We start from the raw sequence: 115,343 nt of genomic DNA, 5'->3' as shown, positions 1-115,343 counted from the left end.
GTCGTCGTGGCCGGCGCGGGCCCGGCCGCTCCGCACGCCGCGCCGGCAGTGCTCCCGCGGGGACGGGCCGGCGGGCCGGGACCGCCGCGTACGTCGTGGCTCTGACCGGCCGTCGGACGGACCGGCGCCCCCGGTGCCCCGGTCGCCGTGCCGTGCCCCTCGGCTGTCGCGCACCCCGTGCGACAGCACCCCGGTCGCTTCCCGCCACCCGGTCCGACAGTAGGCCCCGGACCGCCCCGCCCCGTATCCACAGCCCCTGTCCGGCACCGCACCGACAAGACAAGGGAGAGACCCTGTCATGCCCTCAGCACCCGGAGACAGTGTGGACGAGCAGCACACAGCGCAACGCGGGATACCCGTAGCGGTCTACCTGCTCGGCCTGAGCCTCTTCGCCATGGGCACCTCGGAGTTCCTGATCGTCGGAGTGCTGTCGGACATCGCGGGTGACCTCCGGGTGTCGCTGCCGACGGCCGGCACCCTGATCTCCGCGTTCGCGGTCGGCGTGCTGCTGGGCGCCCCGCCGCTGGCGGTGCTGACCCTGCGGTGGCCCCCGCGCACCACCCTGCTGGTCTGCCAGACGCTCTTCGTCGTCGCCATCGCGTTCGGCCTGCTCATGCCCGGGTACGGGGCGCTGCTGGCCGCCCGCGCGGTCAGCGGAGTGGCGTACGCCGGATTCTGGGCGGCCGCGTCGGCGACCGCGATCCGCATGGTCCCGCCGGACCGCACCGCCAGGGCGCTGTCGGTGGTGGTCACCGGGCTGAGCCTGGCCATGGTCGCCGGCGGTCCGGCCGGCACGCTGATCGGTGAACACTCCGGATGGCGCGCGGGGTTCTGGGCGGTGGCCGCGCTGACCGCGGCGACCGCGATCGCGGTGCGGCTGACGACGCCCGGCACCGACCGCGGCCAGGACGCGGCTCCCGACCGGGGCGCCGAGCTGCGCGCGATGGCCCGGCCCAGGCTCTGGGTGGCCTACGGCAACACCATGCTGACCACTGCGGCGTACATGGTGTCGTTCAGCTACCTGGGCGCGCTGCTGACCGACAGCGGCGGGCTGCCCGCCGGCTGGGTACCGGCCGTACTGTCGCTGTTCGGGACCGGCGCCTTCGCCGGGCTGACCATCGGCGGGCGGACCTCGGACCGGCACCCCTTCCCGACGCTGTACGCCGGGATCCTCGGCATGGCCGTCGTCTCCGTCGCACTGGCCCTGCTGGGCAGCCACCTGGCGGCCACGATCCCGCTGGTGTTCCTGCTCGGACTGACCGGATTCCTTGTCAACCCGCCGGTGCTCTCCCGGGTGTTCACGATCGCGGTCGGCGCGCCGACCCTGGCCGGGGCGGCGAACGTCTCGGCGATGCAGCTGGGGATCACGGTGGCACCGCTGCTGGGCGGCCTGGCGATCGGCGCCGGCCTCGGGCTCCCCTCGGTCGGCTGGGTGGGTGCCGCGCTCGGACTGGTCTCGCTCGGCGCGGCGCTGACCGACGCCCGGCTGGACCGCCGCGCGGGCGCACAGCCGGCCGCCGCCACGTCGGCCGCGCCCGCCGGGCAGGCGGGCTGACCGGCCCGAGCGCGACGGCCGGGCGGCCGCTGCCGCTCGCCCTCGCACAACCGACAACGGACGTATGCGGCTTCGGGTTCCCCGCCCGGCGGACTCCACCGGGCGGGGAACCGGTCCCGCACCGGCTGTGCGCCATGACCAGCCGGCGGCCCGTCCAGGCGCCCCGCCGCCGGCCGTCCCCGTCTCCTGCCCGCCCCTCCCAGCGCCGCCTTCCGCCGCCGCACCGGCAGCCGCGTCCGCGCCACGGGCGCGCCAGTGCCCCTCCCGGCGAGCTCTGCCCCGTCGCGCCGCCAGCACGCACGCTCGCCGCGTCGGCCGAGAGCCCTGGTAGCTCCGCTGCAAGGATTTCCGGCCGCCTTGCGACCGCACGCACCGGACGACGCTCCGCACGGGGCAGACATCGCCGGTCATGGCACCTAGGCGCCGCGCAGCAGGGCGGCGAGATCGCCGTCCACATCGAGGTGGTGCATTTCGCCGCCTTTCGGGACGAGTTCGTACGACCGGGCCAGGAAGTGCCAGAGGTCCCGCGTGCCGAACTGCACCATCGCCACCCCGTCGGCGGTGTGGAACTCCAGCATCGTGGCGTCCGGGCCGCACGGCCAGATGTGGACATCGCCGGTCCCGGACGGCTCGCGCAGCCCCGCCTCCAGCAGGTCGCGGGCGAAGGACCACTCCGCCTCCGCCCCGTCCAGTGACGCGATGGGGGGAAACACCACGCGCACCGCGAACGGGTCGGTGCGGTCGTAGCGCAGGGCCGCCGGGATCATCCGCGACCGTGGTGCGGTCGCGATGAGGCGGGCGTGGACGGCTTGGTCGATGGCGGTGGACATCGCCGGCTCCCTTGCATTCGGTGCGGATCCTTTCCCCTATGACCACTATGACGACCGAGGCATTACGCCAGAGCACCGGATTCCAGCGTGACCTGTGTCACGCAACTTTGAATGAGAGAATATGACCTCCTTACGCTTGCGAAACCCAAGCAATGCGCCGATGGTCCAGTGGTCCGGGCCGTGCTCTCCGTGAGGTGCGGAGCCGGACCGCCGGGGTGATATATCAGGGGTTGTGCCGCCATGTCAGATGTCGTGCCCGATGCCGCCGTTGTGGCTTGTGAGGAGTCGGCGGCGGACGCCTACGCCGCGCTCTACGAACAGGAGCACCCGCGTCTGGTCGGCTATGCCCGCTCACTGACCTCGAACGCCTGGCTGGCCGAAGACCTCGTCGCCGAGGCCCATTTCCGCGTCTGGCGACGGATCCAGGGCGGCCACCGCATCGACAACGTCCCGGCGTATCTGCGCACCACCATCCGCCACCTCGCCACCACGGTCGGCGCCGACGCCGCCCGCGAGATCCCGCGCGACCCGGAGGGCGGCCACGCCTGGCCCGAGGCCACCGAATCCGCCCCGGGCGCCGACCCGATGCAGCGCATCGCCTATGTCGATCTGCTCGCCAGGGTTCTCGGCCAACTGCCGCAGCGCTGGGTGAAGGCGCTGTGGCTGGCGGAGGCCGAGGATCAGTCGCTGGAGGCGGTCGGCAAGGCCATCGGCGCCGGCAAGGGCGCGACCGCGGTGCTGCTGCACCGGGCGCGCGAGGGGATGCGGCAGGCGTTCCTGCGGACGATGCCCGGTGCGCCGGACAATCCGGCGTGCGCCGCGTACTGGGAGCGGATGCCCGCGTTCGTCCGGGGCGAGGCCACCGACAAACAGGCCGGTGACGTCGACAGCCATCTCCTGGACTGCCCGGACTGCCACGGCAGGATGACGCTGCTGGCCCACGCCAACCACCGGTTGCCGGCGCTCACCGGCCCCGCGCTGCTGGTGTTCCTGACGAGCGGTTCGGCGAAGTTCCTGCTGGCGCTGGCCGGTACCGGGGCCGCCGCCGCGGGCTCGGGCACACCCCCGTCCGGGGGCGGCGCGCTCAAGGTGGCGCAGCGGTCCGTACGGCATCTGCTGCGCGGCCAGGTCCGCCAGGCCGGACCGCTCGCCGTGACGGTCGCCGGGGTCGGGGTGGTGGCGGTGGCCGGGGCGGCGGTCGCCGCGGGGCTCGCCCTGACCGGCAACGACCCGGGCGCTCCCCAGCAGCGGGCCGCGGTTCCGTCGCACGGCGGTGGCGGTGAGCCCCCGCAGCCCGCCCTGCCGGGAGGGGCGTCGGGCGGGAGAACCGGAGGCGCGCCGGGGGGCGGACCGGGCGCCGCGGCGGGCGGTGCGCAGGGAGCGGGTCCGTCGGGGGATCAGCCGCAGTCCTGGCGGAGCGAGCCGGCGCCCGCGCGTTCCGTGGCCTCCATACCGTCCCTGCCGTCGCCTCTCCTGCCGCTCGCCCCGGCCGAGCCGGGAGCGGCGGGACCGACGCCGAAGCCCTCGGCGTCCGCTCCGACGACCACGCCGACAGGCGCTCCGCCGCCCCGCCCGACGACCGACCCGACGACCGGTCCGACCACCGGCCCCACGACTGACCCGACGAGCGGCCCCACGACGGCGCCGACGGTGACGCCCCGGCCGCCGACCCCCACCCCGTCGGTTCCCACGCCCACCTTCACCCCCACGGACCCGACGCCGAGCGTCCCCGTCCCGCCCACGGACGAGCCGTCGCCCGATCCCACCTCGTCCCTGAACTGCGGCTGGCACTGGTGGGGTTCGACGCTCGTCTGGATCTGCACCTGGCAGTGAACACACGTACGCCGACCGGCACGGCCTGTGGCGGCCCTGCCGGTCGGCGTACGGTTCCCGTGCCCCCCTGCGCTTTCCCGCTCCCCCCGCGGACAACTACCGGTTGCGTCCCGACAGTTGCCGCCGCGGCGGACCCGCCGGCGTCCGGCGGCTGCGGTAGACGACGTACGGCCGGAAGAAGTACTGCACCGGGAGGGCGACGACATGCATCAGGCGGGTGAACGGTGCGAGCAGCAGCAGGCCGAAGCCCAGCAGGATGTGCACCTTGAAGGCCATCGGGGCCGCCGCCATCAGCGCCACCTCCGGCCGGAGGACGAACAGGCTCCGGAACCACACCGAGATGCCCTCCCGGTAGTCGTAGTCACCGCCGCCCACCCCGGCGATCTGGACCAGCACGGTCGCCGTCAGACCGGCCAGCATCGCGGCGATCAGCAGCGTGTACATCAGATGGTCGCTGCGCAGCGTGGACCGGCGCACCGAGGGGACGGCGAGCCGGCGGTAGACGAGGATGCCGAGGCCGGCGACCGCGCAGCCGCCCGCCAGCGTGCCCGTGACGACCGCCATCAGGTGGTACGCGTGCTCGCTCAGCCCGGCCGCGCCGGTCCACGACGCGGGGATCACGAGCCCCACGAGGTGCCCGAGGATGACGAAGAGCATGCCGTAGTGGAAGAGCGGACTGCCGATGCGCAGCAGCCGCGACTCACGGAACTGCGACGAGTGGGTGGTCCACCCGAAGCGGTCGTAACGGGCCCGCCAGACGATGGCGGTGACCATCACGACGACGGCGACATAGGGGAAGACTCCCCACAGCATCCAGTCCAGGGTGTTCATGACGTCACCTTCTGCCACAGGGCACTTGCCGGGATCGGGGCGGGCGCGAGGTCGATACCGACCAGCTCCTGCGGGGGGCCGCTGCGGGCCAGCGCCTTGGCCTCCTCGCGGGTGCGCGGGGACGGGCCGGGCAGCGTGCCGCAGACGGCCCGCAGGACGGCGGCGTACGGGGAGCCGCTCTGCTCGACCGACAGCCGCAGCAGCTCCAGTCCGGCGCGGTGCCCGTCCAGCAGCTCCGTGCCCGCCGCATCGCCCGCGAGCGCGGCGAACTCCAGCATCACCGGCAGGAAGTCGGGCAGTTCGCCGCCGAAGTCACCCGCCATGCCGTACCGCCGGTAGAAGTCCTGCACGGCGACCAGCGCCGCGCCGCGGTTGCGGGTGTCGCCCGTCGTCCACCACGTCAGATACAGGCAGCGGCGGTTGCGGCTGTCGAAGGTAGCGACGTAGTGGGCGGCCAGTTCCAGTTCCGGGGTGGCCGCGAGGTGGCCGAGAAAGGCGGGCAGGCCGGCGGCCGCCGCGTCCCCCGGGAACTCCGGCGAACCCGGCGACTGCGCGTGCGTCGGCAGCTCCGCCAACGCCTCCCGGATGAGCGGCAGCTGCTCGCGCAGGAGCCGCTCGTCCGGGTAGCACAGGCACTGTGCGGCCACCCACCTGATCAGCGCGGTCGGGGTCATACCGCACCGCCCGCGAGGCGGCCCGGCGTGCGGGGCGGGAAGAGGCCGTCCGGGCGGCCGTTGGCGTCCCAGTTGAGCAGGTTCACCTTGGCCCCCCGGCCGTCGGACACCGGGTCGGACGCGTCCCCGGGAGCGCTCTCGCAGCCGGTCGGGGCGCCCTCGCCTGGACCGATATAGGTGTCCTCCAGCCGCTGCGCGTCCGCGCGGGCCGCCGAGGGGACGACGTACCGGTCCTCGTACTTGGCTATCGCCAGCAGCCGGAACATCGCCTCCATCTGGCCGGCCGTCAGCCCGACCTGTCCGGCGATGTCCGCGTCCCGCTCGTCGCGCAGATTGACGCCCCGCATGTACGACCGCATCGCGGCCAGCCGGCGCAGCACCGAGTCCACCGCGACGGTGTCCCCGGCGGTCAGCAGCTCCGCCAGGTACTCGACGGGGATACGCAGCGACTCGATCGCGCCGAACAGGTTCCCCGCGTCCTCGCCGTCGAAGCCCGTACCGGCCAGCGCGTCCACCACCGGGGAGAGCGGCGGGATGTACCAGACCATCGGCATGGTGCGGTACTCCGGGTGCAGCGGCAACGCGACCTGGTACTCGCAGATCAGCTTGCGGACGGGGGAGTTGCGGGCCGCCTCGATCCAGTCGGGTGCGATGCCGCTGGCCTCCGCGTCCCGGACCACGTCCGGGTCGAACGGATCGAGGAAGACGTCCAGCTGCGCCGGGTACAGGTCCCGGTCGTCCGCCACCGAGGCCGCTTCCAGCACCTTGTCCGGGTCGTAGAGCATGACGCCGAGGTAGCGCATCCGCCCCACACAGGTCTCCGAGCAGACCGTCGGCTGCCCGGCCTCGATGCGCGGATAGCAGAAGGTGCACTTCTCGGCCTTGCCGGTGGCGTGGTTGAAGTAGACCTTCTTGTACGGGCAGGAGCTGACGCACATCCGCCAGCCGCGGCACTGGTCCTGTCCGACCAGCACGATGCCGTCCTCCTCGCGCTTGTACATCGCGCCGGAGGGGCAGGCCGCCACGCACGCCGGGTTGAGGCAGTGCTCGCAGATCCGCGGCAGGTAGAACATGAAGGACTGCTCGAACTCGAACCGCACCTTCGTGCCCAGCTCCCGGCGGAGCTTGGCGATGACCGGGTCCTTGTCGCCGTGCTCGCTCGCCCCGCCCAGGTCGTCGTCCCAGTTGGGGCCCCAGGTGATGGTGTCCATCGGCTTGCCGGTCAGCTGCGAGACGGGCCGTGCGGTCGGCATGTCGTCACCGGCCGGGGCGTCCAGCAGCTGCTTGTACTCGTACGTCCACGGCTCGTAGTAGTCCTCGACGCCCGGCAGGTCCGGGTTGGCGAAGAGCTTGCCGAGGCGGCCGGCCCGGCTGCCGGACCGCAGCCGCAGCCTGCCCTGCCGGGTCCGCTCCCAGCCGCCCTTCCAGCGCTCCTGGTCCTCGTAGGTACGGGGATAGCCCTGTCCCGGCCGGGTCTCGACGTTGTTGAACCAGACGTACTCGGTGCCCTCCCGATTGCTCCACACCTGCTTGCAGGTGACGGAGCAGGTGTGGCAGCCGATGCACTTGTCGAGGTTCATCACCATGGCGACCTGGGCCATGACGCGGCGCCCGGTGCGGGCCGTACGGGGGGCCATCAGTACTGCACCTCCTGCGCGCGGCGGCGGATCACGGTGACCTCGTCGCGCTGGTTTCCGGTGGGGCCCTGGTAGTTGAAACCCCAGGCGAACTGGGCGTAGCCGCCGATGAGATGGGTCGGCTTGATGACCGCGCGGGTGAGCGAGTTGTGGATACCGCCGCGTTTGCCGGTGGTCTCCGCCTTCGGCACCGCGAGCGTGCGCTCCTGGGCGTGGTACATGTACACCGTCCCGGCCGGCATCCGGTGCGAGACGATCGCCCGCGCCGTCACCACGCCGTTGCGGTTGACGGCCTCCACCCAGTCGTTGTCCCGGACACCGATCGACGCGGCGTCCTGCGGGCTCATCCACACCGACTGGCCGCCGCGGGCCAGCGTCGCGATGTGCTGGTTGTCCTGGTAGGAGGAGTGGATCGCCCACTTGTTGTGCGGGGTCAGATAGCGGACCGTGACGCCCCGTTCGTCGACCGTGCCGACGGCCGGCTCCCCGTACAGGCTCGTCATGTTCAGCGGCGGCTTGTACGTCGGCATCGCCTCGCCCGCCTCGTGCATCCAGTCGTGATCCACGAAGAAGTGCTGCCGGCCGGTCAGGGTGTGCCAGGGCTTGAGGTGTTCGGTGTTGACCGTGAAGGCGGTGTAGCGCCGCCCGCCGGCCTCACTGCCCGACCACTCCGGCGAGGTGATCACCGGCACCGGGCGCGACTGGGTGTCCTGGAACGAGATCTGCCTGCCCTCGGCCTCCGCCGCCAGATGCGCCATCTCCTGGCCGGTCTGCTTCTCCAGCTGCCGGAAACCGTGGGTGGCGACCCGGCCGTTGGTGGTACCGGACAGCTTCAGGATGGCCTCGCAGGCGCGCTGCGCGGTGTCGAGCCGCGGCCGCCCGTCGGCGACCCCGCCGCGTACCGTGCCGTTCAGCCGTCCCAGCGTCCCGACCTCGGGCGTCACGTTGTACGTGACCGCTTTCTGGGTCACCCCCAGGGTGTCGACGAGCGGGCCCAGCGCGGCCATCTTCTCGCCCACCGCCGTGTAGTCGCGCTCGACGACCGTCAGCTTCGGCATCGTCCGGCCGGGCACCGGCGCGCAGTCGCCCGCCCGCCAGTCCAGGGCCACCCCGCCCGGCTGGGCGGTCTCGTCCACCGTGTCGTGCTGCAACGCGGTCGCCACCAGATCCCGCCGGGTGTCCAGCCGCCCCTTCGCCAACTCGCTGAACTTCTGCGCCAGTTCATGGAAGATGTCGAAGTCCGGCTTGGTCTGCCAGGGCGGGTCCACGGCCGGGGTGAAGGCGTGGACGAACGGATGCATATCGGTCGAGGACAGATCGTGCTTCTCGTACCATGTCGCGGCCGGCAGCACGATGTCCGACAACAGGGTCGTCGAGGTCATCCGGAAGTCCAGCGAGACCAGCAGATCCAGCTTGCCCTCGGCGCCCTCGCGCCACTTCACGTCCCGCGGCCGGCAGTCCGCCGGGGCCGCCCCGCCCTGCACCTGGCTGTCGGTGCCCAGCAGATGCTTGAGGAAGTACTCGTTGCCCTTGCTGGACGAGCCGAAGAGGTTCGCCCGCCAGACGGTCATCACCCGGGGCCAGTTCTCCGGCGCGTCCGGGTCCTCACCGGCGAACCCCAGCCGCCCGTCCCGGAGCTGGTCCACCGTGTACGCCACCGGGTCCACACCCGCGGCGTCCGCCTCGGCCACCAGATCCAGCGGATTGCGGTCGAAGGTCGGATAGGACGGCATCCAGCCCATCCGGGTCGCCGCCGCCAGACAGTCCGCCGGCGACATACCGTCCAGCCGCCCCTCGCCCAGCGGCGACGCCAGCTTCTCGGCCCGGAACGGGTCGTAACGCCACTGGTCGGTGTGGAGATAGAACCAGCCCGTGCCGATCATCTGACGCGGCGGCCGCTGCCAGTCGCCCGCCGACGCGAGGGTGGCCCAGCCGGTGGCCGGCCGGCACTTCTCCTGCCCGACGTAGTGCGCCCAGCCGCCGCCGTTACGGCCCTGGCAGCCGGTCATCGTCAGCAGCGCCAGGAAGCCGCGGTAGGCCGTCTCCGCGTGGAACCACTGGTTGGTCCCCGCGCCCAGCAGGATCATGCAGCGGCCCCTGGACTCCTCGGCCGTGGTCGCGAACTCCCGCGCGATCCGCTCGGCCTGGGCCGCCGGCACGGAGGTGTGCTGCTCCTGCCACGCCGGGGTACCGACCTGCCCGGCGTCGTCATAGCCGGTGGGCCACTCACCCGGCAGCCCCAGCTCATCGCGCCCGACCCCGTACTGGGCCAGCAGCAGGTCGTAGACCGTGCACACCGGCGGGCCGTCCGCGGACAGCCGCTGTACGGGCACACCGCGGCGCAGGACACCGGTGGAGCCGCCGGACAGATCGAAGCGGGGCAGCAGCACCTCGGCGGTGGTGTGCGCACCGTCCGCGACGGACAGCCGGGGGGTGACCCCGCCCAGGTCGAGATTCCAGTCACCCCGGTCGGTGGGCTTGCCGTCGGCGCCCCAGCGGTGGCCGAGGGTGCCGTTGGGCACGAAGACCTCGCCGGTCGCGTCGTCGATCAGCAGCGTCTTCCAGCGGTCCCGCGGGTCGCCGGACGCGCCCCGGTCGTCCGCACCGCCCAGATCGGCCGCGGTGGCGAACTTGTCCGGGACGTACGCCCCGTCCTTCTCGCGCAGCGTCACCAGGAACGGCATATCGGAGTACGTGCGCACGTACTCGTCGAAGAACGGCACCCGCCGCTCGACGAAGAACTCCTTGAGGACGACATGGCCCATCGCCAGCGCCAGCGCGCCGTCGGTCCCCGGGTGCGGATGCACCCACTCATCGGCGATCTTGGTGTTGTCGGCGTAGTCCGGCGACACCGCGACGACCTTCTGGCCCCGGTAACGGGCCTCGGTCACCCAGTGCGCGTCCGGCGTACGCGTGACCGGGACGTTCGCGCCCCACATCATCAGATACGCCGCGTCCCACCAGTCGCCCGACTCCGGGACGTCCGTCTGGTCGCCGAAGACCTGCGGCGAGGCGATCGGCAGATCGGCGTACCAGTCGTAGAACGACAGCATCGAACCGCCGATGAGCGACATGAAACGGGCCCCGGCGGCGTGCGACGCCATCGACATGGCCGGGATCGGCGAGAATCCGGCGATCCGGTCCGGACCGTGCTCGGCGATGGCGTGCACATGCGCGGCGGCCGCGATCTCCAGCACCTCGGACCAACTCGCCCGCACCAGACCGCCCTTGCCGCGCGCCTTCTGGAACCGCCGGCGACGGGCCGGATCACCCATGATGTCGGCCCACGCCGCCACGGGGTCGTCGCCCAGCCGCTGCTTGGCCTCCCGGTACATCTCCAGCAGCACCCCGCGCACATGCGGGTAGCGGACGCGGGTGGGGGAGTAGCAGTACCAGGAGAACGCCGCGCCGCGGGGGCAGCCGCGGGGCTCGTACTCCGGGCGGTCCGGGCCGACCGACGGGTAATCGGTGTCCTGGGTCTCCCAGGTGATCACGCCGTCCTTCACATAGACCTGCCAGCGGCAGGAGCCCGTGCAATTGACGCCGTGCGTGGTGGAGACGACCTTGTCGAAACTCCAGCGGTCCCGGTAGAAGACGTCTCCGTCCCGCCCGCCCTTGTGGTGCACCGTGCGCAGATCGCCGGATACCTCACCGCCGGAGAAAAACCGGCCGGCCTTCAGCAGTGCCGCGCCGGCCGGAGTGGCCATCGACGGTTTACCGGACTCTTCGTGACTCATCCGCGCCTCCTCATAAACCCGCTGGGTCCACGAAAAGGCTACCGGGAAATTTCCGGCAGTCGGCCCGGCCCCGATTTTATCGATTCAATCGAGGGGACTTTGGTCCCGGCTGCTCGGGATCTAGTACCCGGCTTTTTGTGGCACCGCCTCTTCTATTGTGGAGTCGTGCATGTGGCAGCAGAGATGGATATGCGAGAAGGCGCCCTCCCCTCGGCGGACCCGCGGCTGCGGCTCCTGGAGGTGCTGCGGACCGGCGGCCGGCCGTACGCGGTCGTCCAGCTCGCCGACGCCTCGGAGCTGACCCCGGCCACCGTGCGCTACCACCTCGCCCGCCTGGAGCGGGACGGCCTCGTCCGCCGGGAGCCGGAACGGCCCACCGGTCGCGGCCGCCCGCGCCTCGTCTACCGTCTGACGGCCGGCACCGAGGGGTTCGGCCCCGGTGCCGCGGTCGTCCCCGAACCGGGCGTCTACCGCGGCTTCACCCGCGCCCTCGCCGAGGCCGCCACGGACCGCTCGGCCGCCGACCCGCGCACCGCCGCCCGCGCGGCGGGCCGCGCCTGGGCACGGCGCGTGATGGCGGACGGCGAGGTCGAGCCGGGCGACGGCACCGCGCAGGACCGCGCCATCGCGGTCGCCACCCGCGCCGGTTTCCGGCCCCTGCCCGACGGGCCCGAGGGCGGGGTCGGCCAGGTGCGCTTCCGCGAGTGCCCGGTACTGGATGTCGCGTTGCAGTTCCCCCACATCGTCTGCATGATTCACGAAGGCCGCCTCGACGAACTGTGCGGCAGCGCCGTCGACGTCCGCATCCGTCCTTTCTGCGCGCCGGGCGTCTGTGCGGCGGAATTCCACAACGTGAGTGTTGCGGAAAGCGTGGATGTGGTGGGAAGCGCGGATGGTGCGGAATCTGTGGTGGGTGATTCCGCAGGGTGATGCCGGGGGTCTCCGGCGGCCGTGGTAATTCGCGGATATTTCGTGTGGGTGTGCAGTCGGGGCGGTGGCTTGGGCGGCCATTTCGGTGGCTATTTCGCTGTTCGGGCTGCCGGTCATGTTATTGCTCAGGGTGCCGGTCATTCCACCGTTGATTTCGGTGTTGATTCCGGTGGGTCATTTCCTTGGTCTGCCGTCTGCCGTCTGCCGTCTGCCGTGCTCTGCGCTCCGTGGCTCCGTCTTCTGTGCTCCGTCAGGCGCTGCGCCCGGGGTCCGGCCTGGGACCGGCTTCCCGCGCATGGGCTCCGGTCTGAACCAGTGCCTGGTCTCCTCCGGCAGCCGCCGCCCGCCCGATGGCCATACGCCGCACCGGACCACCCGGACCACCCGGACCACCTGACCGCGGGGCACCCGGGCCACCGGCCCCGGCCCGGGTGCCCGGCGCCGGCCCGGACACCGGCCTCGCCCCGGCCGCAGAACCCGTCCTGGCTCCCCGCCCCTCAGTCCAGCAGGCTGCCGAGCCGTCCCTCCAGGACGACCAGCAACTCACCGAGCGCATCGGAGAGTTCGCCCTGCCGCTGGTCGCCGATACCGTCGAGCAGGGCGGCCTCGTACCGCAGCTGTTCGGGCAGCAGCTGGTCGATGGCCGCGCGGCCCTCGTCGGTGAGGGAGAGGTGCGTGACGCGGCGGTCCCGGTCGTCCGGCCGACGGGCGATCAGCCCGCGCGCCTCCAGCTGCCGTACCCGCTTGGTCACCGCGGCCCCCGAGGCGAAGGTTTCGCGGGCGATCCGGCCCGGCGTCAGCTCGCGGTCCATCCGGCGCAGCGTGCCGAGGATGTCGAATTCGGGGCGGGTCAGCCCGGCCCGCCGCAGCGGGGCGTCGGACGCCTGCTGGAGCAGCGCGGAGCAGCGGTTGAGCCGTCCGATCACCGCCATCGGGCCGGTGTCCAGCCCGGGGTGCACCTGCTGCCACTGGCGCAGCACCCCTGCGACGATGTCCTCGGTCACCCGCACTCTCCTCTCGGCCACTGCCACTTCCCTGGACGTATGACGCCCGGCCCACGGCGACCGGGCGGTGACGACCGGCGGATGACGGCCGGTGTACGGCCACCGGCGTACGGCCGGTACCCCCGCCGCCGGCCACGGCCACCGTCATCGGCGTACAGCCCAATTGTGCCTGCCGCCGGGCCGGGCGGGCACACGGGTCAGGCGGCCGGTACGGGGGCCGGGAGCCGGCGGACGAGACCGGCCAGGGTGCGGTGGCCCTGCTGTTCCGCGTGGGCGATGCGCTCCTCCGGGAGGGCGCGCTGCCACCACTCGCCGGCCGCCACCTTGGCCGCCTCGCGCAGCTCGACCAGACAGGCGGTGAGGCGGTCCCGGGCCCAGCCGGTCTCCCGCGCGTCGTAGGCCCCGGGCACCGCTCCCGCGGTGAGCAGCCGGAGCGCCGCGGCCTCGGCGTCCGCGACGCGCTCCAGGGCGCTGTCGATACGGTTCGCGGCGCGCCGGTTGGTGACCAGTACGCAGCAGACCAGGCCCACCGCCGCGCCCACCACGGTGTCGATCCAGCGGTCGCGGACCAGCGCCCCGGCCGGCTGCCGGCTGCCGAACTCGGTCAGCAGCAGCGCCATCGGCGTCACCCACACCGAGCCGAGCCAGTAGTTGCGGGTGATGCACGCCTCGGTGCCGAGCTGGCAGGCCAGGGCGAGCGCGATCATCGCCGGACGGCCGGTGTGGATCAGCGGCAGCAGGGCGGTGAACAGCAGCAGGCCGAGCAGATTGCCGAGGGTGCGTTGCAGCGCGCGCTGCCAGGAGAGGGTGGTGTTGGCCTGGTAGATCGAGGCCGCGGTGACCACGGCCCAGTACGGGTGCCCGACGCCGACCGCCATCGACGCCCAGCCCGCCAGCGCACATCCCGCCGCGACCCGCGCGCCGATGGGCAGCAGCGGCGACCCGGGGGCGAGCCGCGCCGCCACCGCCCGTACCCCGCGCGGACGGCCGGGGGCGGGCCGCCGCGGCCCGCTCTCCCCGGTCCCGGAACAGGCCCGCACCGCGCCCTCCGCCGCCACGCCCGCCCACTCCTCGGCCTGCGCCACGGAGAGCGCGACCTCGGGGAGCGGGCGCCCACGGCGCAGCTCGCGTGCCCAGCCGTCGAGCCGGCCGGCCTCGACCCGACCGTCACCACCGTGCTCGCCACCGCATCCTCCGGCGTGCCGGGCCGCCCCGGCCGGTCCGCCGAGCGCCGACTCGGCACGGACGAGCAGCCGCTCCAGGCCGGCCCGTGCCGCCGCCTTCGCCGGGGTGCGCGCCGGGACCAGGAAGAGGGTGTGCCAGGCGGCGTTCACCGCGGCCGCGGTCGCGTGCCGGACGTGCCCGGTCCCGGCAGGGCCGGACCCGTCGGGACCGGGGGCCGTCCGCAGCAGCGCGGCGGCCGCCTCCAGCGCGCGAGCGGTGGCGATCCGCTCGGGGCCCCGTGGCCGGACCAGCGCCGGTGCCATGCACACCAGCCAGGCGAGCGCGCCGGTGCCGAGCGCCGTCGCCAGGTGCCCCGGCACCTGCCCGAGCCGCTGGGGCACGAAGAACGCCGACGCGGAGATGAAGGTCGGGATGAGGTTCCCCGGCGGGCCGATGCGGGTCGCGTCGCAGACCATCTTGTGGACCGCGGCGAGCAGTGCGGCGCACCCGACGAGCAGCGCGGTCGAGGAGACCAGCGCTCCGGCGGTCAGCGCGAGGCCGAGGCTCGCGACCATCCCGAGCACCACCCAGGGGAGGGTGCGGGCACGGGCGGCGTACGGCAGACCGTGCCCGTACAGCGCGCACATCGCCCCGGCCGAGGTGTAGAGCACCAGAGGCAACCGGTCCAGCGCGAACAGCGTGACATCGGAGATCGCCATCGCGACGAACGCGCTGAGCGCCGGTTTGTGCCAGATGTCGACGGGACGGCGCAGCCGCACGGTGCTCCGGACCGGCAACGGACGGCAGCGCACCGGACGCCCCGCTGCGCCGCCGCCCCCCGCTGCGCCACCTCCCGGTGTCGCGCTCCCCGCTGTGCCGCTTGCCGATGTCCCGCTCCCGGGCGGGCCGGCGACTCTCTTTCCGGCAGGTTTGGCGTGCTTCCCCATGGCGAGAAGGTTAGCAGGTGTTTTACTGGTAAAAGATGTGCCTCTCGTGGTCGGCCAGCACGCGGGCCCGGCACTCCGAGGGGGTTCCCCAGGCGGTCCGCAGCGCCCGCGCCTTGCGAATCCACAGCGACAGATCCAGTTCGTCCGTGTAGCCGATCGCACCGTGCAGCTGGAGCGCGGCGCGGGCCGCCCCGTACGCCGCCTCGCCCGCCGCCACCTTCGCCGCCGCCACCTCCCGCCGGACGGCCGCCGCACTCCCGTCGCCCTCCGCCGCCACGACCCCGCCCCGTCGCCCGTCCGCCCCCGCCTCCGCCGTCGCCAGCGCCACCGCCGCCCCGAACACCAGGGGCCGCGCGAACTCCAGGGCCACCAGCGCATCGGCCAGCCGGTGCCGCACCGCCTGGAAGGAGCCGACCGCCACTCCGAACTGCTTCCGCTGCCGTACGTAGGTGACGGTGTCGGCCAGCAGCCGGCGCCCGACCCCGAGCGCCTGGGCGGCGGTGAGGAAGGCCGCGACATCGACCGCGTGCCGGGACGCGGACCGGACCGCGGGCCCGCTCGCCAGCACCTCGCCGCCGTCCGCGGGGCGGGCGAGCCGCCGCGCCGGGTCGAGCGACGGCTGGACCGGCCCCCGGCCCGTCGCCCGCAGCAGCCGGTCGCCCGTGACGACGAACGTCGCATCGGCGGTGTGCGCGTCCAGCGCGTACGGCCCGCGCCCGGCACCCGCGTCCCCGCTCGCACCAGCCGTGCCGCCCGTCTCCCCGTAGGTGTCCGCGTACGACACGAGGTGGCTGCCCGCCGCGATCCCCGGCAGCCATCGCGCGCCCGGCGCCGGATCGCCCAGCCGCCGCAGCAGGGCCGCCGCGGCGACCGTCTCGACCACGGGACCCGGCACGCCGTGGCGACCCAACTCCACGAAGGAGACCGCGAGTTCGACGGGGAGGAAACCGGTTCCCGCGTGCTCTTCCGGTACCCCCAGCGCGAACACCCCCAGATCCGCGAGTCGTTGCCATACCTTCCGGCCCGGCCCGGTGTCGTCCACCGCCCAGGCGCGTACGGCGCCCGCGATGTCCGCCGCGCCCAGCATCCGGTCCAGCGTCCGCCCGAACTCGCGCTGCTCGTCAGCCAGGAGAAAAGTCACCTTCGACCGCCCTCTCGTCCCGTCGCGCCGCAGCCACCGACGTGCCGCCGGGCGCCGCCGTTCACCGCCGCCCCCTGGGCAGTCCGAGCAGCCGCTCGGCGATGATGTCGCGCTGGATCTCATTGGTGCCCGCGTAGATCGGACCGGCCAGGGCGAAGGTCCAGCCCGCCGCCCAACTGCCGTGCTCCGGCGCCTCGTCGGCACTGTCGGCGAGTTCACCCGCGGCGCCGAGGAGGTCGAGCGCGGTCTCGTGCAGGGCGATGTCGAGTTCGGACCAGAAGATCTTGTTCAGGCTGGACCCGGCACCCAGGTCGTCGCCCGTGGCGAGCCGGGCGGCGCCGGCGCGGGCGAAGAGATGGTAGGCACGGGCGCCGATCACCGCGTCGGCGACCCGGTCGCGCAGTGCCGTATCGGCCGGATCGGCACGCCGCCGCCACAGCGCGACAAGGCGGTCGGCGGACGCCGTGAAACGGCCGGGGCTGCGCAGTGTGAGCCCGCGCTCGTTGCCCGCCGTGCTCATCGCGACCCGCCACCCCTGGCCCGGCTCGCCGATCACGTCCTCGTCGGGGACGAAGACCTCGTCGAGGAAGAGTTCGGCGAAGGCCGGCTTGCCGTCCAGCCGCCCGATCGGCCGTACGGTCACGCCCGGCGCGGCGAGATCGAACATCAGGTAGGTCAGCCCGCGGTGCGGCCGGTCCGCGTCCGGATGGCTGCGGAACAGGCCGAACGCGCGGTCCGCGAAGGCCGCCCGCGACGACCAGGTCTTCTGCCCGCTGAGCAGCCAGCCGCCCGCCGTCCGTACGGCCACCGAGCGCAGCGCGGCGAGGTCGGAACCGGCCTCCGGCTCCGACCAGGCTTGTGCCCAGATCACTTCGCCGCCGGCCATCGGCGGGAGCACGCGGGCGAGCTGGGCGGGGGAGCCGTGCGCGAAGAGGGTCGGGGCGAGGAGACTGATGCCGTTCTGGCTGACCCGGCCGGGTGCCTGCGCGGCGTAGTACTCCTCCTCGAAGATCAGCCAGCGCGCGAGGGACGCGCCCCGGCCGCCGTACTCCTCGGGCCAGGAGACCACCGACCAGCGGTCCGCGGCCAGGATGCGTTCCCACTCCCGGTGGGCGGCGAAACCCTCGGCGGTCTCCAGCGACGGCAGGGGCGTGCCGGGCACCCGGGCGGCGAGCCAGGACCGTGCCGCGTACCGGAACTCCTCGTCCTCCGGGGTGTGTCCGAGATCCATCGACGCGCAGCCTCCCTCTCGATGCCCTTGATGGCGCGCAATTTCCCGACGAGCGTTCCCTGACAACCGTTCCCTAACAAGTGTTTGGTAGGTTAGCGTACGGCCATGACGACCGAGAAGCCTTCCTACGTTCCCGGGCACGGCCTGCTGACCGGCCGGACGGCCGTCGTCACCGCCGCCGCGGGCGCCGGCATCGGGGGCGCCACCGTCCGCAAGCTCCTGGAGGAGGGCGCGGATGTCGTCCTCTCCGATGCCCACGCGCGCCGCCTCAAAGAATCCGAGGACCGGCTCGCCGCGGAGTTCGGCGCCCGGCGGGTCGCCGCCCTGCCCTGCGACGTCACCGACGAAGCGCAGGTCAACGCGCTCTTCGACCTCGCGCAGCAGCGGCACGGCCGACTGGACATCGTCATCAACAACGCCGGTCTCGGCGGCACCGCCGATCTCGTCGAGATGACCGACGACCAGTGGGACAAGGTCCTCGACGTCACCCTCAACGGCACCTTCCGCTGCACCCGGGCCGCCCTGCGCCGGATGCGCGCCGCGGCCGGGGGCGGCGTGATCGTCAACAACGCCTCGGTCGTCGGCTGGCGCGCGCAGCGCGGCCAGGCCCACTACGCCGCCGCCAAAGCCGGCGTGATGGCGCTGACCCGCTGCGCCGCGGCCGAAGCGGCCGCCTACGGGGTCCGGGTCAACGCCGTCTCGCCGAGCCTGGCGATGCACCCGCACCTCGCCAAGGTCACCACCGGGGAACTGCTCGACGAACTCACCTCCCGGGAGGCGTTCGGACGCTACGCCGAGCCCTGGGAGGTCGCCAACGTCATCGTCTTCCTCGCCAGCGACTACTCCTCGTACATGACCGGCGAGATCGTCCCGGTCAGCAGCCAGCACGCCTGACACCCGCCCGGAGCCGGGGCGGGCGCACGCCTGTGAACAGGTCCGATACGGGGAGCGACAATGGGCAGGTGCCGACCGCAAAGAAGAAGACGACCGTGAGCGCGACCCCGGAGCGCCGCCGCGAGCTGCTGAACACCGCGGCGGAGGTGTTCGCCGCGCAGGGGTACAACGCCACCACCGTCCGCCGTATCGCGGACGAGGCCGGGATGCTCGCGGGCAGCCTCTACTACCACTTCGACTCCAAGGAATCGATGGTGGACGAGATCCTGTCCACCTTCCTGACCGAGCTGTGGGACGGCTACGACGCCGTGCTCGCGGCCGGCCTCGGCCCCAGGGAGACCATCGAAGCCCTGGTCACCGAGTCGTTCCGGGAGATCGACCGGCACCGTGCCGCGGTCGCCATCTACCAGAAGGAGTCCAGGCACCTCGCCGCCCAGCCCCGCTTCGGCTATCTCACCGAATCCCAGCAGAAGTTCGAGAAGGCATGGCTGGGCACGCTGGAGCGGGGCGTGGCCGACGGAGCGTTCCGCGCCGACCTCGACATCCGGCTCACCTACCGCTTCGTCCGCGACACCGTCTGGGTCGCGGCGAGCTGGTACCGGCCGGACGGACACCACAGCCCCGAGGAGATCGCCCGCCAGTACCTCTCGATGGTGCTGGACGGCATCGCCCGCCGGGACTGACCACTGACCACCGGACACCGATTACTCACCACCGAGGACCGACCACCGACCACGACCACCGAGGGTCACCGCCCACAGGAACCCGAGACCTCAGGGCCCCGAGACCCACCATCCAGGGAGTCGACATGGCCACGCCACACGAGTCAGCCGAGTACACCGCGCGCTACGCGCCACGCGAGGCGTACCTCATCGACGCCCTGCGCACTCCGGTCGGCAAACGCAACGGCGGACTCGCCGCCGTGCACCCCGCCGACCTCGGCGCGCACGTCCTCAAGGCGCTGATGGCCCGCACGGACGTGGACCCGGCCGCCGTCGAGGACGTCGTCTTCGGCTGCCTGGACACGGTCGGCCCCCAGGCCGGCGATATCGCCCGCACCGCCTGGCTGGCGGCCGGGCTCCCCGAAGCGGTGCCGGGCGTCACCGTCGACCGGCAGTGCGGCTCCTCGCAGCAGGCCGTGCACTTCGCGGCGCAGGGCGTGCTCTCCGGCACCCAGGACCTGGTCGTCGCGGGCGGTACCCAGAACATGTCGATGATCCCGATCGCCTTCGCCAGCCGCCAGGCCGCGGCACCGCTCGGCCTCACCGAAGGCCCGTTCGCGGGCAGCCGGGGCTGGCGCGCCCGGTACGGCGACCGGCCGGTGAACCAGTTCCACGGTGCCGAACTGATCGCCGAGAAATGGGGCATCTCGCGCCGCGATATGGAGGAGTTCGCGCTGCGCTCACATCAGCGCGCGGTCCGCGCCATCGACGAGGGCCGTTTCACCCGCGAAATCGTGCCGTACGGGGCCGTCGAGGTGGACGAAGGGCCACGGCGCGACACCTCCCTGGAGAAGATGGCGGGCCTCAAACCGGTGGTCGAGGGCGGCCGGCTGACCGCCGGGGTCTCCTCCCAGGTCTCCGACGGGGCCGCCGCGATGCTGCTCGCGAGCGAACGTGCCGTACGCGACCACGGGCTCACCCCGCGCGCCCGCATCCACCACCTGTCGGTACGCGGTGAGGACCCGATCCGGATGCTCACCGCACCCATCCCGGCCACCGCCCACGCGCTGAAGAAGACCGGCCTGACCCTCGACGCGATCGATCTGGTCGAGATCAACGAGGCGTTCGCGTCCGTGGTCCTCGCCTGGCTCAAGGAAACCGGCGCCGACCCCGGCAAGGTCAACGTCAACGGCGGCGCCATCGCTTTGGGCCACCCCCTCGGCGCGACGGGCACCAAGCTGATGACGACCCTCCTCCACGAACTGGAGCGCACGGGCGGCCGCTACGGCCTTCAGACCATGTGCGAGGGCGGCGGCCAGGCCAACGTCACCATCATCGAACGGCTCTGAGCCCCGGCCTTTGGACCCGGCGTTCCGGCCTCCCGGCCCGGCAGCTCCGGCCCGTCAGCTCAACACCGCGTGTTCTTCACGTACAGGGCGCGCGGCGCCTGCGTCGTGCCGTAACGGATGTCCCGCGTCGCGCCCTTGGCGAGGCGGCCGTGCGGGTCCGGACGGTGCGGAAGGACGATGACGTAGCACGCGGCGCGCCCGGCGCACAGGTTCGTCAGCCGGACATAGCGCTGGTGACCCCTGTTGAAGAACTTCCGAACCTTGACGCACTGCGGTGACCGCCCGGCGGCGACCGCGTCCGAGGCCGTGGTCAGCGTCAGCGAAGCGCCGCAGGCCACGACCGCCAGCACCATGGCGATGATCTTCCGCACGTCATCTCTCCTCCCCGAGGAGAACTCCTGCGAAGGCGATCCCAGGAAGGTCATCTCAGGCTGGTCGTCTCGGGCTGGTGGTCTCAGGCCGGTCATCTCGGGTGGGCCGGATCGGGACGGTGATCCCGGGAAGGACGCCCCGGCCGCCTTCGCGCGTCCGTTCTCCGTCGCCCATTGTCCCCGTGTCCGGGGAGAAAATCAGCCCGGGGTACCGCACGGGCCGTGGGGAGGGGGAGCGGAGCGGGCCAAAGGGTGGTGCAGGGTCATGGGAACGCCCAGGTCAGCTGTGCGGGGGGCGTGGTCCCGGCGGACCCGATGGACCCGATGGACCCGATGGACCCGATGGACCCGGTGGGCGCGGGAGGCCGGAGTGGCCGGAGCCGCCGGTGTGGCCCGGGGGGCGGGGAAGACGGGCCAAGGTCTCATACGTCTCCGTCATGATGCGGTCCACCAGTTCCGCGCAGGACGGCAGGTCCTCGATCAGTCCGGCTATCTGGCCCGAGGCCATCACGCCCAGATCCGGCCGCCCCTCGACCATCGCGGCCCGCAGCATCATCGGCGTATTGGCGGCCAGCAACAGCTGACTCCAGCTCAGCTCCTTGCCGTGCTTCATGGCCAGACCGTCGCGGATCATCTCCGCCCAGCGCATCCCGGACCGTTTGCGGAACGCCGCCGCGTGCCGTACGGCCCGTAGCAGCGCCGCCGGCCGCCCGCTCCGCTCCAGCGCGTCGACGAGATCCGTGCGCAGCATCCGGTGCGGCAGCCCGTCGACCTTCGTCGTGACGGTGATGTCCTTGACCGACGCCGCGAGATAGCGCTCCTTGACCGCGTCGGGGACGGTGCTGTCCGAGGTCAGCAGGAAACGGGTGCCCATGGCGACCCCGGACGCGCCGAAGGCGAGCGCGGCCACCAGGCCCCGCCCGTCGCGGAAACCGCCCGCCGCGATGACGGGGATGCCGACCGCGTCCACGACCTGCGGCAGCAGCACGCTCGTCGCCACCTCACCGGTGTGCCCGCCACCCTCGCCCCCTTGGACGAGCACGGCGTCGGCACCCCACGCCGCCACCTTCTCCGCATGCCGTCGCGCCCCGATCGACGGGATCACGACGACACCCGCGTCCTTGAGGCGCGCGATCAGCTCCCGGGAGGGGGCCAGCGCGAACGAGGCGACCCGTACGCCCTCCTCGATGACGACCCGCACCCGTTCCCCGGCATCGCCCGCGTCCGCACGCAGATTGACACCGAACGGCGCGTCCGTACGGGACCGCACCTCGCGGACCGCCGCCCGCAGTTCCCGGACCGTCATCGTGGCGGAGGCCAGAATCCCCAGCGCCCCGGCGTTCGCGGTGGCGGACACCAGCCGCGGCCCGGCCACCCACCCCATCCCGGTCTGGACGACGGGGTGCCGTACGCCGACCAGTTCGGTCAGCGCGGTCCGGAGAGGCGGGGGCGGGGCGGGCGGCGGCGCGCCGCGCTCAAGGCCGGCGGTCATGTACGTACCTCGCGGTCGCGCAGCCCCCGGGGGTCGATCACCTCGCGGATCAGCCGCAGCTCCGCCGCGGTCGGCTCCCGGGTGAACGGCACCCGCGCGGGCACCACCAGCTCGAAACCGGTGGCCTGCCGGACCTGCTCCACGGTCACACCGGGGTGCAGCGAACGCAGCCGCATCGTACGGTCCGGCGTCGCGAAGTCGAACACACCCAGGTCGCTGACGACGTCGGGGAGGCGGTGGAAGCGGGTCGCGGACGGCCCGGCCGCGGCGGCCCGGTCGTAGCCGACTCCGCAGACCATGTCGACCCGCTCGACGAAGGTCCGGGGGGAATGCCGCGGAATCCAGTAACTCGTCGGATTGTTCAGGGTGTTGGCGGGCGCACCGCGCACCCCGAGGAGCTGCCTGGCCGGCCGGGACCAGTCGCCGATACAGGAGATGTTCTGATTGCCGAAGCGGTCGACCTGGCTCGCGCCCATCATGACGTGCCGGCGGCCGGTGGCGACCAGCGCCAGATGCTGACGGTAGGGCAGCCAGCCCTCGGTCACCTCGGACCGGGCACCGATCGCCGGGGTGTCGCCGATCAGCAACGCCTCGCCGTCGGTGAGCAGCAGTTCGGGGGAGAAGGTCAGCCGGGCCAGCCGCGCGCCGATCGAGGGCACGGTTCCCATAGGGCTGGCGAGAATCTCACCCGCGCCGCGCCACACCTCGGCGCAGGCCAGTACGGCGTATTCGGCACGGGTTGCCGGGGCGATGGGGGGCGCCGGGGTGACGGGAGCGGAAGGGGGAGGGGAAGGAGAAGGAGAAGGGGGAGGGACGGCGCGGGCTGAAGGAGTGACGGAGGACGAGGGGGCTGAGGGGGAAGCAGGAGTCGAAGGGGAAGCAGGAGTCGAAGGGGAAGCAGGAGTCGAAGGGGAACCGGGAGTCGAGGGGGAGCCCGGGGCTGCTGACGCGGCACTCATGCGCCGACCCCCTTCGCACGCTTCTCCTCCGTACCCTTCTCGCTCTCCCGGCTCTCCCGGCTCTCCCGCTCGTGGAAGGCGGCGACCGCGGCCTGGTAGTCCCGCTCGTCGCCGGAGAGGAACCGTTTGACGAACGCCGCCCATTCCTCCGGGTCCGCGGCCGCCGACGCGTACGCCCGCTGGAACGCCTCGTCCCGGCCGTAATCCGGGTCGCAGGAGGTGAAGTGCGCACCGTTCGGGGCCGCCACGACCCCGGTGACGAACGGCCGCTTGACCAGCAGCGTCTGCGGCCCGCCCGCCGACCTCAACTCGGCACCGTCCACGATCTGTTCACAGGACAGATACGCGGCGTCCGCGGCCTCGCAGAAGAGATCGTCGAAGTACGGATCGGGGCCCAGATACTGCCCGTTGCCCTGGGCGTCCGCACGGTGCAGATGCACCAGCGCGGCATCCAGCCGCAGCGCGGGGACGGCGACCAGCTCCTCACCGTCCTCGTACGGCGAAGTCACCGTCCGCAGCTGCGGGTTGACCCGCATCACATCGGAGCCGAGACCGGCGCGGACCGGCAGGAACGGCAGCCGCTGGCCGGCGGCGGTCAGTCCCCACATGAACATCGCCTCGTCCAGCTCGGTCAGTTCGAGGGTGCCGCTCTGGCGGGCGGCGCGGAAGTGCGGTTCGAGGGGGATCGAATCGAGCGTGGCGAACGGCGCGATCAGACGCCGGATCCGTCCCGCGGCGGCCAGCAGCCCCACATCCGGCCCGCCGTACGCCACGACGGTCAGATCGGTCAGCTCGGACCGCAGCAGAGCGCGCACCAGCGCCATCGGCTTGCGGCGCGAGCCCCAGCCGCCGATCCCGATCGTCATCCCGCTCGTCAGCCGCCCCACGGCCTCGTCGGCGCTCATCGTCTTGTCGCTCAACTCTGCCCCTTCGCCCCGTCCCGCTGTGCCGGTCAACTCTTCGCGTGGTGCCCTCGCACGCCGCCCGGGGGCGCGGGGGCAGCTGCTGCCGGGCCTCTTGGCCGCGGGAGCTGCTCCGACTCCCGGCGCTCCCCCGGATCCGTCGCCTCACGCGACTCCCGGGATTCCCGCGATTTCCCGGGCTCCCCGGTTTCCCCGGGCTCCTGGTGCGCCACCGGGTCGCCTGCCACCGGTTTTTCCTCCGCCGCTGCGCCGGCAAAGGCATCGCGATGCCGGTCGGCGATACCGCTGAGGTTCGCCTCGAAGGTGAAGCCCTGCTCGAAGCGGTAGCTGCGACGCACATCGACCGGATCGATGCCGTTGATGGAAGCCTTGGCAAGGCGGATCAAGTACCCGTCCTTCGCGGCGATCTCGCCTGCCAGCGCCAGCGCCGCCTCCAGCACCCGCTCGCGCGGTACCACCTCCCAGACGGAACCGTGCCGGTGGAGCTCGCGGGCGGTGACCGTACGCGAGGTGTAGTACAGCGTGCGCATCAGATGGGGCGGTACGAGCCGGGCGAGATGGGTGGCCGCGCCCAGCGCACCGCGGTCCAGCTCGGGCAGCCCGAACGTCGCGTCGTCGCTCGCCACGATCGCGTCCGCGTTGCCGACCAGCCCGATGCCGCCGCCCAGGCAGAAGCCCTGCACGGCCGCGACGACCGGTACTTCGCAGTCGTAGACCGCCGCGAACGCCGCGTAGCAACCGCGGTTGGCGCCGATCAGCGCCGTGTGCCCCGCCGTCCGCTGCATCTCCTTGATGTCGACTCCGGCATTGAACCCGCGCCCGGCCGAGGCGAGCACCACACACCGCACCCCCGGGTCCAGACCGGCCGCCCGCACCGCCTCCGCCAGGTCGTACCAGCCCTGTACGGGAAGGGCGTTGACCGGCGGAAAGTCGACCGTGACGAGCGCGATGCCGCCATCACCCGAGGGCGGGGCGGGGTGAGAGGTGGAGACACCCATGAGCGGATCAGCTACCTTTCCACCAAACATTTGTTAGGTGCTGTTGATGAGAAGGTAGCAGCGCACCGCGCGCTGCGGGAGGTCCCCCATGGCGCTCACCATCGATCTGTCGGGCCGGGTCGCGGTCGTCACCGGCGGTACCCGCGGCGTCGGCGCGGGGATCAGTACGGCCCTGCTCGACGCCGGGGCGCAGGTTATCGCCTGTGCCCGCAGACCCCCCGACCGGACGCCGGAGGCGGCGGGGCGGACGGCGCGATACGTCGAACTGGACCTGCGCGACGCCGATGCGGTCGCCGCCTTCTTCCGCCGCGTACGCGCCGAATACGGACGGCTCGACGTCCTCGTCAACAACGCCGGCGGCACGCCGTACCGCCTGCTCGCCGACTCTTCCCCCCAACACGCCGCGCGAGTGGTGGAGTTGAACCTGATCACCCCGCTGACCGCGTCCCTCGCCGCCCGCGCGGTGATGGCGGATCAGGAATCCGGCGGCTCGATCATCATGATCGGCAGCGTCAGCGGTATCCGCCCTTCGCCCGGCACCGCCGCCTACGGCGCGGCCAAGGCGGGCCTCGACAGCCTCGCCCGCTCCATGGCCGTCGAATGGGCCCCGAAGATCCGCGTCAACACCCTCACCCTCGGCATGGTCCGCACCGAACTGTCCCATCTCCACTACGGCGACGAGGCCGGCATCGCCGCGGTCGGCCGCACCGTACCGCTCGCCCGGCTGGCCGCCCCTGCCGAGGTCGGCGAGGCGTGCGCGTTTCTCGCCTCGGACCTGTCGGGGTACGTGAGCGGCGCGAGCCTCCTGGTACACGGAGGCGGCGAACGCCCGGCCTTCCTCGATGCGTCAACGGCCGATAGCGGGGGAGGGGGAGTGGGCGATGGCGGGGGTGCGGGCGATGGGGTGAGGAGTGGGTGACGGCGGGGGTGCGGGCGATGACGTGGGGAGTGGGTGACTGTGGGGGTGCGGGCGACGCCGCCGGAGCCAGGCGCCTCGGGGGCCTGGCGTTCTCGCCGCACCCACAACAACCAGCAAGAAATGACAAGTAGTGACCAGAAATGAGAGGAGACCTCAGATGACCGGGATCTGCGAAGGGCGCGTCACCATCGTCACCGGCGCGGGGCGCGGACTGGGCCGCGCGCACGCCCTCGCCTTCGCCGCCGAGGGCGCCCGGGTCGTGGTCAACGACCTCGGCGTGGGGCTGGACGGCGCGGGCGGCGGCGAAGGCCCCGCGGACCAGGTGGCCGCGGAGATCCGTGCCGCCGGTGGCGAAGCCGTCGCGCACGGCGGCGATATCGCGACGACCCAGGGCGCCGCCTCGCTCATCGCCACCGCCCTCGACACGTACGGACGTCTCGACACCCTCGTCAACAACGCGGGCTTCCTCCGCGACCGGATGCTGGTCAACCTGGCGGAGGACGAGTGGGACGCAGTCGTGCGAGTCCACCTCAAGGGCCACTTCCTCCCCCTCAAACACGCCGCGGCCCACTGGCGCGCTGAGGCGAAGGCGGGACGTATGCCGCAGGCCCGAGTCGTCAACACCACATCTGGTGCGGGCCTCCTGGGCAGTGTCGGACAGGGAAACTACTCCGCGGCCAAAGCCGGAATCCTCGGCCTGACGCTGGTATCCGCGGCCGAGCTGAGCCGCTACGGCATCCAGGTCAACGCCATCGCCCCGGCCGCTCGCACCCGGATGACCGAACGGACCTTCGCCGACACCATGGCGGCCCCGGAAGCCGGTGGCTTCGACGCCATGGCCCCCGAGAACGTCTCGCCGCTGGTGGTATGGCTGGGCTCAGCCGCCTCGGAGGGCGTCACGGGCCGGGTGTTCGAGACGGAGGCCGGCCGCATCACCGTCATGGAGGGCTGGCGCCCTGGCCCGACCCGCGACAAAGGCGCCCGCTGGACCCCGGCCGAAGCCGGCGCCACCGTCCGCCAACTCCTCACCGGCGCCGAGACACCACAGCCGGTCTACGGGGCGCGGTAGCGGCACAGCTCTACGAGGGCGTGCGGCGGTACGGAACGGTGCCCCGGCCCGCCGCACGCCCCGGTCGCACGACCGCCGATGCGGCATCCGAGCACTCGGACGCGCTGCGGGCACGAAACACGGCCGTACCCTGCACGGCGCAGCCGAGAAAGAAGGGCCGTACGACAGCGGAGATCACACGGTCCCGGATGTCCGTCTCTCTCCCCAGACCTCATCGAGCGTTCTATCTGGTGCTGGTGCTGGTGCTGGTGCTGGTGCTGGTGCTGGTGCTGGTGCTGGTGCTGGTGCCGGTGCCGGTGCCGGTGTCGGCGCCGATCCGTCCGTCGGCTCGGGCCAGTCCTTTTTCGCCTTCGGCCGGGACGCCATGGCTGGACGAGACGTGCGGACCCCAGCGCCCCGCCGAGCGCTTCCCATGAACGGCGATGCCCGCGAGGGACGCCGACGCCCGCCCGTACCCGGCAGTGAGCCACCGCATCCAGATCGCCGAAACACTGCCCATGACGCGTACCAGCCGTCGGGCCCGGCCCGGTATCCGCAAGGCCGCCGGACCGTGGCCTGGGTACCGAATGTCCTCGCCGCGCACCGTACTGGTCAGAGGCTCACCAACAGGACGTGTGACCAGCTCATCAATGAGCCGGCCTACGCAGGAGACCAGATCTCCGAGAACGTACGAGTGTTCCGAGAACTACGAGATCTATGGGGTCAACAGACTTCACTCGGTCCGGCGAGCGTGGTGAGCGCGGCATTCCAGCAACCGGATTATGGGGAGAAGCCGAAGTAACCGAATCGCTGCGGCTACTGCGGTCTGCGCAGCCGACCCCGTGAACATCGCCACACGGCACCCGCCGTGCCCGCCAAACTCACTGTGCTCGCTCTGATCCTTGCGGCGCCCGCAGCCTCTGCGATGCCTGTAGCCCCTGCAACTCCTGTATCAGGACGGGGTCCGAGTCACCGCGTCGGGGACCGGAACGTGTCAACGCATCACACCGTGATCGGCACCGGCGTCGAGGCACCGACATCTCAGCCGGCCTCTTCTCGCCCTGGGATGTAAGGAACTGATCATCCGTGCCGGAGAGTTGACCGGCGAGCGGTTCGACGCCGCGATCGCCTGCACCGAACTGCCCCACTTCACCCCACCCTCGTCCCGGTCAACTCCTTCGAAGCAGTTGCCACTCTCGAAGGATTACGCCCCTTACTTGCTGAGAGCAGCGACCCGCGACCCGCCCTGATCCCTTCCGCAGTCTCCGTGCACCCGCCTGCCCCGGCCGTCGTCGACGCTGTGCTTGCCGACGATGGGGCACGGCCGTTGCCGCTGCTCAGGCCGCCATCGACCGGGGTGAGGACTACGCGGTCCATGGCTCGTCCCAGCGGGCCAACCCCGCCGGCTCCGCCGCAGGGCCGTCACCAGCGACTGGGCCGGCGCCGGGATGCCTCTCGACGGAGTCGCACCCGGCACGATTGTCACCCCGATGACCGAGAGTATGCTCGGCGTCACCGAGATGCGTAAGGTCGTTGACGCGAGCGTCCCCATGCCGCTGCACGGCCACGCCCGCCCCGAGCAAGTCGCCCCGTTGCCGGCATGGCTGACGTCCCAGGAGAACATCCACGTCACCGGCCAGGTCGTCTTCATCGACGGCGGCACCGACGCCGCCCTGTGCGGCGACGGCACCTGGTAACGGCCCGCCAGGACCCCAAGAAGCCCAGGACGTTCGGGGCCACACGATCCACAACAAGGGACACCATGCACAGCCTCATCCGTACCACCGTGCTCCCCGCAGACCCCGACTCGGTCTGGCGCGTCATCGGCCGCTTCAACGGCCTTGCCGACTGGCATCCGCAGGTCCCGCCCTCGATCATCGAGGACGGAGCCGATCCCGAAACCCCCGGCGCGGTAAGGACCTTCACCATCGACGGCGAGGTCGCCGCCCGTGAACGCCTGCTCGCCAAGGACGACGCTCTGCGGGTGTACCGCTACACCCTCCTTTACTCGGTCCTGCCCATCACCGATTACGAAGCCACCCTGGCCGTCCTATCTCACGACGAGGGCGCAGAGGTGCGCTGGACGGCGACCTACCGCGGCGCGGACGAGGCAGTGCCGCAGGTCGAGGAGGTTTTCGGCGAAGCGGTATTCGCGACCGGCCTGGCAGCTCTGCACGTCCGGTTCGCCGTTCACCCCGCAGTCGAATAGCCCCACCAGCCCGACCCGGCACCACAATTCGCCTGGCCGAGGAACGCACCGTCCGGTCGAGAGACGCGGCCCACGGCCGAAGGGCACGTCGCCTGGCCAAGAGGCGCGGCGCATGATCGAGGAACACAGCACCTGGTCAGAAGCACACCCCCTGGTCAAGAAGCACACTGTCCGGTCAAGAAGCATCCCGCCAGGTCGGAGGTGCGTCGCACGGCCGAGGAGGACCGCAGTCCGACGAGGGCCCTGCCCGGTCAACGTGGCCAGCCGCACGGCCCTCGTACGGGCGACAACATGGGCGCGAGAGCGGTCGGCACCCCGGCAGGATGCGGGGGCGGGCGGGGTGCGGGGCCGGGAAGGTGCGATGTCGGGTCCGGGGGGCCTCCCCCCCCGCCCCCGCCCCTCCCCATCCCCTGGCCGGTGTCGCTCCATGGCGACCTGCCGGAGCCGGCCACCCGTGCCGAGCCGGAGGCGACCGCCGACTCTGCCGATCAGCCCCAGCCGTCAGTACCAGTCAGCCACCAGCACCGGGCAGCCGTCAGTACCAGTCGGTCGCCAGCGTCGGCCAGCCGTCAGCCGCCAGCACCAGTCGCCCGTCAGCGTCGGCCAGCCGCCAGTACCAACCGGTCGCCAGTACCGGTCAGTCATCAGTACCGCCGGTCGGCCGGCAGTAAGGCTCGGCCGGCGGTGGCTGCCTGCGTCGGCCGGCCGGCGGCCTCCGCCGATGCTCGCTCGCTATTCGTTGAGGCCACCCACGGCGGTCAACCAGCGACAGTCCTCAGGGCCAGTCGGCCATGGGGCCGTCGCCGAGGGGCGGCCATCACCCGTGACTGTCGCTTTCCGCCAAACGCGCCGCCACCACGCGAAGACCCCGGTCGGAGAATTCGCGGCGGGTTGTCTCCTTCACTCCGCCGTCTGTGATGAAGGTGTCGAAGACGTCCGCGTCGCCGACCCGGGCGAAGCAGCGCTCGCCGATCTTCGATGAGTCCGCGACGACCACGGCGCGCCGGGCACGCTCGGCCATGAGGCGGTTGACCCGGGCCTCCGCCTCGTCGTGCACCGTGGCCCCCATCACCGGGTCCATGCCGTTGGCCCCGATGAAGGCGATGTCGACGGAGATCTGCTGGAGCACCAACTCGCTGAACGGACCGACCAGTTCGAATGACCGTGAGTGCGCGACCCCGCCCGTCAGTACGATTTTGATCTGTGGCCGTACGGCCAGCTCATTGGCGATGTTGAGGGAATTGGTGACGATCGTCAGATGTGGCTGCGGACCCGCCTCCGCGAAGTCGGGGCGGGTGGCCAGCACCCGGGCGATCGCCGTGGTCGTCGTGCCACCGCTCAGACCGACCACGTCCCCGCGCCCGACCAGCTTCGCCGCCGCCCTCGCCACTGCCTCCTTCTCCTCGGACCGATGAGCGTGCTTGTACCGGATCGGCAGGTCGTACGCCACCGAGCTGAGCACCGCCCCGCCCCGTGTGCGGGTCAGCAGCTGCTGCTCGGCGAGGGCATCCATGTCGCGCCGCATCGTGGCGGCCGAAACCTCCAGCTCGGTGGCCGCCTCCTCGACCTCTACCCGGCCCCGGTCCCCGAGCAGCTCAAGCAGTGCGTTCATCCGTTCATGGCGCTTCATGGCGCGAGCCTAACCGGGCTCTGGTACCCCCTCTGACGTCTCACCCCCGGACCGATGCCTGGGCGGCGTACAGCTCTGGTTCGGCCGCCGGAGTGGTCACTACGCCCAGCAGTCTCGCCGCCTCCTCGGCCACGGCCTCCCGGGCCGGCTTGACGTACTTCCGGGAGTCCACGAGCGCGGGGTTCGCGGTGAGGATCTCCCGTATCGAGTGGGTGAAGACGGAGACCAGATGCGTGGAGATGTTGATCTTTGTCATGCCGGCGGCGATGGCGCGACGCAGTTCGTCGTCCGGTACACCGGAGGAACCGTGCAGCACCAGTGGCACCGGCAGCGCCGCGCGCAACGCCGCGATCAGGTCCTTGTCCAGCACGGCCGTGCGCTCGTGCATCGCGTGCGAGGAGCCGACGGCCACGGCCAGCGCGTCCACTCCCGTCGCGCGGACGAAGGCCAGCGCCTCGTCCGGGTCGGTGCGCACTCCCGGGGCGTGTACCCCGTCCTTGCCGCCGACCTTGCCGAGCTCCGCCTCGACGTAGACGCCGCGAGCGTGGCACCAGGAGGTCAGTTCGGCGGTGGTGGTGACGTTCTCCGCGTAGGGGAGTGCGGAAGCGTCCACCATGACCGACCCCACCCCGGCGGCGATTCCCTGGTGGACCAGGTCCGCGTCGGTGATGTGGTCGAGATGCACCGCGATGTGGGCGGTGGAGTCCTCGGCCAGTGCGAGGGTGGCGCGGGTGATGGGCAGCAGGCTGCCGTGGTAGCGGATGCAGTTCTCGCTGATCTGGAGGATGAGCGGGGTGCCCGTGCGCTCGGCGGCGGTGACGAGCGCCTCGGCGGTTTCCAGATGGATGACATTGAAGGCCGCGGCACCGACCCGCGCCTCACGCGCGGCGTCGACGATCGATGAGGCGGGAACGAGGGGCATGGGAATCGGACTCCCTTGCGGACGGGGCGGGTTTACGTGGGCGGAGGAGCACCTTCTACGGAGCGGCCGGTGCTTCGAGCATCACCGAACGGGTCAGGCTGCGCGGGCTGTCCGGGTCCAGGCCGCGGGCGCGGGCCCGCTCCAGTGCCACGCGCTGGACCAGCACCAGATCGGCCAGCGGATCGCGCGCGTGGCACACGAAACGCGCACCGGTCCGCACCACATCTGCCTCCAGGCCCTGCGGAGCCGTACCGAACAGCCAGGTCACCCGGCCGGGCGCGGCTATCGCGATCGGTCCGTGGCGGTACTCCATCGCGGGGTAGGACTCCGTCCAGCTCTGTGAGGCTTCCCGCATCTTGAGAGCTGCCTCGTTTGCCAGGCCGAACGTCCACCCCGTGCCGAGAAAGGAGAACTGCTCGGCGTCCACCCACTCCTGTTCGACCGGCGCGGACAGTGCCTCGCGTGCCTCGCGTACCGCTGTGGAGACGTCGGCGCCGAGATGTGCGCGCAGCAGTGTCAGCGCCGTGGTCGCGAACCGCGTCTGTACCACGGACTTCTCGTCGGCGAACGGCAGCGTGACCGTCTCGTCGGAGAGCGCGACCGCCGGCGTCTCGGGGTCGCCGATGATCGTCACCGAGGGGATACGCCCCTTGACCGCGTCCAGGACGCGCAGCACCTCGGTCGTGGTGCCCGAGCGGGTGATCGCCACCACCGCGTCATAGCCGCGGCCGCTGCCGAGGAATGCCTCCGAGGCGGCGAACGGGTCCGTCACGCCCATTCCGGCGCCCTCACGCAGTGCCGCGTACGACTGGGCCATGAACCACGACGTGCCGCAGCCGACGACGGCGACGCGCTGACCAGGCTTGGGCAGTGGGCCTGTCGCGGCACCGATCCGCGCCGCCTCTTGCCAGGTGTCCGGCTGACTGCGCAGTTCCTGCTCCATGTACGAGGTCTCGCTCATGACCCGCCCTCCCGTGATGCGTATGTCCGAGGTCTGTGTCTGCCGAATGGTTCGAGTGACTGAAGCTGCAACTTCTAGTTTCTCTGCAATCAACTGTACGCATGGCTCCGCCTCGAATCCATCCCTCGCGAGGGTGAACGGGTAGGTGAGGGAGGGCGACGCGGGAGTGTGGAGGGTGGTTTGAACAAGCTGAATGGATGGTTGCCCGCGAGGGGAGGAAGATGTTGACACATGCTTGAAATGCGTCCGGAGTTCGCAAGATAAATCATGAAGTAGGTCGCTACGCCGCACGAAGGACTCCCCATGTCCATGGCAACACTTCCGGCGACGCCCCCGCCGCCGTCCTCCAGGACCTCGCACCGCACCGGCAGGATGTTCGCGCTCACCGGCGCCGTCGTCGGCGTCATCTACGGCTACGACACCGGCAGCATCTCGGGTGCCCTGGTGTTCCTCAGCAAGGACTTCCACCTCACCGCCGCCGAAAAAGGGCTGGTCAACAGCATTCTGGTGTTCGGCTCCCTCGTCGGCGCACTGATCGGCGGCAAGCTCGCCGACGCCCTCGGCCGCCGGACCGCGATGCTGATCGTCGCCGTTTCGTACGCCGTCTTCGTCGCGTTCTCCGCGCTCGCGCCCAATGTCGTGGTGCTCGACGCCGTCCGCTTCCTGCTGGGCGTCGCCATCGGCATCTCGATCGTCGCCGCGCCGCTCTACATCGCCGAATCGGTCCCTGCGCGCATCCGCGGCGCTTCCGTCGCCGCCTACCAAGTGGCCACTGTCGCGGGTATCGCACTCACCTACTTCGTCAACTGGGGCCTGTCCGGTGGCGGCCACTGGCGCTGGATGCTCGGCCTCTCCGCGATACCCGCGGCCCTGGTGCTGATCCCGCTGCTCCGGCTGCCCGACACCCCTCGCTGGTACGTCCTCAAAGGCCGGACGGAGCGAGCCGTCGAGGTCATGGCGATGACCGACCCGGATGTCGATCCGCGCGCGGAGGTGGCGGCCGTGGGCGCCGCGCTCGCCGCGGAGGGGGGTGGATCGGCGCGTTCGCTGCTGCACAAGCCCTATGCGCGCGCAACGCTCTTCGTCGTCGGCCTCGGCTTCTTCTGCCAGATCACCGGCATCAACGCCGTGACGTACTACAGCCCGCAGATTTTCCAGGAGATGGGCTTCACCGGCGACGGCCAGAACTTCCTGCTGCCGGCCTTCGTCGAGCTCGCCTCACTGGCCGCGACCGTCCTTGCCATCCTCATCATCGACCGGCTCGGCCGGCGGCTGGTGCTGCTCTCCGGCATCGGCACGGTGGTCGTGATGCTCGCCGTCCTGACCACCGTCTTCGCGATGGGGGATCTGCACGGTTCGGCCACCTGGGTGGGTTTCGGTGCCGTCCTGCTCTTCACCGCGGCGTTCAACTTCGGTTTCGGATCGCTGATCTGGGTCTACGCGAGTGAGGCGTTCCCCGCCCAGCTGCGGTCCACCGGGGCGTCGGTGATGCTGAGCGCGGACCTGGTCGCCAATCTCCTGATAGCCCAGTTCTTCCCGTCCCTGATGGCCTGGGTGGGCGCGGCCTGGACGTTCGGGGGCCTCGGCGTCCTGGCGCTCGGAGCCCTGGGCTTCGCCTTCGTCACCGCCCCCGAAACCAAGGGCCGCCAACTGGAGGAAATCCAGGGCTACTGGCTCAACGGAGGCCGCTGGCCCACCCCGGCCCCCGAGGCCGCTCCTTGACCTACGCACGGCAGCGGCCGGGTTCGCCCCTGCCTGCCGGTCCGGTGTGGAGCCGTAGTTCACCCCCCCGGTCTCGTACTGGCGCCCCCGCGTCGGCCACGCACCGCGTCGCGCTCACCCGCACGGCGTATCGCCCGCCTGCTGCTCCTGCCGCCCGTACGACGTGCACGGTGCGAAAAAAATCAGCGGCCCGGCCGACCGCGCCCGAGCAAGGCCGGGCCATGGGCGTTTCCTGAGCGGACGGACACCGGGCGCAGACTCCGTACGGTGCGCGCCGTCGGGTGCCGTTCGCGTGCGGTCCCGGTGTCCATCCGGATGCCGTTCCCCCGGCTCGGAAGAGTCTCGGCCATGGCCTTCCACCACCCTGCCGGTGCGGCCCCGGCCCTCGACCGCCGCATCGGGCGCCTGCGGGAAGCCGTCTGAACGGAGCCGCGACTCGACAGCGCGCTGCGGACGGATCGTGGACCGCTCGGAGCGGCCGATGCCTACTCCGATATCGATGCATATCCCTATATCCAGGACACGCACGCCCAGGACGTCGACGCCCCGGCATTCCCGCTCAGGCCGGCGCCACTGAGGCTGGACTCCGCCTCCATGTCATGTACGGCGTCCGCACCGTCGTCACCGACGGTCCGTTGCGTGGCGAATTCCCTCCGCAGGCCGCCGGGCACGGGCAACAGGACCTGCCGGCCCTCGTCCGGGAGCGGTACACCGTAGCCACCGCCGCCGCCCGTCATGAGGATGTACGGTCCGCCGCACGGTGGAGCCGGGAACCGGTGGCAGAGGCGACGGCCCGGTAGCAGATGACGTTCTCCGCCGGACTGCACGACGAGACCGGGGACTTCCCGGTCGTGCAGGGGACGAGGCAGCGCACATACCGGAGCAGCTGACGGGAACTGGCCCGGTCCGCCGTACGCACGACGTACCGGGCCGCGTGGGACGGCGGAGCGGGACCAGGCTCAGGAAGTCAGCTGTTCCCGGTACTGCTCCAGGGCCGGTGCGGTCGTGGTCGCCACGAACTCGGTGATCCGGTACGTGCACACGTCGGCGACGGAGAACGGGTCCTCGGCCACGAGCCGCTCGACGGCCGCCCGGTCCATACCGGCGGCGAGGATCACGCCTCCGTCGCGCGGCACCTTGCGGCCGGCGGCGATGAAGTGCCCGGTCGCGTACTGCTCGTTCAGCCACTCCACGTGCTCCCGCAGTGCGGCGTCGACACGTTCCATGGGCGCGGTGTAGGTCAGCTCAAGTACGAACATGTCCGCAATATTAATGAGGCGCCGGGCCGCGGTGGCTGGTGCCCTGCCGTCAGGGAGTCCGCAGGCCACAGGCGTGGACGGATGCGCGGACCGTCGCCTCGGGGCGGCCGTCCACGGGACATCGCACAAGGTCACGCCCTCCGCGCGGGGAGCGGCACCGACGGTCACCGGCCGGCCGTACGCCACCGGGAGACGCTGGAGACCCCGGAGACACGTGAACGCCGAGGGGCGGGGCAGGCCGATCCGCCGGATCAGGGGTTCGATAGCGTGACCGCCACCATGGATGCCCCCGGAACGATCTCCCCCGACGACGAACTGCGGCACTGGCCCACCGACGAAGCGCAGGCGCGCGCCGTCCAGGACCGGCTGAGGTCCTGTGTACGCCTCGACCAGTCCGGCCCTGAACCGGGCTTCGCGGGCACCGTGGCCGGGGTGGATGTCGCCTATGACGACGAGCGCGATGTCGTCGCCGCGGCGGCCGTCGCGCTGGACGCCCGCACGCTCGCCGTGGTCGACGAGGCCACCGCCGTCGGCCGGGTCTCGTTCCCGTACGTCCCGGGCCTGCTGGCCTTCCGTGAGATCCCCACCGTCCTCGATGCCCTCGCCCGCCTCACGCGCACACCGGATCTCGTGGTGTGTGACGGGTACGGGCTGGCGCACCCGCGCCGTTTCGGGCTCGCCAGCCACCTCGGGGTGCTCACCGGGCTGCCCACGATCGGCGTCGCCAAGAACCCCTTCACCTTCCGTTACACGCCTCCGGGACCGGACCGGGGCGCGGCCTCTCCCCTCCTGGATGACCGGCCGAGCACCACGGATACACCGGGTTCCGGGGGCCCCACCGGCGGCGCCGGTCATCCGGAGGAGGTCGGGCGGGCGCTGCGCACCCAGAAGGGCGTCAAACCGGTCTTCGTCTCCGTGGGCCACCGTGTCGACCTCGACCGGGCCTGCGCGCATACGCTCCACCTGGCGCCCAAGTACCGCCTCCCGGAGACCACCCGGGCCGCCGACTCCCTCTGCCGGCGGGCGCTCGCGAGCGTCTGAGGGAAACAGGGAACGGCGGTGCGGCCGCGCTGCTCACCGTGGTCCCGGAGCACTGTGCCCGCCTTCCGGGAGTGGTCTCGGGCCCCGTCGGCGGCGTCGTCCGGTGCGGCGCCGGGGGAGGGCGGTCGTACCGAGGCGGCGGGTGTCCGAGTCGCGCTCCGGCGCGCGGACCGCGTACGGGGGCGGTCCGCCGGCGGTGGCGCCGCCCGCCCGCCGGGCTCATTCCGTGCTGTCGTTCTGCCGTCCCAGGGCCACCCCGCGCACCCCGTCCAGTTCTGCCAGTGCCTCGACCAACGGGTGCGCCGAGCCGGTCCCTTCGAGGCGGAGCAGCACCTCGGCCGAGACGTTCTCGTCGTCCGCGCCGGTCTCCACCTGTATGTCGGTCACCCGGAAGCCGCTGCCGGTGCACATCGCCAACATCTGCCCCAGCAGTCCGTGTTGGGAGCGGTAGGTCAGTCGCAGCTCCACCCGCTCGTAGGGCGACGCCTTCATGGTCCGTTCCGTCAGCTTCGGGAAGCCGCGGACGATGAGGAAGTGCACCGCCGTCGCACCGATCGCCAGCAGTGCCAGGCCCCCGCCGCACGCCATGCCGATGGCGCAGGTCAGCCAGATGGTGGCGGCTGTCGTGAGGCCGCGGACCGCGTTTTTCTTGACGAAGATCAGGCCGCCGCCGATGAAGCCGATGCCCGATACGACCTGCGCGGCGACGCGGGACGGGTCGAGGGAGACGCCGTCCACTCCCACGAGCGCGCCGAAGCCGTGGATCGACACCTCCATGAACAGTGCGCTGCCGACGCCGACGAGCGTATGGGTGCGCAGCCCCGCGCTCTTCTGCCGGGCTTCGCGCTCCAGCCCGATCAGCGACGACAACAGCAGTGCTATCGCCAGTTCGCTGAACTGGCGCAGTCCCTGGCCGTGGTGGATACCGAAGAGCTCGGGGGCGAGTTGCGGAGACGACATGGCACCAGTGTCCTCCGCCGGACCGTCGCTCCGCGGGCTGTTGTCAGTGGTCGCCGTTAGCGTGGAATGCGGTGGAGGTCACCAGCCGCGAAGGACATGTGCGGCGGCCGGGCGGGACGCGCTGCCCGAGACCGGCGCCGGACGGGAAAGGACGGGCGGAGCCCATGGTGAAGACAGCGGATCCGGTGGCGGTGCGGGAGCGGGTGCGGACGTTCGCGCTCGGGCTTCCGGGGGCCGTCGAGGATTTCCCCTGGGGCGAAAGCGTCGTGAAGGCCGGCAAGAAGGTCTTCGTCTTCCTCGGCGTCGGTGACGGCAGTTGTCCGCCGGGGATCACGCTGAAGCTGACGGACCCGGAGGCGCACGCCCATGCGCTGTCCTCGCCGGGTGTCGAGTCCGCCGGATACGGGCTGGGCAGGGCAGGGTGGGTACGGGTGTCCCTGGCGGAGCGGGGCGCCCCGCCGGCGGAGCTGCTCTGCGACTGGGCCGAGGAGTCGTACCGCGTCATAGCCCCGAAGAAGCTCATCGCCGAACTCGACGGGGGATAGCCGGCGCGCAGCGAGCAGGCGCACCAAGGCCCGTGACAGCGATGACAGTTGGGCATCGCCACCACGGGCTTCTTCGTGATCGACGCACGGCCTGGGGGGCTTGTGGAAAGTGGAACACGTTCTTAACATCACGAGTGTTACATCAGAAGTGTCACAGTGCGGTGAGAGGACTGGGGCTCGATGGCGGATTCAGGGCACGGCCCGCTGAGCGGGGTGCGCGTGGTGGAGCTGGCGGGGATCGCACCCGGTCCGTTCGCGGCCATGCTGCTGGCCGATCTCGGCGCCGATGTCGTCCGCGTCGACCGGCCCGGAGGCGCGGGACCGCGCATCGCTCCCGAGTACGACCTCACCAACCGCAACAAACGCTCGGTGGTGGTGGACCTGAAGAGCCCCGAGGGAGCGGCGCAGGTACTCGATCTGGCCGAGCGCGCCGATGTACTGGTCGAGGGGTACCGGCCCGGCGTGGCGGAGCGGCTCGGCGTCGGCCCCGAGGAGTGCCTGGCGCGCAACCCCCGGCTCGTCTACGGCCGGATGACCGGCTGGGGGCAGCAGGGACCGCTCGCCGACACCGCGGGACACGACATCGCCTATATCGCACTCACCGGGGCCCTCGGCATGATCGGCCCGCCCGGCGGCCCGCCCGCCATCCCCGCCAACATCCTCGGCGATTACGCCGGCGGCTCCCTCTATCTCGTCATCGGCGTCCTGGCGGCCCTCCAGCACGCCCGCGCCGAGGGCGGAAAGGGCCAGATCGTGGATGCCGCGATCGTCGACGGCACGGCCCACCTGACGGCGATGATCCACGGGATGCTGGCGGCGGGCGGCTGGCAGGACCGGCGCGGTGCGAATCTGCTGGACGGCGGGGCACCGTTCTACGGCACGTACGAGACCGCCGACGGCGGCTATATGGCGGTCGGCGCGCTGGAACCGCGGTTCTACGCCGAGTTCAGCCGTCTCCTGGGCATCGAGGACGGCGCCCCCGACCGGAACGACCCGGCCGCCTGGGGTGCCCTGCGCACCGCCATCGCCGCTCGCTTCAGGACCCGCAGCCGGGCGGAGTGGACCGAGGTCTTCGCGCACTCCGACGCCTGCGTGGCACCCGTGCTGTCCCTGCGCGAGGCCCCCGCGCACCCGCATCTCGCCGCCCGTGGCACCTTCGTCGACCGCTACGGCCTCACTCAGCCCGCGCCCGCGCCCCGCTTCTCCGCCACCCCGGGCACCGTGCGCCGCCCGCCCGCGCAGCCCGGCGCCGACACCGAAGAGATCGCCCGTGACTGGCAGGTCCCCGGCCTCACCGCCGGTCCCGGCGGCCGCGGGCGGCAGGACGCGGGCAGCTGATGGCACCCGACGTCACACCCCGGTGCGCGGACGCGCCGCGCCGCCGTTCGCCGATCCGACCGGCTCCCAGGAGGGCCCGCAGATGAAGCGCCAGATCTTCACCGAGGACCACGACGCCTTCCGGGAGACCGTACGCACCTTCCTCGCCAAGGAGGTGACGCCGTATTACGAACAGTGGGAGCGGGACGGCATCGTCAGCCGGGCCGCCTGGCGGGCGGCCGGCCGGCAAGGACTCCTGGGGCTCGCCGTCCCCGAGGAGTACGGCGGTGGCGGGGAGCCCGACTTCCGCTACAGCGCGGTGCTGGCCGAGGAGTTCACCCGGGCCGGCGCCGCCGGACTCGCCGTCGGCCTGCACAACGACATCATCGGCCCGTACCTGACCTCGCTCGGCACCGATGCGCAGAAGCGCCGCTGGCTGCCCGGTTTCTGCACCGGCGAGACCGTCACCGCCATCGCGATGACCGAGCCCGGCGCCGGCTCCGATCTGCAAGGCATCCGCACCACCGCCGAGGACCACGGCGACCACTGGATCCTCAACGGCTCCAAGACCTTCATCTCCAACGGCATCCTCGCCGACCTCGTCATCGTGGTGGCCAGGACCACGCCGGAGGGCGGGGCGCACGGCCTGAGCCTGCTGGTCGTCGAGCGGGGCACGGACGGTTTCGAGCGCGGCCGCAACCTCGACAAGATCGGCCAGAAGTCCCAGGACACCGCCGAGCTGTTCTTTCACGACGTACGGGTGCCCAAGGAGAATCTCCTCGGCGACCTGAACGGCGCGTTCGGCCATCTGATGACCCATCTCGCACAGGAGCGGATGGGCATAGCCGTCGCCGGGATCGCCGCCGCCGAACACCTCCTGGAGATCACCACGCAGTACGTCAAGGAACGCGAGGCATTCGGCCGGCCGCTGGCCAAGCTCCAGCACGTCCGCTTCGAGATGGCCGAGATGGCCACCGAATGTGCCGTCACCCGCGCCTTCCTCGACCGCTGCATCGTCGACCACACCGCCGGCGAACTGGACGCGGTGCATGCCTCGATGGCCAAGTGGTGGGCCACCGAACTGCAAAAACGCGTCGCCGACCGGTGCCTGCAACTCCACGGCGGCTACGGCTACATGACCGAGTACCGGGTGGCCAAGGCATTCACCGACGGCCGCATCCAGACGATCTACGGAGGGACCACCGAGATCATGAAGGAGATCATCGGCCGCTCCCTCCTCGGCTGACCCGGAGCGGCCGCCGCCCCTGCTGCGAAAGCCTCACCCTCATGCGAAAGGCTGCTTGACTTGAGTACCGAAGCGTACGTATACGACGCGATCCGCACCCCACGCGGCCGCGGCAAGGCCAATGGCGCACTGCACGGAACCAAACCGATCGACCTCGTCGTCGGCCTCCTCCACGAAATGCGCCGACGCTTCCCCGGACTCGACCCGGCCGCCATCGACGACATCGTCCTCGGCGTCGTCGGACCGGTCGGCGACCAGGGCTCCGACATCGCCCGGATCGCGGCGATCGCCGCCGGACTGCCCGACACGGTCGCGGGCGTCCAGGAGAACCGCTTCTGTGCCTCCGGCCTGGAAGCCGTCAACATGGCCGCCGCCAAGGTGCGTTCGGGCTGGGAGGACCTGGTGCTGGCGGGCGGCGTCGAGTCGATGTCCCGGGTTCCGATGGCCTCCGACGGCGGCGCCTGGTTCGCCGACCCGATGACCAACTTCGACACCGGCTTCGTCCCGCAGGGCATCGGCGCCGACCTCATCGCCACCATCGAGGGCTACACCCGGCGCGACGTCGACGAGTTCGCGGCGCTCTCCCAGGAGCGCGCCGCCACGGCCTGGAAGGACGGCCGCTTCGCGCGCTCCGTCGTCCCCGTACGGGACCGCAACGGCCTCGTCGTCCTCGACCGGGACGAGCACCCGCGTCCCGGCACGACCGCCGACTCCCTGGCCGCGCTCAAGCCCTCCTTCGCCTCCATCGGCGACCTGGGCGGCTTCGACGCCGTGGCCCTCCAGAAGTACCACTGGGTCGAGAAGATCGATCACGTCCACCACGCCGGCAGCTCCTCCGGCATCGTGGACGGCGCGGCCCTGGTCGCCATCGGCTCCCAGGAGGTCGGTGAGCGCTACGGCCTCACCCCGCGCGCCCGCATCCTCTCCGCCGCGGTCTCCGGCTCCGAGCCGACGATCATGCTGACCGGCCCCGCGCCCGCCAGCCGCAAGGCTCTGGCCAAGGCCGGTCTGACCATCGACGACATCGACCTCGTCGAGATCAACGAAGCCTTCGCGGCCGTCGTCCTGCGCTTCGCCAAGGACATGGGCCTGAGTCTGGACAAGGTCAACGTCAACGGCGGCGCCATCGCCCTGGGCCACCCGCTCGGTGCCACCGGCGCGATGATCCTGGGCACCCTCATCGACGAGCTGGAGCGGCAGGACAAGCGCTACGGCCTGGCCACCCTCTGCGTCGGCGGCGGTATGGGCATCGCCACCGTCATCGAGCGCCTCTGACCGCCCCGTCCCACCCCCCTAACGGAGAAGCCACCGTGAGCGAGCCCACTGCTGTGTCGACCATTCGCTGGGAACAGGACGAGACCGGCATCGTCACCCTGGTCCTGGACGACCCGGACCAGTCCGCCAACACCATGAACAACGCCTTCAAGGCGTCCCTCACCGCGATCGCCGACCGCCTGGAAGCGGAGCGGGACACCGTCCGCGGCATCATCGTCACCTCCGCCAAGAAGACCTTCTTCGCCGGCGGCGACCTGCGCGACCTGATCGCCGTCACCCCCGCCCAGGCCCAGCAGGCATTCGAGGCGGGCAACGGCATCAAGCGCGACCTGCGCCGCATCGAAACCCTCGGCAAGCCGGTCGTCGCCGCCATCAACGGCGCCGCGCTGGGCGGCGGTTACGAGATCGCCCTCGCCTGCCACCACCGCATCGCCCTCGACACCCCCGCCACCAAGATCGGCCTGCCCGAGGTCACCCTCGGTCTGCTGCCCGCGGGCGGCGGCGTCACCCGTACGGTCCGGCTGCTCGGCATCGCCGACGCCCTGCTGAAGGTGCTCCTCCAGGGCACCCGGTACAACGCCACCCGCGCCAAGGACGCCGGGCTGATCCACGACACCGCCGCCACCCCCGTGGAACTCCTCGCCAAGGCCCGCGCCTTCATCGACGACAACCCGGAGTCCCGGCAGCCGTGGGACGCACCGGGCTACCGCATCCCGGGCGGCACCCCCGCCCAGCCGAAGTTCGCGGCCAACCTCCCGGCGTTCCCCGCCAACCTCAAGAAGCAGCTCAACGGCGCGCCGTACCCCGCGCCCCGCAACATCCTCGCCGCCGCCGTCGAGGGCTCCCAGGTCGACTTCGAGACCGCCCAGACCATCGAGGCGCGGTATTTCGTCGAGCTGGTGACCGGCCAGATCTCCAAGAACATGATCCAGGCGTTCTTCTTCGACCTCCAGGCCGTCAACTCCGGCGCCAGCCGCCCCAAGGACATCGCGCCCCGCACGGTCGAGAAGGTCGCCGTACTGGGCGCCGGCATGATGGGTGCGGGCATCGCCTACTCCTGCGCCAAGGCCGGTATGCAGGTCGTCCTCAAGGACGTCTCCGTGGCGGCCGCCGAGAAGGGCAAGGCATATGCGGCCGGGGTCCTGGCCAAGGCGCTGGCCAAGGGCCGTACGACCGACCAGCAGCGGGACGAGCTGCTGGCGCGCATCACCCCCACCGCCGATCCGCAGGACCTCGCCGGCTGCGACGCCGTCATCGAGGCGGTCTTCGAGGACGTATCGCTCAAGCGCAAGGTGTTCCAGGAGATCGAGCACCTTGTCGCCCCCGACGCGCTGCTCTGCTCCAACACCTCCACCCTGCCGATCTCGCTGCTGGCCCAAGGCGTCGAGCGCGAGCGCGACTTCATCGGCCTGCACTTCTTCTCGCCGGTCGACAAGATGCCGCTGGTGGAGATCATCAAGGGCGCGGAGACCGGCGACGAGGCCCTGGCCCGCGCCTTCGACCTGGTCCGGCAGCTCGGCAAGACCCCCATCGTCGTGAACGACTCGCGGGGCTTCTTCACCTCCCGCGTCATCGGCCACTTCATCAACGAGGGCGTGGCGATGATCGGCGAGGGCCTCGACCCGGCCTCCGTCGAACAGGCCGCCGCCCAGGCCGGGTACCCGGCCAAGGTGCTGTCCCTGATGGACGAGCTGACGCTCACGCTGCCGCGGAAGATCCGGCTGGAGACCCGGCGGGCGGTCGAGGAGGCCGGCGGCAGCTGGCAGCCGCACCCCGCCGACGCGGTCATCGACCGGATGGTGGACGAGTTCGGGCGCCCCGGCCGCAGCGGCGGCGCGGGCTTCTACGAGTACGGCGAGGACGGCAAGCGGGCCGGCCTGTGGCCCGGACTGCGCGAGCACTTCGCCACCGAGGGCGCCGCCGTCCCTTTCGCCGACATGCAGGAGCGGATGCTCTTCGCCGAGGCGCTGGACACCGTCCGCTGCCTTGAAGAGGGGGTGCTCACCTCCGTCGCCGACGCCAACATCGGCTCCCTCCTGGGCATCGGCTTCCCCGGCTGGACCGGTGGTGTGCTCCAGTACATCAACGGTTACGAGGGCGGTCTGCCCGGCTTCGTGGCCCGCGCCCGGGAGCTGGCGGCCGCGTACGGCGAGCGGTTCGAGCCGTCCGCGCTGCTGGTCGAGAAGGCGGGGAAGGGCGAGAAGTTCAGCGACTGACCGGGTCACGGGGGCGGGCCGGCCCAGCCCGCCCCCTCACGCCTCGCGCCCGCCGAACCACTCCCGCAGCTCTTCCTTCATCGACCGCTGGAAGGCGGTGACCAGCGCCTGCACCACCATCGGCTGCATATGGGCGGAGAGCGACTTCAGCCGCGCCACGTCATCCGGATCCGGACCGCCGTCCCGGTACGGCTCCCCAACCTCGTCCTTGAAGAGCCGGCTCAGCTCGCGCGCCGCCGAGCGAGTGTGCTCGATGACGACGCTGCGTGCCGCGAGGATCGTCTCCAGGGCGATCGGGACGTCGAGCAGCCGCGTGCCCAGATGCAGCAGCCCCGGATCCACCTGGAAGACCTGCGGGTCATCCGTCCGTACGAGCACGCTCATGGCCGCCAGCCGGGCCAGCTCCCCCTCGGCCAGCTCCCGGCCGGCCCGGCGCTCCAGCTGCGCCCGCGTCATGTCCTCCGCCTGGTCGGGGATCCAGCCGGCGACCAGCGCGCGGTGGATGGCCAGATCCTGGGCGCTCAGATCGGGCGGCAGCTGCTGGAGATAGCGCTCGATCGCGGAGAGCGTCATGCCCTGGTGCTGGAGTTCCTCGATGAGCGCGAGCCGTGAGAGGTGGTCCGGTCCGTAGCGGCCGACCCGGCGGGGACCGATCTCCGGCGGTGGCAGCAGTCCGCGCGTGCTGTAGAAGCGGATCGTGCGGACCGTGACGCCGGCGCGGGCGGCCAGTTCGTCGACCGTCAGGCCGGTGGCGGACTCCATCATGTTCAACAGTATTGCTGTCTCACCACTCTTGTGAAACCTTCCGGACGGCGTGGCCCGGCAGCCCGTGGCATGTCATGGCCCGGTTCCGGCTCTCGGTGCCACGCTCCGGCTCGCTCTGATTCGATTCAGGGTCAGGGTCAGGGTCAGGGTCGGACGCACCTCGCCACGAGGCCGCCCGGACCGGTCGGGTCAAGCGATTTTCTTCGTTCGGTGCGGAGCGGAGCCCCGGGTCCGGTGAGTTGACTCCTTCTTTAAGGCTCCAGCGGGGGATTATTCGGGACGAATATCAACGAGCTCTGGATGGGTTGCCCGAAGTGTGATCTCCCCCACAGACGGGGGGCCGCCCGTCGGGGAGGGTGTGCCGTCGGCCGCCCTCGTGCGATCGGCGGGACCCGGTCACGGCTTTCCGCACCTGACCGAAAGTGAGATGAGCCACCAGTGAGCACCGAAACCGTCACGGACGATGCCCCGAGGCCGCCGGGCGGGGGGAGCGAGGCGGCGCGGGACGCGGGTGACGCGGGGTACAGCAAGGGCTTGAAGGCCCGGCACATCAACATGATCGCGATCGGCGGGGCGATCGGCACCGGGCTCTTCCTGGGCGCCGGCGGCCGGCTGCACTCGGCCGGGCCCGCGCTGGCCGTCGCCTACGCGGTCTGCGGCCTCTTCGCCTTCTTCGTCGTGCGGGCCCTGGGCGAACTGGTGCTGCACCGCCCGTCCTCCGGCTCGTTCGTCTCGTACGCCCGTGAGTTCCTGGGGGAGAAGGGCGCTTACGCCGCGGGCTGGATGTATGTCGTCAACTGGTCGACGACCGGTATCGCCGACATCACCGCGATCGCGCTCTACACCCACTACTGGAGTCTGTTCACCGAGGTCCCGCAGTGGGTGATGGCGCTGATCGCGCTCGCGGTCGTGCTGACCGTCAACCTGATCTCGGTGAAGATCTTCGGTGAGCTGGAGTTCTGGTTCGCGATCATCAAGGTCGCCGCGCTGGTCGTCTTCATGGGCATCGGCATCTTCCTGCTGGCCACCCGGCATCCGGTCGGCGGGCACACTCCCGGCCTGCATCTGCTGAGCGACAACGGCGGACTCTTCCCGACCGGTCTGCTGCCCGTGGTGATCGTGCTCCAGGGCGTGGTGTTCGCCTACTCCGCGGTGGAGTTGGTCGGCGTGACCGCGGGCGAGACCAGCGAACCGGAGAAGGTCGTGCCCAAGGCCGTCAACTCGATCATGTGGCGGGTGGGGGTCTTCTACGTCGGTTCGGTGCTGCTGCTGACGCTGCTGCTGCCGTGGAACAAGTACACGAGCGGTGAGAGCCCCTTCGTCACCGTCCTGTCCAACGTCGGAGTGCCGGCGGCGGGCGATGTGATGAACCTCGTCGTGCTGACCGCTGCCATGTCGAGTCTCAACTCGGGGCTCTACTCGACCGGCCGCATTCTGCGCTCCATGTCGATGGCGGGCTCCGCGCCCAGGTTCGCCGGTCTGATGAACCGCAACCAGGTGCCGTACGGCGGCATCATGCTCACCTCGTCGGTGTGCGTGCTCGGTGTCGGGCTCAACTACCTCGTACCGGGCAAGGCGTTCGAGATCGTGCTGAACATCGCCGCGCTGGGCATCATCAGCACCTGGTGCACGATCATGATCTGCCATCTGGTGTTCGTCCGCCGCTCCAGGAGTGGGCTGGTGCGGCGCCCGCACTTCCGTCTTCCGGGCACGCCGGTCACCGACATCGCGACCATCGTGTTCCTGCTCGGTGTCATCGTGCTGATGTGGTTCGACTCCGGCGACGGCGGTGTCGGACGCAAGACCGTGCTGCTGATCCCGGTTCTCGGGGCGATGCTGGTGGGCGGCTGGTTCGTGGTGCGCGGCCGGGTGAACCGGCTCGCCGCGGAGCGCCGGCCGGTGAAGTAGCCGCACGGCGCCGGGCGCCTGGGCGCAGCACCGGGCGCTCGGGCTGACAGGGGCGGCCGCGGGGTCCGAGAGACATCCGCGGCCGCCCCCGTCCGCTCAGGCACGGGCGCCCAGGCCGATTGTCAGTGGTCGCCCGTACCGTGGATTCATGGCTGAGATCGGGGAGTTGAAGCACAGCGGGATCCGTGGGCGGCGAGCGTACGCGCCCGCCGGGACGGCCGTCCGGTCATCCGGCGCTCAGCGGATAGTGGTCGGAGAGGTTGGTGTAGGTGTAGTCCTTGCCCCAGCTGGAGACCGTCCAGGGCGCGGACCGCTCCTTCACCACCTCGTTCTGCCAGGAGGCGGGACGGACATGTCCGTTGCGGTGCAGGACATAGTCCAGGTCCTCGCGCGGGTCCGTCGGGTAGCGGTACTTCGCGACCGAGTTCTCCTGGGTGTCGAAGGAGTAGGGGTGGCCCGTACGGGCGTCGGCGGGGGCCAGGTCGGCGTTGTCGAGCATCGCCCGGTATTCGGGGCTCCGCGAGTCGACGTTCAGATCGCCCGCGACCATGACCTCTTCGCCCGCCGGGATGTTCTTGGCGTCCAGGAAGGCGTCCATCTCCTTGAGCTGCTTGGCGCGGATCGAGGCCGCCTGGCCCGCGGCGCAGCCCGGGTCGGTGGACTGGGTGTGCGTGCCGACCACATGCACCCTGGTGCCGTTGACGTTCAGCACGGCATAGACGAAGCCCTTGTTGGAGAAGTAGTCGGAGCCGCAGGCGTCCTTGTAGACGTACTGCTCCTTGCGGACGATCGGCCATGCGCTCAGCAGCGTCACCCCGCCGTCCTCGGGGGTGAGGGCGGAGTAGGCGCCGCCGGTGGCGTCCCAGCCGCTCTTGCTCCGGCCCACCACCGGGGTCTGGTGGGGGTACTGCCCGGAGGCGTGGGCCTTCAGGGCGTCGGAGGAGGAGTTGTCGAAGGCTTCCTGGAGGACGACGACGTCCTTGCCCTGGAAGAAGTCCGCGGCCGCTATCGCCGTGGCGCGGTGGTCCTGGCCCCAGTTGGGGTAGAGCGTCTTGCTCATGAGGAAGGTGTTGTAGGTGAGCACCTTCAGCCGGGGCACGTCGGCGGCCGACGCGGTGGGGGAGGTCAGAGCGAGACCGGCGACGGCGAGGGCGGCGGCCGCCGCGACCGCCCGGGACAGGCGCAGGGGGGAGCGCGACACGGAATCTCCCTACGGAGAGTGGGGGTTTGGTTCGGCGTCGCTCATCAAATCAGCTGCGGTTACCTCTGGGTAGCCTCTCGGTGGGCGGGAGATGGACCGGCCGTGGCTATTGCCGGGCGGCTCCTTCCAGGGGCAGCCGAGGACAGTGCCGTCGCCGGTTCCTGCCGCTGGAAAGCGCCGGGCCGCCCGGTACGCCGGCTCGCCGTCGCGGCAGCGGGTATCCGCCGCGACGGCGAGCAACAGCCCTACCGGAGAACGGAGATGAGGGACGTGAGCGCTCGGTCAGTGCCGGTGCGGCTGCGCGTGCACGTCGTGCGTGGCCGCGATCTGCTTCCAGGACCTGGGCTGCGCGACCGGCGCCTGCGCGGCGCGGAACGACCGCTGTGCCGTCGACTTCGTCGCGGCCGCCGCCGGCTTGGACGGCTGGAACAGCCAGGTGTCGAAGAACTCGGCCAGCGGCTTGCCGGACTTCTGCTCGGCGAACTTCACGAAGTCGGCCACCGAGGCGTTGCCGTACCGGTGCTCCGCCGGCCACGCCTTGAGGATCGTGAAGAAGGTCCGGTCGCCGAGCTTGTCGCGCAGCGCCTGGAGCGCCAGCGCACCCCGGTCGTAGACCGCCGAATCGAACTGCCGGTCCGCGCCCGGGTCGCCCGGCTTGACCTTCCAGAACGGGTCATCGGCCGGATGCTGGGCGTAGACGTAGTCCGCCAGCTCCTGCGCGGTGCCCTCGCCCTCCTTCTCCGACCAGAGCCACTGGCTGTAGGCGGCGAAGCCCTCGTTGACCCAGATGTCCTTCCAGTCCTTCAGCGACACGCTGTCGCCGTACCACTGGTGCGCCAGCTCGTGCACGACGACGGAGACGTTGGCGCCCCGGTCGAACGCCTTCTTGCCGTAGAACGGGCGGGTCTGGGTCTCCAGGGCGTACCCGGCCGGGACGTTCGGCACATAGCCGCCGACCGAGTTGAACGGATACGGGCCGAAGACGCCCTCCAGCCACTCGGTGACCTCGGCGGTGCGCTCGATGCTCGCCCGCGCCGCCCCCTCGTTCGCACCCAGGTCCTTGCTGACGGCGTTGAGCACCGGCAGCCCGTTCGCGGTCTTGTCGGTGGTGATGTCGAACTTGCCGATGGCGAGCGTCGTCAGATACGTCGCCTGCGGCTTGTCCGAGCGCCAGTTGTAGCGCGTCCAGCCGAGCTTGGAGGACTGCGAGGTCAGCACGCCGTTGCTGATCGCCTGGGTACCGTCCGGGACCGCGACCGAGATGTCGAAGGTCGCCTTGTCGGTGGGGTGGTCGTTGCTCGGGAACCACCACACGGCGGAGTCCGGCTCCTGTGCCACCACGCCGCCGTCGGGCGTACGGGCCCAGGCGGTGAAGTTGTCGATCTTCAGCTCGGAGGGCTTGCCGGCATAGCGCACGACGACGCTGATCTGCTTGCCCTTCTCCAGCGGCGTGGCCGGGGTGATCTCCAGCTCGTGCTTGCCGGAGGTCGCGTAGGTCGCCTTCTTGCCGTTGACCCGGATCTCACTGACCTTCAGGCCGAAGTCCAGGTTGAAGCGGGAGAGGTCCTGGGTGGTGGTGGCGAGCAGGGTCGCCGTGCCCTCCAGCAGGTCCGTCTTCGGCTGGTACTTGAGCCGCAGATCGTAGTGGGAAACGTCGTATCCGCCGTTTCCGCTCTCGGGGTAGTAGCTGTCGCCCACACCGGGAGCGCCGGGTGTGAAGTCGGCCGCCGATGCCGGGATCGCCAGCAGCAGGCTGAGCGCGGCCGCGCCCGGGACGAGAAGTCTGTGACGCACGAGTCCTCCAACTCGTAGGGGAGATGGATCTCTTCAGACCCTATGTACCCACCAGGTCACCGTCATGTCCATGGCCCCACCTGACACATGACCGACATGAACCGTCATACACCCGCAGCATCAACCCCTTTCCCGTCCACATCCTCCGTCACCTGCGACACTCCCCTCCCGCCACGCACCCTTACGCGCGGGATGCGGCCGCGCTACCGTCCGCCCCGTGACGATTCCTGCGCGGGTCACCCGCATCCCCTGGAAAGCACTCGTGGTGGCGGCCGTCGTCGCCCTGCTGTCCGCCCTCATCGGACCGGCCGCCGCACAGGCGGCACCCGCCGAGAGCAGACCCGTCTACTCCTACGACCACGCGATACGCGAATCGGTCTGGGTGGACACCCGGCTCGACGGCGACGCGGACGGGAAGACCGACCGGGTCGCCGTCGATATCGTCCGGCCCAGGGAACCCGCGCAGCAGGGCCGCCGGATCCCCGTGATCATGGACGCCAGTCCCTACTACTCCTGCTGCGGGCGCGGCAACGACAGCCAGCGCAAGACGTACGACGCCCAGGGCCGCCCGGTCCAGTTCCCGCTCTACTACGACAACTACTTCGTGCCGCGCGGCTATGCGACGGTCCTGGTCGACCTCGCCGGCACCAACCGCTCCGACGGCTGTGTGGACGTCGGGGGACGCTCCGACATCCAGTCCGCGAAGGCCGTCGTCGACTGGCTCAACGGCAGAGGCCGCGCCTACCGCACCCGCACCGGAGACGAACCCGTCACCGCCGACTGGTCGAACGGCCGTACCGGCATGATCGGCAAGAGCTGGGACGGCACCATCGCCAACGGCGTCGCGGCCACCGGCGTCCGGGGCCTGAAGACCATCGTCCCGATCGCCGGCATCTCCTCCTGGTACGACTACTACTTCGCCAAGGGCGCCCCGCTCTACGACTCGGGGCCCGACGGGCTCGCGGACACCGTCGAGAGCCCCGCCGCGCACCAGCACTGCGCCGCCGTGCAGAAACGACTCGTCGACGGCGCCCCGCGCAACGGCGACTGGACCGGTCTGTGGACCGAGCGCGACTACGTCCGCAACGCGGGCAAGGTCCGCGCCAGCGTCTTCCTGGTCCACGGGATGCAGGACCTCAACGTCCGCACCCGGAACGCCGGCCGGTGGTGGGACGCGCTCGCCCGGCACGGCGTCGAGCGCAAGATCTGGCTCTCCCAGACCGGCCACGTCGACCCGTTCGACTACCGCCGTCCGGAGTGGGTCAGCACCCTGCACCAGTGGTTCGACCACTATCTGATGGGCTACGACAACGGCATCGAGCGGGCCCCGATGGCGGACATCGAGCGCGCCCCCGGCACCTGGTCCACCGACCCGCAGTGGCCCGCCGCCGGCACCACGGCCACCACGCTGCGGCCGCGCAACGGCGCCACGCCCGGCGTGGGCACCCTGGGCACCACCCCCGCACCACGGGGCGCGACCGCGACGTTCACCGACGACCCGCGGCTCGGGGAGACCGACTGGGCCGCCCGGATCGACGAACCGACCCCCGCCAAGGCCGGGTTCAGCACCGGCCCGCTGACCGCGCCACTACGGCTGTCCGGCTCCGGCACGGTGACCGTGACCGCCACCCCCAGCACCTCGACCGCGCACCTCTCGGCGGTCCTGGCGGACATCGGCCCGGACACCATCCGCAACTACACGGGCGCCGGGGAGGGCATCACCTCCCTGGCCGACAGCACCTGCTGGGGCGCCGGTAACCGTGGCGACACCGGCTGTTTCCGGGAGACCGCCGCCGACACCCGGCAGGTCGGATACACCGTCTTCAGCCGCGGCTGGGCCGACCTCGGCAACTACGCCGACGACCACAAGGGCCGCCCGCTCACCCCCGGCAGGCCGTACACCATCACCCTGGATCTGGCCGCCAGTGACCACATCGTGCCCGCCGGACACCGCCTCGCGCTCATCGTGGCCGGGACCGACGCGGGCCTGATCGACCCGCCGGACTCGAAGCCGCAGCTCACCGTCGACCTGGCCCGCACCGCCGCCCGGCTGCCGCTGACCGGCGGCGCCCCGGCACTCGTCCGCGCGACGGCGGGCACCGCACCGAGGACGGCCGGCGCCGACGGGCCGTTGACCGGACTCGCCCCGCCGCGCCCGGCCGGCCACCTGCCGTCCGCGGGCTGACCCCGCCGGGGCCGCCCCGCCCCGGGGCGGCTCCGCCCCGGCACTCTCTGCCCCGCCCCCGCCCCGGCACTCTCCACCCCGCCCCCCCCGCCGCGCCACCCCGGCTCCGTCCGGCCTCGTCCGACTCCGCCCGACCCAAGGGAGGCACCCCCGTGATCCCCCGCTCCCGTGGCCTCGCCCTCGCGGCGCTGGCCGTCGGCCTCACGGCCTCGCTCGCCGTGACCCTGCCGGACGCCCCGCCCGCCGGCCGGGCCGGCTCCGCGCCGCCCCGTACCGGCTTCGAGACGAGCCACGGCGCCCGCTGGACCACCCAGCCGGAGGAGCAGGACTTCCTCGCCGCCGTCGGCCGGGCCACGCCCCGGGTCCGCGTCGACCGGATCGGCGCCACCGCCCAGGGCCGCCCCCTCCAGCTCGTCCGGATCGGGGCCCCGGCTCCGGCGCGCCCCCAGGACGTCCGGCGCGGCAACTCCGTGCTGCTCATCTGCTCGCAGCACGGCAATGAACCCGCCGGCCGCGAGGCATGTCTGAGCACCGTCCGCGACCTCGCGTACGCCACGGACCGGGCGACCCGCCGATTCCTGGCACACACCAGCGTGCTGGTCGTGCCGACCGCCAACCCCGACGGCCGGGCCGCCGACACCCGCGGCAACTCCGACGGCACCGACATCAACCGCGACCACCTCGCCCTGACGACCCCCGAGGCCCGCGCGGTGGCCGGCGTGCTGCGCGACTACCGCCCCGGCACCGTCTACGACCTGCACGAGTACGGCCCCACCGTGCCGTACTACCAGAAGGATCTGCTGACGCTGTGGCCGCGCAATCTCAACACGTCGGACGCGGTGCACCGTGAAGCCGCCGCGCTCGCCGAGGAGTTCGTCGCACCGGCCGTCCGGAAGGCGGGATTCAGCACCGGTGTCTACGGCATCTGGACCGACCCGCGCACCGGCGACCCCGTCAGACAGGTCGCCGGCGACGGACAGGAGCGGATTCTGCGCAACGCCGCGGGCGTGAAGGGCGCGGTCGGCCTGCTCGTCGAGACCCGCGTCGACGCGCTCACCGACGCCGAGCGGACCGACCCCGCGCGCAACAACCGGCGCCGGGTCGACTCGCAACGGGCCGGCCTGCGCGGCGCGTTCACCTTCGCCGACCGGCACCGCGCGCGGATCGCGGCGGCCACCGCCGCCGCCCGGCGCTCCGGATACACCGACCGCGGACCGGTCTACCTCGGCGGCGCGGACAACGAACCCGCCACCGACGACCGGATCCTCGCCCACCCGCCGTGCGCCTACCGGCTCGACGCCACACAGTTCGCCCGGGTCGAGAACGCCCTGGCGCTGCACGGCGTGGCGGTGCGCCGGCACGGCCGCGGCGCCGTCGTGCCACTGCGCCAGCCGCTGCGCGCCCTCGTACCGCTGCTGCTGGACGGGCGGGCCGCGTCCCACCTGACGAGCGCGACGCCGGTGCCCGTCTGCGGTCGCGGCGAAGCGGACAAGGGCCAGGGAGGCGAACCCGGCGCCGGGCGCGGGGCGGCCCCGCCGGGCACCCGTTAGGCGGCGCCCGCCTCCGCTGTCAGGCGGACCACATCGTCCGCGCACCCCCAGGCCACGGTCACGCCCGCGCCGCCGTGCCCGTAGTTGTGCACGCACAGCGCCCCGCCGGGCAGCCGCTCGGCCGCCAGCCGCACCTCGGACCGGGCCGGCCGCAGGCCCACCTTGTGCGCCAGGACCCGGGCCCGCGCCAGCTCGGGGAAGCGCCGCGCACAGCGCGCCACGATCGCCACCGCCACCGCGGGGTCCGGCTCCCGCGACCACGCGTGCTCGCGCGCCGTACCGCCGAGCACCACCCCGTACGGCTGCGGCAGCACATACGTCGTCTCCGCCGCGCCCGGCGCGGCGGAGACGAACCACTCCTCGACACCCGGATTCTCGACGATCACCAACTGCCCCTGCACCGGATACACCCCGGGATCGGGAACCAGGTCGCGCGCCCCCAGTCCGGAACAGTTCACGACCGTGCCGGCCTCCCGGCCCGCTTCCGCCAGCGAGGTGACCGGACGCCGCTCCACCACCCCGCCCGCCGCCACGAAACGGCGCTCCAGATAGCGGAGATGGGCCGGCATGTCCACCAGGGGGGTGCGGGCCCGCCATCCCGACGCACAGCCCTCGGGCAGTTCGTCCGGGCGCGCCCGCCGCAGCTCGGGCACCGCGTCGTACCAGGCGGCCAGCCCGTCGTCGGCGGCGGCCGGGCCGGCGGCCCCGTCCGTCACCTCGGCCGTTATGGTGCCCGGCACCATCCGGGCGCCGGTCTCGGCCGGCCGCTCCGCGAGACCGGCGAGCACCTCGTACGAGCGCACGGACCACCGCACGGCCCGTTCGTACGGCTGGACGCGGTACGGCCAGCACAGCCCGCCGGCCACCGCCGATGTCGTCCCGCCGACCGCGTCGCGGCTGATCAGCCGCACCCGGCGGCCGCCCTCCGCCAGCGCGACGGCCGACGTCAGGCCGATCACGCCGCCACCGACCACCAGGACATCGCTTTCGTCGATCGTCATGGCAGGACGCTAACCGTTCGGGCCGGTGCGGGCGAAGAGCGGTCCGGCCGCTCGCGGGCGCACGGCGGGGCGGGGCACGGGTGCGGGGGAGCGGACGGGCGACGGGAGCCGGGCGCCGGGGCAGGCCCCGCGGACCTCGCTTGATCTTGGTGTAACCCTCCGGGAATCATCCGGACAAACCAGGACCTTAGGCTGGTAGCAGCACCGTCGGCCGATGACGCCCCTCGGATTCCGCTCACCGCCATCCGTCCGCCGTCGTCTGAGGAGGCCCATGCCCCGCGCGCAGCGCGCCGTGCCCGCCTGGCTCGCCCACCCCTTCCGCTGGCAGCGGCTGCCCGTTCCGTGGGCGGCGGTCGCCCGCGGAACCCTGTGCGCGGGACCGCTGCTGGGCGCGGGCATCGCGACCGGCCATCCGGCGGCCGGTGTACTGACCGGCCTCGGCTCGATGCTGGCCGGTGTCAACGACCGGCCCGGCACCCGCCGCACCGGCATCGTCCACGTCGGCCTGCCCGCCCTCGCCTCGGCCCTCGGCATGCTGATGGGCGCCTCGCTCCAGTCCGCCGGCGCGGGCTGGTGGGTGGTCCCGGCGCTCTTCGCCGTCGGCTTCGTCTCCGGCGCGGGCAGCGTGGCCGGGCCGGTACGGTCCAACGCGGGCATGCAGATGCTGGCCGCCACCATCCTCGGTGCGGGCATGCCGCTGCCCGGCGCGCCCTGGACGAAGGCCCTCTACGTTCTCGCCGGCTGTCTGTGGCTGCTCCTGCTGCGCCTCGTACTGCGTTCGCCGCGCCCCGCGGGCGGCCCGCTCAGCGGTGAGCGGGCGGTGGTGGCCACCGTCTTCGACGCGCTCGCCGACGCGCTGGGCGCGGCCGGCGGACCCGGCGCCGAGCCCGCCCGGCGCAAGGTGACCGCCGCCCTGGACCGCGCGGACGAGGCGCTGCGGCTGCGCCGGCTGACCGGCCGGCTGCTGCACCGGCGCGTCCGTCCGGAGGAACTCCTGCTGGCCGAGCGGTTCACCGCGGCGACGCGGCTGTGCGAGGCCAGCGTCGCGCTCCTGTGGGAGGCCCGTCCGCTGCCGTCCCGGGTCGCGGAGAGCCCCCGGCGGTTCGCCGAGGCGCTGCGCAGCGGCCGCCCGCCGGGCACCGTGTCGGCCCCGGAGACCGGTTCCGCCGGGCGCGGCGCCTTCGACCGTGCCCTCCTGGACGCCGCGGTCGTCTTCGCCCGCCCGCGGCCGCTGTCGACGGAGCCGTCGCCGACCGGGCCGTCGCCGACCGGGCCGTCGACGACGGGGCCGGAGCCGGCGCCCGGCCCGGGGACGGGTGCCGCCGCCGGGCCGGGCGGACCGGCGCGACGGCCCCGGCCCGCCCCGCCCGGCCGTGCTACCCCGGTGACCGCGGCCCGCCGGGCGTTCCGTCTCATCAGCGGGCGGACGCGCCCCGGGCGGAGCATGCTCGGACCCGCCGGGCGGGGCTACGGCCTACGGGTCGCCGTCTGCATCGCCGCGGCCACCGCGGTGGCCCTGCTGCTGCGGGCCGACCACTGGTACTGGCTCCCGGCGACCGTCACCTTCCTCGTCAAGCCGGACCTCGGCCCGCTCTTCTCCCGTACGGTCAACCGGTTCGCCGGCACCCTCGCCGGTGTGCTGCTCTTCGCCGGGGCCGGACTGCTGCTGACCGGCTCGTGGTGGCCGGCGCTGGTGGCCGGGGCGGGCGGTGCGCTGCTGCCGTTCGCCACCCGCCACTTCGCCCTCCAGACCGTCGCGATCACCCTCATGGTGCTGTCGTTCGTGTACGTCAGCGGCGCTCCGCAGGCCGCCGGTGAGCGGATCGCCGATACGTCCATCGCCTGCGGCATCGTGCTCGTCGTCGGCCATCTGCCGCAGCTCGCCGACCCGCGCCGCCGGGTCGGCCAGCGCGTCACCGCGGCGCTGCGCGCCACCGAGCAGTTCCTGCGGCACGTCCTGGAGGCGGAGCCGGGGCAGGAACCCACCGAGCGGCTGGCGCTGCGCCGGGCCGCCTACCGGGTGCTGGGGGAGGCACGGGCCGCTGCGGAGAGCGCCGCGGCCGAACTCCTCGCCGCCCGCGGCGGCCGCAACCCGGACTGGCTGACCGTCGTCACCGCGGCCGAGCGCATCGTGGACGCCGCGACGGCCTGCGCGGTACGCCTCGACCACGGCGCCCGCCGCCCGAGCACCGACGAGGCGGAGCGGCTGTGCCGGGCGCTGTCCGCGATGGCCGACGCCCTGGAGGACCCCCGGCGGCCGGGCCCCGCCGCCCCGGCTCCCGAGATACGGCCCGTCCCGGACTGCGCCACCCTCACGGACGTGGCCGCCGAACTGGAACGGCTACGGGGTTACGCGGGCGCCGCCTGAGCCCGCGCGGGGCCAGGCCGGGGCGGGTCCCCCGGCCGGCCCCGCGCCGCGTCGGCCGGCGCACACGGCGGCGTGCGGTGTGCCCCGCCGCCGCGCGCGCTGTGCCGTCCGCCGTCAGCGCCCGCCGCGCTCCCGGCCCAGCAGACCGGCCCGGCGCAGCGCGTCGGCCATCGCGTCGTTCGCCGGCCCGGCCTCGCGCCCGCCACCGCGGCGGTCCCCGCCACGCGGCGCCTGGCCGCCCTGCCGCGGCCGCGGCGCACCGTCGCGACCGCCCGCGCCACCACGGCGCTCACCGCCACCGCTCCGGCGCCCGTCGCCGCCCGCGCCGCCGCGCCGCTCGCCGCCGCTCGCCGCCGCGCCGCCCTTGCCCGGCTCGTCGTCCAGCCGCAGCGTCAGCGAGATCCGCTTCCGCGGAATGTCGACATCGAGCACCTTGACCCGCACGATGTCGCCCGGCTTCACGACATCCCGCGGGTCCTTGACGAACGTCTTCGACATCGCCGAGACATGGACCAGCCCGTCCTGGTGGACGCCCACGTCCACGAACGCCCCGAAGGCGGCGACGTTCGTCACCACACCCTCCAGCAGCATCCCCGGCGCCAGATCGCCGATCTTCTCCACGCCGTCCTTGAAGGTCGCGGTCTTGAAGACCGGCCGCGGGTCACGCCCCGGCTTCTCCAGCTCCCGGAGGATGTCGCCGACCGTCGGCAGACCGAAGGAGTCATCGACGAAATCCGCCGGCCGCAGCGCGCGCAGCGCCGGCGCGTTGCCGATCAGCGACCCGACCGCACCGCCCGTGGCACCGGCCATCCGGCGCACCACCGGGTACGCCTCCGGGTGCACGCTGGAGGCGTCCAGCGGGTCGTCGCCGCCGCGGATCCGCAGGAAGCCCGCGCACTGCTCGTACGCCTTCGGGCCGAGCCGCGCCACGTCCTTGAGGGCCTTGCGGGAGCGGAACGGGCCGTTGGTGTCGCGGTGCGCGACGATGTTCTCGGCCAGACCGGAACCGATGCCCGACACCCGCGAAAGCAGCGGTGCGGACGCGGTGTTGACGTCCACCCCGACACCGTTCACACAGTCCTCGACCACCGCGTCCAGCGAGCGCGACAGCTTCACCTCGGACAGGTCGTGCTGGTACTGACCGACGCCGATCGACTTCGGGTCGATCTTGACCAGCTCGGCCAGCGGGTCCTGGAGCCGGCGCGCGATGGACACCGCGCCGCGCAGCGACACGTCCAGCTCGGGCAGCTCCTGGGAGGCGAACGCGGAGGCGGAGTACACCGAGGCGCCCGCCTCGGACACCATCACCTTCGTCAGCTTCAGCTCGGGCTGCGCGGCGATCAGATCGGCCGCCAGCTTGTCGGTCTCCCGCGAGGCGGTGCCGTTGCCGATCGCGATCAGCTCGACGTCGTGCTCGCGCGCCAGCCGCGCCAGGGTGGCCAGCGATGCGTCCCACTTCTGCTGCGGCACATGCGGATAAATCGTCTCGGTGGCCGCCACCTTGCCGGTCGCGTCGACGACCGCGACCTTCACCCCCGTACGGAAACCGGGGTCGAGGCCCATCGTCGCGCGCGTCCCGGCGGGCGCCGCCAGCAGCAGATCGCGCAGGTTCGACGCGAAGACCCGTACCGCCTCGTCCTCGGCGGCCTGCCGCAGCCGCAGCCGCAGATCGATCCCGAGGTGCACCTGGACACGGGTCCGCCAGGCCCAGCGGACGGTGTCCTGAAGCCACTTGTCGCCCGGCCGGCCCCGGTCGGCGATGCCGAAACGGTGCGCGATGGCCCGCTCGTACGGGCTCGGCCCCTCGGTCGCCGCCGACGGGTCCGCCGGCTCCAGCGCGAGGTCGAGGACCTCCTCCTTCTCGCCGCGGAACATCGCCAGCACCCGGTGCGAGGGCAGTTCGGTGAACGGCTCGGCGAAGTCGAAGTAGTCGGCGAACTTCGCGCCGGCCTCCTCCTTGCCGTCGCGCACCTTCGCCGCGACCCGCCCGTGCGACCACATCCGCTCGCGCAACTCGCCGATCAGGTCCGCGTCCTCACCGAACCGCTCGGTCAGGATCGCCCGCGCGCCCTCCAGGGCGGCGGCCGCGTCGGCGACCCCCTTGGCGTCGTCCACGAACGCGGCGGCGGCCGCCGCGGGCGCCACCGACGGATCGCCCAGCAGCCCCTCGGCCAGCGGTTCCAGTCCGGCCTCCCGCGCGATCTGCGCCTTGGTGCGCCGCTTGGGCTTGTACGGGAGGTAGATGTCCTCCAGCCGGGCCTTGGCGTCGGCGCCGAGGATCCGCGCCTCCAGGGCGGCGTCCAGTTTGCCCTGCGACCGTACCGACTCCAGGATCGCGGTCCGCCGCTCCTCCAGCTCCCGCAGATAGCGCAGCCGCTCCTCCAGCGAGCGCAGCTGCGCGTCGTCGAGGAGTTCGGTGGCCTCCTTGCGGTAACGCGCGATGAACGGCACCGTCGAGCCACCGTCGAGCAGTTCGACCGCGGCCCTCACCTGCCGCTCCTTGACGCCGAGCTCCCCGGCGATCCTCGCTTCGATGGACCCGAGGGTCCCGATGGGCTCAGTGGGTGCCGTCACGTTGATCCTGACCCGCCTTCCAGCGCTTGCTTGAGCCTGCATTGTGCAGGCTGGCGGGCCGGACTGTCGCGCCGCCCAGCCGGGATCCTCGGGGTGTGAGAAGGCGCACGCACACCCCGGCGGACGGCTCAGCGCTTGCCGAAGAGGTCCGCGGGGAAGGCCCCGGCGGCCACCGCGGGAGTGAGGAACCCCGCCGTCAGCTCGGTCAGCCGGGCCACCCCCGTGGCGCCCAGATGCTCGTACGGCGCCCGGTCCAGACGGTCGGTGGCGTCCTCCAGGTCCTTGCGCAGCTGCTCACCGGCCGGGGTCAGCCCGCCCGCCGAGTCCAGCAGCCCGCGGCCGCGCAGCCGGTCCTGCGCCGCCGCCCACTCCTCCTGGGACCAGCCGCGCGTCCGCATGACCCATTCAAGGCCCATCCCGTGACCGCTGGCGGTGTGCGTGACCAGCGCCTCCACCGCGTCCAGTTCGGCGTCCAGCAGCGTCATCAGGTGCCCGTCACCGCGGTGTTCGCGCAGCAGCGTCGCGGCGTGCCAGAGGGCGAGGTGCGGCGCGGCCGGCACCGGCAGGTCGGCGTGCGCGGCGAACAGCGGGCGGGCGTACGGGGTGCACGCCTCCGCGGCGCGCAGCGCCAGCCGGGCGGCCTCCGCCATCTCCGCGGACTCCAGGGCGGCGTCGCCCAGCAGCCGGCGCAGCGTGGCGTCCGCGACCCGCAGCCGGGCGTCCAGGACGGTCCGCGGCGCGGCGACGGACCAGATGTGCGGGACGTGCCGCGCGACCAGTGTGTGGCTGAAGTTGTAGAAGGCGGCGGTGACGGCGCCGGGGCCGACCGCGCCCATGGCCGCGGCCCGGATCGCGAGGTAGGCGGCGGCACTGTCCTCGATGCCGGTCTTCGCGAGTTCGGTGCTCAGTTCGGGCGAGAAGTAGTGCATCGCGTGGAACGAGTTGAGGGCGCTCTGGCAGCGCCGGCCGGCGCGCTCGGGCAGTGCGGTCGTAGAGGTCATGGCGGGCAGGCTACCGACCCGTCGGTATGGGGGTGTGCGCAGGTCCGGTCACCACCGGGGGCGGATGGCAGTAAAGGTGGGTTATTCGTCATTGCCGCCCTCGCCGGCGCTGCCCAGGATGGAGGCATGGAACAGCGCGATGTGCTGGTCGTCCTCTTCGACCGCCTCCAGAGCCTCGACGTCACCGGGCCGGTCGAGGTCTTCAGCGGCGCGGCCGCCGCCGCCCCGGGCGCCTACCGCATCCGTACCGCGAGCCTGGACGGCGCCCCGGTCCGCACCTCCAGTGGCCTGACGCTCACCCCGGACCTCGCGCTCGCCGACGCCGGAGCGCCCGACACCCTCCTGGTCCCCGGCGGCGAGGGCACCCGCACCCCCGATCCGCGGCTGATCGACTGGCTGCGCACCCATGCCCACCGCGCCCGGCGCAAGGTCTCGGTGTGCAGCGGGGCGCTGCTGCTGGCCGAGGCCGGGCTGCTGGACGGCCGCCGCGTGACGACCCACTGGACGCTCTGCGCCGCCCTCGCCGAACGGTTCCCCGCCGTCCGGGTCGAACCGGAACCGATCTACGTACGGGACGGGGACCTCACCACCTCCGCGGGCGTCACGGCCGGTATCGACCTCGCGCTGGCCCTGGTGGAGGAGGACCTCGGCCGGGACCTCGCGCTGTCCATCGCCCGCCATCTGGTCGTCTTCCTGCGCCGGCCGGGCAACCAGACCCAGTTCAGCGCCCAGCTCGCCGTCCAGACCGCGGAGCGGCGGCCGCTGCGCGACGTCCAGCAGTGGATCACCGAGCACCCGGCGGCCGACCTGTCCGTGGACGCCCTCGCGGACCGCGCCGGGCTCTCCCCGCGGCACTTCGCCCGCGCCTTCCGCGACGAGGTCGGCATGACGCCGGGCCGCTATGCCGGCCGGGTACGGCTGGAGGCCGCCCGGCGGCGCCTGGAGGACACCGCCGACGGCATCGAGGAGGTGGCCCGGCACTGCGGGTACGGCACTCCCGAGGCGATGCGCCGCGCCTTCGTACGGACCCTGGGCGCCGCCCCGGCCGAATACCGCCGGCGCTTCCAGCCGGCCCGCTGACCGGCCCGGCCGCACCCGGCCGGACCCGCCGCCCGTTACCACGACAGCCGCGCGGAGCCCCCGCGCCGCACTCCGCCCCGGCCCGCCGCCACCTGACGATCCGGCTCCCACCTGCCGGCCGACAACCCAAGCCCCCAGTACCTCCCGAACCTCCCCAAGCTCACGCATTCCTGAAAGGCACCGCCATGCAGATCGCGATCCTGCTCTACGACCGCTTCACCGCGCTGGACGCCGTGGGCCCCTACGAGACGCTCGGCCGCCTGCCGGGCGCGGCGCCGGTCTTCGTCGGCGCGCGCACCGGCCCGTACCGCAACGACGCGGACGGGCTCACGATGGTGGCCGACGCCGCACTGTCCGAGGTCACCGCGCCCGACATCCTCGTCGTACCGGGCGGCCCGGGGCAGACCGCGCTCATGGCGGACGGCCCGCTGCACGACTGGATCCGTGCCGTGGACGCGGGCACCACCTGGACCACCTCGGTGTGCACCGGTTCCCTGATCCTGGCCGCGGCCGGCCTCCTCACCGGCCGCCGGGCGACCTCCCACTGGCTGGCGCTGGACCAGCTGCCCGCGTTCGGCGCCACGCCGACCGGGGAACGGGTGGTCGTCGACGGCAAGTACGTCACCGCGGCCGGGGTCTCCTCCGGCATCGACATGGGTCTGACCCTGGCGGGCCGGATCGCGGGCGACGCCGTCGCCCAGGCGATCCAGCTCGGCATGGAGTACGACCCGCAGCCGCCGTACGACGCCGGCTCCCCGCAGAAGGCGCCCGCCGAGGTCACCGCGGAACTGCGGGAGCGCAGCCGGTTCCTCCTCAACGGGGAGTGAGCCCCGGCCGGGGAGCGGCCCGCGGCCCGGCCGGGGCCTCGGCGGGCGCCGCCTCAGCCCGCCGGCCAGGTGAAGCGCGGCGCCCGGCGCTCCAGGAAGGCGGCGGCCCCCTCCACGGTGTCGCCGCTCTCCCGTGCCTGCGCCGCCCAGTACGCGGCCCGCTCCTCGGCCGCCGCCACCGGTACCTCCCACGCCCCGTCCACCAGCTCCTTCGCCGCGGTCTGCGTCAGCCGCGACCGGCTCGCCAGTACGGCCGCGAAGTCCGCCACCCGCTTGTCCAGCTCCCCCTCGGGCAGCACCTCGTCCACCAGACCGGTCCGCAGCGCCCGCGCGCTGTCGATCAACTCCCCGGAGAAGAGCAGGTACTTGGCGGCCGACGGGCCGACCAGCCGGACCAGCCGCCGGGTGGCGGACACCGGATAGACGACCGCCAGCTTCGCCGGCGTCACCCCGAACAGCGCCCCCTCCTCCGCGAACCGCAGATCGCAGGCGGCCGCCAGCTGGCAGCCGCCGCCCACGCAGTAGCCGCGGACCGCCGCCAGCGTCGGCCCGGGGAACGCCGCCAGCGCCTCCTCGGCCGCCACCGCCAGAGCCTGCGGCTCGTCCACCGTGTCCCGCAGCGCCCCGATGTCCGCCCCGGCGCAGAACGTCCCGCCCTCGCCCGTCAGCACGAGGGCCCGTACCGCGCGATCGGCCGCCAGCCGCGCCAGCAGCGGCGGCAGCTCCCGCCACATCCGCGCGGTCATCGCGTTCCGCTTGCCGGTGTTGCTGATCGTGACGGTCGCTGTGCCGTCGCTGACACCCGTCCTCAGGCCCGGTTCCATGCCCCGGATATTAGAACGACCGTCCAGCGGGCGGGCGGATACGATCGGCGGTCTGATGTCAGCAACTCTCGTCGCCAAAGACCTCGCCGCCGGCCACGGCGAGCGCGTCCTGTTCTCCGGTCTCGATCTGGTCGTCGCCCCCGGCGATGTGATCGGCCTCGTCGGCGCCAACGGCGCGGGCAAGTCCACCCTGCTGCGCCTGCTGGCCGGTCTGGACACCCCGGAGGACGGCGGACTCGCGCTCAGCCCGCCCACCGCCACCGTCGGCCACCTCCCGCAGGAGCCCGACCGCCGCCCCGGAGAGTCCGTCCGCTCCTTCCTCGCCCGCCGCACCGGCGTGACCGACGCGCAGCTCGCCCTGGACACCGCCACCCAGGCGCTGGTCGACGAGCGGCCGGGCGCGGACGACGCCTACGCCACCGCCCTGGAGCGCTGGCTCGCGCTGGGCGCCGCCGATCTGGAGGAGCGCGCCGAGGAGACCGCCGCCCAGCTCGGCCTCACCATCGGCCTCGACCAGCCGATGACCTCCCTGTCCGGCGGCCAGGCCGCCCGCGCCTCGCTCGCCTCCCTGCTGCTCTCCCGCTACGACGTCTTCCTGCTGGACGAGCCGACCAACGACCTCGACCTGGACGGGCTGCAACGGCTGGAATCGTTCGTCACCGGCCTGCGCGCCGGCACGGTCCTGGTCAGCCACGACCGCGAATTCCTGATCCGTACGGTCAACCGCGTCGTCGAACTCGACCTCGCCCAGCAGCAGGTCAACACCTACGGCGGCGGCTACGCGTCCTATCTGGAGGAGCGCGCGCGGGCCCGCCGGCACGCCCGGGAGCAGTACGAGGAGTACGCCGACACCAAGACCGCCCTGGAGACCCGCGCCCGCACCCAGCGCAACTGGATGGAGAAGGGCGTCAGGAACGCCCGCCGCAAGGCCACCGACGGCGACAAGATCGGCCGCAACGCGCGGGTGGAGTCCACCGAGAAGCAGGCCGCCAAGGCCAAGCAGACGCAGCGCCTGATCGAGCGTCTCGACGTCGTCGAGGAACCCCGCAAGGAGTGGGAGCTGCGGATGGAGATCGCCGCCGCGCCCCGGGCCGGCGCGGTGGTGGCCACCCTCCGCGGTGCCGAGGTCCGCCGCGGCGACTTCCGCTTCGGACCGGTGGACCTCCAGATCGACTGGGCGGACCGGGTCGCCATCACCGGGCCCAACGGCTCCGGCAAGTCCACGCTGCTCGCCGCCCTCCTCGGCCGGCTCCCGCTGGACGCCGGGCAGGCTTCGCTCGGCCCCGGTGTGGTGGTCGGCGAGGTCGACCAGGCGCGCGGCCTGTTCGTCGGCGACGAGCCGCTGATGGACGCCTTCCGGGCCTCGGTACCGGACCTGCCGCCCGCCGAGGTGCGCACCCTGCTCGCGAAGTTCGGGCTGAAGGCGGCCCATGTGCTGCGCCCGGCGCGCACCCTCTCGCCGGGGGAGCGGACCCGGGCCGCACTGGCCCTCCTCCAGGGCCGCGGGGTCAACCTCCTCGTGCTGGACGAGCCGACCAACCACCTCGACCTGCCGGCCATCGAACAGCTGGAGTCCGCGCTCGCCTCGTACCCGGGCACCCTGCTGCTGGTCACCCACGACCGCCGGATGCTGGACGCGGTGCACACCACCCGCCGTATCGAGGCCGCCGGCGGACGGATCACCGACCGGCCGGTGTGACCGCGGGCGGGGAAGGGCCGCCGGACGCCCCGCCCCGCGTGACGATCAACGGTCCGTGCCCCGCCGGGCGGCGCGGCGGGGCACCGGACCGTACGGCGGCCACTCCGCGACAGTCCGTGGACAAGAATCAAAGGCAGCAGGATCAGTCGCCGGACCGAGCACGCCACTCGTAAACAGTCAAAAGACGTCGATAGGTGCTGACTTATGTTCAGCGGGCCGGCCGGGGCCACGGCGTTCTCAACACTCGACGTGTGAGGATGCCTTCCGGACCCCCCGCAGACCCCCCCGAGGAACTGACCGTCCCGCCCGCGTACGAAGGTGTGTGGCGGTTCACCGCCCCGGCACTGGAGGTGTCCGTGCCCCGGGCGCGCCACGCGGTCCGGGCCCTCCTCGACGACCGGCGCGTACCCGTCGCCTCCTGCGTCGTGGACAGCCTGCTGCTGATCGTCTCCGAACTCGTCACCAACGCCGTACAGCACGCCGCCCTGCTCTCACCCGAGATCGCCGTACAGCTCAGCGTCGGCGCCGGCCGGCTGCGCGTCGCCGTCGAGGACGGCCACCCCTACCGCCCCAGGGCGGTGGAGGCGGACGAGGGCGACACCGGCGGCCGGGGCCTGTGGCTGGTCAAGATGATCACCGCGGAGGCGGGCGGCAGCTGCGACGTCGAGCACACCGCGAACGGCGGCAAGGCCGTCTGGGCCGAGCTGCCGCTCGTCCCGCTCGCTACCAGCCCGCCGACGGCCCGGTGAGCTCGCGGACCGCGGGGCGCGCGGTGTCCAGCACGGTCATGAACCAGGCCGAGAACGGCTCCCGGGCATGCCGCTCGGCCAGCTCCTTCGGCGTCACGAACGCGATCTCGCCGATCTCCGCCGGATCCGGCGCGGGCTCGGTCCGCACCAGCCCGACGAACAGGTGGTTGAACTCCTGCTCCACGAGTCCGGAGTCCGGATCGGGGTGGTTGTAGCGCACCGTGCCGGCCTCCGCGAGCAGCGCCGGGGCCAGCCCCAGCTCCTCGGCGGTGCGCCGGGCCGCGGCCGCGAACGGCATCTCGCCCGGGTACGGATGCCCGCAGCAGGTGTTGGACCACACACCGGGGGAGTGGTACTTCGCCAGCGCCCGGCGCTGGAGCAGCAGCCGGCCCTTCTCGTCGAAGAGGAAGACGGAGAACGCCCGGTGCAGCTGGCCAGGAGGCTGATGGGCGGCGAGCTTCTCCGCGGTGCCGATCGTCGTACCGTCCTCGTCGACCAGCTCCAGCATGATCGATTCGTCGGCGGCGCCCGGTGCGGTCGCCGCCGAGAGCCCGGCGGTCTGTCCGTTGGCAGGTGTGATCGGCATTGCCCGTCCTTGTCGTCGGTCTTCGACGACAAGTCTGCCCTAGGGGGTGTCGTCGAAGCGGTGCCTGCCCCGCGGTGTCCGACACGGCACCTCGCGGCGTTGTCGGGATCACCCCGATACATCCAGTATCGGGGGCGGCCCATCGCCGTGCGACGCACCGCACCGGGCACCGCGGGACCCGCCCTTCGGGCGGACGATGCCATTGTCCGGGCGGACGACACCACGGTGACGGCGGGCCCTGGCCGCGTCCGCACCGGCACCTGCGCTCCGGCCACGGAACCCGCACCGGGGCGTACGGAACACCGCGCCCCGCATCCCGGCACCCCCCCCCGCGCACCGCGCCCGGCCGGTGAGAAGGTCCACACCGCTCCCGTGCGCACCACGGCCGACGCCCGCGCCGCCGGCCCGGCCGGGCAACCGGCCGGCAGCGGCCGCCGGCCCCGCACCGGTCCGGCCCCACCGCCGTCGGCCCAACCCACCCCACCTATGACCAGTCCGTACATAACCGGCATCCGATCGGCCCCGGCCGCGGGCGGCAGTTGTTCATGCGGCGCCCGATCGACGATGATGATCGCGGCAGACGCGGCCTTCGGTCACTCGATCGTGCGATGAATGCGCGGTGAACGGCCTCCTCCGGCGATCCGATAGCCTCTGCCGACGTGCCACCAACCCTCCAGGGGTGAGGTGTGCCACGCCCACTGCCCGGGTAGTTCGTACCGAATGCGGACCGACCGGCGCTGCCTTGTCAGCATCCAAGGAGTGAGTTCGTCTGTCGACCGCCATCCTCACCGGTCCGCCGGTAGCCGGGTCGTCGCTCGAAGCCGACCTGCGCTCGCTGGGCTTCGACGTCCGCACGGCGGATGACCCCGCGTCCGCCGCGGACCTGATCGCCGCGGTGCCCGCACAGGAGCGGGTGGCCGTCGTCGACCCCCGCTTCGTCGGCCATCCGCACGCCCTGCGGCTCGCCCTGACCGACCCGCGCTTCCCGGCCGCGGCCGTGCCCGGCGCGCTCACCGCGCAGCCCGAGGCCCGCCCCGCGCTGGTCCGCGCCGCCGCCGCGATCCCGGTCGGCGCCGGCACCGCGCACCTCACCGACGTCCTCACGGAGACGCTGACCGACTCCCTCGACCGCGACGGCGTCGGCCTCCAGCGCATCGAGCTGGGCAGCCTGGTCGCCACCGTCGCGCTCACCCCCGCCCAGCGCGCGGACGCCCGGGACGCCGTGGCGGCCGTCGACGACGAGGCGGTACGGCTGCGCACCGCGGTCAAGTCCCGCGACGGTTTCTTCACGACCTTCTGCATCAGCCCGTACTCCCGCTACCTCGCCCGCTGGTGCGCGCGCCGCGGTCTGACCCCCAACCAGGTCACCACCGCGTCCCTGCTCACCGCGGTCATCGCGGCGGGCTGCGCGGCCACCGGCAGCCGCGGCGGCTTCATCGCGGCCGGCGTCCTGCTGCTCTTCTCCTTCGTCCTGGACTGCACCGACGGGCAGCTCGCCCGCTACTCCCTCCAGTACTCGACGATGGGCGCCTGGCTCGACGCGACGTTCGACCGGGCCAAGGAGTACGCCTACTACGCCGGTCTCGCCCTGGGCGCCGCCCGCGGCGGCGACGACGTCTGGGCGCTGGCCCTCGGCGCGATGATCCTCCAGACCTGCCGCCATGTCGTCGACTTCTCCTTCAACGAGGCGAACCACGACGCCGACGCCAACACCAGTCCCACCGCGGCGCTCTCCGACAGGCTCGACAGCGTCGGCTGGACGGTCTGGCTACGCCGGATGATCGTGCTGCCCATCGGCGAACGCTGGGCCATGATCGCCGTCCTCACCGCGTTCACCACCCCGCGCATCGTCTTCTACGCGCTGCTCATCGGCTGCGCGCTGGCCGCCTGCTACACCACCGCGGGCCGGGTGCTGCGCTCCCTGACCCGCCGGGCCCGGCGCACCGATCGCGCCGCGCGGGCGCTCGCCGACCTCGCGGACTCCGGCCCGCTCGCCGAACTGTGCGCCGGCGGGGCGCGCGGCCGCGGCCGCGCGAGCTCCTTCCTGGCGCCCGCCATGGCCTTCCTGTCCACCGCCGTCCTGCTGGTGTGGGTGCTCTTCCAGGACCACCCCGCGTCCTGGCCGACCGTCGGCGTCGCGGCCTGCTCCGCGGTTCTGGCCGGCGCGGCCGTCGCCCGCCCGCTCAAGGGCGTCCTCGACTGGCTGGTGCCGCCGCTCTTCCGGATCGGCGAATACACCACGATCCTGGTTCTGGCCGCCCGCTCGGACGCGCCGGGAGCGCTGCCCGCGGCGTTCGGACTGGTAGCGGCCGTCGCCTACCATCACTACGACACGGTCTACCGCATCCGAGGTGGCAGCGGCGCCCCTCCGCGGTGGCTGGTCCGGGCGGCCGGCGGCCATGAGGGACGGATTCTCGTCGTCACCGTCCTCGCCGCGCTGTTGTCCCCCTCAGGTTTCACCATCGCGCTGACCGCCGTCGCTGTGGTCCTGGCGCTGCTGGTGCTCATCGAGAGCATCCGCTTCTGGGTGTCCTCCGGTGCACCCGCCGTACACGATGAAGGAGAACCCGCATGATCGGCCTCGTGCTGGCAGCCGGCGCCGGACGGCGTCTGCGTCCCTACACCGACACCCTGCCCAAGGCACTGGTGCCGGTGGGCCCGGAACAGGACGGGGAAGCCACGACCATCCTGGACCTGACGCTCGGCAACTTCGCCGAGATCGGCCTGACCGAGGTCGCGATCATCGTCGGCTACCGCAAGGAAGCCGTGTACGAGCGCAAGGAGGCCCTGGAGCAGAAGTACGGCCTCAAGCTCACCCTCATCGACAACGACAAGGCCGAGGAGTGGAACAACGCCTACTCCCTGTGGTGCGGCCGTGACTCCCTCCAGCACACGGTGATCCTCGCCAACGGCGACACCGTGCACCCGGTCTCCGTCGAGAAGACCCTGCTCGCCGCCCGCGGCGACGGCCGGAAGATCATCCTCGCCCTGGACACGGTGAAGCAGCTCGCCGACGAGGAGATGAAGGTCATCGTGGACCCCGTCAAGGGCGTCCAGAAGATCACCAAGCTGATGGACCCGGCGACCGCCACCGGCGAGTACATCGGCGTCACCCTCATCGAGGGTGAGGCCGCCGCCGATCTGGCCGACGCCCTGAAGACGACCTTCGAGCGCGACCCCGACCTCTACTACGAGGACGGCTACCAGGAGCTCGTCAACCGCGGCTTCAAGATCGACGTGGCGCCCATCGGCGACGTCGCGTGGGTCGAGATCGACAACCACGACGACCTCGCGAAGGGCCGTGAGATCGCATGCCGGTACTGACCCGGCTCATCCCGTCCCCCGTCGTCGTCGACATCAACGCCGGCGCCCTGGACGGCCTGGCGGGCCTCCTGGCCGACCAGCGCATCTCCGCATCCGGCAAGCTGGCCGTCGCGATCAGCGGCGGCTCCGGGGCCCGACTGCGCGAGCGGCTGGCCCCCGCGCTGCCCGGCGCCGAGTGGTACGAGGTCGGCGGCGGCACCCTCGACGACGCGATCAAGCTCGGCGACGCCATGAAGAAGGGGCACTACGACGCGGTCGTGGGGCTCGGTGGCGGCAAGATCATCGACTGTGCGAAGTACGCCGCGGCGCGGATCGGGCTGCCGCTCGTGGCCGTCGCGACGAACCTCTCGCACGACGGCCTGTGCTCGCCGGTCGCGACCCTAGACAACGACGCGGGCCGCGGCTCCTACGGCGTGCCGAACCCGATCGCCGTGGTGATCGACCTCGACATCATCCGCGAGGCCCCGGTCCGGTACGTCCGGTCCGGTATCGGCGACGCGATCTCCAACATCTCCGCGGTCGCGGACTGGGAGCTCTCGCACCGGGAGACCGGGGAGTCGATAGACGGACTGGCCGCCGCCATGGCACGCCAGGCCGGTGAGGCCGTGCTCCGGCATCCGGGCGAGGTCGGCGACGACGCCTTCCTCCAGGTGCTCGCCGAGGGTCTGGTCCTCACCGGCATCTCGATGTCGGTGGCCGGTGACAGCCGCCCCGCGTCCGGCGCCTGCCATGAGATCAACCACGCCTTCGACATCCTCTACCCCCGGCGCTCGGCGAGCCATGGCGAGCAGTGCGGCCTCGGCGCAGCCTTCGCCACGCACCTGCGCGGGGACCGGGAGACGAGCGCGCTGATGGCCGGGGTACTGCGCCGGCACGGCCTGCCGGTCACGCCGGGCGAGATCGGCTTCACCGACGAGGAATTCGTCGCCGCCGTCGCCTACGCGCCCAAGACCCGCCCCGGGCGCTACACGATCCTGGAACACCTCGACCTGTCCACCGACCAGATCAGGGACGCTTACGCCGACTATGCACAAGCCGTCAGTAGCTGAACTCCGGCCGGTCGTCCACCCCGATGGTGTGAAGGACCGGCGCAGCGGTGAGCACTGGGCCGGTCGCCTCTACATGCGGGAAATCTCGCTGCGCTGCGACAGGTACCTGGTGAACACCAGGATCACGCCCAACCAGCTCACGTACCTGATGGTCGTCGCCGGCATCCTGGCGGGCGCGGCACTTCTGGTGCCGGGCCTGACCGGGGCGATTCTCGGCGCCGTCCTCATCCAGCTCTACCTGCTGCTGGACTGCGTCGACGGCGAGGTCGCCCGCTGGCGCAAGCAGACCTCGATCACGGGTGTCTATCTCGACCGGATCGGCCATTACCTCTCCGAGGCGGCCCTCCTGGTCGGCTTCGGTATCCGTGGCGCGGACGTCTTCCACCAGCAGGGCGCCGGCACGAACTGGCTGTGGGCGTTCCTGGGGACGCTGGCCGCGCTCGGCGCGATCCTGATCAAGGCCGAGACCGACCTGGTCGATGTCGCGCGGGCCCGCAGCGGCCTGGCCGCGGTCAAGGACGAGGCCGCGGTGCCGCGCTCCTCCGGTCTCGCGCTGGCCCGCAGGGCCGCCGCGGCGCTGAAGTTCCACCGGCTCGTCGGCGGGGTCGAGGCGTCGCTGTTCATCCTGGTGGTGGCCATCGCCGACCAGATCAAGGGTGATCTGTTCCTCACCCGCCTGGGCATCGCCGTGCTCGCCGGCATCGCGATCGTCCAGACACTGCTGCACCTGGTCTCCATCCTCGCCTCCAGCAGGCTCAAATGACGGGGGCGGCCCGGACGCCGGGGTCCGCCGGCACGGTAGGTGCGGTGGTCCTGACGATGGGCAACCGCCCGGCGGAGCTGCGCGCGCTGCTGGACTCGGTCGCCGCCCAGCACGGCGACCCGATCGAGATCGTGGTCGTCGGCAACGGTTCGCCGCTGCCCGAGCTCCCCGAGGGCGTACGGACCGTCGAGCTGCCGGAGAACGTCGGCATCCCCGCGGGCCGCAACGTCGGTATCGAGGCGTTCGGGCCCGGCGGCACCGAGGTGGACGTGCTGCTCTTCCTGGACGACGACGGTCTGCTGGCCCACCCGGATACCGCCGAGCTGTGCCGGGAAGCCTTCGCCAAGGACCCGGAGCTCGGCATCATCAGCTTCCGGATCGCGGATCCGGACACCGGTGAGACCCAGCGCCGGCACGTGCCACGGCTGCGCGCCGCCGACCCCCTGCGGTCCTCCCGGGTCACCACCTTCCTCGGCGGCGCGAACGCGGTCCGTACCAAGGTGTTCGACGAGGTCGGCGGGCTGCCCGGCGACTTCTTCTACGCACATGAGGAGACCGACCTGGCCTGGCGGGCCCTGGACGCGGGCTGGCTGATCGACTACCGGTCGGACATGGTCCTCTTCCACCCGACGACGGCTCCGGCCCGGCACGCGGTCTACCACCGGATGGTGGCGCGCAACCGGGTCTGGCTGGCCCGGCGCAACCTGCCAGCCCCGCTGGTCGTGGTCTATCCCGCCGTCTGGTTCCTGCTGACCCTGGCCCGCCGCCCGTCGCGGCCGGCGCTGCGGGCCTGGCTGGGCGGTTTCCGTGAGGGCTGGGCGAGCCCGTGCGGTCCCAGGCGTCCCATGAAGTGGCGTACCGTGTGGCGCCTGACCCGACTGGGCCGCCCTCCTGTCATCTGACAAGCTCGTATCTGAGAGCATCGGGCGCGAGCCGGGGTGTGGCCCCGGCAGCGCACCTTGAGGACGAAAGTGTCAACTGTGAGCGAGACTACGCACGACAGTGCGGTCGCCATGAGTGCCCCGCCATCACCCGACGAGGGGCTCACCGCGGCCCAGCGTGCCCAGAAGTACGGGCTTTCGCAGAGCGGGGCCCGCCCCAGTCTGCCGGAATACGTCCGGCAGCTGTGGGACCGGCGGCACTTCATCTCCGCCTTTTCCAGCGCGAAGCTGACGGCGCAGTACAGCCAGGCGAAGCTGGGCCAGGTCTGGCAGGTGGCGACGCCGCTGCTGAACGCGCTCGTCTACTACCTCATCTTCGGTCTGCTGATCGGCACGCGGAAGGGCGTCCCCGACTTCGTCCCGTTCCTGGTGACCGGTGTCTTCATCTTCACCTTCACCCAGAGCTCGGTGATGGCCGGTACGCGGGCGATCTCCGGCAACCTGGGGCTGGTCCGCGCGCTGCACTTCCCGCGTGCCTGCCTGCCCATCTCGTTCTGCCTCATGCAGCTCCAGCAGCTGCTGTTCTCGATGGGTGTGCTGGTCCTCATCCTGCTCGGCTTCGGGCAGCTGCCCACCTGGTCGTGGCTGCTGGTGTTCCCGGCGCTGCTGCTGCAATTCGTCTTCAACACCGGCCTGGCGATGGTCATGGCCCGGCTGGGCAGCAAGACCCCCGACCTGGCGCAGCTGATGCCGTTCATCATGCGTACGTGGATGTACGCGTCCGGCGTGATGTTCAGCATCGACCTGATCCTCAAGGGCAAGGACGTCCCGGGGTTCGTCGAGGTCCTGCTCAACGCCAACCCGGCCGCCGTCTACATCGACCTGATGCGTTTCGCGCTGATCGACAGCTTCACGGCACAGCAGCTGCCGCCCCATGTGTGGGCGTTCGCCGCCGGCTGGGCCGTGCTGATGGGTGTCGTCGGCTTTGTGTACTTCTGGAAGGCTGAGGAGCGGTACGGACGTGGCTGAGCAGAAGGACGCCGCCGAGGCGGCAGAGGCCCGCGTGCCGACCGTGATCGCGGACGAGCTGCACATCGTCTACCGGGTGTACGGCACCGGTGCGGGCAAGGGCGGTGCCACGGCGGCGCTCAACCGGATCATCCGCCGTAAGCCGTCGGCGGGCGTGCGCGAGGTGCACGCGGTCAAGGGCGTGAGCTTCACGGCGTACCGCGGTGAGTCGATCGGCCTGATCGGGTCGAACGGCTCCGGCAAGTCGACGCTGCTCAAGGCGGTCGCGGGGCTGCTCCCCGCGGAGTCGGGCAAGGTCTACACGCACGGCCAGCCCTCGCTGCTGGGTGTCAACGCGGCCCTGATGAACGACCTGACCGGCGAGAAGAACGTCGTCCTCGGCGGTCTGGCCATGGGCATGTCCCGCGAACAGGTCCGCGAGCGCTACGAGGGCATCGTCGACTTCTCCGGCATCAACGAGAAGGGCGACTTCATCTCGCTGCCGATGCGCACGTACTCCTCCGGTATGGCGGCCCGCCTGCGGTTCTCCATCGCCGCGGCCAAGGACCACGATGTGCTGATGATCGACGAGGCGCTGGCCACCGGCGACCGCAGCTTCCAGAAGCGCTCCGAGGCGCGCATCCGCGAGCTGCGCAAGGAGGCCGGTACGGTCTTCCTGGTCAGCCACAACAACAAGTCGATCCGGGACACCTGTGACCGGGTGCTGTGGCTGGAGCGGGGCGAGCTGCTGATGGACGGCCCGACCGACGAAGTGATCAAGGCGTACGAGAAGGAGTCGGGCAAGTAGTCCGGCCCGCTCCCCGAGGCCCCGCGACTCCGGCTCGCCGGGGCCTCGGTCATTAATGGATGGTCAACTCCGCCGAGGTCGGGAACAGTTGGATCCGGTGCGACGTTGACTGGATCGTTGCCTTGAGCTTCGGTACCCCCTCGGACACGGACCAGATGTACAGCGTAAGCTGTACGGGGTACTGAACAGCACAAGTGGTGCAAGTCGGGCAATGCTCACCCGCTCGGGCGAAGGTGGCCCGGCCTGGGCGCGCCGCTACCTGCGGCGTGTCCGAAAAGGGATGTTTTGGCTTGGCGGTGTAGAACGGGAGACGTGACGGCAATGGCTACTGGTTCGCTCCGGCTTCCCGACGCGCCGGGCAGCCCCCGGTGAGCGAAGGGGAGGCGCAGACGCGCAGCGTCTTCGACCGGCGGGCGGCGGTCTCCGGCGGGCCGGCCGACGCGCAGTCACGCACCGTGCTGGACCAGGCCGCGCACGAGAACTTCCCGGTGGCGCCGTTCTTCCTGCCCCGCGCCTGGCGCGCCGACCTGATGGCCGTCTACGGCTTCGCCCGGCTCGTCGACGACATCGGTGACGGTGATCTCGCCCCCGGTGGCGGCGACGCCGTGCTGCTCGGCCTGGACCGCGCGCAGTGCGACGACCGCCCCGCGCTGCTGGACGCCCTGGAGGCGGACCTGTACCGCGTCTTCAGCGACCGGGCCCCCGGGCCCCGGCATCCGTTGATGCGCCGGCTCGGCCCGACCGTCCGCCGCTGCGCGCTGACGACCGAGCCGTTCGTCCGCCTGATCGAGGCGAACCGGCAGGACCAGCGGGTGGCCCGCTATGCCACCTACGACGATCTGCTCGCCTACTGCGAGCTGTCCGCCAACCCTGTCGGCCGCCTCGTCCTCGGCATCACCGGCACCGCCAGTCCCGAGCGCATCCGCCGCTCGGACGCGGTCTGCACCGCGTTGCAGATCGTCGAACACCTCCAGGACGTGGCCGAGGACCTCGGCCGCGACCGTATCTACCTCCCCGCCGAGGACATGAAGACTTTCGGGGTCACCGAGGCCGATCTGGCCGCCCCGAGCGGGAGCGCCCCGGTGCGCGCGCTGATCGCCTACGAAGCGGAGCGCGCCCGTGAGCTGCTGGAAGAAGGCACCCCGCTGGTGGGCAGCGTGCACGGCAGGCTCAAACTGCTGCTGGCCGGCTTCGTGGCCGGCGGGCGCGCCGCACTCCGGGCGGTCGCGGCCGCCGATCACGACGTACTCCCCGGACCGCCCAAGTCGACCAAGCTCAGCCTGCTGCGCGAGGTGGGGGCGACATTGCGAAGAGAGGGGTGAGTCGGACCGTGGAGGCAACCGCACACACATCCGCGCCGGTCATCGCCGCGTACCGCTACTGCGAGGCCGTGACCGGGCAGCAGGCACGGAACTTCGCCTACGGCATCCGGCTGCTGCCGGCCGAGAAGCGGCAGGCCATGTCGGCGCTCTACGCCTTCTCGCGGCGGGTCGACGACATCGGCGACGGCACCCTGGAGCCGGCCGCCAAGCACCGGCGCCTGGAGGACACCCGGGCGCTGCTGGCCCGGGTCCAGAACGGCCAGGTGGGGGAGGACGACACCGATCCGGTGGCCGTCGCGCTCGCCGACGCCGCACGCCGCTTCCCGCTGCCGCTCGACGGGCTCGACGAGCTGATCGACGGTGTGCTGATGGACGTCCGCGGCCGGCACTACGAGACCTGGGACGACCTGAAGGACTACTGCCGCTGCGTCGCCGGGGCCATCGGCCGTCTGTCGCTGGGCGTGTTCGGTACCGTGCCCGGCGCGCGGGACGCCGAGCGCGCCTCCGAGTACGCCGATACCCTCGGGCTCGCTCTCCAACTCACCAACATCCTCAGGGACGTTCGCGAGGACGCGGGCAACGGCCGCACCTACCTCCCCGCCGAGGACCTGGCCAAGTTCGGCTGCTCGGCCGGCTTCCACGGCCCGGTCCCGCCGGCCGGCGCCGACTTCACCGGCCTGATGCGCTTCGAGGTCAAGCGCGCCCGCGCGCTCTTCGCCGACGGCTTCCAGCTGCTGCCGATGCTCGACCGGCGCAGTGGCGCCTGTGTGGCGGCGATGGCCGGTATCTACCACCGCCTGCTGTCGCGGATCGCCGCCGACCCCGCGGCGGTGCTGCGCGGCCGGGTCTCGTTGCCCGGCCGGGAGAAGGCGTTCGTCGCGGTGCGCGGGCTCTCCGGGCTCGACGCGCGCGCGATCGGCCGCCGGCAGACCGTCAGGAGGCGCGGATGACGTGCCGGGCCGGCGACAGCGGTGATCCGGCGTCGGCGCGGCGGGCAACCCTCCGGTGGACGGCTGCGTCCATGACGGATGTACGGGGGGAGAACGCATGACATCGGGAGACAGGCGGCCCGACCGCCACCACACACCGCCGGCAGGCCGTCCCGAAGGGGCGGCTGCGGTGGTCATCGGGGGCGGACTGGCCGGTACCACGGCGGCGCTCGCGCTGGCCGACGCAGGGCTGCGGGTCACCCTCGTGGAGGGCCGTCCCCGGCTGGGCGGCCTCGTCTTCTCCTTCCGCCGTGACTCCCCGGCCGGCGAGCTGACCGTCGACAACGGCCAGCACGTCTACCTGCGCTGCTGCACCGACTACCGCCGGTTCCTGGAGCGGATCGACGCCGCGCGCCTGGTCCCCGTCCAGGACCGCATGGACGTACCGGTCCTGGACGCCGACCGGATGCGGCTCGGCCGGCTGCGGCGCACCGCGCTGCCCGTCCCGCTCCACCTGGCCAGGAGCCTGGCCCTGTATCCGCACCTCTCGCCCGCCGAGCGCGCCGGTGTCGTGCGCGCCACCCTCGCGCTCCGGCGCCTGGACCCGGCCGACCCCGCGCTGGACGGCCGCGACTTCGGCAGCTGGCTGCGCCGGTACGGCCAGTCGGCCCGTACCGTCGAGGCCCTGTGGGACCTGGTCGGCGTCGCCACCCTCAACGCCACCGCCGACGAGGCGTCCCTGGGCCTGGCCGCCAAGGTCTTCAAGACCGGGCTGCTCTCGGCCCCGGGTGCCGCCGACATCGGCTGGGCCCACGTCCCGCTCGGCGACGTCCACGACGCCCTCGCCCGCACCGCCCTGGAGAAGGCCGGGGTACGCGTCGCCCTGCGCACCCGCGCCACCGCCGTGACCCGCACCGACGACGGTGGCTGGCAGGTCTCGGTGTCGAGCGGCCCGCACCACGGCGAGCGACTGGCCGCGGACACCGTCGTCCTCGCCGTACCGCAGCGGGAGAGCCACGCCCTGCTCCCCGACGGCGCGCTGGCCGACCGGGACCGGCTGCTGGACATCGGCACCGCGCCGATCCTCAATCTCCATGTCGTCTACGACCGCAGAGTGCTGCGCCGCCCCTTCTTCGCCGCGGTCGGCTCACCGGTCCAGTGGGTCTTCGACCGCACGGACGCCTCCGGGCTCGCCGGACTGTCCGAGGGGACCGGCCGGCAGTATCTGGCCGTCTCGCAGTCCGCCGCGCAGGACGAGATCGACCTGCCGGTCGCCAAGCTCCGCGCCCGTTACCTCCCCGAGCTGGAGCGGCTGCTGCCCGCCGCCCGGGGCGCCAGGATCATCGACTTCTTCGTCACCCGCGAGCGCACCGCGACCTTCGCGCCCGCCCCGGGCGTCGGCAGGCTCCGCCCCGCCGCCCGTACCCAAGTCCCCGGCCTGTTCCTGGCCGGTGCGTGGACCGCCACCGGGTGGCCCGCGACCATGGAAAGCGCTGTGCGCAGCGGCACCGTCGCCGCTCGTGAGGCACTTACCGAACTCGGCTTCCCTCAGGGCCAGTTGCCCCAGGAGGCGGCATGACTACGAGTATCAGTTCCCGCACGAGCACGAGCATCGGAAACAGAGGAGAAACCGTGAATCCGGCTTCCCCAGCTATCGACACCGAGAGCGTCACCGCGCTGCTGGAGCGTGGGCGGACACTCGCCACTCCCGTGCTGCGTGCTGCCGTGGACCGGCTCGCCCCTCCCATGGACACCGTCGCCGCCTACCACTTCGGCTGGATCGACGCACAGGGCCGCCCGTCCGCGGGTGACAGCGGCAAGGCCGTACGGCCCGCGCTCGCCCTGCTGTCCGCGCAGGCCGCGGGCAAGGCGCCCGAGGTGGGCGTGCCGGGCGCGGTGGCGGTCGAGCTGGTGCACAACTTCTCGCTGCTGCACGACGACCTGATGGACGGCGACGAACAGCGCCGGCACCGCGACACCGTATGGAAGGTGCACGGCCCCGCGCAGGCCATCCTCGTCGGCGACGCGCTGTTCGCGCTCGCCAACGAAATACTGCTGGAACTGGGCACGGTCGAGGCCGGCCGGGCCACCCGCCGGCTCACCGTGGCCACCCGCAAACTGATCGACGGCCAGGCCCAGGACATCTCCTACGAGCACCGCGAGCGGGTCACCGTCGAGGAGTGCCTGGAGATGGAGGGCAACAAGACGGGCGCACTCCTCGCCTGCGCCGCCTCCATCGGTGCGGTCCTCGGCGGCGCCGACGACCCCACCGCGGACACCCTGGAGCGGTACGGACACCACCTCGGCCTCGCCTTCCAGGCGGTCGACGACCTGCTCGGCATCTGGGGCGACCCGGACGCCACCGGCAAGCAGACCTGGAGCGATCTGCGCCAGCGCAAGAAGTCGCTGCCGGTGGTCGCCGCGCTCGCCGCCGGAGGCCCGGCCTCCGAGCGCCTCGCCGGGATCCTCGCGGCGGACGCCAAGAAGAGCGAGACCGAGATCGCCGACTTCACGGAGGAGGAGTTCGCCTCCCGCGCGGCCCTGATCGAGGAGGCCGGCGGCCGCGAGTGGACCTCCCAGGAGGCCCGCCGCCAGCACGCCACCGCCATCGCCGCACTGGACGAGGTCGAGATGCCGGAAGAGATCCGCGGGCAGCTCGTCGCGCTCGCGGACTTCGTCGTCGTACGAGAGAGATGATCACTATCAAACCGATCTAGATCGCAGTCGCCGGCCGGTGCCAGCCGGGCGCCGGCCGACGGAATCCCTGAGCACGCTTCACAGTTCACTGCCGAAGGGGAAGCCATGAAAGCGACGACCGACGGAAGCACCGGGGCGCCCGCCCCCCGGGCCCCCTCGGCCAGCGATGACGCCGCCGAGACAACCGCATACCTGCCGGCCGCCGTGGCGGGGGACACGATGGCCGCCGCACGACACGCGACCACCCGCGCCACCGAGCATCTGCTCGCCGCCCAGGACTCCGCCGGATGGTGGCAGGGCACCCTCGAAACCAACGTCACGATGGACGCGGAAGACCTGCTGCTCCGTCAGTTCCTGGGCATCCAGGACCGCGGGATCACCGAGGCGGCGGCCCGCCACATCCGCGCCGAACAGCGCGCCGACAACACCTGGGCCACCTTCCACGAAGGGCCCGGCGACCTCTCCGCCACCATCGAGGCATACGTCGCCCTCCGGCTCGCCGGAGACGCCCCCGACGCCCCCCACATGGCCGGCGCCGCCGCCTGGATCCGCGGCCACGGCGGCATCGCCGCCGCCCGTGTCTTCACCCGCATCTGGCTGGCCCTCTTCGGCTGGTGGCGGTGGGAAGACCTCCCCGAACTCCCGCCGGAGCTCATCTACTTCCCCCAGTGGTTCCCGCTCAACATCTACGACTTCGGATGCTGGGCGCGGCAGACCATCGTGCCGCTGACCATCGTCTCGGCCAAGCGCCCGGTGCGGCCCGCACCGTTCACCCTCGACGAGCTGCACACCGATCCGCGCCGTCCCCGCCCGCGGCAGCCGCTCGCCCCGGCCGCCAGCTGGGACGGCCTCTTCCAGCGCCTCGACAAGGCGCTGCACCTCTACCACAAGGTCGCGCTGCGCAAGCTGCGCGGGGCCGCGATGCGCTCCGCCGCCCGCTGGATCGTCGAACGGCAGGAGAACGACGGCTGCTGGGGCGGTATCCAGCCCCCCGCCGTCTACTCCATCATCGCCCTGCACCTCCTCGGCTACGACCTCGACCACCCCGTCCTCAGCGCCGGTCTGCGGTCGCTGGACCGGTTCGCCGTCTGGCAGGAGGACGGCAGCCGGATGATCGAGGCATGCCAGTCCCCGGTCTGGGACACCTGCCTGGCGACCATCGCGCTCGCCGACGCCGGAGTCCCCGCCGACCACCCGCAGCTGGTCAAGGCCGCCGACTGGATGCTCGCCGAGGAGATCGACCGGCCCGGCGACTGGGCGGTCCGCAGACCGCAACTCCAGCCCGGTGGCTGGGCGTTCGAGTTCGAGAACGACAACTACCCGGACATCGACGACACCGCCGAGGTGGTGCTGGCGCTGCGCCGGGTGCGGCATCCGGATCCGGCGCGCGTCGACGCCGCCGTCCAGCGCGCGGTGCGCTGGAACCTCGGCATGCAGTCCAAGAACGGAGCCTGGGCCGCCTTCGACGCCGACAACACCAGCCCGTTCCCCAACCGCCTGCCGTTCTGCGACTTCGGTGAGGTCATCGACCCGCCGTCGGCCGACGTCACCGCCCATGTCGTCGAGATGCTCGCCGACGTCGACCGTACGCACGACCCGCGCACCCGCCGCGGCATCCAGTGGCTGCTGGCCGAACAGGAGCCCGACGGCGCCTGGTTCGGCCGCTGGGGAACCAACTACCTCTACGGCACGGGATCGGTGCTCCCCGCGCTCGCCGCGGCCGGTATCCCCGGCTCGCATCCCGCGGTCCGCCGGGCCGTCGGCTGGCTGGAGCGGGTGCAGAACGACGACGGCGGCTGGGGCGAGGACCAGCGGTCCTACCAGGACAAGAAGTGGGCCGGCCGCGGCGCGTCGACCGCCTCGCAGACCGGCTGGGCGCTGATGGCGCTGCTCGCGGCCGGCGAGCGGGACAGCGAGGCGGTACGGCGCGGAGTGCGCTGGCTGGCCGGCACCCAGCGCGCGGACGGCACCTGGGACGAGCCGTACTTCACCGGCACCGGCTTCCCCTGGGACTTCTCCATCAACTACCACCTGTACCGGCAGGTCTTCCCGCTGACGGCCCTGGGCCGCTACGTCAACGGCGGACCGGCCGGTGCGTCCCTGGGGGTCTGATGCCACGCAGGCCCGCGCCGGATGCCGGACCGCCGCTGCTGGTCGCCTGCGCGCTCGGCATCGAACGGTTCGCGCTGCGCGGCGGTGACCGCGGCGCCGGGAACCCGCCCGCGGTCACCCTCCGTACCGGCATGGGCCCGCAGGCGGCGGAGCGCGCCCTCGCCAAGGCGCTGGGCGACGGCGCTCGTACCGCGGATTCGCCCGTCATCGCCAGCGGCTTCTGCGCCGGCCTCGCCCCCGGCATGCGGCCCGGCGACGTGGTCGTCGCCGAGACCACCCGCGATCACCGCCCGGACGCGCCGGAGGTGGTCTGCCGCGACAACGGCCCGCTGCTACGGGCCTTGCGGGAGCGCGGCCTGACCGTGCACACCGGCCTGCTGTGCGGCTCCGACCACGTCGTACGCGGCGCGGCGCGGGCCGCCCTGCACGCCACCGGCGCCGTCGCGGTGGACATGGAATCCGCCGCCACGCTCCGCGCGGCGACGCGGGCCGGCCGCCGTCCGGTTGCGGCCGTCCGAGTGGTCGTGGACGCTCCGGAACATGAACTCGTCCGTATCGGCACCGTGCGCGGTGGAATATCGGCCTTCCGTGTGCTGCGCTCTGTGTTTCCTGTTTTTTTCGAATGGCACCGTTCTTTGCTGCTCCCCAGGAGGTGAGCTAGATGGCCATGCCGCTCCGTCAGACCATCCGGGTCGGAACCTATCTCTTTGAACAGAAAGTGCTGCGGAAGCGCGAGAAGTTCCCGCTCATCGTCGAGCTCGAACCCCTCTTCGCCTGCAACCTGAAATGCGAGGGCTGCGGGAAGATCCAGCATCCGGCGGGGGTCCTCAAGCAGCGGATGCCGGTGGCGCAGGCGGTCGGCGCGGTGCTGGAGTCCGGCGCCCCGATGGTCTCCATCGCCGGCGGCGAACCCCTGATGCACCCCCAGATCCACGAAATCGTACGGCAGTTGGTGGCCCGCCGGAAATATGTCTTCCTGTGCACCAACGCGATGCTGCTGCGCAAGAAAATGGAGAAGTTCACCCCCTCGCCGTATTTCGCCTTCGCGGTGCACATCGACGGAATGCGGGAACGGCACGACGAATCCGTCGCGAAGGAAGGCGTATTCGACGAAGCGGTGGCAGCCATAAAGGAGGCCAAGCGGCGTGGCTTCCGGGTCACCACCAATTCCACCTTCTTCAACACCGACACCCCGCAGAACATCATCGAGGTCCTCAACTTCCTCAACGACGACCTCCAGGTCGACGAGATGATGCTGTCGCCCGCCTACGCCTACGAGAAGGCCCCCGACCAGGAGCACTTCCTGGGCGTCGAGCAGACCCGGGAGCTGTTCAAGAAGGCGTTCGCCGGCGGCAACCGCCGTCGCTGGCGGCTCAACCACAGCCCGCTCTTCCTCGACTTCCTGGAGGGCAAGGCGGACTTCCCGTGCACGGCCTGGGCGATCCCCAACTACTCGCTCTTCGGCTGGCAGCGGCCCTGCTACCTCATGAGCGACGGATACGTCCCGACGTACCGGGAGCTCATCGAGGAGACCGACTGGAACAAGTACGGCCGGGGCAAGGACCCGCGCTGCGCCAACTGCATGGCGCACTGCGGCTACGAGCCCACCGCCGTCCTGGCCACCATGGGCTCCCTCAAGGAGTCCCTGCGGGCCGCCCGGGAGACCGTCGCAGGAAACCGCGGGTGACGTGATGAACAGTGGTGAGCCTCCCGGGGGAGTGCGGGACATCCCCCGGAGCAGCACGGTACTGGGGCTCCCCGAGGTCCCGGCCCGGCCACTGGCGACGCGGCGCACGTCGCGCGCGATCCAGGTCGGGCCGGTGACGGTGGGCGGCGGCGCTCCCGTCTCGGTGCAGTCGATGACGACGACGCGGACCTCTGATGTGGGGGCGACGCTTCAGCAGATTGCGGAGCTGACGGCGTCGGGGTGTCAGATTGTGCGGGTGGCGTGTCCGACGCAGGATGATGCGGATGCGCTGGCGGTGATTGCGCGGAAGTCGCAGATTCCGGTGATCGCGGATATTCACTTCCAGCCGAAGTATGTTTTTGCGGCGATCGATGCGGGGTGTGCGGCGGTCCGGGTGAATCCGGGGAACATCAAGCAGTTCGACGACAAGGTCCGGGAGATCGCGAAGGCGGCGTCCGAGGCGGGTACGCCGATCCGGATCGGTGTGAACGCGGGTTCGCTGGACCGGCGGTTGCTCCAGAAGTACGGGAAGGCGACGCCGGAGGCGCTGGTGGAGTCGGCGCTGTGGGAGGCGTCGCTGTTCGAGGAGCACGGTTTCCGGGACATCAAGATCTCGGTGAAGCACAATGACCCGGTCGTGATGGTCAATGCCTACCGTCAGCTCGCCGCGCGTTGTGACTATCCCCTGCACCTGGGTGTCACGGAGGCGGGCCCGGCCTTCCAGGGCACCATCAAGTCGGCGGTGGCGTTCGGTGCGCTGCTGAGTGAGGGGATCGGTGACACGATCCGGGTGTCGCTGTCGGCGCCGCCCGCCGAGGAGGTCAAGGTCGGCCTTCAGATCCTGGAGTCGCTCAATCTCAAGCAGCGCCGGCTGGAGATCGTCTCGTGTCCGTCGTGCGGTCGTGCGCAGGTGGATGTGTACAAGCTCGCGGATCAGGTCACGGCCGGTCTGGAGGGCATGGAGGTGCCGCTGCGGGTCGCCGTGATGGGCTGTGTCGTCAATGGCCCCGGTGAGGCCCGGGAGGCGGATCTGGGCGTGGCGTCCGGCAACGGCAAGGGGCAGATCTTCGTCAAGGGTGAGGTCGTCAAGACCGTCCCCGAGTCGAAGATCGTCGAGACCCTCATCGAAGAGGCCATGAAGATCGCCGCGCGGATGGAAGCCGAGGGAGCAGTGGCAGGCACCCCCGACATCACCGTCAGCTGAATCCAGAGGGGGACCGATCATGACGATGCTGGAGCACATCCGGGAGCCACGCGACCTCAAGGCGCTGGCCGACGACCGGCTGGACGAACTGGCCGCGGAGATACGGAAGTTCCTGGTGCCGGCGGTCGCCCGCACCGGCGGACATCTGGGGCCCAACCTGGGCGTCGTCGAGCTGACCATCGCCCTGCACCGGGTCTTCGACTCGCCCGCCGACCGCATCCTGTGGGACACCGGGCACCAGTCCTACGTCCACAAGCTGCTCACCGGCCGGCAGGACTTCTCGAACCTGCGGGCCAAGGGCGGTCTGTCCGGCTACCCCTCGCGCGCCGAGTCCGAGCACGACGTCATCGAGAACAGCCACGCCTCGACGGTGCTGGGCTGGGCCGACGGCCTGGCCAAGGCCAACCAGGTGCGCGGCAAGGACGACCATGTCGTCGCGGTGATCGGCGACGGCGCACTGACCGGCGGGATGGCCTGGGAAGCGCTGAACAACATCGCCGTCGCCAAGGACCGCCCGCTGGTCATCGTCGTCAACGACAACGAGCGCTCCTACGCGCCCACCATCGGCGGCCTCGCCGACCACCTCGCCACCCTGCGCACCACCGACGGCTACGAGAAGTTCCTGGCCCGCGGCAAGGACCTCCTGGAGCGCACGCCGGTCGTCGGCAAGCCGCTCTACGAGACGCTGCACGGCGCCAAGAAGGGCTTCAAGGACTTCATCGCCCCGCAGGGCATGTTCGAGGACCTCGGCCTGAAGTACATCGGGCCGGTCGACGGGCACGACATCGCGGCCGTCGAGTCCGCGCTGCGCCGCGCGGCCGGCTTCCACGGTCCGGTGCTGGTGCACTGTCTGACCGAGAAGGGCCGCGGCTACCGGCCCGCCCTGGAGGACGAGGCGGACCACTTCCACACCGTCGGCGCGATGGACCCGCTGACCTGCGAGCCCGTCGCGCCGCCCGGCGCACCCTCCTGGACCTCCGTCTTCGGCGACGAGATGGTCCGGATCGGCGCCGAGCGCGCGGACGTCGTCGCCATCACGGCGGCGATGCTGCAACCGGTCGGGCTCGGCAAGTTCGCCGAGGCGTATCCGGACCGGGTGTGGGACGTGGGTATCGCCGAGCAGCACGCCGCGGTGTCGGCGGCGGGCCTGGCCACCGGCGGACTGCACCCGGTCGTCGCGCTGTACGCCACCTTCCTCAACCGCGCCTTCGACCAGGTCCTGATGGACATCGCGCTGCACCGGTGCGGGGTCACCTTCGTCCTGGACCGGGCCGGTGTCACCGGCGTCGACGGCGCCTCGCACCACGGCATGTGGGACATGTCGATGCTGAGCGTCGTACCGGGACTGCGGATCGCCGCACCCCGCGACGCCGAACAGCTCCGGGCCGAGCTGCGCGAATCCCTCGACGTGGCCGACGCTCCGACCGTCATCCGGTACCCCAAGGAGTCGGTGGGCGAGCCGATCGCGGCGGTGGAGCGGATCGGCGGGGTCGATGTGCTGCACCGCGCGCCGCAGCCGGTCGTCCTGCTGGTCGCGGTCGGTGTGATGGCGACGGTCTGCCTGGAGGTCGCCGAGCTGCTGGCGGAGCGCGGCGTCGGCACCACGGTCATCGACCCGCGCTGGGTCAAACCGGTGGACCCCGCCATCGCGCAGCTCGCCCTGCGGCACGCGGTGGTGGCCGTCGTCGAGGACAACAGCCGCAGCGGCGGCGTGGGATGGGCGGTCGGCCAGGCGCTGCGCGACGCGGCGGTGGATGTGCCGCTGCGGACCTTCGGCATCCCCGAGCAGTTCCTGCCGCACGCCAAGCGCGGCGAGCTGCTGGCCGACATCGGCCTCACCCCCGCCGAGATCGCCGGCCGGATCAGCGCCGCACTGGCCCGTAAGGAGAACCACTCGTGACCGGATTCAACCTGGCCGAGCTGCTCGCCGAGCGCGGCGGCGAACGCTATGACCTGCACACCCGCCATCTCAACCATCAGCTCCCGCGCATGCTGCACACCATCGGCTTCGACAAGGTCTACGAGCGGGCCGAAGGCGCCTACTTCTGGGATGCCGAAGGCCAGGACTACCTCGACATGCTCGCCGGATTCGGGGTGATGGGCCTCGGCCGGCACCACCCCGTCGTCCGCCGGGCGCTGCACGAGGTGCTGGACGCCCAGCTGCCCGACCTCACCCGCTTCGACTGCCAGCCGCTGCCCGGTCTGCTCGCCGAGAAGCTGCTGAGCTACGCGCCCCACCTGGACCGCGTCTTCTTCGGCAACAGCGGCACCGAAGCGGTCGAGACCGCGTTGAAGTTCGCCCGTTACGCGACCGGCAAACCCCGCGTCCTCTACTGCACCCATGCTTTCCACGGCCTGACCACCGGCTCCCTCTCCGTCAACGGCGAGGACGGCTTCCGGGACGGTTTCGCCCCGCTGCTGCCCGACACCGCCATCGAGATGGGCGATCTGGAGGCGCTGGCACGGGAGCTGGCGCGCGGCGATGTGGCGGCGCTGGTCGTCGAGCCGATCCAGGGCAAGGGCGTGCTGCCCACCCCGCCCGGATTCCTGCGCGCCGCCCAGGAGCTGCTGCACCGGCACAAGGGCCTGCTGATCGCCGACGAGGTGCAGACCGGCCTCGGCCGCACCGGCGACTTCTTCGCGTACCAGCACGAGGACGGCGTGACACCGGACCTGGTGTGCGTGGCCAAGGCGCTGTCCGGCGGCTATGTCCCGGTCGGTGCGACGCTCGGCAAGGACTGGATCTTCAAGAAGGTCTACTCGTCCATGGACCGGGTGCTGGTGCACTCCGCCAGCTTCGGGTCCAACGCCCAGGCGATGGCCGCCGGACTCGCGGTGCTCTCGGTGATGGAGGACGAACAGATCGTCGCCAACGCCCGGCGCACCGGCGATCTGCTGCGCACCCGGCTCGCGGCGCTGACCGACAAGTACGAGCTGCTGCACGAGGTGCGCGGCCGCGGCCTGATGATCGGCATCGAGTTCGGCAGACCGAAATCGCTGGGCCTGCGCGGCCGTTGGACGATGTTGCAGGCGGCCCGCAAGGGGCTGTTCGCGCAGCTGGTCGTGGTGCCGCTGCTCCAGCGGCACCGCATCCTGACCCAGGTCTCGGGCGACCACCTCGAAGTCATCAAGCTGATCCCGCCGTTGACCATCGGGGAGCGGGAGGTCGACCGTTTCGTCGACGCGTTCACCGCCGTCATGGACGATGCGCACAGTGGCGGCGGCCTGCTGTGGGACTTCGGGCGGACGCTGGTCAAGCAGGCGGTCGCCAACCGCTGACGACGTACCGGGGGAGACGAGGGGGAGACGATGACCGCCACGACGACGGTGCGGGCCGTCAACGGCCTGACGGCCCGCTGGGCGCGGGACACGGTGGGGGAGCGGGGCACGGTCCTGACCGCGGCCGGTGTCTGGCCGCTGCTGGCGCTGCTCGCCGGGCCGGCGGCGGGCGAGGCCCGCGCGGAGCTGGCCGCGGCGCTCGGCACCGACGCGCGGTGCGCGCCGCGGGCCGGCCGCGAGCTGCTGGCCCTGCTCGCCGCGGCGGACGGCGTCGACGCGGCGGTGGGGCTGTGGACCCGGCGGACCCTCGCGCTCCGCCCCGAGTGGACGGCGGGCCTCCCGCTCGACGTGCACGGCGAGCTGACCGGGGACGCCTCCGCCGACCTGGCCGCGCTGCACGCCTGGGTGCGGCGGCACACCGACGGACTGATCGAGCGGATGCCGGTGCGGGTGGGCCCCGGGACGCTGCTCGTGCTGGCGAGCGCGCTGCTGGTGCGTACCACCTGGCCGGAGCCGTTCCGGGAACAGCCGCTGCGGGCGGCCGAAGGGCCGTGGGCCGGGCGGGAGCTGACGGGCCTGCACCGCCGCGACACGGACCCGGAGCAGGTACGGGTGCACGCCACCCCGGACGGCCCGCTGACCGCGGTGGCGGTCGCGGGCGACAACGGGATCGATGTCCACCTGCTGCTCGGCGGGCGGGCGGTACCGGGCGGTGACGTGCTGCGGCACGGCGTGGCGGCGCTGGGCGGCGCGTATCGGACGGTGTCCGGCGCGGGGCTGACCGGCGGCGCCGGACCGGGCGTGCGGGTGACCTCGGTGCCGAGCCGGGACGGCGCACCGCGGGCGGAGCTGACCACCGCGCGGTTCACGATCGACGCCGAACACGATCTGCTGGCGCGGGCCGGTCTCTTCGGGCTCACCTCGGCCGCCGACGCCGCGCGCGGTCATTTCCCCGGGATCAGCCCGACGCCGCTCGCGGTGGACTCGGCCCGGCAGACGGCTACCGCGACCTTCGGCCCGCGCGGATTCCGGGCGGCCGCGGTCACGGCGATCGGGACGCGGGCGGGTGCGGTGCCGCGGACCCCGCCGCACCGGGCGCGGCTGGTCTCGGCCCGCTTCGAGCGGCCCTTCGGCTTTCTCGCGGTGCACCGGGCGTCGGGGCTGGTGCTCGTCACGGGCTGGGTGACCGACCCGGACGGGTGGCGGGCGGACGGGCGCCATGCGGACGTGGGCGGGTGAGGCGGGGCGCCGTGGTGCGGTGACGCACGGGAAACGGCCCGGCGGACAGTTCCACCGGGCCGCTTCCTCCGGCGCTCCGGGTGCGGCGTACGAGCCGGCCGCCGTACCGGGCGGGCTGCTCAGTCGGTCAGCAACTGGGCGCGCAGGCGCTCGCGGGTCTCGGGCGACAGCTTCAGGCCCTCGGCCAGGTACGTCTCCGTGGAGCCCCAGGTCTGCTCGATCGCGTCGAAGGCGGCCGCGAGGTAGTCGGTACGCGCGCCGAACAGCGGCGAGAGCAGCTCCATGACCTCCGGGGACATCCCGACCGCGGAACTGTCGGAACGGCGGATCTTGTAGCGGCGGCTGGGGTCGTCGGACTTGAGGTAGTCGGCCTCGATGGCGTCCGGCTCCACGCCGACCGCCAGCAGGGTCACGGCGACGGACAGGCCCGCGCGGTCCTTGCCGGCCGCACAGTGCATCAGCGCCGGGACGCTGTCCTCGGCGAGCGCGTGCAGCACCTGGCTGTGGGCGTCGGTGCGGGTGGTGATGATGTGACGGTAGGTGCTGGCCATACGGGCCGCGGCCTTGCCGTCACCGAGGGCGGTACGCAGCTGGTCCAGCTCGCCGTCACGCACCATCGCCCAGAACTCCGCGCCGTCGGCCGGATCGGTGAGCGGGATGTTCACGTTCCGCACGCCGGGCAGCGCGACATCGGGGCCTTCCAGCTTGATGTCCGAGGTGTTGCGGAAGTCGAAGACCGTGTGCAGCCCGAGACCGGCGAGAAACGCGGCGTCCGTCTCGGTCGCGTGCGCGAGATGGCCGCTGCGGAACAGCCTGCCCTGCCGTACGCGACGCCCGTCCACGGTCGGCAGTCCGCCCACGTCACGGAAGTTGCGCACCTCCGCGAGGTCGGGCTGGGTCGACGGGACATGCGGCGTCTGCTGCGTCACGGGCGCTCCTCGGGTTCGGCCGCCGACGGGGCTCGCCGACGAGGCGGGGCGCCTCCGACGATACGACACTGACGCAGTGCGCAATTAGGGTGCAACATCGTCGACACATGACTCAAAATGAGGCGATCAGGCAGCAGTCTGTGATCGATCATTATTCCGACTTGAGAAGAATTTGACCGGGTGGCATTAATCACCTCCCGTCAACCCCTGGTTACGGTGGCGTAAGTCACTTCTCAAAGGGAAGGATGTCCTGACGTGGCAGACGATTCGAAGAACAACAGCAACGGCGCGAGCGGCGCCATCGGGTCGTACGCAGCCGTCGGGGACAGCTTCACCGAGGGGGTCGGGGATCCCGGCCGTGACGGGGCGTACATCGGTTGGGCGGACCGCCTGGCGGTCCTCCTCTCGGACCAGCGGGACGAAGGCGACTTCCGCTACGCGAACCTCGCGGTCCGCGGGCGGCTGCTCGACCAGATCATCGAGGAGCAGGTGCCCCGGGCCAAGGAGCTGGCGCCCGAGCTGGTCACGTTCTGTGCCGGCGGCAATGACATTCTGCGGCCCGGATCGGACCCCGACGCGGTGGCCGAGCGGTACGACGCCGCCGTAGCCGACCTGCGCGAATCGGTCGGGACGGTGCTGCTCTGCACCGGCTTCGACACCCGCGACATCCCCGTGCTCAAGCATCTGCGCGGCAAGATCGCGACCTACACCGCGCATGTGCGGGCCATCGCGGACCGGCACGACTGCCCGGTCCTGGACCTGTGGTCGCTGAAGTCGGTGCAGGACCGGCGGGCCTGGAGCGATGACCGGCTCCACCTGTCGGCCGACGGCCACACCCGGGTGGCCCTGCGCGCCGGACAGGTGCTCGGCCTGCCGGTGCCGGCCGACCCGGACCAGCCGTGGCCCCCGGAGGCGGAACGCTCGGCCGCCGAGGCCCGGCGCGACAACATCCACTGGGCGCGTGAGCACCTCGTACCGTGGATCGGGCGCCGGCTGCGTGGCGAGTCCTCCGGCGACCATGTCGAGCCCAAGCGGCCCGATCTGCTGCCGCTGTAACGTCCCGCGGCGCGCGCCGCGGACCGAGGCCCCGATGTCCGCCGACGGCGGAGCGGGGCCTCAGTGCGTTGCGGTGTACGGAAGTTCGGCCCAGACGGCCTGGCCGCCGGCGTCCCCGGGCCGCGTCCCCCAGCTCTCGGAGAGCGCGCCGACGAGGAACAGGCCCCGTCCGCACTCCTTGTCCACGCTGCGGGGCTGGACGTGCGGAGCCGCGGCGCCGCACGCTCCCTCGTCGGTGACCGTGATGCGGACATATGTGCCGAACAGGGTGAGCTCACAGCCGACCCGCTCGCTGTCGGAGTGCCGTACCGCGTTGGTGAACAGCTCGGATACCACCAACTCCACATCGTCACGGACCTGTTGATCCGCGCCCCACTCGTGCAGCAGGGCGCGGACACGTCTGCGCGCCTCGGCGACGGACGTGCGGCGTGCCGGCAAATGGAACGCGTCCTGCGGGCGCTCGGCGACGAAGCCGCCACAGCGCCCTAACAGAGGAGCGTTGTAGGAGGAAGCCACTCCGCAACTATGTGCGATGTTGGTCACTGATGGCAAGGATCAGTCTGTAATTTGCAGAATCAGATATGCAGTCTGTTCGTGCTGCTGACCGCATGACACACTGCTGATCATTGACGTCAGTTGGAGGGGATCGGACGTGGCGGATCCACGGTCGGCAGGCGCGCCGACCGTCCTGCGGGTAGTGCTCGGAAAGCGACTCCAGGACCTGCGCGAGAAGGCGGGGCTGTCCTTCGAACAGGCCGCCGCGGCCCTCGATGTCACCCACGCCACCATACGACGCATGGAAAAGGCCGAGGTCGGCCTGAAGATCCCCTATGTCGAGAAGCTGCTGGCGACGTACGGCGTCACCGAGCAGTGCGAGATCGACGGGTTCCTCTCCCTCGCCCGGGAGGCCAACCGCCCCGGCTGGTGGCACAACTTCCGGGACGTCCTGCCCGAGTGGTTCAGCGCGTTCGTCAGCCTGGAGAGCGAGGCCAACCTCATCCGGGCGTACCAACCGCACTACGTTCCCGGGCTGTTGCAGACCGAGGACTATGCCCGCGCCGTCCTGCGGGCCGGTATGCCGCACGCCCCGGCCGAGGACATCGACCGCATCGTCGCCCTGCGGATGGAACGGCAGCCGCTGCTGACCCGCGAGAACGCCCCGATGCTGTGGGTCGTGATGGACGAGACCGTGCTGCGGCGCCCGATCGGCGGCGCCAAGGTGATGCACGGACAGTTCAGCCGGCTGATGGAGGCCACCGCCCTGCCGAACGTCCGGCTCCAGATCATGCCCTTCACCGCAGGCCCGCACCCCGCGATGTACGGGCCGTTCCACATCTTCCGCTTCCCGCTCCCGGAACTTCCGGACATGGCGTATGCGGAAACCCTCGTCGGAGCCGTGTACTTCGACCAGCGCAACGACGTCTCGCAGTTCCTGGAGGCCCTGGACCGGATGTGTGCGCAGGCCGCGCCGGCACACACCACCAAGGCCATTCTGGGTGGCTTTCGCAAGGAGATCTGAACCATGGATCGCATACGCATCTACAACGGCATGCCCGCCAAAGAACTGGGCAATGAGGGCTGGCACAAGCCGTGGAGCGGCGGAAACGGCGGCGAATGCGTCGAGGCGATGCGGCTGGGGGACGGCCGGGTGGCGCTGCGCCAGTCGACCGACCCGGACGGCCCGGCGTTGATCTACACCCATCGCGAGATCGTGAGTTTCATCGAGGGCGCGAAGGCCGGGGACGCGGACTTCCTGCTCTCCGCGGCGCCGTGCCGGCGCACCGAACGGAGGACGGCGTGAGCGAACAGGACATCACCCAGAGCCAGGAGATATCCCCGGTGCAGGAGATGCCCCAGGGGTTCGAGAGCCCGAAGGGCTCACCGATTCCGGAGCACATGGGCTTCTCGGCCGACGAGATCGACACCAGTCGGCCGCATCCGGCCCGGATGTACGACTACTACCTCGGCGGCTGGGACAACTACGAGGTCGACCGGACGGCCGCGGAGCGGGTCATCGGGGTCCACCCTCAGGTACGCGTCAGCGCCCGCGCCAACCGCGCGTTCCTGCAACGGGCGGTCCGCGAACTGACCGCCGGCGGTATCCGCCAGATCATCGACATCGGCACCGGCATCCCGACCTCGCCCAACACCCACGAGGTGGCCCGCGAGACCGCCCCCGACACCCGGGTCGTCTACGTCGACAACGATCCGATCGTCGCCACTCACGCCGGGGCCCGGCTGACCAATACCGAACGCACCGGATTCGTGCTCGGCGACGTCCGTGAGCCGCGGGCGATCCTGGACCACCCGACCGTCCGGGAACTCATCGACTTCGGCCAGCCGGTGGCCCTGCTGCTGGTGGCCGTTCTGCACTTCGTCCGGGACGACGAGCACCCCGCCAAGATCGTCGCCGCGCTCGCCGACGCCCTCCCCGCGGGCAGCCACCTCGTGCTCTCGCACGCCACCGGAGAGCCCTACGAGGCGTACGCGGCGGGCCGTACGGACGAGCGGGCGCGCGACGGTGTGGTGGACGTCTACAAGAACGCCACCGCCACCCTCAACCTGCGGACGCGGGCCGAGATCGAGCCACTGTTCGGGCCGTTCAGCCTGCTGGACCCGGGCGTGGTGCGGGTGCCGCTGTGGCGGCCGGACGGCGAGGTGCCCGGCGCCCAAGAGCTCAACGACATCATTTTCTACGGCGGGGTGGGCCGCAAGAACTGAACCGCGCGGGCCGGCGGCGCGGCCGCGGGGATCCGCTCCAGCACGCCACCGGCGAAGACGTCGTACAGCGGCAGCGTCTCCAGATGGACATAGCCGATGTGGCAGTCGCAGACGGAGCGCGGGCAGGCGCGCGGGCGCAGCGCTGTCCGGTAGCTGCCGTCGTAGAGATTGCCCAGCTCCGCCGGGACGAAATGGCAGCGCCGGACCGTGCCGTCGCCGTCCACCGAGATCACCGATTCGCCGGTCCGGCACGGGAGCCCGGCGCTCTCGTGCGGATGGCGGCTGAACGGGAAGAGCGGATCCAGCGCCGTCCACGGGGCGGCCTCCGCGTCCGTGTAGCTGCGGCCCTCGGCGGCGTTGACCCAGAGATAGACCTGCTCGGGGAGGTCGGCGCGGAGCCGGCGGGCGTGCTCCAGGTGCTCGGGGAAGCCCACGATCCCCACGCTGAACCGGGCGCCGCGCGCGGACAGTTCCCGGGTCTTGGCCAGGAACCGGTCGTACGGGGTCTGGCCGGGATGGTAGGTGCACCACAGGGCGAGGGTGTCGAGGTCCGCCTCGGCGAGCCAGTCCGTGCGGCAGCTCAGATTGGTCTGGATGGCCACCCGCCGGATGTGCGGGAGCCGGCTCAGCTCCGCCAGGGTGCGGCGATACCAGGACCGGACCAGGCCCTCGCCCCAGGGTGTGCACAGGATCGACAGCCGGTCGCCGCGCTCCCCCTGCGCCGCCGCCCACTCGGCGAAGCGGGCCAGGGCCGCGCGGTCGGCGGTCAGTTGCGCACGGCTGTCGCGCCGCTTGGCGAACGGGCAGTACGGGCAGTCGTAGTCGCAGGATGCCAGCGGGCCGCGGTACAGAATCGTCAAATCCACTGCGGTACGCCTTATTTGAGGTCGTAGACGGCCATCGCGGACCGTACGGCGGGGGAGAACAGCATCGGGCCCAGGGCGTCGGAGTGCGCCAGCCCCTCGGCGGACAGCCGCAGCCGGCCGGGGGCCGCGGCGGCGTCCAGCCAGCCGAGCTCGGCGAACCGCGCCAGCTCCGCGGGGAAGTCGTCCGCGGGGGAACTGCCGAAGCGGGCACGGTAGTCGGCGGTCGGCATGCCCTCCGCCTGGAGCACCGACTGGAGCAGATGGCGGCGCCGCGCGTCGCCCTCGGTCATGTACCTGCCGTGCTCGGCGCGCGCGAAGTCCGCCGCCGGACGGGATATGTAGTCGTCGATGATCGAGCGGATCCGGTTCATGTGGACGGCGTAGTCGAAGGAGTAGTGCAGGGCCGAGGTGTAGGAGCGGGCGCCGCAGCCCAGGCCGATCATGCCGTCGGTCTGACAGGCGTGGTCGGCGCCGCCGGCGGCCGGCACCGCCGCACCCCGGCGGCGGAACATCCGCATCGACACCTGCTCATAGCCCGCGGCCAGCAGATGGTCACGGCCGTGGCGGTACAGCCGCAGCCGCTGCGCGTCCCACTCCGGGTCGGGCGCCCCCGGGTCGCGGCGGCCCAGACCGGTCAGCGGGCGGACGTAGAGCGGGTAGAGATACAGCTCCTCGGGGCACCAGCCCAGGGCGGTGTCCAGGGAGTGCTGCCAGCTGCGCTCCGTCTGGCCGTCGATGCCGTAGATAAGGTCGATGTTGAGCACCGGGACGGCCGCCTCCCGGATCCGGTCCAGGGCGGCCGCCACCTCGGCCGGGCGCTGCGGGCGGACCGCGGCCCGCGCCTCCGCCGCCACGAAGCTCTGCACCCCGATGCTGATCCGGGTCGCGCCACGCTCGGCCAGGACGGCGAGGCGGTCCGCGGTGGCGGTCGACGGGGAGGTCTCCACGGAGAGCGGCACCGTGCGCAGCTCGGCGCCCATCCGCAGCTCCGCGATATCGCAGAGCCGCGCCAGCTCGAAGGCGTCCAGGAAGGTGGGGGTGCCGCCGCCGAACGCCGCCGCGGCGAAGCGGGCGTCGCCGTGCAGCGAGTCCCGCACGGCGACCGCCTGGCGCTCCAGCGCGTCCAGATACGCCGAGGTCAGCTCCCCGGGGGCGCCGATGCGGGTGAAGAGATTGCAGAAGCCGCAGCGGACCTCGCAGAACGGGATGTGGAGATAGAGCGAGAGGGCGTCCTGCGGCTGTGCCGCCCACAGGTCACGCAGCGCCGGGCGGGGCGACAGCGGGCCGTAGGACGTCTTGTGCGGGTAGGCGTAGACGTAACTCTGGTAAGGCGAACCGGCCGACGGCTGCCGTGGTGTCTCCGCGGGCGCCGGCGGGGCGGCGGGCCGGGGGGCGGCGGGCGCGGCGGTGGCCGGCGCCGGTCCGGTGGTGGTGTGCGGGGCGGTGGTCATCGGGCGGCCTCGATCGTGAACTGGGCGTAGGGGACGGTCCATACGGCTTCGTGGCCGAGGCGGTGGCCGGTATAGCCGTCGTCGCCGTAGGTCGTGCCGTGGTCGGAGCAGACGATGGTGAAGCACGGACGGCGGCTGCCGGCGGCGGCGAAGAGCCGGCCGATGTGCCGGTCGACGTACTCCAGCGCGGCGGCATGGGTGGCGCGGCTGTCGCCGGCCTCCGGGGTGGCGCCGGGCAGATGGAACCAGTTCGGCTGGTGCAGCGCCGCGACATTGACGAACAGGAACAGCCGTTGCTCCGCCGGCAGCGCGGCGACGACCTGCTCCGCCTGGTCCACCTGGGCCTCGAACGAGGTGGCGGAGGCGACCCCGAACTCGGGCTTCCAGTGGCTCTCCTGGAAGAGCCCGGGGAGGACGGAGCCGAGCGCGGCCTGTTTGTTGAAGAACCCCACCCCGCCGATGCACACCGTGTGGTAACCCGCGGCGGCCAGCCCGGAGACCAGGTCCGGGGTGTCGAAGACCCAGGTGCCGGGCGCGGTGGTCTCGCTGCCGGCGAACCGGGCCGCGAACAGTCGCGGATGCGGCCCGGGGGCCGCCGGGGTGGGCAGGAATCCGGCGAACATCGCCTGATGGGAGGCGTAGGTGAAGCTGCCCGGGGCGTGCCGCCGCTCCCAGCGGCCGCCGGGCAGATACCGGGCGAGATGCGGTATCCGGCCGTCCGCTGCCAGCTCCTGCGCCACATCGTGGCGCAGGGTGTCCAGAGTGACGAAGAGGAGATCGTGGCTCCCCACGATCGCGTTCATGTCCGGTGCGGCGACGGCCGCCTCCGGGGTGCGGACCGGCACCGGGGGAACGGGTGCGGACGCGTCCGGGACGCGCGGGGGTGATTCAGGGGCGTACACGGTGTGTTCCGTTCTTTCCGGTCTTTCCGTACTTTCCATATTCTCCGGTCACGTCCATCGTTCCGCTGCCGTTCACCACGGCGGCGACCTGCGCGCCGTAGGTGTCCAGGCCCTCGGCACCACTGCCCGGCAGGCCGGTCAGCCGGGGCAGCAGATCGCCGAAGGCGTTCACCTCGCCCACCACGAAACGCCGCCAGCCCACGGTGGGCAGCAGATCCACCCCCACGCACAGGGTGCGCGGGAAACAGGCGGCGGCCGCCTCGCAGACGGTGAGCGCATCGGCCCAGCGGCCCCCCGCCGCTTCGACGGCCGCCCGTGCCGCACCGAGGTCACCGCGCGCGCCACCGAGATGGAGATTGGTCATCGGCGACCGGCTGGTCCGGACGACGGCGTGGGTGGCGCGGCCGCCGACGACCACGACCCGGAGATCGGCGGCCCGGCCGTGCTGCGCCGCCTTGGGGATCCAGCGCTCGATGTGCAGACCGTCCGGCGCCAGCGCGTCGACGAGGGCCGCGATCTGCGGCTCGCTGTCGTAGCGCCGCACCCGCAGGGAGTTGAACAGGGCGCCGTCGGCGACGAGTTCGACGGACGTCGTGGCCCGGAAGCGGCCCCGGCCGTCCGATTCCAGCGCCACCACCCCGGACGCCGAGGAGCCGTGCGCCGGTTTGAGGAAGGCGCGCCGCAGACCGGCCTCGCGCAGCAGCGACCGGGCCTGCGCCCAGCCGTCGACGGACGGCGCGGCCGGCCCGGAGGTAGGTGACGAGGGGACCGGCACCCCGGCGGTCCGCAGCACCCCGTGGCACCGCCGTTTGTCGAAGAGCACCGCCAGCTCGGCCGGATCGTCCAGGAGCGTGGCGCCGCCCGCCGCCGCGGCCGCGGCGATCTCGCGCACCGCCGCCGTGAAGCGGGCGTACCACCGGGCCGTGCCCTCGACCCGCGTCGGATCAGTGGCGCCCCGCAGCAGCCGTTCGACCTCGTCGTTCTCCCCGGGCGAGTCGATCCGTACGGTCTCGCCCGGGGCGAACCCGGCGCCCGTCCGCAGCACCTCGCGCCAGGCCAGCAACCGTGGCGCGGGCAGCCCGGCGGCCCGTACGGCGGCGGCGAAGAGCGTCACCCGACGGTTCTCGGGGTTGCCGACCACGGCGAAACGCGGGAGAGCGGCGGTGTCGGGGCGGGGGACGCTGAGCATGGTGCCTCCGGGGCGCTCGGCGGACTCTTCGGGAGGTGCGGACCGGATGGACCGGGGGCCGGGGTAGGCGGTGCGCCCCGGCCGGCCGGAGCGGGCCTATTCGGTCACTGCGGCATACCGCCACACGGTGCCGTCGTCCACGTCCTCATCACCTCGCTCGTCCGCCACCACCTCGACCCCGCTGGGCTCCAGCGCCTGGCGGACCCGCTGCACCATCGCGTCGGTGAGGTAGTGATGGTCGAGGTCGAACCGCCGGAGATGGGTGAGCGGCTGGCCGCCGAGCAGCGCCTCCGCGCCACTGTCGGTGAGCGTGCCCATCGACAGATCGAGCGTTTCGAGGCCGGCGACGACCGGAGCCGCGGCGACAGCCGTGGCGATCTCGTCCTGGATCGCGCTGTTCTGGAGTCCGAGACGGCGCAGCGCGGGGAAGCGGGCGCCGGCCAGCACCGCGGCGAGATCGGAGACCTCGTAGTCGCCGCCGTAGTCCGGTACGCCGAGCCAGAGCGTCAACGACTCCAGCGCGGGGAAGTCGCTCTCGCAGATCCCGCGTACGACGGCGGCCGGCAGTCCGCCCGACTCGAACCGCAGCTCGCGCAGCGCCTCGTGTCGCACCGGGGGGAAGGCCAGGCCGTCGCTGCCGCGCACGGACAGGCTCCGCAGGCCGGGGAAGGCGGTGAGCAGCGGTGTGACATCGGACTGCTGGATCCAGGAGATCTCCGCCTCCTCCATCACCAGGTCGCCGAGGAAGACCGCGCGCAGGGAGGTGAGCCGGTCCTTCGCGGCGACGACCGCATCGACGACCATGGACGAGGATTCCTCGTACGCCTCGCCCCACTGACCCAGTACCAGCGCGCGTACGCCGGACAGCTCCACGGTCTCGGTGAACCGCTGCCAGAGCTCGGTGAAGGTCTCTTCCTCGCTGTCGTCGTACGGATCGACGGCCAGTCGCCAGGCGACCGCGCCGGGCTCGGGGAGGGCGGCGGTACCGGCAGTGGCCGGCGGGAACGCGAAGACGGGCAGACCGTCCAGCTCGTCCACATGCTGATGGATGCTCATGGTCGATATTCCTATCAACCGGCACTGACAACGCCGTCCGCGTGCCCGCGTCCGGTCACCGTTCCCGCGCTCCCTCGCTGAGCGTGACCGGCCGGTCGGTCGGGCGGTCGCTGCGAGCCGTGGTGCGGCGGATGGGCGAGCGCCGGGCAGCGGCGGGGGAACGGACCGTACGGCGGCGGGGGAGGGACGCGGGGCCGCCGCGGCCGGTGCGGGGGCGGTGAAGCCGCGCACGGCCGATTGTCAGACCCCCGCCCTAGTGTTTTCGGTGTCCGCGAGAACGCGGTCCCGGGCCGGACGTTCCCGGGACCGTACGAGCGAGGGGAACGAGGGGAAGGGGAACGGTCGTGTACCGACAGGGAGATGTGCTGATCGTGCCGGTCGCGGAGACGGCGCTGCCGGCACATGTGACAGATGTGCCGGACGAACCGCGCGATCCGCGCGGACGGATGGTGCTGGCGCTGGGCGAGGTCACCGGCCATGCGCATGCGGTGGTGGGCGGCGGGGCGCTGAAGCGCGAGGCCGGGCCGTTCGGGCCCGCGCTGCTGCACCTGCCCGACGGCGGGCGTGTGGTGCATGAGGAACACGCGGCGATATCGCTCCCCAAGGGCTGGTACCGCGTCGTGCGCCAGCGCGAGTACGTACCGGGTGCCGTGCGGCTGGTGGCCGACTGACCGGACCGGCGGGCAGGTGAGCCGACGGGTGGGGACAGGCAGGGAAAGGAACGTGTCACGGATGCAAGAGATGCCGGGGGAGCCGGGGGTGCCGCAGATGTCGGACGGGATGCACGGGACGCATGCGGCGGAGGCGCCGCGCATCGGGGGCGTGGCGGTGGCCGACGGCCGGGCCACGGGCGTCGAGGGCTGGCGGGCGGTGGCCGCGGCGACGGGAGCGGCGGACCGGGCGGCAGCGGAGGCGGGGGTGCGGCTGGCCTATCGCCTCGCCGGGCTCGCGGAGCCGGAGCGGCTGGTATGGGCCGGTTCGCCGCGGGAGGCGACGGCGCGGGTGCTGGCCGCGTCGCCGGGGGAGCTGGGTCCGAGCGTGCGCGACGCGGTGCGGACCCGGCCGTGGGCCGCCGAACGGGCCGCACTGCACGCGGAGTTGGGCCGTTCGGCGTGGAGTGAACGCTGGGCCCTGACCGGTGGCCGGCTGTGGGACACCACTCGCGCGCTCGCCGAGCGGATACGGACCGGGGTCGTCGAGACGCTGGCCGAGCAGCCCGCCGACGAGCCGGTGGTACGGCTCGCGCTGCTGGACGCGGTGCTCGGGCAGCAGGACGCGCCCTGGCTCGCCGCGTTCGAGGGGGCCGGTGAGCGGCTGGCGGGCGTCGCCGCCGTGGCCCGGAGCGCCGGCTGGTGGTGGCCGTACGAGAAGGTGGCGATCATCGCTGAGCGACCGGCCGAACTGCATCGTGACGAGGCCGGGCGGCTGGACCGGGGCGACGGTCCGGCGCTCGCCTTCCCCGACGGCTTCGCCCTGCACGCCTGGCGCGGTATGCCGGTCCCGGCCACCTTCCTGGACGGACTGGCCGGCCTCACCCCGGAGCGCATCCGGACGGAGGAGAACGCCGAACTGCGCCGGGTCATGCTGGAGTTCTACGGCTACGACCGCTATCTCGCCGAGTCCGGCGCCCAACCGGTGCACCGCGACGAGGCGGGCATCCTGTGGCGCATCGAACTCGTCGACGATGAACCGATGGTGATGGTCGAGGTGGTCAACTCCACGCCCGAGCCGGACGGCACCCGCCGCACCTACTGGCTGCGGGTGCCGCCCAGGACCCGGACGGCACGGGAAGGCGTCGCGTGGACCTTCGGACTGGTCGAGGAGGTCTACGCGCCGATACGGGAGACCTGAGCGATGTGCGGGGCGAACTGGACGCCGCGGCGGCGGCCGGCTGGCAGGCCCTGGGGGTGCGACGGCCGGGCGATCCGCAAGGGGCGGTGGTCGAGGGCCACCGGACCGTCGCCGACCTGACCGGAGTGGAGAGGTGATCTCCGCGGCCGCCGCCGGTCCCGGCGCACCGGCCCGGCCCTGGCGCACCGAACCGGCCCGCGCACGCGCCCCGCGGCACCTGGCAGGTGACCGCCGCCGGGCCGCCCGGCGGGAACGGCCGTTGACATGACCGCGCGGTGCACTGAACTCTGAGGCCCGTCAGTGATCATTCAACGTTCCCGCGGCGGCCGGGACATGACCGGATCCGGGGCACGGCGGAGCGGATCCGCGAACCGGCCGGGGCCGCGGGGGGAGTGGGGCAGGAATGGCCGATCGGACCGACGGCGGGCGCACCGCGACAGTGATCGGCGGCGGCCTCGCCGGGATGCTCGCCGTCACCGCCCTGCTGGGGCACGTGGACGCGATCACCGTCGTCGAACGCGACCGCTATCCGGCCGGGCACGCCTTCCGCAAGGGCGTCCCCCAGGCCCGCCATCTGCACCTCTTCCTCAGCGGCGGGCAGCGGGCGCTGGACATCCTGCTGCCCGGTACGGTCGCCGCGCTCACCGCGGCCGGGGCGCGGAGCCTGTATCTGCCGCGCGATCTGATCACCTGTACCCCGACCGGCTGGCAGCGGCGTTTCGACGAACGGCGGCACCCCTCGCTGAGCGTCTCCCGGCCGGTGCTGGACGCGGTCGTACGGGAGCGCGCGCTGAGCGCGGCCGCGGCATCGCCCACCCGCGTCGAGGTCCTGGAGGCGACCGAGGCCATCGGTCTGACCGGGGACGCACGGCGCGTGACGGGGGTCCGCGTCCGGCCGCGGGACGGCGCACGGGACGGCCGGGCGGAGCGCGAACTGCCCGCGGCGCTCGTGGTGGACGCGTCCGGCCGCGGCTCCCGCGCGCCCCAGTGGTACGCCGCGCTCGGCCGGACCGCCCCGTACGAGGAGACCGTGGACACCGGGATCGCCTACGCCAGTTGCCTGTACCGCCAGCGGGACCCGGCGACCGCGCCGGACGCCGGCGTGAACATCCCCGCCTGGCCGGAGTGTCCGCGCGGCGCCGCGTTCCTGCCGGTCGAGGACGGCAAGTGGCTGCTGACGCTGTCCGGGGTACGCGGGGACCACCCGCCCACGGACGTGGCGGAGCTCGCCGGTTTCAGCGCCACCGTCGGCGACCCGTACGTCCACGAACTGCTGTCCCGCGCCGAGCCGGTCTCGGCGGTGCACGGCTTCCGCGACACCTGCAACCGCCGCCGCCGTTTCGAGCGCCCCGGCGCGGTACCCGAGGGGTTCCTCGTCCTGGGGGACGCCCACTGCACCTTCAACCCCGTGTACGCGCAGGGCATGTCGGTCGCGGCGCTCGGCGCACTGGCGGTGCGCACCACCCTGGTGGACGGCGGGGGGCTGCGCCCCGGGTTCACCGCCGAGGCGCAGCGGGCGGCCGCCCGCGCCGTGGACCCGGCCTGGCTCGCGGCGGTCGGCGCGGACCGTCCGTATGCGAGTGCCGACGACGCCGGGGCGGGCCTCGGCGAGCGGCTGAGCACGTGGTACGTGGACCGGCTGGCCGCCCGTGCCGCCATCGACCCCGTCGTGGGCGCCGCCTTCCGAGATGTCGTCTGCCTCACCGCGCCGCCGTCCCGCCTCATCGCCCCGCGCATCGCGCTCCGCACCGTCCTGCTGCCCCGGCGGCCCGGCCTCGCGCGCCCGCCGGCGGTGGTCGAACCGGTGTGAGCGCGGTGCGGTGGCTTGGGTGGCCTCGGTCGGCCCCGTCCGGCGGGCCGGTCCAGCGTGCCCGGCTCCCGGCTCAGGGCGCGCCGCCGCGCCCCGCACGCCGGGCGGCTCCCGGAAAACCGGATGCGCCCCACCATCACCGGCGGGAGGGTGAGCCATGACGTGGACGATGACGCAGGACCTCGGCGCATTCGAGGCGGCCGCGGGCGGGTTCTTGCGCGCACGACCGGTGGCCCACACGGTGCTGCTCTCGGCGACGGCCTCGCTCGGGAGGCTCGGGGCCGACGCCTACGGGGACGACGCGCCCCGGTACGGCGCGTGGCGGCGGGCGGACGGAACGGTGGCGGGCGCCTTCCTCTGGACGCCGCCGCGGGCCGTGCTGCTGTCGCCGATGCCGGATGACGCCGCGGCCGCGCTGGCGGACGCGCTGACGCGCGAGCGGTGCGCGGTCCCCGGGGTCAACGCCGTCCGGGCGGCCGCCGAAGCGTTCGCCGCGGCCTGGCGGCGGCGCCACGGCGGCACGGTCGCCACCGCGGCGCGGCACCGGCTCCACCGGCTCGGCGAACTGACCCCGCCCACCCCCCGCGCCGCCCGGTGCGGCCAGGGTCGCCACCGCGGCCGACCGCGCGGTGCTGCTCGCCTGGTTCGCGGCCTTCGCCGAGGAGACCGGTGTTTCGCCACCCCGGCACGCGCGTGCGGTCGACGACCGGATCGCGCACGGTCGCTGCACGCTGTGGGAGGCCGGCGGGCGGCCCGTCTCGCTGGCCGGAGTCACCCCCACGGTGTCCGGCGCGGCCCGTATCGCCCCCGTCTACACCCCGCCCGAGCTGCGCGGACGTGGCTATGCCGGGGCGGTCACGGCCGCCGTGTCGGGTGCCGCGCGGCGCTCCGGCGCGACGGAACTGCTGCTGTTCACGGACCTCGCCAACCCCACCAGCAACGCCCTCTACCAGCGCCTCGGATACCGGCCGTCCGGGACCATCTCGTCCTGGAGTTCCGGGACGCGTGACGTGGACCCGCACGGGGGCCGGACGGGAGCGGGAACGCAGGCGGGGGCGGCTGCCCGTCGGAGGTCCGGGCGGGGGCCGGGCGCGCATCGGCCTGCGGACCGGCCCGGGATCCGGCCCGCACCGCCGCCTCGCGGAACGCCACGGCCGGTCGCGCGGGGTGTCGCCGTGGGTGATGGTGTTGCTGCCGGGTGTCGTGATGCCGGAACGGCAGGGCGGCGCCGCGCGGCCCGGCGCCGCCGGAACCTGCCGCGCATGTGATCCGTTCACATGGCGACTGCCCCGACCCTGGAGGTGCCGTGACCGGTTCCCGCCCCCGCCGTACGCGACTTTCCGCGCTGCGCCCCGCGAGCTTCGGTGCCGAGCCCACCGGGGAGCGACTGGCCAGGATGCGCAGGTCGCCGCAGTTCGTGGATGGTCAGTTCCGCAATCCGGTGCCGACCCGGCAACTGCTCCAGGGCTCCGCGCTGCCGATGGTCCGTACCCAGCTGAGCCGGGAGGCGCGGCTGCGCAGGGCCCCGGTCGGCCCGGTTCCGGTGTACCGCGGGACAGCGGCGGACTGGGGCCGGCCGCCCGTCTCCGGGCTGCGGCTCACCTGGATGGGGCATTCGAGCGTGCTCGCCGAGATCGACGGACAGCGGGTGCTCTTCGACCCGGTGTGGGGCGAGCGCTGTTCCCCGTTCACCTGGGCGGGGCCCAAGCGGCTGCACCCGGTGCCGGTCGCCCTGGACGCGCTGCCCCCGGTCGACGTCGTGGTGATCTCGCACGACCACTACGACCATCTCGACATGCCCACGATCCAGGCCCTGACCGGCACCGGCGCCGCCTTCGTGGTGCCGCTCGGGATCGGCGCCGACCTGGAATTCTGGGGTGTACCGCCGGAGCGGATCACCGAGCTGGACTGGCACGAGTCCACCCGCCTCGCCGGGCTGACCCTGACGGCGACCCCCGCGCAGCACTTCTGCGGCCGCGGGCTGCGCGGGCCGCAGCACACCCTCTGGGCGTCCTGGGTGGTCGCGGGTCCCGAGCACCGGATCTACCACAGCGGTGACACCGGCTACTTCGCCGGATTCGCGGAGATCGCCGCGGCGCACGGACCGTTCGACGCGACCATGATCCAGATCGGCGCGTACAGCGACTTCTGGCCCAGGAACCATACCGGGGACACCCCGCATCCAGGCGCCTGGCCGGATGTGCACATGAACCCTGAGCAGGGGATACGCGCCCATCTGGACCTCCAGGGCGGGAAGCCGGACGGCCTGGTGCTCCCCATCCACTGGGGTACGTTCCGTTTGGCGCTCCACCCGTGGGCCGAGCCGGCGGAGTGGACCCTGTCCGCAGCGCACAAGGCCGGTGTGGTCACCGCCGCCCCTCGGCCGGGTGAACCGTTCGAGCCCGCCGACAAGCCGGCCGTCGACCCCTGGTGGCGTGCGGTGGCCGTGCCGCCGGTCCACGGCTGGCCCGCCTGGCCGCCCGTCGCCGAAGTCCGGGAAGACCTCGTGGCCGAGCGGTGATGCCGCACGGGAAAGACCTGCGGTTCCGTACACACCCGGATCGATGATGTCAGGGCCTTCCCGGAGTCCGATCGCGGTCGGCCCTGACCGACCGGCGTCGGCCCCCGCTCGCCGAGCGGGGGCCGACGCCGGTCACTGCACTCACCCACCGCGTGATGGCCATGGCCGGTCGAGGGTGATCGAGTTGACCGGCGTCATGTCGGCCTCAGAGGCCGGCCTCGCTGCGATGTCGAAGGCACAGTCGGTGCCGTTGCAGCCATGGCACAGGTGCGTGTGCGCGGCGTCCGTCCGGTTGTTGAAGACCCAGCGCTGTCCGGCCTGGCCGCTGAGGTGGTGTGCTCAGTAGCTCCAGAAAACGTCGGTCGGGTGCGGGTGGTGCTCCGGGTCCGCGTTCTGGGGGTAGCTGCACACGGCGCCTTCCGGACATCCCCAGGTAGCTGCCGCCGTGGCCCCGCCGTGCCGATACCTATCACGGCCACGGCCACGGCCACGGCCACGGCTGCGGTCGCGGCCACGACCGCGGCAGCGCGGCGAAGTGTCTTGCGTATGAAGGTTTCCCCCGTTGCGGTCGGCTTTCCCGGCCGCGGGCATCGTAGAAGGGGAGGACCTGCTCTACCGCGCGCGAGTATCGGACAACGGATCCATCCCGTCTCCGGCGACGAACGTCGCCCCGGCGCGCGTCGCCGCGTCGAGCGCCGGGGAGGCGCCCCCAACTCTCGCTCTCTGAAAGTGAGTTCGGATTGATTCGCACTGAAGTGCGCGAGACTCCCACGTAAGGAGGTGGCGCGGGGTAGCGAAACCCGCAAGTAGGTCCGAACCCCACCCCCGCAACAACTAGCGTGCGTGCTCCGCGAACTGCCAACGGCCGATCCGGAGGGCACCGATGCCTACCGCATTCCCCCAGGGGACCCAGACGCCCCAGGAGGCTCCGAGGTCCCCACGGACCGAGAGTTCCTCGGGGGCCGCCTCCATACCCAGCTCCGCGCGGCGGCGGGAACGTGAGGGCGGACGGCACGGCCGGGCCTCGTTCCCCGGGTCCGCCGCGGACTCGGCGATCCGGTCCCGGACGGTCCGGCTCGTCACCGTCCCGTGCCTGCTGACCGCCGTCACCTGCGCGGCCGTCACCGCCTTCGTCGTCGGGAGCAGCGATGTCCGGCTCACCGGCCGCGACTGGGCGGCGCTGACCGGTGGCCTGGCGGTGATCTGCATCATCGTGCTCACCGCGGGTGCCGCCGCCCACTCCGCGTCCCGCGCCACCGTCACGCGCTACGCCCGGCTGCGCCAGGTCTGCGACCGCAGCAGGTCCGACCTCGACGGGCTGCTGGACCAGGTACGGCGGGGCGAACGGCTTCAGCACCGTGACCCCGGTCCCCATCCGGTCCGCACCGGTGACACCCTCGATCTGCTCGCCGCCGAAGTGGCCGCCGTGGGCCGGGCCGCCGAGACCGCCGTCATCGACGCGGTCGCCGCCGCCCGGTGCACCGCCGATGACAGCGAGCAGAAGGTCGAGGTCTTCGTGAACCTCGCCCGGCGCCTGCAATCCCTGGTCCACCGCGAGATCGAGATGCTGGACGAGCTGGAGCACCAGGTCGAGGATCCCGACCTGCTCAAGAGCCTCTTCCACGTCGACCACCTGGCCACCCGCATCCGCCGGCACGCCGAGAACCTCGCCGTTCTGGGCGGCGCCGTCTCGCGCCGCCAGTGGAGCCGCCCGGTCACCATGATCGAGGTGCTGCGCTCCGCCATCGCCGAGGTCGAGCAGTACCCGAGGATCAAGCTCGTCCCCCCGACCGAGGGCACGCTGCGCGGCCACGCGGTCGCCGACGTCATCCACCTGCTCGCCGAACTGGTCGAGAACGCCACGGTCTACTCCGCCCCGCGGACCTCCGTCCTGCTGCGGGCGCAGCAGGTCACCGCCGGTCTCGCGGTCGAGGTCGAGGACCGCGGACTGGGCATGTCGGCGGACGAGCGGACGCGGATGAACGCACTGCTCGCCGACCCCGAACACATCGATGTCGACGAGCTGTTGAGCGACGGACGGATCGGCCTCTTCGTGGTCTCCTCGCTCGCCCGGCGGCACGGCATCGTGGTCCGGTTGCAGAGCAACATCTACGGCGGTGTGCAGGCCGTGCTGATCCTGCCGCCGGAGCTGATCGGCACGGAACCGGCCGGCGGGGGGAGCCAGCGGGGCACCGCGCCCACGGAGTCACCCGACGCCGACGCGGGCCACGAGCACGACGGCGGACCCGGCGGCGGACACCGGCCCCGGCACCACCTCGGCCAGGACGGCACAGGTTCCCCGTCCGGCCCCGTCCCGGAGCTCGCCCCCGCGGCGGCGCACCGCGGTGCCGGCCGCCCCGCGGCCGGGCCGCCCGCCGACCCGGGCACCGGCCTGAGCACCGGCACCGGCGCGGACCGGGGCGCGGACACCGGCGGCGGGCAGCCGGCCGCGCCGGGCCGGGCCGCGCCCGCGGGAGCCCTGGCGTACGCCCCCCAGGCGCAATCCGCCCCGTACGTGACCGTCGCCCCCGCCGCACGACAGCTCACGCCCGCGTACCCCTCCGACGGCCCGGAGTACCACCGGGCCGTCGAGGAGCGGCCCGCCGAGCCGGGTCCGGCCGGGCTGCCGCCCGCGCCGCGCGACGTACCGGACGCCCCCGCGCCGCCCGACGGAATCCGCCCGCAGCTGCCGCGTCGGCGCAAGCAGGAACACCTCGTCCCCGAACTGCGCGACGACCCGATCCTGCCGTCCGCGGCGCGCCGCACGGGGCCGGAGCCCATGCACGACCCCGGCCTGATGGCCGCCTTCCGGCGCGGCATCAGCCTCGCCGCCGACACCTGTGACGAGAACTACCCGGCCGGCTACCCCGACGGCGGTACCGGCAACACCCCCGGCCCGGACGGCAACCACCCGCTCAACGGCCGTGACCACGACACCCCGACCGCCCGCCTCAGAGGAGACGACCACAACCATGGTGAGTGATGTGCACGCGCAGCCTCATTCGCAACTGCCGGGAGGTCAGCAGGCGGATCTGTCCTGGCTGCTGACCGGACTCGTGCAGCGCGTGCCGCACGCCCGCAGCGCGCTCCTGCTCTCCTCCGACGGCCTCGTCAAGGCCGCCGACGGCTTCGACACGGACAGCGCCGACCACATGGCGGCCCTGGCCTCCGGCCTGTACTCCCTCGCCCGCAGCGCCGGGGTGCGCTTCGGCGGGGGCGATGACGTCCTCCAGGTCGTCGTCGAACTCGAATCGACCTTCCTGTTCGTCTCCACCGCCGGATCGGGGGCCTGCCTGGCCGTGCTCGCCGGGCGCGAGGCCGATGTGGCGGTGCTGGGCTACGAGATGGGAATGCTGGTCAAGAGCGTCCGGCCGTACCTCTCCACGCCTCCCCGGCGGCAGGCCCCCGCGGGCGGTGGCTGAACGTGGTGCCGGGCCGCCGACGGTGGCAGCGCGGCCACGAGCCACCGTGGTACGACGACGAGGCGGGCCCGCTGGTGCGCCCGTACACCGTCAGCAACGGCCGGACGCGCCCCACGTCCCACTTCGACCTGCTGACCATGGTGATGGCCACCGGGCGGCGGCCCGACTCCTGCCAGGGACCCGACTACGCCCGGGTGCTGGGGCTGTGCGGCGGACCGGTCTCGGTCGCCGAGATCGCCGCCCACATACGGCTGCCGGCCGTGGTCACCAAGGTGCTCCTCGCCGATCTCGTGGACTGCGGAGCACTCACCGCGCGGGCCCCCGCCGCGGTTTCGGCGGGAGCCGGCTCCCGTACCGACCGAGCCCTGCTGGAGGCGGTGCTGCATGGACTTCGCAGACGACTGTGACCCCACGACGCCGGGGGAGCCGGCGCCCGACCTCTTCCCGACCGCACTCAAGATCCTGATCGCGGGCGGCTTCGGGGTCGGCAAGACGACCTTCGTCGGCGCGGTGAGCGAGATCGAACCGCTCAGTACGGAGGAACTCCTCACCCAGGTCAGCATCGGCACCGACGACCTGGCGGGGATCGAGGACAAACACACCACCACCGTCGCCATGGACTTCGGCCGGATCACCCTCGGCCCCGCGCACGTCCTCTATCTCTTCGGCACGCCGGGCCAGGAACGCTTCTGGTTCATGTGGAACGAACTGTCCAACGGCGCGCTCGGCGCGGTCATCCTCGCCGACACCCGGCGCCTGGACCAGTGCTTCGGCGCCGTCGACTTCTTCGAACGGCGCGGTATCCGGTTCATCGTCGCCGTCAACGAGTTCGACGGCTCCCACCACTACACCCCGGACGAAGTCCGCAGCGCCGTCGACCTCTCGCCGGACACCCCCGTCGTGCTCTGCGACGCCCGCCAGTGCGGCTCGGCCACCCATGTCCTGGTCTCACTCGTCCAGCACCTGCTCACCCCCGCTCTCGCCGCGACCCCGGAGCTGCCATGAACCACCCCGTCTCCCGTGTCCCGTACACCTCCTACGACCCGACGCGCCGTCTGCTGCTCACCCCGCAGGACGACGAGGCCCCGGCGCGCGTCGCCCGGCTGCGGGCCCTGGGCATCGGCGATTCCCCGCTGCCCGCGTTCGACGAGTTCGCGCGCAAGCTGGCCCGGACGACCCGGACGCCGTACGCCATGGTCAACTTCATCGACGAGCAGCGGCAGTACTTCGCCGGGCTCTACACCTCCGCACAGGACCAGGCGCCCGTCGAGCTGGGGCCGGCGCCCGCCAACATCCGGCCGGGGCGGGTGATGGCCCGCGACCACGGCTACTGCCCGCATGTCGTCGTCCGCCGCAAGGCCCTGGTCCTGGAGGACGTCTGCGACTACCCGCGGTTCGCCGGCAACCCCGTCGTGGACGGGATCGGCGTCCGCTCCTACCTCGGCGCGCCGCTCATCGACCGTACGGGGACGGCGCTCGGCACCGTCTGCGTGGTGGACCTCGAACCGCGCCCCTGGGGGCGGGAGGGACTGGAGACGATCAAGGCGATGGCCGCCGAACTCGTCGACCAGATCCACCGTATGGAACAGCGGCAGAGCGACGCGTCCGGCCCCGGCGCCGGGTGACCGCCCGGGGCCGCGGCCCCGCGGCGGAGGCGGCGGGGCCCCCGGGCGCCGCCGCCGGACCGCGCCGTACCGCAAGGCCGCCGCGCGCCTCGCGGCGGGCCCGGCGCGCCGCACGGGCCGGGCACCGGTCCTCACTTCAGCGGCGCGAACCAGTGGCACTCTTCGGCCGGTTCGGTGCGCTGGCCCGGCAGCGAGGCCGGGGCGTCCGGATCCGCCCGCTCCGCCGGATCGAGGCGCAGCAGATCCGCCAGCCGGCTGGACCATTCGCCCTTCGCCTGGCCGAGGGCCAGTTCGCCCAGGCGCAGCAGCTGGATGTCGGAGGTGCCGGCCGGCGCGAAGATATGGTGCGCGTCCCGCAGAAAGCGCTCCACCGGCCGGTCGGTGAACAGCCCGCACGCGGCATGGATGTCCATCGCGTCACGCGCCGACTCCAGGGCCGACTCGACGTTGACCAGCTTGGCGTTCATCAGCTCCGCGTCGCACGGCATGCCCTGGTCCAGCAGATGCACCGCGTGGTACGCGGACAGCCGGGCGAGCAGCAGCCGCGACTGGATCCGGCCGAGCTTGAGCTTGATGTTGCCCAGGTCGGCCAGCGGTTTGCCGTACCGCTGACGCTCGGCGCAGAAGCGCGTGGTCTCCTCCAGCACCGCCTGATGGATGCCCAGCGACACGGCGGTCAGATTCGGCCGGCCGTAGAGCACGCTGGAGGAGTACGCCACGGAGAGACCGTCGCCCTCCTTGCCCAGCAGATTCGCCGCGGGCACCCGGCAGTTGTCGAAGAACAGCTCGCCGAAGCTGAAGCCGTGCAGTCCCATCGCGGGCCGCTGTTCCCCGACCCGGAAGCCGGGCCGGCCGGACTCCACCAGGAACGCCGACAGCCCCTTGGGGCCCTCGCCGGTGCGGACGACCACGCCGTGCAGATCGCCGACATGGCTGTTGCCGACGTAGATCTTGTGGCCGTTGAGGACATAGTCGTCGCCGTCGCGGACCGCGGTGGAGGTCATCCCCAGGACATGCCCGCCGGACTGCGGTTCGGTGACGGCGATGGTCGGCAGGCACTCGCCGGCGGCGATCGCCGGCAGCCAGGTCTTCTTCTGCTCCTCGCTCCCGAAGTGGACGATCTTCGCGACGCCCAGCTGGGACGCCTGGACCATGGCGCCCATGGCCGCGCTCACTCGCGAAATCTCCTCGATGACGAGGGTCTTGGCCACATGGCCGGCGCCCATCCCGCCGTACGCCCGGTGCACGGTCGCGCCGATCCACCCCTGCTGGGCGATCCGGCGCGACAGGCCGTGACAGACGGTACGGCTCGCCTCCATCTCCGCAATCCGGGGACGGATCTCCTGCTCGGCGAAATCCCTCACCCGGTGCCGGAGCGCTTCATGCCGCTGGTCGGTGAAATAGCGATGCAAGACGAGCCTCCTCCGCGATCTCCTCGCGCTGGTCGCTCCCCGTCCCGGCGCGGCACCGGCTGTGCCGCCTGCTGTCGCCCTACCGGAAAGTGCTCTGGCGCTTACCCCGTGCAATACCCGTTGGCATACCTACTGCACCGCGCGCAAAACATCAACTCAGGTATTTATAGGAAGAGTTGAGACATGAAACATATGTTCGCCATGGGCGTTGCCGATGCCGGGTGGGCGGTTCCGGGTTCGCCCGGAACCGCCCACCCCGCGCCACCTCGGGCGCGTCCGTCAGTGCGCCGCGTCGCAGCAGGAGTCACGGCGCTGCTGCCGGCTCACCGCCAGCCAGTCGACGGCCGCGCCCGCCGGCCCCGCCGCGCCCTTCGGACCGGCGGCGGCCCCCGACGGGTGACCCCCGGAGGCCGGGAAGGAGGCGACCAACTCCCGCTGTTCGAAGACGCGTCCACCGCGCAGCACGGCGGCCGTCCGCACCAGCGAGTCGAAATCGGTGAACGGATCGCCGTCCACCAGCGTCATATCGCCGAGCTTGCCGACCTCCAGCGTGCCCAGGTCCCGCTCCGCGCCGAACACCCGGGCGGGCAGCGCGGTCGCGGTGCGCAGCGTCGCGGCCACGCCGAGACCGCACCGGTGCAGTGCCCGCAGGCACAGGTGGAGGGAGAGCCCCACCGGCACCAGCGGCTGGTCGGTGCCCAGGGCGACCAGCCCGCCACCGGCCAGCACCCGCCGGTAGACCGCCACCTCGGTCGCGATGTCGGACAGCTGCGCGGGCGTCGGCCGGTGCCCGGCGCCCTCCCGGACGAACGCGGTGTCCCAGGGCGGCATCAAGGTCCCCACCCGGGGGTCGTCGGCCAGGGCCGGATCGTCGCCCAGCAGCGCGGCCGCCGAGAACGGTGTCGCGAGCAGATGGAAGCCGGCGCCGGTGTAGATCTCCTCGACGTCCTGGTAGGCGTGCCCGGTGGCGGAGACGGCATGGCCGAACTCCAGCCGCTGGGTTGCTTGCAGATGGGTCGTCAGATCCTGTCCCAGCTGCACGCCGGGGGAGAGCAGATGGCTGCCGGCGCGCACCCCCAGCCGCTGGTGCGCGAAGCGCGCGGCCTCCTCCATCACCCAGCCCGGCGCCCGGACGTAGGTCTTGACGAAATCCCAGTCCAGTGCCGCGCCGCGGGCCAGCGAACGCCGCAGCCCGTCGCGGGTGCCGTGCGCCCGCCCCATGCTGTACGCGACCCGGGTGCCGTCCAGGAGTTCGCCGCTGGTCAGCAGCCGCGGCCCGGCCAGCACACCGGCCGTGACGGCCTCCCGGATGCGGGCCAGCTCGTAGGAGAAGCCGCCGCAGGAGACCGTGGTGGTGATGCCGTACGCCAGCTGGAGCGCGGTCTGCCGCCCTCCGTAGGTCGACTGCCACGGGTGGGTGTGCGCGTCCCACAGGCCCGGCAGCACGGTCTGCGCGGAAGCGTCCACCCGGCGGGCCGCGCCGGCGCCGGACCGGGCCGCCCGGTGTGGGGTCACTTCGGTGATCCGACCCTCCCGCACCACCACATCGACGTCCTCGCGTACCGCCTCACCGGTGCCGTCCCAGAACTTTCCGGCGTGCACGACGGTGTCCCGGGCGCGTGCGGGGCGGTGCGGCAGGGAGAGCGGCACGGTCCGCGCCGCGCCGCCGGACACCGCGATCAGCCGCAGCTTCCCGGCCGAGAGATACAGCAGTGTGCCGGAGTCGCCGGACCAGGACGGATGGTCGGCGCTCTCGTCGGTCAGCCGCCGCGGCGTCCCGTCCGGCGTTCCGTCGGGCCGCACCGGCAGCACCCACAGCGCGGACTCCGCGATCACCGCAAGCCACCGTCCGTCGGGCGACCAGACGGGCCCCGAGTCGTAGCGGTCGGCGAGCGAGACATGGTCGGCGAGCGCGTGCAGGGCGCTCTGCCCGGTCTCGGTGTCGATGACCCGGATGAGGTTGTAGCCCTCCCGGAAGCGGCGGTTGAGACGGTTGCGGTCGCAGTACGCCAGATAGCGGCCGTCCGGCGACCAACTGGGGCGGCCGGGCAGTCCGCCGCCGCCCATCGGGGCGGCCACCGTCTCCTCCGTACCGCCGGCCAGCGTCCGTACGACGAGATTGCCCGACATGTCGAGCATGGCCAGCCGCCCGCCGTCCGGTGACAGCGCGGGATGGACCCGGCCGCCGGCGGCCAGCACCGTCTCCTGGCCGGAGGCGAGATCGCGGCGGCGCACCGCGTACAGCCCGTCCCGGTCGTCCGCGTAGAGCAGTGAACGGCCGTCGCGGGACCAGCTCGGCGCCAGGACGTAGCGGGTGGCGCCCGCCCGGACGATCCGGCGCGGCGCACCGCCCCCCGAAGTGGGCGCCAGCCACAGGGCGTTGAGCGCCGCGAAGGCGAGCTGGCGGCCGTCGGGGGAGAGGGCGGGCAGATGCACCCCACGCACCGGACGTACCGCCGTCCGCTCGAAGCCGTAGTCCTTGACGCGGTAGGCGGGCCGGTCCAGCGGCAGGCGCGCGGTGAACGGGATGGTCTCGGCCCGCTCCGGAGTGTCGACGTGCAGGATCCGGAACTGTCCGCCCACCGTCAGCAGCAGCTCGTCGCGCGCCACCCAGCGCGGCGGCACCGGTTCGACATCGCCGTCGACCGGCACCCGCGCGCCGTCCACCACCAGGGAGCACGTCGCCCCGGGGGAGTCGGTGGTCCGCAGATAGGCGAGCCGCCCGGTGGGGGAGAGCGCGGGCACCAGCACCTGGGCGGCGGCCGCCTCGGTGTGCTCGGTGCACACCGCACCGCCGCCGTCGGCGGGTACGGAGGCGACCGTACGGGAGCGCAGCGCGGTGTCGGCCCACTGTCCGCGGACGAACACGATCCGCGCACCGTCCGGCGACCAGCAGGGGTCGAAGTCCTCCCAGGCGCCGTCCTGATGGGGCCCGTCCTGCCCTGGCAGCCCGGTGACCCGGGTCAGCCGCCCGGTCGCCACCGTCAGCACCCAGATCCGGTACGGGCTGCCGGTCACCGGGTCGCCGCCGCGCTCCGAGGCGAAGGCGATCCGGGTGCCGTCCGGCGACCAGGAGGGACCCCGGTCGTCCCACGGGCCGTCGGTGAGCTGCCGGAGGCCGGTGCCGTCGGGGCGCAGCGTCCACACATGGAAGCCGCCGCCGTGGTAGGCGCAGACGGCGACCTGGCGGCCGTCGGGGGAGTGCACCGGACGGGTGGGCTCCAGACCGGCCGGGGTCAGCGCCACCGCGTCGCCGCCCTTGCGCGGCAGTGACCACAGGACGTTCTGGATCTCGGCGATCAGCCGGTCGCCGGCCGGGGCGAGCGAGGCGGCGCCGTTCGTGGCGGCCGTGAAGGACAGCGTGGCGCCGGACGCTGTGGCGCGCTGTGCGAAGGCTTCGGGGGCGGCCACCCCGGCGAGGCCCGCCGCGGCGGCCGCCGACGCCGTGCCCTGGAGGAATCTGCGGCGGGACAGCGGCAGCGCGGCGGGGGCGGAGTTCTCAAAACGGTCCGTGGTGTCCAACGTTCCTCCTGTGAAAGGGGGTTGCGGCACAGGCGCCAGGAATGAGCCGCCCGATCGTGCCACGCCGCGCGGGTACGGGGTCAATACCGCCACGCGCGCCACATGGCGCACAGCCGTAACGGGAGACAGAGTGAGCCGAGGAACGGACGGACGATCCGTCAGAC

At 72.3% G+C, this 115,343-nt stretch carries 93 protein-coding genes and 2 pseudogenes; 59 read left to right on the top strand and 36 right to left on the bottom strand.

Annotated elements, in window-relative coordinates; translation table 11 throughout:
* Positions 1-298: 298 nt before the first annotated feature.
* Positions 299-1,555 carry a Cmx/CmrA family chloramphenicol efflux MFS transporter gene (locus tag ACLJWH_RS13805; protein ID WP_411141947.1) on the top strand — a complete coding sequence of 419 codons (1,257 nt, stop codon included), beginning with the start codon at positions 299-301 and terminating at the stop codon, positions 1,553-1,555.
* 416 nt (positions 1,556-1,971) lie between these two features.
* On the opposite strand, the gene ACLJWH_RS13800 is transcribed toward ACLJWH_RS13805, so the two are convergent.
* Positions 1,972-2,385 (bottom strand): SsgA family sporulation/cell division regulator, encoded by a 414-nt coding sequence (locus ACLJWH_RS13800; protein WP_411141946.1) that lies wholly within the window; start codon positions 2,383-2,385, stop codon positions 1,972-1,974.
* Positions 2,386-2,625: 240 nt separating this feature from the next.
* Between ACLJWH_RS13800 and ACLJWH_RS13795 the strand changes: the two genes are divergently transcribed.
* A complete protein-coding gene (locus tag ACLJWH_RS13795; RefSeq protein ID WP_411141945.1) occupies positions 2,626-4,218 on the top strand; it encodes a sigma factor in 1,593 nt (530 codons plus the stop codon).
* 96 nt (positions 4,219-4,314) lie between these two features.
* Here the strand turns inward: ACLJWH_RS13795 and narI are convergent, their stop codons facing one another.
* Genes narI through ACLJWH_RS13775 form a run of 4 tightly spaced genes read right to left on the bottom strand, consistent with a single transcriptional unit; the run spans position 4,315 to position 11,067 of the window.
* Positions 4,315-5,049, bottom strand: coding sequence for a respiratory nitrate reductase subunit gamma (narI, locus tag ACLJWH_RS13790; RefSeq protein ID WP_411141944.1), 735 nt, complete (start codon positions 5,047-5,049; stop codon positions 4,315-4,317).
* Positions 5,046-5,723 (bottom strand): nitrate reductase molybdenum cofactor assembly chaperone, encoded by a 678-nt coding sequence (gene narJ / locus ACLJWH_RS13785; RefSeq protein WP_411141943.1) that lies wholly within the window; start codon positions 5,721-5,723, stop codon positions 5,046-5,048. The genes narI and narJ overlap by 4 nt, the downstream gene beginning before the upstream one ends.
* Positions 5,720-7,360 carry a nitrate reductase subunit beta gene (gene narH / locus ACLJWH_RS13780; protein ID WP_411141942.1) on the bottom strand — a complete coding sequence of 547 codons (1,641 nt, stop codon included), beginning with the start codon at positions 7,358-7,360 and terminating at the stop codon, positions 5,720-5,722. Before narH ends, narJ begins: the two co-directional genes overlap by 4 nt.
* Entirely contained in the window at positions 7,360-11,067 is a 3,708-nt protein-coding gene (locus ACLJWH_RS13775; protein WP_411142209.1) for a nitrate reductase subunit alpha, read from the bottom strand. The genes narH and ACLJWH_RS13775 overlap by 1 nt, the downstream gene beginning before the upstream one ends.
* Before the next feature lie 201 nt (positions 11,068-11,268).
* Between ACLJWH_RS13775 and ACLJWH_RS13770 the strand changes: the two genes are divergently transcribed.
* Entirely contained in the window at positions 11,269-12,027 is a 759-nt protein-coding gene (locus ACLJWH_RS13770; RefSeq protein WP_411141941.1) for a helix-turn-helix transcriptional regulator, read from the top strand.
* Positions 12,028-12,524: 497 nt separating this feature from the next.
* Here ACLJWH_RS13770 and ACLJWH_RS13765 read toward each other — a convergent pair whose 3' ends face one another.
* The 4 genes from ACLJWH_RS13765 to ACLJWH_RS13750 form a co-directional block, all read right to left on the bottom strand.
* Entirely contained in the window at positions 12,525-13,031 is a 507-nt protein-coding gene (locus ACLJWH_RS13765; protein WP_411141940.1) for a MarR family winged helix-turn-helix transcriptional regulator, read from the bottom strand.
* A gap of 197 nt (positions 13,032-13,228) precedes the next feature.
* A complete protein-coding gene (locus tag ACLJWH_RS13760; protein WP_411141939.1) occupies positions 13,229-14,974 on the bottom strand; it encodes an FUSC family protein in 1,746 nt (581 codons plus the stop codon).
* A 190-nt stretch (positions 14,975-15,164) separates the two neighbouring features.
* A complete protein-coding gene (locus ACLJWH_RS13755; protein WP_411141938.1) occupies positions 15,165-16,283 on the bottom strand; it encodes an acyl-CoA dehydrogenase family protein in 1,119 nt (372 codons plus the stop codon).
* Positions 16,284-16,344: 61 nt separating this feature from the next.
* Complete coding sequence (locus tag ACLJWH_RS13750; protein ID WP_411141937.1) at positions 16,345-17,514, bottom strand: acyl-CoA dehydrogenase family protein; 1,170 nt, start codon at positions 17,512-17,514, stop codon at positions 16,345-16,347.
* Positions 17,515-17,619: 105 nt separating this feature from the next.
* On the opposite strand from ACLJWH_RS13750, the gene ACLJWH_RS13745 reads away from it, so the two are divergent.
* The 3 genes from ACLJWH_RS13745 (at position 17,620) to ACLJWH_RS13735 (ending at position 20,419) form a co-directional block, all read left to right on the top strand.
* Positions 17,620-18,408 carry an SDR family oxidoreductase gene (locus ACLJWH_RS13745; protein WP_411141936.1) on the top strand — a complete coding sequence of 263 codons (789 nt, stop codon included), beginning with the start codon at positions 17,620-17,622 and terminating at the stop codon, positions 18,406-18,408.
* 68 nt (positions 18,409-18,476) lie between these two features.
* Positions 18,477-19,091, top strand: a complete 615-nt coding sequence (locus ACLJWH_RS13740) for a TetR/AcrR family transcriptional regulator (protein ID WP_367436547.1) — start codon at positions 18,477-18,479, stop codon at positions 19,089-19,091.
* Positions 19,092-19,216: 125 nt separating this feature from the next.
* Positions 19,217-20,419 (top strand): acetyl-CoA C-acetyltransferase, encoded by a 1,203-nt coding sequence (locus ACLJWH_RS13735; protein ID WP_411141935.1) that lies wholly within the window; start codon positions 19,217-19,219, stop codon positions 20,417-20,419.
* A gap of 59 nt (positions 20,420-20,478) precedes the next feature.
* Here the strand turns inward: ACLJWH_RS13735 and ACLJWH_RS13730 are convergent, their stop codons facing one another.
* The 5 genes and pseudogenes from ACLJWH_RS13730 to ACLJWH_RS13710 form a co-directional block, all read right to left on the bottom strand.
* A complete protein-coding gene (locus ACLJWH_RS13730) occupies positions 20,479-20,790 on the bottom strand; it encodes a hypothetical protein (RefSeq protein WP_411141934.1) in 312 nt (103 codons plus the stop codon).
* A 280-nt stretch (positions 20,791-21,070) separates the two neighbouring features.
* A complete protein-coding gene (locus tag ACLJWH_RS13725) occupies positions 21,071-22,282 on the bottom strand; it encodes an NAD(P)H-dependent flavin oxidoreductase (protein ID WP_411141933.1) in 1,212 nt (403 codons plus the stop codon).
* Positions 22,279-22,950 (bottom strand): CoA-transferase subunit beta, encoded by a 672-nt coding sequence (locus ACLJWH_RS13720; protein ID WP_411141932.1) that lies wholly within the window; start codon positions 22,948-22,950, stop codon positions 22,279-22,281. Before ACLJWH_RS13720 ends, ACLJWH_RS13725 begins: the two co-directional genes overlap by 4 nt.
* A 287-nt stretch (positions 22,951-23,237) precedes the next feature.
* Positions 23,238-24,161 (bottom strand): CoA transferase subunit A, encoded by a 924-nt coding sequence (locus ACLJWH_RS13715; RefSeq protein WP_411141931.1) that lies wholly within the window; start codon positions 24,159-24,161, stop codon positions 23,238-23,240.
* 236 nt (positions 24,162-24,397) lie between these two features.
* A pseudogene (locus tag ACLJWH_RS13710) lies at positions 24,398-25,162 on the bottom strand (enoyl-CoA hydratase family protein); the annotation flags it as partial.
* An 88-nt stretch (positions 25,163-25,250) separates the two neighbouring features.
* On the opposite strand from ACLJWH_RS13710, the gene ACLJWH_RS13705 reads away from it, so the two are divergent.
* The 5 genes from ACLJWH_RS13705 to ACLJWH_RS13685 all read left to right on the top strand — a co-directional run bounded on the left by ACLJWH_RS13705 (position 25,251) and on the right by ACLJWH_RS13685 (position 29,338).
* Complete coding sequence (locus tag ACLJWH_RS13705; protein ID WP_411141930.1) at positions 25,251-26,081, top strand: SDR family oxidoreductase; 831 nt, start codon at positions 25,251-25,253, stop codon at positions 26,079-26,081.
* A gap of 157 nt (positions 26,082-26,238) precedes the next feature.
* A complete protein-coding gene (locus tag ACLJWH_RS13700; protein ID WP_411141929.1) occupies positions 26,239-27,150 on the top strand; it encodes an SDR family oxidoreductase in 912 nt (303 codons plus the stop codon).
* Positions 27,151-27,338: 188 nt separating this feature from the next.
* Positions 27,339-27,566, top strand: coding sequence for a hypothetical protein (locus ACLJWH_RS13695; protein ID WP_411141928.1), 228 nt, complete (start codon positions 27,339-27,341; stop codon positions 27,564-27,566).
* Between the two features lie 1,011 nt (positions 27,567-28,577).
* The gene (locus ACLJWH_RS13690; RefSeq protein WP_411141927.1) at positions 28,578-28,826 is read left to right on the top strand and encodes an SDR family oxidoreductase; all 249 of its coding nucleotides are present in this window, start codon (positions 28,578-28,580) and stop codon (positions 28,824-28,826) included.
* A 65-nt stretch (positions 28,827-28,891) separates the two neighbouring features.
* Positions 28,892-29,338, top strand: coding sequence for an SRPBCC family protein (locus ACLJWH_RS13685; protein ID WP_411141926.1), 447 nt, complete (start codon positions 28,892-28,894; stop codon positions 29,336-29,338).
* Positions 29,339-30,155: 817 nt separating this feature from the next.
* On the opposite strand, the gene ACLJWH_RS13680 is transcribed toward ACLJWH_RS13685, so the two are convergent.
* The 3 genes from ACLJWH_RS13680 to ACLJWH_RS13670 are packed head-to-tail and all read right to left on the bottom strand — an operon-like array spanning position 30,156 to position 32,851.
* On the bottom strand, positions 30,156-30,968 hold the full coding sequence (locus ACLJWH_RS13680; protein ID WP_411141925.1) for a DeoR/GlpR family DNA-binding transcription regulator: 813 nt from the start codon (positions 30,966-30,968) through the stop codon (positions 30,156-30,158).
* Between the two features lie 40 nt (positions 30,969-31,008).
* Entirely contained in the window at positions 31,009-31,890 is an 882-nt protein-coding gene (locus ACLJWH_RS13675) for a class II fructose-bisphosphate aldolase (protein ID WP_411141924.1), read from the bottom strand.
* Positions 31,891-31,945: 55 nt separating this feature from the next.
* Complete coding sequence (locus ACLJWH_RS13670) at positions 31,946-32,851, bottom strand: SIS domain-containing protein (protein ID WP_411141923.1); 906 nt, start codon at positions 32,849-32,851, stop codon at positions 31,946-31,948.
* A gap of 303 nt (positions 32,852-33,154) precedes the next feature.
* Here ACLJWH_RS13670 and ACLJWH_RS13665 point away from each other — a divergent pair, with 303 nt between their 5' ends.
* Positions 33,155-34,573, top strand: a complete 1,419-nt coding sequence (locus ACLJWH_RS13665; RefSeq protein WP_411141922.1) for a sugar porter family MFS transporter — start codon at positions 33,155-33,157, stop codon at positions 34,571-34,573.
* Positions 34,574-35,532: 959 nt separating this feature from the next.
* On the opposite strand, the gene ACLJWH_RS13660 is transcribed toward ACLJWH_RS13665, so the two are convergent.
* Positions 35,533-35,832: a YciI family protein gene (locus ACLJWH_RS13660; protein WP_411141921.1), complete on the bottom strand. Its 300-nt coding sequence runs from the start codon at positions 35,830-35,832 to the stop codon at positions 35,533-35,535.
* A gap of 279 nt (positions 35,833-36,111) precedes the next feature.
* Here ACLJWH_RS13660 and ACLJWH_RS13655 point away from each other — a divergent pair, with 279 nt between their 5' ends.
* Positions 36,112-36,873 carry an endonuclease V gene (locus tag ACLJWH_RS13655; RefSeq protein WP_411142208.1) on the top strand — a complete coding sequence of 254 codons (762 nt, stop codon included), beginning with the start codon at positions 36,112-36,114 and terminating at the stop codon, positions 36,871-36,873.
* Positions 36,874-37,092: 219 nt separating this feature from the next.
* On the opposite strand, the gene ACLJWH_RS13650 is transcribed toward ACLJWH_RS13655, so the two are convergent.
* Positions 37,093-37,833 (bottom strand): MgtC/SapB family protein, encoded by a 741-nt coding sequence (locus ACLJWH_RS13650; RefSeq protein ID WP_411141920.1) that lies wholly within the window; start codon positions 37,831-37,833, stop codon positions 37,093-37,095.
* Between the two features lie 164 nt (positions 37,834-37,997).
* Between ACLJWH_RS13650 and ACLJWH_RS13645 the strand changes: the two genes are divergently transcribed.
* From ACLJWH_RS13645 to ACLJWH_RS13625, 5 genes are all read left to right on the top strand, one after another.
* The gene (locus tag ACLJWH_RS13645) at positions 37,998-38,378 is read left to right on the top strand and encodes an MmcQ/YjbR family DNA-binding protein (protein ID WP_411141919.1); all 381 of its coding nucleotides are present in this window, start codon (positions 37,998-38,000) and stop codon (positions 38,376-38,378) included.
* Positions 38,379-38,558: 180 nt separating this feature from the next.
* On the top strand, positions 38,559-39,716 hold the full coding sequence (locus ACLJWH_RS13640; protein WP_411141918.1) for a CaiB/BaiF CoA transferase family protein: 1,158 nt from the start codon (positions 38,559-38,561) through the stop codon (positions 39,714-39,716).
* 82 nt (positions 39,717-39,798) lie between these two features.
* Entirely contained in the window at positions 39,799-40,941 is a 1,143-nt protein-coding gene (locus tag ACLJWH_RS13635) for an acyl-CoA dehydrogenase family protein (RefSeq protein WP_411141917.1), read from the top strand.
* Positions 40,942-41,001: 60 nt separating this feature from the next.
* Positions 41,002-42,216, top strand: coding sequence for an acetyl-CoA C-acetyltransferase (locus ACLJWH_RS13630; protein WP_411141916.1), 1,215 nt, complete (start codon positions 41,002-41,004; stop codon positions 42,214-42,216).
* Between the two features lie 35 nt (positions 42,217-42,251).
* A complete protein-coding gene (locus ACLJWH_RS13625) occupies positions 42,252-44,432 on the top strand; it encodes a 3-hydroxyacyl-CoA dehydrogenase NAD-binding domain-containing protein (protein ID WP_411141915.1) in 2,181 nt (726 codons plus the stop codon).
* Between the two features lie 36 nt (positions 44,433-44,468).
* Here ACLJWH_RS13625 and ACLJWH_RS13620 read toward each other — a convergent pair whose 3' ends face one another.
* A complete protein-coding gene (locus ACLJWH_RS13620) occupies positions 44,469-45,197 on the bottom strand; it encodes a MerR family transcriptional regulator (RefSeq protein WP_411141914.1) in 729 nt (242 codons plus the stop codon).
* Positions 45,198-45,635: 438 nt separating this feature from the next.
* Between ACLJWH_RS13620 and ACLJWH_RS13615 the strand changes: the two genes are divergently transcribed.
* Complete coding sequence (locus ACLJWH_RS13615) at positions 45,636-47,105, top strand: amino acid permease (RefSeq protein ID WP_411141913.1); 1,470 nt, start codon at positions 45,636-45,638, stop codon at positions 47,103-47,105.
* 226 nt (positions 47,106-47,331) lie between these two features.
* Here ACLJWH_RS13615 and sph read toward each other — a convergent pair whose 3' ends face one another.
* Positions 47,332-48,306 carry a sphingomyelin phosphodiesterase gene (gene sph, locus ACLJWH_RS13610; protein WP_411141912.1) on the bottom strand — a complete coding sequence of 325 codons (975 nt, stop codon included), beginning with the start codon at positions 48,304-48,306 and terminating at the stop codon, positions 47,332-47,334.
* Positions 48,307-48,588: 282 nt separating this feature from the next.
* Entirely contained in the window at positions 48,589-50,100 is a 1,512-nt protein-coding gene (locus tag ACLJWH_RS13605; protein ID WP_411141911.1) for a M1 family metallopeptidase, read from the bottom strand.
* A gap of 223 nt (positions 50,101-50,323) precedes the next feature.
* On the opposite strand from ACLJWH_RS13605, the gene ACLJWH_RS13600 reads away from it, so the two are divergent.
* Both ACLJWH_RS13600 and ACLJWH_RS13595 read left to right on the top strand, forming a co-directional pair.
* Positions 50,324-52,285 (top strand): Xaa-Pro dipeptidyl-peptidase, encoded by a 1,962-nt coding sequence (locus ACLJWH_RS13600; protein ID WP_411142207.1) that lies wholly within the window; start codon positions 50,324-50,326, stop codon positions 52,283-52,285.
* Between the two features lie 152 nt (positions 52,286-52,437).
* A complete protein-coding gene (locus tag ACLJWH_RS13595) occupies positions 52,438-53,835 on the top strand; it encodes a M14 family metallocarboxypeptidase (protein ID WP_411141910.1) in 1,398 nt (465 codons plus the stop codon).
* On the opposite strand, the gene ACLJWH_RS13590 is transcribed toward ACLJWH_RS13595, so the two are convergent.
* Positions 53,832-54,836, bottom strand: coding sequence for an FAD-dependent oxidoreductase (locus ACLJWH_RS13590; protein ID WP_411141909.1), 1,005 nt, complete (start codon positions 54,834-54,836; stop codon positions 53,832-53,834). The genes ACLJWH_RS13595 and ACLJWH_RS13590 overlap by 4 nt on opposite strands.
* A 271-nt stretch (positions 54,837-55,107) precedes the next feature.
* Here ACLJWH_RS13590 and ACLJWH_RS13585 point away from each other — a divergent pair, with 271 nt between their 5' ends.
* Positions 55,108-57,204 carry an FUSC family protein gene (locus ACLJWH_RS13585; protein WP_411141908.1) on the top strand — a complete coding sequence of 699 codons (2,097 nt, stop codon included), beginning with the start codon at positions 55,108-55,110 and terminating at the stop codon, positions 57,202-57,204.
* Between the two features lie 114 nt (positions 57,205-57,318).
* Here ACLJWH_RS13585 and ACLJWH_RS13580 read toward each other — a convergent pair whose 3' ends face one another.
* The gene (locus ACLJWH_RS13580; RefSeq protein WP_411141907.1) at positions 57,319-59,778 is read right to left on the bottom strand and encodes a Tex family protein; all 2,460 of its coding nucleotides are present in this window, start codon (positions 59,776-59,778) and stop codon (positions 57,319-57,321) included.
* 128 nt (positions 59,779-59,906) lie between these two features.
* A complete protein-coding gene (locus ACLJWH_RS13575) occupies positions 59,907-60,779 on the bottom strand; it encodes an SCO6745 family protein (RefSeq protein ID WP_411141906.1) in 873 nt (290 codons plus the stop codon).
* A 126-nt stretch (positions 60,780-60,905) separates the two neighbouring features.
* Between ACLJWH_RS13575 and ACLJWH_RS13570 the strand changes: the two genes are divergently transcribed.
* Together ACLJWH_RS13570 and ACLJWH_RS13565 are read left to right on the top strand one after the other, a co-directional pair.
* Entirely contained in the window at positions 60,906-61,859 is a 954-nt protein-coding gene (locus ACLJWH_RS13570; protein WP_411141905.1) for a GlxA family transcriptional regulator, read from the top strand.
* A 185-nt stretch (positions 61,860-62,044) separates the two neighbouring features.
* Positions 62,045-62,686 carry a DJ-1/PfpI family protein gene (locus ACLJWH_RS13565; protein WP_411141904.1) on the top strand — a complete coding sequence of 214 codons (642 nt, stop codon included), beginning with the start codon at positions 62,045-62,047 and terminating at the stop codon, positions 62,684-62,686.
* A 53-nt stretch (positions 62,687-62,739) separates the two neighbouring features.
* Here the strand turns inward: ACLJWH_RS13565 and ACLJWH_RS13560 are convergent, their stop codons facing one another.
* Positions 62,740-63,510 carry an enoyl-CoA hydratase/isomerase family protein gene (locus tag ACLJWH_RS13560; RefSeq protein WP_411141903.1) on the bottom strand — a complete coding sequence of 257 codons (771 nt, stop codon included), beginning with the start codon at positions 63,508-63,510 and terminating at the stop codon, positions 62,740-62,742.
* Positions 63,511-63,565: 55 nt separating this feature from the next.
* Here ACLJWH_RS13560 and ACLJWH_RS13555 point away from each other — a divergent pair, with 55 nt between their 5' ends.
* Both ACLJWH_RS13555 and ACLJWH_RS13550 read left to right on the top strand, forming a co-directional pair.
* Entirely contained in the window at positions 63,566-65,209 is a 1,644-nt protein-coding gene (locus ACLJWH_RS13555) for an ABC-F family ATP-binding cassette domain-containing protein (RefSeq protein WP_411141902.1), read from the top strand.
* 257 nt (positions 65,210-65,466) lie between these two features.
* Positions 65,467-65,958 carry an ATP-binding protein gene (locus ACLJWH_RS13550; protein WP_411141901.1) on the top strand — a complete coding sequence of 164 codons (492 nt, stop codon included), beginning with the start codon at positions 65,467-65,469 and terminating at the stop codon, positions 65,956-65,958.
* Here ACLJWH_RS13550 and idi read toward each other — a convergent pair.
* Positions 65,933-66,544, bottom strand: a complete 612-nt coding sequence (gene idi, locus ACLJWH_RS13545; protein WP_411141900.1) for an isopentenyl-diphosphate Delta-isomerase — start codon at positions 66,542-66,544, stop codon at positions 65,933-65,935. The genes ACLJWH_RS13550 and idi overlap by 26 nt on opposite strands.
* 769 nt (positions 66,545-67,313) lie before the next feature.
* On the opposite strand from idi, the gene ACLJWH_RS13540 reads away from it, so the two are divergent.
* The 18 genes from ACLJWH_RS13540 to ACLJWH_RS13455 all read left to right on the top strand — a co-directional run bounded on the left by ACLJWH_RS13540 (position 67,314) and on the right by ACLJWH_RS13455 (position 88,846).
* Positions 67,314-69,119 (top strand): DUF5941 domain-containing protein, encoded by a 1,806-nt coding sequence (locus ACLJWH_RS13540; RefSeq protein WP_411142206.1) that lies wholly within the window; start codon positions 67,314-67,316, stop codon positions 69,117-69,119.
* Positions 69,116-69,868 carry a sugar phosphate nucleotidyltransferase gene (locus tag ACLJWH_RS13535; protein ID WP_411141899.1) on the top strand — a complete coding sequence of 251 codons (753 nt, stop codon included), beginning with the start codon at positions 69,116-69,118 and terminating at the stop codon, positions 69,866-69,868. Before ACLJWH_RS13540 ends, ACLJWH_RS13535 begins: the two co-directional genes overlap by 4 nt.
* Positions 69,856-70,917, top strand: coding sequence for an iron-containing alcohol dehydrogenase family protein (locus ACLJWH_RS13530; RefSeq protein WP_411141898.1), 1,062 nt, complete (start codon positions 69,856-69,858; stop codon positions 70,915-70,917). Before ACLJWH_RS13535 ends, ACLJWH_RS13530 begins: the two co-directional genes overlap by 13 nt.
* Entirely contained in the window at positions 70,895-71,680 is a 786-nt protein-coding gene (locus tag ACLJWH_RS13525; RefSeq protein WP_411141897.1) for a CDP-alcohol phosphatidyltransferase family protein, read from the top strand. Before ACLJWH_RS13530 ends, ACLJWH_RS13525 begins: the two co-directional genes overlap by 23 nt.
* Positions 71,677-72,582 carry a glycosyltransferase family 2 protein gene (locus ACLJWH_RS13520; RefSeq protein WP_411141896.1) on the top strand — a complete coding sequence of 302 codons (906 nt, stop codon included), beginning with the start codon at positions 71,677-71,679 and terminating at the stop codon, positions 72,580-72,582. Before ACLJWH_RS13525 ends, ACLJWH_RS13520 begins: the two co-directional genes overlap by 4 nt.
* A 78-nt stretch (positions 72,583-72,660) precedes the next feature.
* Entirely contained in the window at positions 72,661-73,590 is a 930-nt protein-coding gene (locus ACLJWH_RS13515; RefSeq protein ID WP_411141895.1) for an ABC transporter permease, read from the top strand.
* Complete coding sequence (locus tag ACLJWH_RS13510) at positions 73,583-74,377, top strand: ABC transporter ATP-binding protein (RefSeq protein ID WP_411141894.1); 795 nt, start codon at positions 73,583-73,585, stop codon at positions 74,375-74,377. The genes ACLJWH_RS13515 and ACLJWH_RS13510 overlap by 8 nt, the downstream gene beginning before the upstream one ends.
* 455 nt (positions 74,378-74,832) lie before the next feature.
* On the top strand, positions 74,833-75,699 hold the full coding sequence (gene hpnC, locus ACLJWH_RS13505; protein WP_411142205.1) for a squalene synthase HpnC: 867 nt from the start codon (positions 74,833-74,835) through the stop codon (positions 75,697-75,699).
* A complete protein-coding gene (gene hpnD, locus ACLJWH_RS13500) occupies positions 75,696-76,649 on the top strand; it encodes a presqualene diphosphate synthase HpnD (RefSeq protein WP_411141893.1) in 954 nt (317 codons plus the stop codon). Before hpnC ends, hpnD begins: the two co-directional genes overlap by 4 nt.
* 97 nt (positions 76,650-76,746) lie before the next feature.
* Positions 76,747-78,207 (top strand): hydroxysqualene dehydroxylase HpnE, encoded by a 1,461-nt coding sequence (hpnE, locus tag ACLJWH_RS13495; RefSeq protein WP_411141892.1) that lies wholly within the window; start codon positions 76,747-76,749, stop codon positions 78,205-78,207.
* Positions 78,204-79,325, top strand: a complete 1,122-nt coding sequence (locus tag ACLJWH_RS13490) for a polyprenyl synthetase family protein (RefSeq protein WP_411141891.1) — start codon at positions 78,204-78,206, stop codon at positions 79,323-79,325. The genes hpnE and ACLJWH_RS13490 overlap by 4 nt, the downstream gene beginning before the upstream one ends.
* Positions 79,326-79,430: 105 nt before the next feature.
* Positions 79,431-81,437: a squalene--hopene cyclase gene (gene shc / locus ACLJWH_RS13485; protein ID WP_411141890.1), complete on the top strand. Its 2,007-nt coding sequence runs from the start codon at positions 79,431-79,433 to the stop codon at positions 81,435-81,437.
* Positions 81,437-82,093, top strand: a complete 657-nt coding sequence (locus ACLJWH_RS13480) for a 1-hydroxy-2-methyl-2-butenyl 4-diphosphate reductase (RefSeq protein ID WP_411141889.1) — start codon at positions 81,437-81,439, stop codon at positions 82,091-82,093. The genes shc and ACLJWH_RS13480 overlap by 1 nt, the downstream gene beginning before the upstream one ends.
* Before the next feature lie 5 nt (positions 82,094-82,098).
* Positions 82,099-83,124 (top strand): adenosyl-hopene transferase HpnH, encoded by a 1,026-nt coding sequence (gene hpnH / locus ACLJWH_RS13475; protein ID WP_411141888.1) that lies wholly within the window; start codon positions 82,099-82,101, stop codon positions 83,122-83,124.
* A 4-nt stretch (positions 83,125-83,128) separates the two neighbouring features.
* Entirely contained in the window at positions 83,129-84,328 is a 1,200-nt protein-coding gene (ispG, locus tag ACLJWH_RS13470) for a flavodoxin-dependent (E)-4-hydroxy-3-methylbut-2-enyl-diphosphate synthase (RefSeq protein WP_411141887.1), read from the top strand.
* Positions 84,329-84,347: 19 nt separating this feature from the next.
* Complete coding sequence (gene dxs / locus ACLJWH_RS13465) at positions 84,348-86,228, top strand: 1-deoxy-D-xylulose-5-phosphate synthase (protein ID WP_411141886.1); 1,881 nt, start codon at positions 84,348-84,350, stop codon at positions 86,226-86,228.
* On the top strand, positions 86,225-87,607 hold the full coding sequence (locus ACLJWH_RS13460; RefSeq protein WP_411141885.1) for an aspartate aminotransferase family protein: 1,383 nt from the start codon (positions 86,225-86,227) through the stop codon (positions 87,605-87,607). Before dxs ends, ACLJWH_RS13460 begins: the two co-directional genes overlap by 4 nt.
* Before the next feature lie 30 nt (positions 87,608-87,637).
* Positions 87,638-88,846, top strand: a complete 1,209-nt coding sequence (locus ACLJWH_RS13455; protein ID WP_411141884.1) for a serpin family protein — start codon at positions 87,638-87,640, stop codon at positions 88,844-88,846.
* 119 nt (positions 88,847-88,965) lie between these two features.
* Here the strand turns inward: ACLJWH_RS13455 and ACLJWH_RS13450 are convergent, their stop codons facing one another.
* Entirely contained in the window at positions 88,966-89,775 is an 810-nt protein-coding gene (locus ACLJWH_RS13450; RefSeq protein WP_411141883.1) for a tyrosine-protein phosphatase, read from the bottom strand.
* 255 nt (positions 89,776-90,030) lie between these two features.
* Here ACLJWH_RS13450 and ACLJWH_RS13445 point away from each other — a divergent pair, with 255 nt between their 5' ends.
* Positions 90,031-90,831 (top strand): SGNH/GDSL hydrolase family protein, encoded by an 801-nt coding sequence (locus ACLJWH_RS13445; RefSeq protein WP_052860463.1) that lies wholly within the window; start codon positions 90,031-90,033, stop codon positions 90,829-90,831.
* A 60-nt stretch (positions 90,832-90,891) separates the two neighbouring features.
* Here the strand turns inward: ACLJWH_RS13445 and ACLJWH_RS13440 are convergent, their stop codons facing one another.
* On the bottom strand, positions 90,892-91,347 hold the full coding sequence (locus ACLJWH_RS13440; RefSeq protein WP_411141882.1) for an ATP-binding protein: 456 nt from the start codon (positions 91,345-91,347) through the stop codon (positions 90,892-90,894).
* Positions 91,348-91,483: 136 nt separating this feature from the next.
* On the opposite strand from ACLJWH_RS13440, the gene ACLJWH_RS13435 reads away from it, so the two are divergent.
* The 3 genes from ACLJWH_RS13435 to ACLJWH_RS13425 are packed head-to-tail and all read left to right on the top strand — an operon-like array spanning position 91,484 to position 93,552.
* Complete coding sequence (locus tag ACLJWH_RS13435) at positions 91,484-92,350, top strand: helix-turn-helix domain-containing protein (RefSeq protein ID WP_411141881.1); 867 nt, start codon at positions 91,484-91,486, stop codon at positions 92,348-92,350.
* A gap of 3 nt (positions 92,351-92,353) precedes the next feature.
* Positions 92,354-92,632: a DUF397 domain-containing protein gene (locus ACLJWH_RS13430; RefSeq protein WP_411141880.1), complete on the top strand. Its 279-nt coding sequence runs from the start codon at positions 92,354-92,356 to the stop codon at positions 92,630-92,632.
* 47 nt (positions 92,633-92,679) lie between these two features.
* On the top strand, positions 92,680-93,552 hold the full coding sequence (locus ACLJWH_RS13425; RefSeq protein ID WP_411142204.1) for an SAM-dependent methyltransferase: 873 nt from the start codon (positions 92,680-92,682) through the stop codon (positions 93,550-93,552).
* Here ACLJWH_RS13425 and ACLJWH_RS13420 read toward each other — a convergent pair.
* The 5 genes from ACLJWH_RS13420 to ACLJWH_RS13400 all read right to left on the bottom strand — a co-directional run bounded on the left by ACLJWH_RS13420 (position 93,525) and on the right by ACLJWH_RS13400 (position 99,016).
* Positions 93,525-94,418, bottom strand: a complete 894-nt coding sequence (locus tag ACLJWH_RS13420) for an STM4011 family radical SAM protein (RefSeq protein ID WP_411141879.1) — start codon at positions 94,416-94,418, stop codon at positions 93,525-93,527. The two genes, ACLJWH_RS13425 and ACLJWH_RS13420, sit on opposite strands and share 28 nt — an antisense overlap.
* Positions 94,419-94,429: 11 nt before the next feature.
* Positions 94,430-95,869: an STM4012 family radical SAM protein gene (locus tag ACLJWH_RS13415; RefSeq protein ID WP_411141878.1), complete on the bottom strand. Its 1,440-nt coding sequence runs from the start codon at positions 95,867-95,869 to the stop codon at positions 94,430-94,432.
* Positions 95,866-96,672, bottom strand: a complete 807-nt coding sequence (locus ACLJWH_RS13410; RefSeq protein ID WP_411142203.1) for an STM4013/SEN3800 family hydrolase — start codon at positions 96,670-96,672, stop codon at positions 95,866-95,868. Before ACLJWH_RS13410 ends, ACLJWH_RS13415 begins: the two co-directional genes overlap by 4 nt.
* 85 nt (positions 96,673-96,757) lie before the next feature.
* The gene (locus ACLJWH_RS13405) at positions 96,758-97,960 is read right to left on the bottom strand and encodes an STM4014 family protein (protein WP_411141877.1); all 1,203 of its coding nucleotides are present in this window, start codon (positions 97,958-97,960) and stop codon (positions 96,758-96,760) included.
* A gap of 96 nt (positions 97,961-98,056) precedes the next feature.
* The gene (locus ACLJWH_RS13400) at positions 98,057-99,016 is read right to left on the bottom strand and encodes an STM4015 family protein (protein WP_411141876.1); all 960 of its coding nucleotides are present in this window, start codon (positions 99,014-99,016) and stop codon (positions 98,057-98,059) included.
* Between the two features lie 344 nt (positions 99,017-99,360).
* Between ACLJWH_RS13400 and ACLJWH_RS13395 the strand changes: the two genes are divergently transcribed.
* The 11 genes and pseudogenes from ACLJWH_RS13395 to ACLJWH_RS13345 all read left to right on the top strand — a co-directional run bounded on the left by ACLJWH_RS13395 (position 99,361) and on the right by ACLJWH_RS13345 (position 110,245).
* Positions 99,361-99,687: a hypothetical protein gene (locus tag ACLJWH_RS13395; RefSeq protein WP_411141875.1), complete on the top strand. Its 327-nt coding sequence runs from the start codon at positions 99,361-99,363 to the stop codon at positions 99,685-99,687.
* A 70-nt stretch (positions 99,688-99,757) separates the two neighbouring features.
* Entirely contained in the window at positions 99,758-100,867 is a 1,110-nt protein-coding gene (locus ACLJWH_RS13390; RefSeq protein ID WP_411142202.1) for a DUF6745 domain-containing protein, read from the top strand.
* A 5-nt stretch (positions 100,868-100,872) separates the two neighbouring features.
* Positions 100,873-101,004, top strand: coding sequence for a hypothetical protein (locus ACLJWH_RS13385; RefSeq protein WP_411141874.1), 132 nt, complete (start codon positions 100,873-100,875; stop codon positions 101,002-101,004).
* Positions 101,005-101,270: 266 nt separating this feature from the next.
* Positions 101,271-102,677: an NAD(P)/FAD-dependent oxidoreductase gene (locus tag ACLJWH_RS13380; protein WP_411141873.1), complete on the top strand. Its 1,407-nt coding sequence runs from the start codon at positions 101,271-101,273 to the stop codon at positions 102,675-102,677.
* A gap of 157 nt (positions 102,678-102,834) precedes the next feature.
* Positions 102,835-103,686: pseudogene (locus ACLJWH_RS13375) on the top strand (GNAT family N-acetyltransferase).
* Between the two features lie 297 nt (positions 103,687-103,983).
* Positions 103,984-105,198: an MBL fold metallo-hydrolase gene (locus tag ACLJWH_RS13370; protein WP_411141872.1), complete on the top strand. Its 1,215-nt coding sequence runs from the start codon at positions 103,984-103,986 to the stop codon at positions 105,196-105,198.
* Between the two features lie 883 nt (positions 105,199-106,081).
* Positions 106,082-108,181 (top strand): ATP-binding protein, encoded by a 2,100-nt coding sequence (locus ACLJWH_RS13365; RefSeq protein WP_411141871.1) that lies wholly within the window; start codon positions 106,082-106,084, stop codon positions 108,179-108,181.
* Positions 108,171-108,620: a roadblock/LC7 domain-containing protein gene (locus tag ACLJWH_RS13360; RefSeq protein ID WP_411141870.1), complete on the top strand. Its 450-nt coding sequence runs from the start codon at positions 108,171-108,173 to the stop codon at positions 108,618-108,620. The genes ACLJWH_RS13365 and ACLJWH_RS13360 overlap by 11 nt, the downstream gene beginning before the upstream one ends.
* Positions 108,621-108,625: 5 nt before the next feature.
* Positions 108,626-109,027 (top strand): DUF742 domain-containing protein, encoded by a 402-nt coding sequence (locus ACLJWH_RS13355; RefSeq protein ID WP_411141869.1) that lies wholly within the window; start codon positions 108,626-108,628, stop codon positions 109,025-109,027.
* Positions 109,005-109,625: a GTP-binding protein gene (locus tag ACLJWH_RS13350; RefSeq protein WP_411141868.1), complete on the top strand. Its 621-nt coding sequence runs from the start codon at positions 109,005-109,007 to the stop codon at positions 109,623-109,625. Before ACLJWH_RS13355 ends, ACLJWH_RS13350 begins: the two co-directional genes overlap by 23 nt.
* A complete protein-coding gene (locus ACLJWH_RS13345) occupies positions 109,622-110,245 on the top strand; it encodes a GAF domain-containing protein (protein ID WP_411141867.1) in 624 nt (207 codons plus the stop codon). The genes ACLJWH_RS13350 and ACLJWH_RS13345 overlap by 4 nt, the downstream gene beginning before the upstream one ends.
* A 131-nt stretch (positions 110,246-110,376) precedes the next feature.
* Here ACLJWH_RS13345 and ACLJWH_RS13340 read toward each other — a convergent pair whose 3' ends face one another.
* Both ACLJWH_RS13340 and ACLJWH_RS13335 read right to left on the bottom strand, forming a co-directional pair.
* Positions 110,377-111,657, bottom strand: a complete 1,281-nt coding sequence (locus ACLJWH_RS13340; RefSeq protein ID WP_411141866.1) for an acyl-CoA dehydrogenase family protein — start codon at positions 111,655-111,657, stop codon at positions 110,377-110,379.
* Between the two features lie 279 nt (positions 111,658-111,936).
* Positions 111,937-115,179, bottom strand: a complete 3,243-nt coding sequence (locus tag ACLJWH_RS13335; protein ID WP_411141865.1) for an amidohydrolase family protein — start codon at positions 115,177-115,179, stop codon at positions 111,937-111,939.
* Positions 115,180-115,343: the final 164 nt, after the last annotated feature.

Origin of the sequence: Streptomyces sp. x-80 (genome assembly GCF_046549095.1) — a bacterium.
Taxonomy (GTDB): domain Bacteria; phylum Actinomycetota; class Actinomycetes; order Streptomycetales; family Streptomycetaceae; genus Streptomyces; species Streptomyces celluloflavus.
The sequence above is the reverse complement of the archived record's forward strand: the minus strand, read 5'-3'. Positions and strand labels throughout refer to the sequence as shown.

What these genes read in the sequence shown, in the direction of transcription:
- ACLJWH_RS13805 (WP_411141947.1), top strand. Translation starts at nt 299, where the DNA reads ATGCCCTCAGCACCCGGAGACAGTGTGGACGAGCAGCACACAGCGCAA.
- ACLJWH_RS13800 (WP_411141946.1), bottom strand. Translation starts at nt 2,385, where the DNA reads ATGTCCACCGCCATCGACCAAGCCGTCCACGCCCGCCTCATCGCGACC.
- ACLJWH_RS13795 (WP_411141945.1), top strand. Translation starts at nt 2,626, where the DNA reads ATGTCAGATGTCGTGCCCGATGCCGCCGTTGTGGCTTGTGAGGAGTCG.
- narI (WP_411141944.1), bottom strand. Translation starts at nt 5,049, where the DNA reads ATGAACACCCTGGACTGGATGCTGTGGGGAGTCTTCCCCTATGTCGCC.
- narJ (WP_411141943.1), bottom strand. Translation starts at nt 5,723, where the DNA reads ATGACCCCGACCGCGCTGATCAGGTGGGTGGCCGCACAGTGCCTGTGC.
- narH (WP_411141942.1), bottom strand. Translation starts at nt 7,360, where the DNA reads ATGGCCCCCCGTACGGCCCGCACCGGGCGCCGCGTCATGGCCCAGGTC.
- ACLJWH_RS13775 (WP_411142209.1), bottom strand. Translation starts at nt 11,067, where the DNA reads ATGGCCACTCCGGCCGGCGCGGCACTGCTGAAGGCCGGCCGGTTTTTC.
- ACLJWH_RS13750 (WP_411141937.1), bottom strand. Translation starts at nt 17,514, where the DNA reads ATGGATCTCGGACACACCCCGGAGGACGAGGAGTTCCGGTACGCGGCA.
- ACLJWH_RS13745 (WP_411141936.1), top strand. Translation starts at nt 17,620, where the DNA reads ATGACGACCGAGAAGCCTTCCTACGTTCCCGGGCACGGCCTGCTGACC.
- ACLJWH_RS13735 (WP_411141935.1), top strand. Translation starts at nt 19,217, where the DNA reads ATGGCCACGCCACACGAGTCAGCCGAGTACACCGCGCGCTACGCGCCA.
- ACLJWH_RS13725 (WP_411141933.1), bottom strand. Translation starts at nt 22,282, where the DNA reads ATGACCGCCGGCCTTGAGCGCGGCGCGCCGCCGCCCGCCCCGCCCCCG.
- ACLJWH_RS13720 (WP_411141932.1), bottom strand. Translation starts at nt 22,950, where the DNA reads ATGGGAACCGTGCCCTCGATCGGCGCGCGGCTGGCCCGGCTGACCTTC.
- ACLJWH_RS13705 (WP_411141930.1), top strand. Translation starts at nt 25,251, where the DNA reads ATGGCGCTCACCATCGATCTGTCGGGCCGGGTCGCGGTCGTCACCGGC.
- ACLJWH_RS13700 (WP_411141929.1), top strand. Translation starts at nt 26,239, where the DNA reads ATGACCGGGATCTGCGAAGGGCGCGTCACCATCGTCACCGGCGCGGGG.
- ACLJWH_RS13695 (WP_411141928.1), top strand. Translation starts at nt 27,339, where the DNA reads ATGTCCGTCTCTCTCCCCAGACCTCATCGAGCGTTCTATCTGGTGCTG.
- ACLJWH_RS13690 (WP_411141927.1), top strand. Translation starts at nt 28,578, where the DNA reads ATGCCTCTCGACGGAGTCGCACCCGGCACGATTGTCACCCCGATGACC.
- ACLJWH_RS13685 (WP_411141926.1), top strand. Translation starts at nt 28,892, where the DNA reads ATGCACAGCCTCATCCGTACCACCGTGCTCCCCGCAGACCCCGACTCG.
- ACLJWH_RS13680 (WP_411141925.1), bottom strand. Translation starts at nt 30,968, where the DNA reads ATGAAGCGCCATGAACGGATGAACGCACTGCTTGAGCTGCTCGGGGAC.
- ACLJWH_RS13675 (WP_411141924.1), bottom strand. Translation starts at nt 31,890, where the DNA reads ATGCCCCTCGTTCCCGCCTCATCGATCGTCGACGCCGCGCGTGAGGCG.
- ACLJWH_RS13670 (WP_411141923.1), bottom strand. Translation starts at nt 32,851, where the DNA reads ATGAGCGAGACCTCGTACATGGAGCAGGAACTGCGCAGTCAGCCGGAC.
- ACLJWH_RS13665 (WP_411141922.1), top strand. Translation starts at nt 33,155, where the DNA reads ATGTCCATGGCAACACTTCCGGCGACGCCCCCGCCGCCGTCCTCCAGG.
- ACLJWH_RS13660 (WP_411141921.1), bottom strand. Translation starts at nt 35,832, where the DNA reads ATGTTCGTACTTGAGCTGACCTACACCGCGCCCATGGAACGTGTCGAC.
- ACLJWH_RS13655 (WP_411142208.1), top strand. Translation starts at nt 36,112, where the DNA reads ATGGATGCCCCCGGAACGATCTCCCCCGACGACGAACTGCGGCACTGG.
- ACLJWH_RS13650 (WP_411141920.1), bottom strand. Translation starts at nt 37,833, where the DNA reads ATGTCGTCTCCGCAACTCGCCCCCGAGCTCTTCGGTATCCACCACGGC.
- ACLJWH_RS13645 (WP_411141919.1), top strand. Translation starts at nt 37,998, where the DNA reads ATGGTGAAGACAGCGGATCCGGTGGCGGTGCGGGAGCGGGTGCGGACG.
- ACLJWH_RS13640 (WP_411141918.1), top strand. Translation starts at nt 38,559, where the DNA reads ATGGCGGATTCAGGGCACGGCCCGCTGAGCGGGGTGCGCGTGGTGGAG.
- ACLJWH_RS13635 (WP_411141917.1), top strand. Translation starts at nt 39,799, where the DNA reads ATGAAGCGCCAGATCTTCACCGAGGACCACGACGCCTTCCGGGAGACC.
- ACLJWH_RS13620 (WP_411141914.1), bottom strand. Translation starts at nt 45,197, where the DNA reads ATGATGGAGTCCGCCACCGGCCTGACGGTCGACGAACTGGCCGCCCGC.
- ACLJWH_RS13590 (WP_411141909.1), bottom strand. Translation starts at nt 54,836, where the DNA reads ATGACGATCGACGAAAGCGATGTCCTGGTGGTCGGTGGCGGCGTGATC.
- ACLJWH_RS13585 (WP_411141908.1), top strand. Translation starts at nt 55,108, where the DNA reads ATGCCCCGCGCGCAGCGCGCCGTGCCCGCCTGGCTCGCCCACCCCTTC.
- ACLJWH_RS13575 (WP_411141906.1), bottom strand. Translation starts at nt 60,779, where the DNA reads ATGACCTCTACGACCGCACTGCCCGAGCGCGCCGGCCGGCGCTGCCAG.
- ACLJWH_RS13570 (WP_411141905.1), top strand. Translation starts at nt 60,906, where the DNA reads ATGGAACAGCGCGATGTGCTGGTCGTCCTCTTCGACCGCCTCCAGAGC.
- ACLJWH_RS13565 (WP_411141904.1), top strand. Translation starts at nt 62,045, where the DNA reads ATGCAGATCGCGATCCTGCTCTACGACCGCTTCACCGCGCTGGACGCC.
- ACLJWH_RS13560 (WP_411141903.1), bottom strand. Translation starts at nt 63,510, where the DNA reads ATGGAACCGGGCCTGAGGACGGGTGTCAGCGACGGCACAGCGACCGTC.
- ACLJWH_RS13555 (WP_411141902.1), top strand. Translation starts at nt 63,566, where the DNA reads ATGTCAGCAACTCTCGTCGCCAAAGACCTCGCCGCCGGCCACGGCGAG.
- ACLJWH_RS13550 (WP_411141901.1), top strand. Translation starts at nt 65,467, where the DNA reads ATGCCTTCCGGACCCCCCGCAGACCCCCCCGAGGAACTGACCGTCCCG.
- idi (WP_411141900.1), bottom strand. Translation starts at nt 66,544, where the DNA reads ATGCCGATCACACCTGCCAACGGACAGACCGCCGGGCTCTCGGCGGCG.
- ACLJWH_RS13535 (WP_411141899.1), top strand. Translation starts at nt 69,116, where the DNA reads ATGATCGGCCTCGTGCTGGCAGCCGGCGCCGGACGGCGTCTGCGTCCC.
- ACLJWH_RS13530 (WP_411141898.1), top strand. Translation starts at nt 69,856, where the DNA reads ATGCCGGTACTGACCCGGCTCATCCCGTCCCCCGTCGTCGTCGACATC.
- ACLJWH_RS13525 (WP_411141897.1), top strand. Translation starts at nt 70,895, where the DNA reads ATGCACAAGCCGTCAGTAGCTGAACTCCGGCCGGTCGTCCACCCCGAT.
- ACLJWH_RS13520 (WP_411141896.1), top strand. Translation starts at nt 71,677, where the DNA reads ATGACGGGGGCGGCCCGGACGCCGGGGTCCGCCGGCACGGTAGGTGCG.
- hpnE (WP_411141892.1), top strand. Translation starts at nt 76,747, where the DNA reads ATGACATCGGGAGACAGGCGGCCCGACCGCCACCACACACCGCCGGCA.
- ACLJWH_RS13490 (WP_411141891.1), top strand. Translation starts at nt 78,204, where the DNA reads ATGACTACGAGTATCAGTTCCCGCACGAGCACGAGCATCGGAAACAGA.
- shc (WP_411141890.1), top strand. Translation starts at nt 79,431, where the DNA reads ATGAAAGCGACGACCGACGGAAGCACCGGGGCGCCCGCCCCCCGGGCC.
- ACLJWH_RS13480 (WP_411141889.1), top strand. Translation starts at nt 81,437, where the DNA reads ATGCCACGCAGGCCCGCGCCGGATGCCGGACCGCCGCTGCTGGTCGCC.
- hpnH (WP_411141888.1), top strand. Translation starts at nt 82,099, where the DNA reads ATGGCCATGCCGCTCCGTCAGACCATCCGGGTCGGAACCTATCTCTTT.
- ispG (WP_411141887.1), top strand. Translation starts at nt 83,129, where the DNA reads ATGAACAGTGGTGAGCCTCCCGGGGGAGTGCGGGACATCCCCCGGAGC.
- dxs (WP_411141886.1), top strand. Translation starts at nt 84,348, where the DNA reads ATGACGATGCTGGAGCACATCCGGGAGCCACGCGACCTCAAGGCGCTG.
- ACLJWH_RS13455 (WP_411141884.1), top strand. Translation starts at nt 87,638, where the DNA reads ATGACCGCCACGACGACGGTGCGGGCCGTCAACGGCCTGACGGCCCGC.
- ACLJWH_RS13430 (WP_411141880.1), top strand. Translation starts at nt 92,354, where the DNA reads ATGGATCGCATACGCATCTACAACGGCATGCCCGCCAAAGAACTGGGC.
- ACLJWH_RS13425 (WP_411142204.1), top strand. Translation starts at nt 92,680, where the DNA reads ATGCCCCAGGGGTTCGAGAGCCCGAAGGGCTCACCGATTCCGGAGCAC.
- ACLJWH_RS13415 (WP_411141878.1), bottom strand. Translation starts at nt 95,869, where the DNA reads ATGACCACCGCCCCGCACACCACCACCGGACCGGCGCCGGCCACCGCC.
- ACLJWH_RS13410 (WP_411142203.1), bottom strand. Translation starts at nt 96,672, where the DNA reads ATGAACGCGATCGTGGGGAGCCACGATCTCCTCTTCGTCACTCTGGAC.
- ACLJWH_RS13405 (WP_411141877.1), bottom strand. Translation starts at nt 97,960, where the DNA reads ATGCTCAGCGTCCCCCGCCCCGACACCGCCGCTCTCCCGCGTTTCGCC.
- ACLJWH_RS13400 (WP_411141876.1), bottom strand. Translation starts at nt 99,016, where the DNA reads ATGAGCATCCATCAGCATGTGGACGAGCTGGACGGTCTGCCCGTCTTC.
- ACLJWH_RS13390 (WP_411142202.1), top strand. Translation starts at nt 99,758, where the DNA reads ATGCCGGGGGAGCCGGGGGTGCCGCAGATGTCGGACGGGATGCACGGG.
- ACLJWH_RS13380 (WP_411141873.1), top strand. Translation starts at nt 101,271, where the DNA reads ATGGCCGATCGGACCGACGGCGGGCGCACCGCGACAGTGATCGGCGGC.
- ACLJWH_RS13365 (WP_411141871.1), top strand. Translation starts at nt 106,082, where the DNA reads ATGCCTACCGCATTCCCCCAGGGGACCCAGACGCCCCAGGAGGCTCCG.
- ACLJWH_RS13360 (WP_411141870.1), top strand. Translation starts at nt 108,171, where the DNA reads ATGGTGAGTGATGTGCACGCGCAGCCTCATTCGCAACTGCCGGGAGGT.
- ACLJWH_RS13350 (WP_411141868.1), top strand. Translation starts at nt 109,005, where the DNA reads ATGGACTTCGCAGACGACTGTGACCCCACGACGCCGGGGGAGCCGGCG.
- ACLJWH_RS13345 (WP_411141867.1), top strand. Translation starts at nt 109,622, where the DNA reads ATGAACCACCCCGTCTCCCGTGTCCCGTACACCTCCTACGACCCGACG.